The organism is Carboxylicivirga mesophila (assembly GCF_018271975.1).
GTDB lineage: Bacteria > Bacteroidota > Bacteroidia > Bacteroidales > Marinilabiliaceae > Carboxylicivirga > Carboxylicivirga mesophila.
In genome coordinates this window covers 115343-209018 of the sequence record NZ_JAGUCN010000008.1, presented here as the reverse complement: position 1 = coordinate 209018, position 93676 = coordinate 115343, and the positions used below count along the sequence as shown (strand labels likewise).

Annotated in this window: 69 protein-coding genes; 18 read left to right on the top strand and 51 right to left on the bottom strand. The window is 40.8% G+C overall.

The window, feature by feature from the left end; all coding sequences use genetic code 11:
- Positions 1 to 372: 372 nt before the first annotated feature.
- From KEM09_RS08985 to KEM09_RS08975, 3 genes are all read right to left on the bottom strand, one after another.
- A complete protein-coding gene (locus KEM09_RS08985) occupies positions 373 to 1446 on the bottom strand; it encodes an alpha/beta hydrolase (protein WP_212227733.1) in 1074 nt (357 codons plus the stop codon).
- A gap of 292 nt (positions 1447 to 1738) precedes the next feature.
- Positions 1739 to 2245, bottom strand: a complete 507-nt coding sequence (locus tag KEM09_RS08980; protein ID WP_212227731.1) for a hypothetical protein — start codon at positions 2243 to 2245, stop codon at positions 1739 to 1741.
- A 101-nt stretch (positions 2246 to 2346) separates the two neighbouring features.
- Positions 2347 to 3147, bottom strand: a complete 801-nt coding sequence (locus tag KEM09_RS08975) for a hypothetical protein (protein WP_212227729.1) — start codon at positions 3145 to 3147, stop codon at positions 2347 to 2349.
- Between the two features lie 891 nt (positions 3148 to 4038).
- On the opposite strand from KEM09_RS08975, the gene KEM09_RS08970 reads away from it, so the two are divergent.
- The 8 genes from KEM09_RS08970 to KEM09_RS08935 all read left to right on the top strand — a co-directional run bounded on the left by KEM09_RS08970 (position 4039) and on the right by KEM09_RS08935 (position 14713).
- The gene (locus tag KEM09_RS08970; protein WP_212227727.1) at positions 4039 to 4893 is read left to right on the top strand and encodes a toxin-antitoxin system YwqK family antitoxin; all 855 of its coding nucleotides are present in this window, start codon (positions 4039 to 4041) and stop codon (positions 4891 to 4893) included.
- A gap of 7 nt (positions 4894 to 4900) precedes the next feature.
- Positions 4901 to 6508, top strand: coding sequence for a S8 family serine peptidase (locus KEM09_RS08965; protein WP_212227725.1), 1608 nt, complete (start codon positions 4901 to 4903; stop codon positions 6506 to 6508).
- A 4-nt stretch (positions 6509 to 6512) separates the two neighbouring features.
- Positions 6513 to 7898: an exodeoxyribonuclease VII large subunit gene (gene xseA, locus KEM09_RS08960; RefSeq protein WP_212227723.1), complete on the top strand. Its 1386-nt coding sequence runs from the start codon at positions 6513 to 6515 to the stop codon at positions 7896 to 7898.
- A gap of 58 nt (positions 7899 to 7956) precedes the next feature.
- Complete coding sequence (locus KEM09_RS08955) at positions 7957 to 10194, top strand: tetratricopeptide repeat protein (protein WP_212227721.1); 2238 nt, start codon at positions 7957 to 7959, stop codon at positions 10192 to 10194.
- A gap of 5 nt (positions 10195 to 10199) precedes the next feature.
- Complete coding sequence (gene xseB, locus KEM09_RS08950; RefSeq protein WP_212227719.1) at positions 10200 to 10400, top strand: exodeoxyribonuclease VII small subunit; 201 nt, start codon at positions 10200 to 10202, stop codon at positions 10398 to 10400.
- Positions 10401 to 10558: 158 nt separating this feature from the next.
- Positions 10559 to 11599 (top strand): GMP reductase, encoded by a 1041-nt coding sequence (locus tag KEM09_RS08945; protein ID WP_212227717.1) that lies wholly within the window; start codon positions 10559 to 10561, stop codon positions 11597 to 11599.
- A gap of 286 nt (positions 11600 to 11885) precedes the next feature.
- Positions 11886 to 12461, top strand: a complete 576-nt coding sequence (locus tag KEM09_RS08940) for a glutamine amidotransferase-related protein (RefSeq protein WP_212227716.1) — start codon at positions 11886 to 11888, stop codon at positions 12459 to 12461.
- A 101-nt stretch (positions 12462 to 12562) separates the two neighbouring features.
- On the top strand, positions 12563 to 14713 hold the full coding sequence (locus KEM09_RS08935; RefSeq protein WP_212227715.1) for an ATP-grasp domain-containing protein: 2151 nt from the start codon (positions 12563 to 12565) through the stop codon (positions 14711 to 14713).
- Between the two features lie 251 nt (positions 14714 to 14964).
- On the opposite strand, the gene KEM09_RS08930 is transcribed toward KEM09_RS08935, so the two are convergent.
- Entirely contained in the window at positions 14965 to 15702 is a 738-nt protein-coding gene (locus tag KEM09_RS08930; RefSeq protein WP_212227714.1) for a methyltransferase domain-containing protein, read from the bottom strand.
- 221 nt (positions 15703 to 15923) lie between these two features.
- On the opposite strand from KEM09_RS08930, the gene mnmH reads away from it, so the two are divergent.
- The 4 genes from mnmH to KEM09_RS08910 all read left to right on the top strand — a co-directional run bounded on the left by mnmH (position 15924) and on the right by KEM09_RS08910 (position 22450).
- Positions 15924 to 16961 carry a tRNA 2-selenouridine(34) synthase MnmH gene (gene mnmH, locus KEM09_RS08925; RefSeq protein WP_212227713.1) on the top strand — a complete coding sequence of 346 codons (1038 nt, stop codon included), beginning with the start codon at positions 15924 to 15926 and terminating at the stop codon, positions 16959 to 16961.
- Complete coding sequence (selD, locus tag KEM09_RS08920) at positions 16939 to 17979, top strand: selenide, water dikinase SelD (RefSeq protein ID WP_212227712.1); 1041 nt, start codon at positions 16939 to 16941, stop codon at positions 17977 to 17979. Before mnmH ends, selD begins: the two co-directional genes overlap by 23 nt.
- A gap of 96 nt (positions 17980 to 18075) precedes the next feature.
- Positions 18076 to 19920 carry a sulfatase family protein gene (locus KEM09_RS08915; protein ID WP_212227711.1) on the top strand — a complete coding sequence of 615 codons (1845 nt, stop codon included), beginning with the start codon at positions 18076 to 18078 and terminating at the stop codon, positions 19918 to 19920.
- Between the two features lie 136 nt (positions 19921 to 20056).
- Complete coding sequence (locus tag KEM09_RS08910; RefSeq protein WP_212227710.1) at positions 20057 to 22450, top strand: ABC transporter substrate-binding protein; 2394 nt, start codon at positions 20057 to 20059, stop codon at positions 22448 to 22450.
- Here the strand turns inward: KEM09_RS08910 and KEM09_RS08905 are convergent.
- From KEM09_RS08905 to KEM09_RS08840, 14 genes are all read right to left on the bottom strand, one after another.
- Positions 22443 to 22793, bottom strand: a complete 351-nt coding sequence (locus KEM09_RS08905; protein ID WP_212227709.1) for a hypothetical protein — start codon at positions 22791 to 22793, stop codon at positions 22443 to 22445. The genes KEM09_RS08910 and KEM09_RS08905 overlap by 8 nt on opposite strands.
- A 16-nt stretch (positions 22794 to 22809) precedes the next feature.
- The gene (locus KEM09_RS08900) at positions 22810 to 23361 is read right to left on the bottom strand and encodes an RNA polymerase sigma factor (RefSeq protein ID WP_212227708.1); all 552 of its coding nucleotides are present in this window, start codon (positions 23359 to 23361) and stop codon (positions 22810 to 22812) included.
- The gene (locus KEM09_RS08895) at positions 23361 to 23729 is read right to left on the bottom strand and encodes a DUF6249 domain-containing protein (protein WP_212227707.1); all 369 of its coding nucleotides are present in this window, start codon (positions 23727 to 23729) and stop codon (positions 23361 to 23363) included. Before KEM09_RS08895 ends, KEM09_RS08900 begins: the two co-directional genes overlap by 1 nt.
- A gap of 71 nt (positions 23730 to 23800) precedes the next feature.
- Positions 23801 to 24028, bottom strand: coding sequence for an immunity 17 family protein (locus tag KEM09_RS08890; protein ID WP_212192535.1), 228 nt, complete (start codon positions 24026 to 24028; stop codon positions 23801 to 23803).
- An 11-nt stretch (positions 24029 to 24039) separates the two neighbouring features.
- On the bottom strand, positions 24040 to 25380 hold the full coding sequence (trkA, locus tag KEM09_RS08885) for a Trk system potassium transporter TrkA (RefSeq protein WP_212192534.1): 1341 nt from the start codon (positions 25378 to 25380) through the stop codon (positions 24040 to 24042).
- A gap of 97 nt (positions 25381 to 25477) precedes the next feature.
- Positions 25478 to 27493 (bottom strand): ComEC/Rec2 family competence protein, encoded by a 2016-nt coding sequence (locus KEM09_RS08880; RefSeq protein WP_212227706.1) that lies wholly within the window; start codon positions 27491 to 27493, stop codon positions 25478 to 25480.
- A gap of 106 nt (positions 27494 to 27599) precedes the next feature.
- Positions 27600 to 28751, bottom strand: coding sequence for a sugar transferase (locus KEM09_RS08875; protein WP_212227704.1), 1152 nt, complete (start codon positions 28749 to 28751; stop codon positions 27600 to 27602).
- A 239-nt stretch (positions 28752 to 28990) separates the two neighbouring features.
- The gene (locus KEM09_RS08870; protein WP_212227702.1) at positions 28991 to 30448 is read right to left on the bottom strand and encodes a class I adenylate-forming enzyme family protein; all 1458 of its coding nucleotides are present in this window, start codon (positions 30446 to 30448) and stop codon (positions 28991 to 28993) included.
- Between the two features lie 13 nt (positions 30449 to 30461).
- Complete coding sequence (nadE, locus tag KEM09_RS08865; RefSeq protein WP_212227701.1) at positions 30462 to 31442, bottom strand: NAD(+) synthase; 981 nt, start codon at positions 31440 to 31442, stop codon at positions 30462 to 30464.
- 11 nt (positions 31443 to 31453) lie between these two features.
- On the bottom strand, positions 31454 to 33427 hold the full coding sequence (gene asnB / locus KEM09_RS08860; protein ID WP_212227700.1) for an asparagine synthase (glutamine-hydrolyzing): 1974 nt from the start codon (positions 33425 to 33427) through the stop codon (positions 31454 to 31456).
- A 6-nt stretch (positions 33428 to 33433) separates the two neighbouring features.
- Entirely contained in the window at positions 33434 to 33676 is a 243-nt protein-coding gene (locus KEM09_RS08855; protein WP_212227699.1) for an acyl carrier protein, read from the bottom strand.
- 24 nt (positions 33677 to 33700) lie between these two features.
- Positions 33701 to 34162 (bottom strand): acyltransferase, encoded by a 462-nt coding sequence (locus tag KEM09_RS08850; protein ID WP_212227698.1) that lies wholly within the window; start codon positions 34160 to 34162, stop codon positions 33701 to 33703.
- Entirely contained in the window at positions 34149 to 34895 is a 747-nt protein-coding gene (locus tag KEM09_RS08845; RefSeq protein WP_212227697.1) for an SGNH/GDSL hydrolase family protein, read from the bottom strand. Before KEM09_RS08845 ends, KEM09_RS08850 begins: the two co-directional genes overlap by 14 nt.
- Positions 34896 to 34906: 11 nt before the next feature.
- A complete protein-coding gene (locus tag KEM09_RS08840) occupies positions 34907 to 35989 on the bottom strand; it encodes a glycosyltransferase family 4 protein (RefSeq protein ID WP_212227696.1) in 1083 nt (360 codons plus the stop codon).
- Positions 35990 to 36245: 256 nt separating this feature from the next.
- Between KEM09_RS08840 and KEM09_RS08835 the strand changes: the two genes are divergently transcribed.
- Both KEM09_RS08835 and KEM09_RS08830 read left to right on the top strand, forming a co-directional pair.
- Complete coding sequence (locus KEM09_RS08835; RefSeq protein ID WP_212227695.1) at positions 36246 to 37514, top strand: hypothetical protein; 1269 nt, start codon at positions 36246 to 36248, stop codon at positions 37512 to 37514.
- Positions 37515 to 37524: 10 nt separating this feature from the next.
- Entirely contained in the window at positions 37525 to 38730 is a 1206-nt protein-coding gene (locus tag KEM09_RS08830; protein ID WP_212227694.1) for a carboxylate--amine ligase, read from the top strand.
- 4 nt (positions 38731 to 38734) lie between these two features.
- On the opposite strand, the gene KEM09_RS08825 is transcribed toward KEM09_RS08830, so the two are convergent.
- The 27 genes from KEM09_RS08825 to KEM09_RS08695 form a co-directional block, all read right to left on the bottom strand.
- Positions 38735 to 40438, bottom strand: coding sequence for an asparagine synthetase B family protein (locus KEM09_RS08825; protein ID WP_212227693.1), 1704 nt, complete (start codon positions 40436 to 40438; stop codon positions 38735 to 38737).
- 4 nt (positions 40439 to 40442) lie between these two features.
- Entirely contained in the window at positions 40443 to 41534 is a 1092-nt protein-coding gene (locus KEM09_RS08820) for a glycosyltransferase (RefSeq protein WP_212227692.1), read from the bottom strand.
- A gap of 16 nt (positions 41535 to 41550) precedes the next feature.
- Complete coding sequence (locus tag KEM09_RS08815) at positions 41551 to 42687, bottom strand: glycosyltransferase family 4 protein (protein ID WP_212227691.1); 1137 nt, start codon at positions 42685 to 42687, stop codon at positions 41551 to 41553.
- A gap of 69 nt (positions 42688 to 42756) precedes the next feature.
- Positions 42757 to 44379, bottom strand: a complete 1623-nt coding sequence (locus tag KEM09_RS08810; RefSeq protein ID WP_212227690.1) for an asparagine synthetase B family protein — start codon at positions 44377 to 44379, stop codon at positions 42757 to 42759.
- Positions 44376 to 45533, bottom strand: coding sequence for a sugar-transfer associated ATP-grasp domain-containing protein (locus KEM09_RS08805; protein ID WP_212227689.1), 1158 nt, complete (start codon positions 45531 to 45533; stop codon positions 44376 to 44378). The genes KEM09_RS08810 and KEM09_RS08805 overlap by 4 nt, the downstream gene beginning before the upstream one ends.
- A 3-nt stretch (positions 45534 to 45536) precedes the next feature.
- Positions 45537 to 46706: a sugar-transfer associated ATP-grasp domain-containing protein gene (locus KEM09_RS08800; RefSeq protein ID WP_212227687.1), complete on the bottom strand. Its 1170-nt coding sequence runs from the start codon at positions 46704 to 46706 to the stop codon at positions 45537 to 45539.
- A gap of 4 nt (positions 46707 to 46710) precedes the next feature.
- Positions 46711 to 47538 (bottom strand): glycosyltransferase family 2 protein, encoded by an 828-nt coding sequence (locus KEM09_RS08795; protein ID WP_212227685.1) that lies wholly within the window; start codon positions 47536 to 47538, stop codon positions 46711 to 46713.
- Positions 47538 to 48686: a dTDP-4-amino-4,6-dideoxygalactose transaminase gene (rffA, locus tag KEM09_RS08790; protein ID WP_212227683.1), complete on the bottom strand. Its 1149-nt coding sequence runs from the start codon at positions 48684 to 48686 to the stop codon at positions 47538 to 47540. The genes KEM09_RS08795 and rffA overlap by 1 nt, the downstream gene beginning before the upstream one ends.
- A 10-nt stretch (positions 48687 to 48696) precedes the next feature.
- Entirely contained in the window at positions 48697 to 50019 is a 1323-nt protein-coding gene (locus KEM09_RS08785) for a glycosyltransferase (RefSeq protein ID WP_212227681.1), read from the bottom strand.
- A gap of 6 nt (positions 50020 to 50025) precedes the next feature.
- Complete coding sequence (locus KEM09_RS08780) at positions 50026 to 51399, bottom strand: lipopolysaccharide biosynthesis protein (RefSeq protein ID WP_212227679.1); 1374 nt, start codon at positions 51397 to 51399, stop codon at positions 50026 to 50028.
- The gene (locus tag KEM09_RS08775) at positions 51380 to 52636 is read right to left on the bottom strand and encodes an O-antigen ligase family protein (protein WP_212227677.1); all 1257 of its coding nucleotides are present in this window, start codon (positions 52634 to 52636) and stop codon (positions 51380 to 51382) included. The genes KEM09_RS08780 and KEM09_RS08775 overlap by 20 nt, the downstream gene beginning before the upstream one ends.
- A gap of 6 nt (positions 52637 to 52642) precedes the next feature.
- On the bottom strand, positions 52643 to 54991 hold the full coding sequence (locus KEM09_RS08770; protein ID WP_212227675.1) for a GumC family protein: 2349 nt from the start codon (positions 54989 to 54991) through the stop codon (positions 52643 to 52645).
- Positions 54978 to 55637, bottom strand: a complete 660-nt coding sequence (locus KEM09_RS08765) for a polysaccharide biosynthesis/export family protein (RefSeq protein WP_212227673.1) — start codon at positions 55635 to 55637, stop codon at positions 54978 to 54980. The genes KEM09_RS08770 and KEM09_RS08765 overlap by 14 nt, the downstream gene beginning before the upstream one ends.
- Before the next feature lie 312 nt (positions 55638 to 55949).
- Positions 55950 to 56486 (bottom strand): acyltransferase, encoded by a 537-nt coding sequence (locus KEM09_RS08760; protein WP_212227671.1) that lies wholly within the window; start codon positions 56484 to 56486, stop codon positions 55950 to 55952.
- Positions 56483 to 57241: a hypothetical protein gene (locus tag KEM09_RS08755; RefSeq protein ID WP_212227668.1), complete on the bottom strand. Its 759-nt coding sequence runs from the start codon at positions 57239 to 57241 to the stop codon at positions 56483 to 56485. Before KEM09_RS08755 ends, KEM09_RS08760 begins: the two co-directional genes overlap by 4 nt.
- Positions 57242 to 57332: 91 nt before the next feature.
- On the bottom strand, positions 57333 to 58010 hold the full coding sequence (locus tag KEM09_RS08750; protein ID WP_212227667.1) for a WbqC family protein: 678 nt from the start codon (positions 58008 to 58010) through the stop codon (positions 57333 to 57335).
- Positions 58007 to 59086, bottom strand: coding sequence for a glycosyltransferase family 4 protein (locus tag KEM09_RS08745; protein WP_212227666.1), 1080 nt, complete (start codon positions 59084 to 59086; stop codon positions 58007 to 58009). Before KEM09_RS08745 ends, KEM09_RS08750 begins: the two co-directional genes overlap by 4 nt.
- A 49-nt stretch (positions 59087 to 59135) precedes the next feature.
- Complete coding sequence (locus KEM09_RS08740; RefSeq protein WP_212227665.1) at positions 59136 to 62699, bottom strand: InlB B-repeat-containing protein; 3564 nt, start codon at positions 62697 to 62699, stop codon at positions 59136 to 59138.
- 138 nt (positions 62700 to 62837) lie between these two features.
- Positions 62838 to 63389: a peptide deformylase gene (gene def, locus KEM09_RS08735; protein WP_212227664.1), complete on the bottom strand. Its 552-nt coding sequence runs from the start codon at positions 63387 to 63389 to the stop codon at positions 62838 to 62840.
- On the bottom strand, positions 63386 to 63802 hold the full coding sequence (gene ruvX / locus KEM09_RS08730; RefSeq protein ID WP_212227663.1) for a Holliday junction resolvase RuvX: 417 nt from the start codon (positions 63800 to 63802) through the stop codon (positions 63386 to 63388). The genes def and ruvX overlap by 4 nt, the downstream gene beginning before the upstream one ends.
- A 111-nt stretch (positions 63803 to 63913) precedes the next feature.
- Positions 63914 to 66628 (bottom strand): pyruvate, phosphate dikinase, encoded by a 2715-nt coding sequence (ppdK, locus tag KEM09_RS08725; RefSeq protein WP_212227662.1) that lies wholly within the window; start codon positions 66626 to 66628, stop codon positions 63914 to 63916.
- 225 nt (positions 66629 to 66853) lie between these two features.
- Positions 66854 to 67864 carry a dihydroorotate dehydrogenase-like protein gene (locus KEM09_RS08720; protein ID WP_212227660.1) on the bottom strand — a complete coding sequence of 337 codons (1011 nt, stop codon included), beginning with the start codon at positions 67862 to 67864 and terminating at the stop codon, positions 66854 to 66856.
- Positions 67865 to 68127: 263 nt separating this feature from the next.
- Entirely contained in the window at positions 68128 to 70338 is a 2211-nt protein-coding gene (locus tag KEM09_RS08715; protein ID WP_212227658.1) for a beta-N-acetylhexosaminidase, read from the bottom strand.
- Positions 70339 to 70803: 465 nt separating this feature from the next.
- Positions 70804 to 74343, bottom strand: a complete 3540-nt coding sequence (gene nifJ / locus KEM09_RS08710) for a pyruvate:ferredoxin (flavodoxin) oxidoreductase (RefSeq protein ID WP_212227655.1) — start codon at positions 74341 to 74343, stop codon at positions 70804 to 70806.
- A gap of 59 nt (positions 74344 to 74402) precedes the next feature.
- Positions 74403 to 75578: an ATP-binding protein gene (locus KEM09_RS08705; RefSeq protein ID WP_212227653.1), complete on the bottom strand. Its 1176-nt coding sequence runs from the start codon at positions 75576 to 75578 to the stop codon at positions 74403 to 74405.
- Between the two features lie 344 nt (positions 75579 to 75922).
- Complete coding sequence (locus KEM09_RS08700) at positions 75923 to 78268, bottom strand: TonB-dependent receptor (protein WP_212227651.1); 2346 nt, start codon at positions 78266 to 78268, stop codon at positions 75923 to 75925.
- Between the two features lie 189 nt (positions 78269 to 78457).
- Positions 78458 to 79525: a helix-turn-helix domain-containing protein gene (locus tag KEM09_RS08695; RefSeq protein WP_212227650.1), complete on the bottom strand. Its 1068-nt coding sequence runs from the start codon at positions 79523 to 79525 to the stop codon at positions 78458 to 78460.
- A gap of 167 nt (positions 79526 to 79692) precedes the next feature.
- On the opposite strand from KEM09_RS08695, the gene KEM09_RS08690 reads away from it, so the two are divergent.
- Positions 79693 to 82272 carry a beta-mannosidase gene (locus KEM09_RS08690; RefSeq protein ID WP_212227649.1) on the top strand — a complete coding sequence of 860 codons (2580 nt, stop codon included), beginning with the start codon at positions 79693 to 79695 and terminating at the stop codon, positions 82270 to 82272.
- 441 nt (positions 82273 to 82713) lie between these two features.
- A complete protein-coding gene (gene aqpZ / locus KEM09_RS08685; protein ID WP_212227648.1) occupies positions 82714 to 83403 on the top strand; it encodes an aquaporin Z in 690 nt (229 codons plus the stop codon).
- A gap of 189 nt (positions 83404 to 83592) precedes the next feature.
- Here aqpZ and KEM09_RS08680 read toward each other — a convergent pair whose 3' ends face one another.
- From KEM09_RS08680 to KEM09_RS08670, 3 genes are all read right to left on the bottom strand, one after another.
- The gene (locus KEM09_RS08680; RefSeq protein ID WP_212227647.1) at positions 83593 to 84564 is read right to left on the bottom strand and encodes a type I phosphomannose isomerase catalytic subunit; all 972 of its coding nucleotides are present in this window, start codon (positions 84562 to 84564) and stop codon (positions 83593 to 83595) included.
- Between the two features lie 87 nt (positions 84565 to 84651).
- On the bottom strand, positions 84652 to 85740 hold the full coding sequence (locus KEM09_RS08675; RefSeq protein WP_212227646.1) for an ROK family protein: 1089 nt from the start codon (positions 85738 to 85740) through the stop codon (positions 84652 to 84654).
- A gap of 39 nt (positions 85741 to 85779) precedes the next feature.
- On the bottom strand, positions 85780 to 86763 hold the full coding sequence (locus tag KEM09_RS08670; RefSeq protein ID WP_212227645.1) for a LacI family DNA-binding transcriptional regulator: 984 nt from the start codon (positions 86761 to 86763) through the stop codon (positions 85780 to 85782).
- 297 nt (positions 86764 to 87060) lie between these two features.
- On the opposite strand from KEM09_RS08670, the gene KEM09_RS08665 reads away from it, so the two are divergent.
- Together KEM09_RS08665 and KEM09_RS08660 are read left to right on the top strand one after the other, a co-directional pair.
- Positions 87061 to 88146 carry an endonuclease/exonuclease/phosphatase family protein gene (locus KEM09_RS08665; RefSeq protein WP_212227642.1) on the top strand — a complete coding sequence of 362 codons (1086 nt, stop codon included), beginning with the start codon at positions 87061 to 87063 and terminating at the stop codon, positions 88144 to 88146.
- Positions 88143 to 89693, top strand: coding sequence for a sulfatase (locus KEM09_RS08660; protein ID WP_212227640.1), 1551 nt, complete (start codon positions 88143 to 88145; stop codon positions 89691 to 89693). The genes KEM09_RS08665 and KEM09_RS08660 overlap by 4 nt, the downstream gene beginning before the upstream one ends.
- Positions 89694 to 89801: 108 nt before the next feature.
- Here KEM09_RS08660 and KEM09_RS08655 read toward each other — a convergent pair whose 3' ends face one another.
- The 3 genes from KEM09_RS08655 to KEM09_RS08645 all read right to left on the bottom strand — a co-directional run bounded on the left by KEM09_RS08655 (position 89802) and on the right by KEM09_RS08645 (position 93402).
- A complete protein-coding gene (locus tag KEM09_RS08655) occupies positions 89802 to 90710 on the bottom strand; it encodes a YitT family protein (protein WP_212227638.1) in 909 nt (302 codons plus the stop codon).
- Between the two features lie 147 nt (positions 90711 to 90857).
- Complete coding sequence (locus tag KEM09_RS08650) at positions 90858 to 92075, bottom strand: PNGase F N-terminal domain-containing protein (RefSeq protein WP_212227636.1); 1218 nt, start codon at positions 92073 to 92075, stop codon at positions 90858 to 90860.
- A 16-nt stretch (positions 92076 to 92091) separates the two neighbouring features.
- Positions 92092 to 93402, bottom strand: coding sequence for an MFS transporter (locus KEM09_RS08645; protein ID WP_212227634.1), 1311 nt, complete (start codon positions 93400 to 93402; stop codon positions 92092 to 92094).
- Positions 93403 to 93676: the final 274 nt, after the last annotated feature.

The following is a 93676-nucleotide window of genomic DNA, read 5'->3' as shown; positions in this document are numbered from 1 at the left end:
GAACTAAATTTCAAAATGACAAAGAACGTTTTAGGCTTAATGAGCCAAATTTGTTTAATCATTAATAACGTCCCAATTTTAATGGGACACTAGTGTTCTGAAGTATTGCTTAAAAGTAAATTTATTTGTACCAATCCTGCACACCGAACATGTATTCAATTGTTATACAGCACCTTTTACATTCGAAGAAGTGAAGTAAACGACTATCACCAACGATAGATAATAATAACAAATCCCGGTAAAACAGTGTTTTACCGGGATTTTTGTGTTTAATCGATAATTAATGAGTTTACATTACCATCCCGAATTTCTCGGGACGTTCAGACTCTTTTTTGCGACCGGGCAGAATGCTTTGTTATTAGCGGTTGTAATTTACCTTTTCTTATCTATTTCTTTCATCTTTTCAAGTGCAACTTCACTTTCTACTTCATCAAATATCAATTGATATGCTTTTCTTGCAATCGAATCATTTCCTTTATTTCTCATCTCATTGGCAATATCAATCATTGTATCAGATTCATCAATAAAAAAGTCTGTATTTTCTTGTGCAATAAACTGTAATCCATCAAGCACATTGAGAAAGTTTCCGGCATTCAGGTTAATAAGTAAGTTTGGCATAAAAACTGACTCTCCAATTTTAATTTTATTTCCCAACTGTTTATTCAATTCATTGACATATTCAACTATTGTGTGAATATTCTCATTTAATAGACTATCTGGAATTGTTGAAAGTGATTTGTAGAAATTGTAACCTCTGCAAAAACCGGTATATTGATTAGTTTCATGTGTTTCGTCATTTAGCACTTCATACTTCAATTTAAGATATTGTGTATTTAAAGAATTCAATCTTTTAAATAAATCATTATTGGCATCTTCTAATTGCTCATAATTTTCTCTTGAACCAATGTCGAAATACAAATATGTCGGTTTCGTAAGAGCTGAATTAACAATTGTTGAATTTAGCATATGAACCGTAGGACTCGTCGCAATATAAAATGAAAATGAAATAGGCCACTGATTGAAAATATCCATTACAAAACCTCCGGAAATTGAATGTCCAGAAATAAATCTTATGGAGCTTGATGTATAGTTAGTTTCAACATAAGGAATTAATTCTTTAATCAGAAAGTTGAAGTAATCATTCCGATTTGACTGTCCTGTAAAACTTTTTTTAGGGTCATTATTTTCAATTCCAACGACAATGAATTGACCATGACAGATAGCCGCTCTAAAATCATTAGGGGCAGAACTAATTAAATAGATAGTGGGATATGACTTAGATTTAAAATCATTAGGGGCATGTATAAAAATTCTTTTTTCCTCATTGAGAATTTTCGATTCAAATTCAATGACTTTCTCATTGTTTGTGCTCGCAATTTTGGATTGTGCAAATAAGCTAGCCAGCGAGAGGATGATAATTATGAATACGGAAGTTAATTTTTTCATGGTGTTATTCTTGTATTACCATTAACGGCAGTCTGTCTAAAAACCTAAGCACCACCTGGTTTATGTTTAAAAGTAGGATTATTTTTTGTGAACAGAAAAAACGGTTTATAATTTGCTGTAAATAATCGCCTATCAGTTTATGGCAACTGATGGTGCTAATCTAAAATCTCCAATTACACCAATCCTCAAAACAGTGTTTCCTACCCGCTTGTCGACAATCCCGCATTGCCCAGGACGCGCAGTCTCTGTTTTGCAACCGGGCAGAACGCTTAGCTATCAGGACCCGCATTTATCATTTAAAATTTAGTCCGCATTCAGGGCAAGTTAAATCCTGTTCATTCAGTTCATAATTGCATGCAGGACAATTAGTAAAGTTGGTTATAACGTTTTTACTGGCTTTCAATTTTTCTTTTCTAACCTTGCCTTCTTTAAAGGTAAGTTCCGGTTTACAGAAAAATGTTGTCTCAATTTCCAGCCAATAAAGTCTTGCTTTACCTTTTGAACTTACTGCATGTATTAATCTATATTCTCTTTTTGTCCAGCTGGTTATAAAACCAAAAAGATTTATTAATACAAACCCAAAAGAAATTGATGAAGGTTGTTCAAAGGGACTTGATTTCCAGTCAAGTTTATTTGGGTAACAGACTTCTGTCACGTTTAATCCCTTTCGGTCTACATAGCTAAATACTTCTTTGTCATAAGAACGAAAATATCGATTGTTTAATAATTTGATTGCTTGATAGAAGACGTATGCTATTAGAGCAATAAACGGCATGAAAAATAAAAAGTCGATATTCATTCTTTGTAAGTATTTTGTATGAGCCCCTAGCACCAATATGCCCAGCCAAACCGCACTGCCGCCTGCTATGCTTTATTGCGGTTTTTAGCAATAAGTGAATTTTATTCATAGCTATATACAGCAATCTTATATTTCTTTCCATTTATAATGTGATAGAGAACTTTAATTCTGTCTTCTGAGTCAAGTTTATATTTGTAATACTCATCATCACTACCAGGTCCTCCCATATAAACAACTTTTATATCGGGTTCTGGAATTCGTTCAATTGATCTACGTTTTAATCTGCCATTTTCGAAATACTCATATTTTTTAATTTCAGTTGAGTTTCTTTCATTATCGAATTTCTTTATACTAACCAGTAATCCATTTTGGTATCTTAGTGTATAAATTGTTTCAAAAACATCAGTCTTTTTCATCTTAGGTCTGTAATGAAAGGCTTGTTCCTGATATTTCAGAATTGTGTCTCCTTGATTAACAGTCAATTTAATTACAGTCGAATCATTTACTGAAAGTTTACGAAATTGATATATTATCCGATTATCAGCGTATTTATATTCAAATCTGGTTGTGTCAATTCGCTCAGGATTATTAAAATCAAAAGTCTGGATGTCAAAAATCTTATTATTGTTAGCGTCGTAAATAATTTTATTCCTTGACATCAATTGCTTTTTATGATAACTCTCTTTGTTAATTATTCTTCCTATCGAATCCACATATTCCAATGACCAATATCCACCACCTCCTGTTCCGTTATAATATTTTCCTTTTATCTTATTGGTATTGGGATACAATTCATTAGTCTCAAACAATTGAGCGTTAATCGCTGATGTACTCATCATTATTAAAAATCCAATTATAGCTAAGTCCAGAAATAATTTCCTCATGTTATCTATATTATTCATTGGTAACTCGTCTGCTTTTTAATTATTGCCAACTACTCCATATCTCCACCCTACTACCCGATATATTTGCCATACCAACAGTTAAGGTAACGACACATATCACGATGTATCGGCACCTGAATGCAGATACAATTAATTATTCCTATATGATTACTGCCCCTTATTACACGCACATTATCCCCGGTCAGGGGGGCAGTTGTTTCCGATTAGCAAATGCTAAATTAGATATTTTGTTTCATCCACAAGGCCAGTATTGATAAATATTACTAAAGTATTGATAAAGGGAATTAAGCGGTTGATGGATAAATATGAATCACGGGTTGATACACATTGCCAGTTTAACTGCCCAAGCTGCAGTTGGCTGTTATACCATTTAAATACTAAAATGTGCTGGTATAGGGCCTGTTGGGTCTGTTCAATAAACTGTGTCTTCCGTCTTCCGTCTTCAAAAAAACACCTCCTCGTCTTTGCGTCTCGGCGTTTATTCACTACACCACGTCAATCGCCCTATGTCGTACTCTTGCGCATGACTGCAGCGGCTTATTGCAAATTTACTCTTGCGTCTTGTGTCGTGCATCTCAAAAGAGCCTTTGCATACTTCCACCGCAATCGCATTTAACAATTACTTCTGTATTGTAACCACAAATGGCACCAATTAACACAAATAGTTTTCCAACGAAAAACAGAAATCTGTGATAATTAGTGTTAATCTGTGGTTGATTGTTCGTTAAAACTCAATTAAGGGTTTAAATGCAAGAACCCCTTCATAGCTCCTGGTGTTCCACAAAATCATGAAAGTTTTTATATTTTTGAAACCTGATTCTCAAATCTGAGTAACAATTAAAGTGTATTTTCACTCAGGATTGTTTCATTAATAAAAAGTAATTTAACATGAGACTGAAGTTCTTTCTTCTTTCGATAGCTTTAATGGGAGCAGCAGCTACAGCCACCGGTCAAACCGATGTGTTTGGCAATAAAATTCCGACTAAAAAGAAAAACATCGCCCCTATACCGGCACATTACAACCAGACGGATGCCAATGGCATGAAGCAAGGCCCCTGGGAAAAACGCTATACCGATGGCACCGTGCTATACAAGGCCACTTTTAAGAATAATAAACCGGCAGGAAGCTATACGCGTTATTACCCCAATGGTAAGATGAGCTTAGAGATTATCTACGATGAGAATGGTGAATATGGAAAGGCGCGCTTATTTAACGAAGAGGGCAACCTGACGTCGAAAGGCAATTACCAGGGCAAAGACAAAGTTGGTACCTGGACTTATTACGCTGCAAAAGAGGCTGTGCTGGCTACTGAAGAATTTGTTAATGGGCAATCGCATGGCCAGTATAAAGTTTTTTACCAGGACGGAGCTGTTGCTGAAGTCATTAACTGGCAAAACGGCAAAAAAGAAGGTGAATGGCTAAAATTCTTTAAGAATGGAGCGCCCATGCTGAAGGCACAATATGTAAATGATGAGTTGCATGGTAAATACTTATATTATTTTCTGGATGGTCAGCTGGAGATAGATGCCACCTACAAGCATGACAAAGAAGATGGTGAATGGACATTCTATCATGCCGATGGAAAAGTCAATTACCAGTTAAAATACAGCAACGGACAACTATTGAACCCCGAAGTGCTGGAAAAAAGAAGAGCCGAGGAACAAGCCGAGTTTGAAAAGAAGCGAGCCACCTTGAAGGACCCGGAAAAAATGGGTAACAACCCCGAACAATTTATGAGATAGCAAGCGTATGAAATACCTTTCATCCATACTACTTTTATGGTTATGCCTTACTCTCAGTATGGCACAGGATGGCTATTTCATAACGTTTACTGACAAAAACAACTCTCCCTATTCATTAGACAGACCTGAAGAGTTCTTATCGATAAGAGCTATTCAGCGACGAGCCAAACAGAACATCGCCGTTGACCAGAGTGATTTGCCGGTGAATCCGGCTTATATTGATAGCCTGATAAAATATGGCATTGATGTAAAACATACCAGCAAGTGGATGAATGGCGCCATTGTTTTCAGCAGCAATAAGGCACTGATGGACACCCTGGAGCGCGTGCCATTTATTAAAACCGTTGAAAGAAATAAACCAGCCATTAGTACCGGCACCTCCAAAAAGATGGAGCCTGTTGTGCCATTGCTCAAAAGTGCGCTTGACTCACCCTACGGCGAATCGTGGTTACAGGTTAGCACAGCCAACGGCCATCATCTGCACAACAACGGATTAAAGGGAGCAGGCATGCTCATCGCTGTTATTGATGCCGGTTTCTATAAAGCCAATGAACTGCCTCTCACCAAACACCTTTGGGACAATGGTCAGGTGATGGGCACCAAAGACTTTGTTAATCCGGCTTCCAATATCTTTAATGAGCATTACCATGGCATGAATGTGCTATCGATTATTGGCGGTAAGCTTAACCAGCAATACATGGGTACTGCCACCGATGCCTCCTTCTGGCTGCTGCGCACCGAAGACGTTCATTCGGAGCATCCCATTGAACCGGACTACTGGATATGTGCGGCCGAATTTGCTGACAGTGCCGGGGTCGATATCATCAATACATCATTGGGTTATTACGAGTTTGATGCGCCTTCGCAGAGTTATTCGTATGCTGACATGAATGCTACAAGCAGAATATCCCGGGCATCCGACATGGCTTCATCAAAAGGCATGTTACTGGTTACCAGCGCCGGCAACGAAGGCAATAACAGCTGGCACCATATTGGTGCCCCGGCCGATGCCAAACATTGCTTAGCCATTGGTGCAGTCAATGCCGACAGCACCCGAACCTCTTTCTCTTCCTTTGGCCCGTCGAGTGATGGCCGCGTGAAACCTGAAATAAGTGCATTAGGAGGAGCGGTAGCGGTACAAAACACAAGTGGTGGCATCAGTAAAGGGAATGGCACCTCTTTTTCAGCTCCTGTTATTAGCGGGCTGGCCGCTTGTTTGTGGCAGGCAATGCCCGATAAGACAGCTGAAGAAATACGCCAGTTGATAATCAACAGTGCACATCTTTATAACACTCCTGATTACGAGTTGGGATATGGCATACCTGATTTTAACCAGGCCTATCGCGTTGATATTGAAAGTGCACCAGCTGATAATACCCAATGGAAGGTTGGCCCCAATCCGTTTAACAGCCGCCTGACGCTTTTCAACTCATCGGGCCCCAACGTTACAGTAACAATTGTTGATATACTGGGTAATATTAAATACCGCAAAGAGCACAGGCATCAAAAGAACATGGTTATCAACGAAGTGGCGGCATTTGCCAATGGTATTTATATTGTCATTATTGAAAACAATCGCTCGAAGCAACATGTTAAAGTGATAAAAAGCCGCTAATACAATGGCCCGCGAACACCTGAGTTTATTTGAATTAAACACCCATATAAAGGAGGAGCTGAAAGAGCGTTTTCCTTCAACCTATTGGGTAATAGCCGAAATCAGCGAAATACGAACAGTCAGGAGCGGCCATTGCTACCTGGAGCTCATTGAAAAAGATGCTGACTCGGACCAGGTCAAAGCGAAAGCCCGGGCCACCATCTGGGCCTTTACCTACCGCATGCTGAAACCATACTTTGAAACCACTACCAGGCAAACGCTTAGCGCCGGTTTAAAGGTCCTTCTGAAGGTGAGTGTCGAATTTCAGGAGGTGTATGGATACAGTTTAAACATTAAGGATATTGACCCGACGTTCACACTGGGTGATATTGCCCGTCGGAAACTGGAAGTCATTCAACAGCTTCAGGAAGATGGTGTGATGGATATGAATAAGGAGGTTGACCTGGCAGAAGTTCCACAGGTACTGGCCGTCATCTCGTCGCCTACCGCTGCCGGCTACGAAGATTTTATCAACCAGCTGAGCAATAATCCGGAAGGCTATAAAATATACCACAAATTATTTCCGGCCATTATGCAGGGTGATGAAGCCGAGCAATCAATCATTGCAGCTCTTGAGCGCATCTATGAGCATGAGCACGCGTTTGATGCGGTGGTTATCATACGTGGTGGTGGCTCCTCTTCCGATCTGATGTGCTTCGACAGTTATATGCTGGCGCTTAATATTGCACAGTTTCCTTTGCCGGTTCTCACAGGTATTGGCCACGAACGCGATGAATCTGTTGCCGATATGGTGGCACACACGCGTCTGAAGACACCTACAGCAGTAGCCGAGTTCATTATCGATCGTATTACGCAATTTGATGCCTACCTGTCTGACCTGAAAGAGCATTTTGTAGCCGAAACATCTCAACTTTTGCTGAACGAATCGCACCGACTGGAATTGGCAGCGCAGCGTTTTCAGCCGGTTGTTAACAAAGCCATCAGTACCAGCAAGCAATTTCAGATAGACGCAGCTCACCGCCTCGAATTTGCCGTCAAAAGTTACTTCGACAAGCAGGTCAATTTCTTCTCTCATGTAAAAGAATCGGCTCATTACCTGACTAAAAAACAGCTGAGGGGTAGTCATCAGAACCTGGCGTTTCAATCAAAACGCTTAAAGCTCGAAACAAGTGCCTATTTCAAAAATCAGCAACAAAAACTTAAACTGGCAGAAAGGACGCTTGAACTAAGCGATCCTTATGAAATACTTAAAAGAGGTTATTCGCTAACATACAGGGGCGGCGAGCTGGTGAAGCAACTGGAAAGCTTAAACGTTGGCGACGAGCTATTAACGCAAGTGCACGAAGGTAAAATCATCAGTCGCATCGAAAAAATAACTCAAAAAAAATAACGTTTTATTATACGCTTTTTATATTTTGTAGCCTGTTTTATTGCCTTAACACATGTCGATGACCACCAAGCTACCATTTAAGTCACTTTACACCATTACAGGCTGCATACTTTTATTCTTTAACTGCTCATTTTCAGCCCATAGCCAGCAGAATAAAGAAACAGCTTTTCAGTATATTGAACAAGCCGAAAAAGCTCAGGAACAAGACGAAGTCATTTCACTTTGCGAACAAGCAGTATCAGCCATTGTCAATGAACCAAACACATCTGTTAAATTTGATGTCTATCATAAAGCAGGTCTGGCACTTTTTAACCACAAGCAATACAATACGGCCAAGGAATACCTCAATAATGCCCTCACCTACAAAGCTGCAAGCACCGATAAAAACAACGTTGGTATAACAGAAGAATACCTGGGATGGATTGAGAATGCCAATAACCAGAATGAGCTGGCCATTGAGCATTTTAACCGGGCAAAAGACATATTTACTTCAACTAATAATCTTGAAAAGTTAGGTAACACCTACAATAGCCTGGGGGCAATGTATTGGTATTTGCGCAATTATGCACAGGCACTTGAACACTTTGACATGGTGCTTACCGTGGGAGAGAAAATTGATAACACAGTATTAATCAGGAAAGGACTCACCAACAAAGGGGTTGTACTAAATACCTTAGCTCAATACAATGAAGCACTGATTTGTCTGGAAAGAGCCTTGGAGTTAAACCAGCTGGATAGCGATGCCAAAAGTCGTGCAGTGCTGCTCAATAACATTGGCAACATCAACGGCGCTTTAAACAATAACGAAGCGGCCATTCGCAACTACCAGGAAGCCTTAGCGATATACAGTCAGCTTGATGATAAAGATGGGATAAGCAGCTGTTACAATAATTTGGGTGAGGTACACCTCGAGTTGGGCAATATCCTACAAGCTATTGAAAACTACCAGACTTCGCTAAATATACTGATACAAGAGGGTGACAGCTCAAAGATAGCTGTATCGTATGTTAACATAGGGCGTGCCCACCAAAATGGTGAACAGTACAGCAAAGCCATCTCCTATTTTGAGAAAGCACTTAAACTGATGCTCACCTTCAATGATCCTTCGCTAAAGGCCGAAACGTATTTACACCTGGGGCAAACCCTTTTAACCAATAAACACTATCAACAGGCCAATGACTACCTGACGAAAGCCACAAATCTTGCCAAAGAGTTGGATGAAAAAGCGCTGTTGGCTGATTGTTACAATAGTATGTCTGTATGGCACAGCCAGCAAGCCAACTATAAAGATGCATTAGATTACAAAACGAAATACGCCGAACTTAAAGAAGCCATCACCGATGAGCAGGCCATGCTGAGCAGTGCCCGCATGGAAGCCGTCTATAAACTCTTAAATAAGGAAGAGCAAATATCGAAGCTCGAACAGGATAACCTCAACAAGTCTGCCAGCCTGGCAACAGTGCGAACTGGCCGGACAACCTACCTGATAATAACGGGCTTTTTGTTAATGGTGGTAGTTGTTTTGTTTTTAAGCTTCCGCAGCCGGCGTAAAACAGAGCGCTTACTGAAAGAAAAGAACAAGGAACTACAGCAGCTGAATGCCACAAAAGACAAGTTCTTCTCCATTATTGCCCACGACCTGAAGAGTCCTTTCAGTTCACTAATGGGCTTCGCTGAAATGCTGACGCTCAATGCTGAGTCGAAAAACACAAAGGAGGTGGTTGAATACTCCCAGATTATTCACAACTCCACTAAGCGTCTGCTGGGGCTGGTAGAAAACCTTTTACAATGGTCGCGCACACAGCTGGGTACCACCGAATACAAACCTACACAACTCGACATCTCCATTCAAACGCATAACATTGTATCATTGCTTCGGTTAAACGCCGAAGAAAAAGATATCGTCATCAGTCCCAGAATAGAGCGTAACCTGGTAGCCTGGGCCGATGAAAACCTATACAACACCATATTGAGAAACCTGATTAGCAATGCCATAAAATTCTCACGCGTGGGTAGTGTTATCTATGTCACAGCCAGTGCTAAAAATGATATGATTGAAGTGTCGGTAGCCGACTCAGGTGTTGGCATCAGACAGGAAAACCTGGAGAAGCTTTTCATGGTTGACTCCACTTTCAGCACCAAAGGCACGCTGAATGAAAAAGGTACCGGTCTTGGCCTGGTGTTGTGTAAAGAGTTTGTAGAGATAAATAAAGGCACCATCTGGGCAGAAAGTGAATTGGAAAAAGGCAGCACATTTTATTTTACACTACCTTTATTGCAGATTAAAAACAACTAATAGCAATGACAAAAAAGAAGCTCACATACAACGAGGCCGTTAGTGAAATTGAGGACATACTGCAACAGATTGAAAACGAAGAACTGGATGTGGATGACCTGTCGGCGAAGGTTAAACGGGTGAGTGCACTTATAAAAAGCTGTAAGGACAAACTGCACAAAACAGAAGAAGAAGTAGAAAAAATACTTAAAGAAATAGAACCATAAATCACTTCTTAACAACTACTTAAATACTCACCAAACCACAGTCTCTGATTCTACTTTCGAACGTAAACACATTTTATTCAGCTTCGATAAAGGCGCCATTGCTTTTATTGAGAATATTGATGTATCTTTGTCTGTAATCAAAAAAAGGAATTAGTAAGATGAGAGTAGAATACGACATTAAGTTGGGATTCAAAGACGTCATGTTCAGACCTAAGCGTTCAACGCTAAAAAGCCGTTCACAGGTAAACCTGCAACGCACTTTTAAATTTATGCATACCAGCATTGAATGGACAGGCGTGCCAATTATGGCTGCTAACATGGACACAGTAGGGACCTTTGAGATGGCCGTTAAACTGGCCGAGAATGAGCTTTTCACAGCCATTCACAAACACTATACCCTGGAACAATGGAACCAGTTTCTGGCTGATGCTCCTGAAGGTATTGAGAACTACATTGCAGTGAGCACCGGTACCGGTGCCAACGATTTAGATAAGGTTGTTAGCATCTTCAAGGCTAACCCAAAGCTGAAGTTTATTTGCATCGATGTGGCCAACGGCTACTCCGAGCATTTTGTAGCATTTGTCAAGCAAGCACGTGCTCTCTTTCCCGATAAAGTGATTATAGCAGGTAACGTGGTTACCGGCGAAATGGTGGAAGAGCTATTGCTGGCTGGTGCTGATATTATAAAAGTAGGTATCGGGCCGGGCTCGGTATGTACCACACGTGTGAAAACGGGTGTTGGTTATCCACAGTTGTCAGCCATTATTGAATGTGCCGATGCAGCTCATGGCTTAGGCGGACAGATTATCAGTGATGGTGGCTGTGCCGTACCAGGCGATGTGGCCAAGGCCTTTGGTGCCGGAGCCGACTTTGTGATGCTGGGTGGTATGCTGGCCGGACACGATGAGAGTGGTGGCCAGGTGATTGACATCGACGGCAAAAAATACAAGCAGTTTTATGGTATGAGTTCGGCTACAGCAATGGATAAGCATGCAGGGGGAGTTGCTGAATACCGTGCCAGCGAAGGTAAAACAGTTGAAGTAGAATACAGAGGTCCGGTTGAAGCCACACTTCAGGATATTTTAGGAGGTGTGCGTAGTACCTGTACCTATGTGGGTGCATCACAGCTTAAAGAGCTGACCAAGCGTACTACTTTTATACGTGTGGCCGAGCAGGAAAACCGTGTATACACCAAGTAAAAAATACTTCTGTTAGTAGATAAAAGCCGCCTTGTGCGGCTTTTTTTATTGGCGAGGTACTGCCATCTCTACATCTTCCATTTTACCTGCAACCACCACATTTATTTCTACGGCAGTATTCAAATACCTATTCATCAATTGCTGTTACAATACTGAATAAAGGCCAGCAAACACGCGTATTATATTTTCATTCAGTGACTGCATCTTATCGTTTTTTACCGTATTTTAGGTACGCAAATTATCGCGCCAAAATGGTTTAATATTTACTGATAAGCAGTGATTTAATATGCTATTAATCATCGACAACCAGAGTGCTTTTATAAAGAAATTCAAACGACAGTTTCTTTCGGAGCAGGATTTTGATTACGTCTTTTTCGACCATAATCAGCCCATTACCTTATCTGCCAAAACACAGATTAAGGGCATTATTTTATCAGGTGGCAAAGGCAATCCTTACGAGCCACTCAACCTCACCTCTAATTATGTGGCATTAATGAATTTTGAAGTGCCTGTACTGGGGTTCTGCCTGGGCCATGAAATCATTGCAGTCAGCTACCGGGGGCGCATTAAAAAACTGGCTGAATACCACGGTAAAAAGGAGCTCATTACCATTACCAAGCCCGAAGACCCGATTTTTGAGGGGCTGCCTACAACGGAAGTATCGCTGGTTAAGCGTCATTCGTTTCATGTATCGGAGCTACCTGCCTCCTTCGAAAGCCTGGCGACATCCGATACCTGCAGCAACGAAATCATTCGCCATAAAACCAAACCCATATATGGTTTCCAGTCACACCCCGAAGTATCAGGACCAGAAGGCATGTTGATGGTGAAAAATTTCCTCAAGATGTGTGAGATTATTTAAGCCCCCTCATCGAAACACCAATGACCTCAGTAAAGAGTAGATTATAAACTGAATACTAACAAGATAGTTGACATAAATACAGAAGACAATTATACTAAAACATGAAAGTAGCACTGATATACAATAAGGACATCAGCGGTGTAATCAACACCTTTGGCATGCAGAACAAAGAGTTCTACAACGAAAAAACTGTTAAAAAGGTGGCTGAAAGTCTGGAGAAAGCAGGCCATAACGTGGCTGTATTAGATGGCAATAAGCAGATTATTGAACGCCTCGAAAACTTTATGCCGCGCGTTAACCAGGGTGAGCAGATGGGTATGATATTTAATATGGCCTATGGCATACAAGGCGAATCGCGCTATACGCACATCCCAAGTATGCTTGAGATGCTGGGACTACCTTATGTGGGCTCTTCTCCTTCGGGCCATGCCTTGGCATTGGATAAAGTGCTAACTAAAATCATCTGGAAAAATAACGGACTGCCAACTCCGGATTTCTGGGTATTTAACAACCATGATGAAGACATGTCATCGGTGAAATTTCCAGTGATTGTGAAGCCTAAGATGGAAAGTGTGTCCTTTGGCCTGAAAGTGGTATACAACCAGGATGACCTTAGAGAAGCCGTGCATTTTATTGTTACGGAGTTTGGTCAGCAGGCACTGGTGGAGCAGTTCATCAGAGGACGCGAGTTTTGCGTTGGCTTAATTGGGAATTCACCTGTTGAGCCGTTTCCGGTGTTAGAGATTGATCTCGAAGGCGATCCTGATGCCATTCAAACCGTTGATGATAAGAAGCACACGCCCAAGAAGAAGGTGTGCCCTGCTCACATTTCGGATGAGCTGGCCGAAAAAATGCAGAAACTGAGTATTGAAGCCTTCAAATCACTCAATCTAAGGGATTTTTCGCGCGTTGATATACGCCTCGATGAAGATGATAACATCTATCTGCTGGAGATAAACTCCATGGCCAGCCTTGGTGAAACAGGCTCCTATCCTACTGCCGCCAAAGTAGCAGGCTACGATTTCGAATCGCTGGTGAATAAAATGCTCGATGTGGCATCGGTGAGGTATTTCACCAATACACTGCCACAAGCTGATAACCAACCGGCTAATGGGCGGACGAACCAGACTTCGCGCATGCGCACCTTTATCAAAACACGGCAGCAACGTACCGAAAAGTTACTGCAGCAGCTGGTGGATACCGACACCTATGTGCGTAATGTAGAAGGTGTAAACTATTGCTCAGGACTAATCAGCAGCGAATTAAGCCAGTTGGGTTTTACCCAGGAAATATACCCGCAGCTGGAGGTTGGTAATATATTGTACTTCTCTAATTCGTTTAACCAGGAGGTAGACTACCTGATTATTCAACCACTGGATAACCGTATTAAACTGGCACAACACGAGAATTACCACGAGCAGGAGCAGTACCTGGAGGGTACCGGCGTATGGGAGAGCAAAGGTGGTGTGGCCATTTTAATATCCGCTCTTCAGGCGCTTAAGTTCTCGCGCAACCTGAAGAAACTGAATATTGGTATTCTGCTGGTGACCGACTCATCCATTGATGGCCGTTACTCTAAAGCCATCATTCAGCAGAAAGCCGAGTTGGCCAAAGCGGTCATTTCACTCAGTGGCGCCTCAAAAAAGGGAGGCCTCATCCTGTCGCGCTCGGGTTCGGCCATGTACCGCCTCGAAACAAAGATGCTGAAAAAGGATAATCCCGAAAATGTATCGCTCACCGCCATGAATTTTAATAAAACACTGGCGGCCATCTGTGATATATCCCAAAACGACAACAAAAACATCATTGCACCTTTTGACATTCAGTATAAGAGTAACATTTTTAAGAAGTATGCCTATGGCTCTGCCGGCATTAGTGTGCGCTATAATTCACCCGAAGTGCTGGATGAAATTGAAAAAAAGATTAAAAAGATACTAGCCACACAGAAGCGCAGCAAGATTTACCAGGTAAAGATTGAAGGCGGACTTAAACGACCTGCCATGGCCGTGTCGGATCAATCGAAAGAGCTATATACCAAAGTAAGTAAACTGGCTAAGCAAATTGATGTGCGTATAGGTGAAGAACACCGCTGGAGCTCGGCAGATATCTGCCACATCAAAAAAGACATGCCCATTATTGATGGTTTAGGTCCAGTGGGCGAATACCTGCCATCGGACAATGAGCGCATCATACGGCACAGCCTAATCGAACGGGCCTTACTGGTGGCCCTGCTGCTAAAAGATACGAAGTAAAGTCATCTGCCTGAACTAGGTGATTTTTTCACCACTCAGCTCAAATAAAAGACTGATTGGCAGGGAATAATTTGATAATACTTACGCTTTGCATTGGCGTAGTTATGCATTTTGAAGCTGCAAATCAGTCTTTTTTCACAACTCTGGCCATTTGATGCTTTCCTACAGTCGTAAAGTACCCTCCTACGGGCGTAACACTAGCTCCTACGAGTAAACAGCTTACACCTTAACGGTTTAAGGTACAATTAACCTTACTTTTTACATATCAATATACATTCTTCGGGAGCCCAACCACAGGAATTATCCGGTTCTTCAACAAACCTTTTAACCTCCACTTTAAAACCAGCCCGTTCCAAACGCTCTTGCAGGCCACTGACAGAGTATATTCGTAAATGGTCAGACTGCCCAAAATGTTTCGTCCTTTCCTCTGGAGAGGTAATCAATGAATCCTCATAAATCCTCCCTGCCTTAAACGGAGTTTGTACAAGGCATGTCCCCCCTTTTTTTAGCACACGCCATAGTTCGCTCATTGCCTGAGCATCATCATCGATGTGCTCAAGAATATGATAGCATATTATCAAATCAAAACTTTCATCTGCTGCGTCAATTTCCTTAATATTATAGTTTACATCAGCTATAAAATCGCCTGAAAGATCGGAGCTAATATATGTGAGCTTGCGCTTCTTCATCAATCGATAAATACTGCGCGATGGCGAAAAATCAAGCACTGTCTGATTATCTGATAAATAATTGGTACTGAGTTGTTGCCATAGCCTGCGGGTTCTTTGCAAGCTTCCACACCTCGGACACATTTTTTCACCTCCATCTTCAATAAATGCACGCACACGCTTGTTGCATAAATTGCACACATACTTATCGCCTGCATACATTAAATACACCCAATACCTCATCTGGTACTCAAACCTGAATAGCAGGGATGCTGGAAAAATTGCTCTCAAAAGCGCTTTGGTGGTGCTATAAATACTCATTTGTGTTTGTTAGTAATACTGCAAAGAAATACATACTGCTGAATATAACGTAAGCTGCAAAGTTATATTTTCTGATATGGGATTTACTTCCTGTTTTGTATCGCTTTATTTGTGTCTCGTTTGATTGAGCCACATGTTTGGTGTCGAAATTCAAACAATATCAAACCTTCATCTTCACCACAGCGATGACAAGGTATAGACTAAATGACTACCTTTGCGCCATGCCAAAAGATATAAGCATAACAGAATACCTCAATAGCTACAGTCACCTGCCGTTGGTGGATGTGCGCTCGCCAGGCGAATTTGAAAAGGGTCATATTCCTAACGCTACTAACATTCCTCTTTTTAGCAATGAGGAAAGAGCTCATGTGGGCACTGTGTATAAGCAGCAATCGCAGGAAGACGCAGTGGCTTTGGGTTACCAGTATGTTACACCTAAGCTACAGTGGTTTATTGATGAATCAGTGAATGCAGCACCTGATAAGCATATAGTGATTCACTGCTGGCGGGGCGGTATGCGCAGTCATGCCTTTGCTCAGCACCTTAAGGATAATGGTTTTAACAAGGTTTATGTCATCACCAAGGGATATAAAGCCTACCGTCGCGAGGCTCAAAATAACTTTGACAAAGGCCAGTTACTGTTATTGGGCGGGTACACGGGTAGCGGCAAAACGCACATTCTGCATCAAATACAAGAAATGGGGCACCAGGTGCTCGACCTCGAAGGCTTAGCTTCTCATAAAGGTTCGGCTTTTGGAAACATCGGAATGGACAAGCAGCCAACCACCGAGCAGTTTGAGAATAATCTGTACTGGCAATGGCGACAGTTTGACTTTTCGCGCCCCATATGGGTCGAGGATGAAAGCCCTAACATTGGTGATGTTAATATTCCCATGCATCTGTTTCATAAGATGCGGCAATCACCTTTGTTTTTTGTTGAAATCAGTAAAGAAGAAAGAGCCCACTTACTGGTTGACGAATATGCTTTAGGTGATAAGCGTAAGCTTGAAAATGCAATTGGGCGTATATCAAAGCGCCTGGGTAACGATGTATCAAAAAAGGCGCTGGAGTACCTGGCTAATGATAATTTTTACGAGGTTGCCTTGCTCACACTTGGCTATTACGACAAATATTACAAAAGAGGGATTGAGAAACGGATGACTGATGATATCCGTTTTATTCCTATGCAAAACACCAATGCACATAAAAACGCAAAAACCTTAATCGAAGTATTCAATGAGCAATTTATCAGAAGTTAAGCTAACACAATATAGTCATGGTGCCGGATGCGGATGTAAAATAGCCCCTTCGGTATTAACCGACATACTAAAAAGCAATATTAGCCCTATACACGACAAAAAGTTGCTGGTGGGCAATGATAGTCGTGATGATGCTGCGGTGTACGATATGGGCGATGGCACAGCCATTATCAGCACGACTGATTTTTTTATGCCCATAGTTGATGACGCATTTACTTTTGGCAAGATTGCTGCCGCCAATGCCATCAGCGATATTTATGCCATGGGTGGTCAGCCTTTGCTGGCCATAGCTATATTGGGCTGGCCCATCAATAAGTTGTCGCCCGAGGTGGCTTCGCAAGTGATGGATGGCGGACGACAAGCCTGCAAAGAAGCGGGCATCGTGCTGGCAGGTGGACACAGCATCGATAGTCCTGAACCCATTTTTGGACTGGCAGTAACCGGCCGCGTTGATATTGCTAAACTCAAGCGCAACGATACAGCCACTAAAGGCTGTAAACTATACCTGACAAAGCCCCTTGGCGTTGGTATTCTGTCCACAGCTCAGAAAAAAGGTATTTTGAAGAATGAGCATGCCCATATTGCACCTGCACTCATGAGTCAACTCAATAAGCTGGGAGCTGAGCTAGCGACTATCGACGGCGTCAAAGCCATGACAGACGTAACGGGCTTTAGCCTGATTGGCCATTTGAGTGAGATGTGTGAAGGCAGTCAGCTATCGGCTAAATTAGCATACGAATTGGTGCCTAAGCTGCCAATGCTGCAAGATTATATTGATCAAAACTGCATGCCCGGAGGTACCGGCCGCAACTGGCTGAGCTATGGCCATCAGGTAGTATTGAAAGATGAAACCTACCGACACACACTGTGCGACCCGCAAACAAGCGGTGGTCTGCTGATAGCGGTTGAAGACTTTGCAGTAGAAGAGGTGGAACAATTGCTAAAGCAAAATGATATAGCTCCTGTGTGCTTTGGTGAACTCATTGAACAACAAGACAAGCTCATTTATGTGGAATAGATGCTTCTGAACATCTCTCCCTCTTTCTGAACCAGAAATAATCATCGTTACCGTGGCTTCGGCGTATTTTTGTCCTGCAGCAAAACGCCAAATGATATGATACGACACGCCATTGTTACACTGATGATGATTGCCGGAATAATGAATGCTAATGCATCCGGCAGTAAAGATAAACGCCCCAACGTTATTATTATTCTTACCGACGATCAGGGCACGGTTGATATGAACTGCTATGGGGCAACTGATTTGTACACCCCGCATATGGATGCTCTGGCACAATCAGGGGTTCAGTTTAATCAGTTTTATGTGGCAGCACCGGTTTGTTCGCCATCAAGGGCATCAATGCTAACCGGACAAAATCCGCACAAGGCCGGTTTACCGGGCAATGCATCATCGCAGGCAGGCCATAGCGGTATGCCCACCGAAAAAGTAACCATCGCCGAAATAATGAAAGCTAATGGTTATCAAACGGCTCATATTGGTAAATGGCACATTGGCTACACGCCCGAAACCAGGCCCCTGGGTCAAGGCTTCGACTATTCGTTTGGGCACATGGGAGGCTGCATCGACAACTACTCCCACTTCTTTTACTGGAATGGTCCTAACCGCCACGATTTATGGGAAAACGGTCAAGAGGTATGGCATGACGGTGAGTATTTTGGCGACTTGATGGCAGCAAAGGCCAATGAATACATCAGTGCGCATAAAGACCAACCGTTTTTTATGTATTACGCCATTAATATGCCTCACTATCCCTTGCAACCTAAAGGCCAATGGCGCGAGTATTATAAGGATATGGATATGCCACGACGCGACTATGCTGCCTTTGTATCCACCATAGATGAATATATTGGTCAGCTCATCAAAACGCTTGATGAGCAAGGCTTAAGAGATAATACCATAGTTATTCTGCAATCGGACCATGGCCACAGTAACGAAACCCGTACGTTTGGTGGCGGAGGAAGCGCCGGTCCATACAGAGGGTCTAAATTCTCGTTGTTCGAAGGAGGCATCCGAGTGCCAGCTATAATCAGCTACCCCAAAAAAATTAAACAGCAGCAACAGCGCAATCAGATGGCCTTGAACATCGATTGGTTGCCTACCATTGCCGACTATTGTGATATCAAATCACTGCCTGCCGAGGTGGAAGGTATAAGCCTGCGAAAGGTCATAGAGAAAAACAGCAATAGTGAACATGAGCAATTCATATGGAAAAGCGGTGGCAGCTGGGCTATACGCAAAGGCGACTGGAAGCTGATTGGTTATCCGCAGGACCAGAGCGGTAAAGGTGTACTCGACCCCGACAATGATATGCTGTTTTTGGTCAACTTAGCAACGGACAGCACAGAAATGCTGAACCTGGCCAAGCAATATCCTGGGAAAGTAGAAGAACTAAAAGCTGAGTATCTTAAATGGGAATATGCCAGTGCTGATGACATCCCTGTAAAACGACAAACCTTTAAACACAAAGCCATTGGCCACAAGATAGAGCTGACCAAAGCCCCACACCCAAAATACAAAGGTAAAGGTGCCGCCGGGCTTATCGATGGCGAAGCCGGCACACGCTTTCACAACGATGGTTACTGGCTGGGCTTTGAAGGCAACGATGCTGAGATGGTGATTGACTTTGAAACGGCCGTTACAGCCAACGAAATCACTGTAGGTGCCATGCATAATCCTGAAAACTGGATTTTCTTCCCATCATATATTGAAGTGAGCTGGTCAAATGATGGCAGTGCATACACCAAAGCAGTTAAAATAGCCGTAAAAGAACCTGAGCAACGCAACAACTATGCCCGACAGCGCTTCAGCATTCAGCAGGAAGATATAAATGCCCGCTATTTCAAAGTTAAGGTTAAAAATGTTGAAACATGCCCTGCATGGCACAATGGAAAGGGTAACAAAGCCTGGCTCTTTATTGATGAAGTAACCATAAACTAATCAATCGCCTGCGGTTTTACGGCCAATCAATGCATATTTTTAAGGCTCAAAAAAAGATTGTATATTCAGACGTCGAATAACCAGTCTCTTTTTGATGAAACGAGCCCTTAAGCTTTTTGCACTAATACCGCTTTTAATGATGCACCTAACACTATTTGCCTCTCAGCAGGCAGATACCGTTGTGCTGCAGCTTAAATGGCGTCATCAGTTTCAGTTTGCCGGCTTTTATGCTGCCATTGAAAAGGGATTTTATCAGAAAGAAGGATTAGAAGTCATTGTTAAAGAAGGTAACACCTCTGTTAACTTTGTGGATGAGGTCATGTCAGGTCGTGCCGATTATGGACTTGAATCGGCAAGGTTAATCATAACGCGCAACAACAATATTCCGGTGGTGGCTTTAGCGGCTATTTTTCAGCATTCGCCTGAAATAATATTGAGCCGAAAAGATACAGGTATCCGTTTTATTGAAGATCTTAAAACAAAACGTATATCATCCGGTCTAAATGGTTTAGCCTCTACCAAAGCCTTATTAAATAAACTAGCTGTACCAGACAGTAATTATATCTATGGCAGTTCCATTGGGTATATCAATGATTTAATTGAAGGCAATACCGATGCGATATCCACCTATATCACCGACGCTCCCTATTTCCTGGAGCAAGCGGGTGTTGAGCCCTTAATTTTCAAGCCTCGCTCCTATGGTATCGATTTGTATGGCGATATCCTGTTCACTACTCAGTCGATGGTAGAAAATAATAAAGACCTGACCGATAGATTCCTGAAGGCATCAATGGAAGGTTGGGTGTATGCCATGGATAATAAAGAGGAACTGATTGATATCATTATCAACAAATACAATCCTTCTCTGACGAGGGGCTTCCTGAACTATGAAGCCCTCACCATGGAAGACCTGGTGATGCCCAAACTAATTGAACCGGGTCATATGAATCCCGATCGCTGGAATTATATTGCCGATACCTTTGTTGAAATGGGCCTGCTGCAACCTCTTTATAGTATCGACGGCTTTTTGTATGAAGATTACCAGATATTAAATAACCGGCGAATTAAAGAAGTGCTGTATATACTGCTGGGCATCGTCATCATATCCCTACTCACCCTCCTGGTGTTCTTCCTCTTTAATCGTCGACTAAAGAAGGCCGTGCTGCAGCGCACACTCGACCTGTCAGACGCCAATGAGAATTTAAAAAAGGAGATAAGCCGCCGGCAATTGATGCACACCGACCTAACCTTAAGCGAAGAACGATTCAAACTACTGTTTGAAGATTCGCCCATCTCGCTTTGGGAGGAGGACTTTAGTGAGACAAAAAAACTGCTGGATGATTTATACAAAAGTGGCGTAAAGGATGTCGAAAAATACATACGAGAAAACCGGGATTTTGTGCGCCAGTGTTCGTTAAGTGTTAAAATCAATAATATCAACAAAGCCACGGTTCAGTACATGGAGGCGGCCAACAAAGACTTTATTCTAAACAACATCCATAAGGTATTTGCCGATGAAGCCCTTGATGATTTTGCAGAAGAACTTATCGCCTTTTACAATGGTAAAAACCAGTACGAAACAGAGTCGGAACACATCACCTTTAAAGGGAATAAAATTCACGTTTCGGTAACCGTTAAAATTCCGTACGGCTATGAGCAATCATGGAGTAAAATCATTGTGTCGCTGATTGATGTAACCGACCTGAGAAGAACAACTGACGAACTCAGGTATAAAGAGGTGTTGCTACGCCAGCAAAATGAGATACTTAAAGGCATTAATGACGAATTAAAGAAAGCTAAATTTAAAGCCGAAGAGAGTGACCGCCTAAAAACGGCGTTTCTGTCCAATATGAGTCACGAAATCAGAACACCGATGAATGGTATTGTGGGATTCACTGATTTACTCAAGGACCAGTCTATCAACATTCATGAAAGGGAACGCTACCTGAATATTATTGAGGAAAATTCGCAACAGCTTCTACGCATTATTTCTGATATTATTGATATATCAAAGATAGAGGCTTCACAGCTAAAAATTGTTAAGGCAGAAGTTTGCATTAAACAACTGTTTGAACACCTGCTGGAAATATTCCAACTCCGAATTAAGCGCCTTGCCAAAGAAAACCTGAACTGTACCTATTGCATTGGACCAGAACTAAACGAACAACAACTTGTAATTAATACGGATGTAACCCGCCTACGGCAGATACTGACTAACCTGCTTGAAAATGCTGTTAAATTTACTGAGAAAGGCACCATTGAATTCGGAGTTTGTCTCTCGAAAAATGATAAATCGCTCATCTTTTATGTGAAAGATACAGGTGTGGGTATAAAGAAAGAACGCGTTTCTCAGATTTTTGACCGATTTTTCAGAGAAGAGGAACGCTTTGGCGCCAACCTGGGCGGAACAGGGCTGGGGCTTTCGATTGCCAAAAATTTAGTTGAACTGCTGGGTGGCAAAATTCATGTTGAAAGCACACCTGGTGTTGGATCAAAATTTTATTTTACCCATCCACATGACACTAACTAAGGCGTTTCTGCCTTTTATGCCTTAGTGTGAGTCTTATCATTTCATCCAGTTGCCAGATAATAACCACCAAAGTAATAAGCAATATGGGGTATTTGATAAAATGAAGGCTGATACCCGCCAGTTCAAAGGGCATCCACGGTAGCAGAATATTCAGTACAAGGCCGAAGAAAGCACCTAATACAAAAAATAACCACGACAGGCGAATACTTTTTACTACAGACCGACGCCCATGCAACTCAGATTTTACACGAGTCATCAGTTTAGTCTCAAAGTCTGAGAAAGGCATTTCGACCCGACTATCTTTTAGCAGTGATTTTAATTTACGATCATTCAACTCTTCCATCACATCTTAAGTATTATCAGATTATCAATCTCGATTCCTTCTTCAGTATGGCATTCAGATGAGAGTAAAAACTCTTTCTGGCTCGATGTATAACGACTTTCACCTTACTGGCCGACCACCCAGTAATATCGCCAACCTCATTTAACGACAACTCCTCCAGGTAAAACAAACGAAGAGCAAGGCTCTCGTTTGGCGTCATCACTTTCAGTGTTTCATTAATAAAGTACTTACGCTCATCACTCTCCAACTGGTCAATCGCTATCGTTTCAATGGCATCCTCAATAGCCACCAAGGGCTCGTTCTTCCACTTTTTTTCTTTATCCAATTGTCTGAATGCTTTGTTGACAATGATGCGATAAAACCAGGTACTAAACTTCGATTGCTGTTTAAAAGCCGGCATCTTTTCAAAGGCTTTCATAAAAGCCTCCTGCACCACCTCCTCAGCCAAGAACTCATCTTTTACAACAGAAATAGCAATAGAGAAGGCCATGTCCTGGTAACGCCTTATAAAATAACGGTATCCCTGCTCATCGCCTTCAATTACTTTTTTGATGTAAAGCTCTTCCACTACTGGTCTCTCTTTTCCTCAGTAAAATGGGCCAGTATCATACCTAATCCGCCAAACATCACTGTAGAACCAAAAACAAACGGCTCATCAATGCGTCCTAAGGAATTTGGAAAGATAGCGTGGGTGAACACAAAACCAAACATCAACCCAAAGGCTATTCCTACAAGTAATAAGCCAATTTTTAGCCAGGGAAACGAAAAACGAAAACCTCTTCTTTCAGGCTTTTTAGCATAGAAATTGCTGGCATCGGCTCCTTTTTCAATTAACAGTGTTCGTTCTTTGGTGCGTGCCTGCAGATAATAATACCATGAGAAAAAAGCAGCGGCAAAAAAGCCCAGCCAGCCAAACATTATTGTAACATCTTCCATAATCAATTGTATTTTGTTTCTCTGCTGAGATACAAGATAGAAAAGAAATGTTACAAGTTGTTTGGAAAAAATCAGAATAAAGAGCCGATGTCAATTCGTCCTGATAGCACCATCCAGCCAAAAGCCGCAAAGAAAGCACCCAAAATAGCATAAAAGATACGCGCACCATTGCGTCCCATCAGCTTAATGATGGTTTGTGCTCTCCTTTGTTTAAAAAACCATTCCCAGTTGGTGAGTGATGCCATAAAAATAAGCGCTCCAACACCAATCATAAGGTAAAACAATATATCCTTGTTCATATCTGCAGCAATTAGCTAAACATTTTTTCAATTTTGGCAAAGCTCGATGGCATCGCAAACAACACCACTTTATCATGCGGTTCAATTACTGTTTCACCACTGGCTATAATTGCCGATTCGCCGCGTATTACACCACCAATATTTACATCCTTAGGCAAGCTTAATTTGTGTAAGGGCCCTTTTGTAATCTTCGAATCAGGCTGCGCAATCAATTCCAGTACTTCAGCATCAGTGGCTGTCAGACATTTTACATGCGATACATGTGCACGTAAGGTATAGCGATAGATGTGGCTGGCCGCTATCAGCTTCTTATTCACCAAAGTACCAATACCAATATTCTCAGCCAAATCAATGTAGTCGATATTTTCTACCTCAGCCACCGTTTTTCGAACACCCATTTTTTTAGCCAACTGACAAGCCAGGATATTTACTTCTGAGTTTCCGGTCACCGCCACAAAAGCATCCATCTTTTTAATACCTTCATCTTTTAGCAGCTCAAGGTTACGACCATCACCATTAATTACCAGCGTATCGGCCAATACATCAGCCAATCGTGCCGCCTTATCTTTATCTATTTCAATAAGCTTGATACTATATTGTCCTTCAAGTTTCTGAGCCACTTTCTTACCTATCCGGCTACCTCCAAGGATCATCACGTTTTTAATATCGAACTGCTTCTTACCGGCATCTTCCATTACCTGCTTAACAGCCGATTTGGTGGTTATAATATATACCAGGTCGTTGTGCTGTAATGTTTCTTTACCACGGGGAATAATTGTATCACCATCGCGGTTAATGGCCACAATATTATACTCCTGCTTTTCATACATGGCAGAAATTTCAGCCAGCGTCTTATTTACGATAATGGCATTGTCGCGCACCTTTAAGGCGAACATAACCAACTTACTGCCAGTAAACTCATACAACTGACGTGTCCCCACCTGCTTAAGCGAAGCAAACACTTCTTTGGCCGCCAGCTGTTCAGGATAGATTAACTCATCGATACCCAACTTACCAAAGAACTCCTTGTTTTCCTCCATCAGGTACTCGTGATTATTTACACGGGCCACTGTGGTTTTGGCACCAAGCTGCTTAGCCAAAATGCAGGACAAAATGCTCATATCCTGGTATGGTGGTACAGCAATAAACAAATCACATGATTTTACATTGGCTTCTCGCAGATCCTCAATGGATGAGATACTACCTACAATGGTCATTAAGTCGAAGTGAGCATCAATTTGCTTGAGCTTCTCCTCTTCTTCATCCATCAATATAACATCATGATTGGCAGAACATAGCATTTTAGCCAAATGTGTTCCGACTTCCCCTGCACCTGCAATAAAAATTCTCATAAGTACCCGTTCTTTTATACGTGTTTTTGTCGAGCAAAAACACCGCAAATTAATAGATAATACTACTAATCCTCCAAATAAAAATGGACATAAATGACTAATCGTTTCTAAAAGCCACTAAAAAGACGCCGTCTTCCGATACATCATGCAGGTTTTCAATATGTTCATCATAGCCATCGAACCATTTCTTTTGGTACCATTTCCAACCGTTCGGTATAACCACTTGTCCAACCCGCATCGTACTTCTTACTTCCTTGAAGTCAATCTCAGGTTTTCCCATTAAAACAAGGTAATCAACTTTGCGATGTTCCAGTTTACAGCTCCACTTGGCTCCTTCGGGCAATATTACCAAGGCCTTACCTCCTATTAAACTAACAATTGGCGAAGCATTCGGTTTATCCTCAACCTGCCTGACCGTATATGAAACAGGCGCATTACAGTAAGCCCATAGACCATTAAATGCAAACTCAATCTCTTTCTCACTTAATGGCACATTGGTATAAATAGTGTTACTCTGCTTATCCAAATGATTGACAACACTTTTACCGTTTATTTTAGCTACATACAAGACTTCTTCAGGCAAATAATAACTGCGCACATGGATAGTTACTATGGTGATAATGCCAAGTACCAGCAAATATTTCAAATACATTAAATAGCGATAATTAATATATACGAGCAGCAGAATCAAACTGCCATATAGCAATGGCAGCTGCCAGCCTTCGACATATAAATGCTGAATAGTTGAATATGGAAGTTGATCAATCCAATGTGCTGTATCATTCATAAAAGTCAGCAAACTTCCCATGCCCGGCACTATAAGTCGAAGTATATACATCGAAAAGGAACAAAGAGCAGCTATTACGGCCATCACCAGAATTGGCGTGACAACAGGTATCAATACAATGTTGGTTACAATGAAATAAAGTGGAAATTCGTGAAAAGCATAAATGGCGATAGGCAATGTACCTAACTGAGCAGCTATTGATACTGCAATGATTGACCATCCCCATTTAAATGGTGGAAAGCGGAAATGAAACCAATTGTTAATTTTAGGATAGAAAGAAACAATGGAGGCCACCGCTATGTGACTCAACCAGAAACCAATGTTGAATATCGAAAGGGGCTCAATAATGACGATGATAAACATAGATGCGCCCAGCAAATTAAAAATGCCGGTTTGTCGTTTTGAGATACGCCCAAATTCCAGAATAGTAAACATTAAACTGGCCCTTAGTACTGATGGTGAGAAACCAGTAACAGCAGCATAAAACCATAAACACAGGATAACTACCAGTGCCGTCAACAGTTTATATTTCCTTGCTCTGAAAACAGATACAATGCTCATTAGCAGCATGTATATGATACCAACATGCAATCCACTCACAGCCAATAAATGCATGGCACCGGCATCTGAAAAAGCACTTTTCTGTTCGTAGCTTAGCAAACTTTTATCGCCCAAAAACAATGCATTAAGTATAGCAAGTTGAGTTTCATTAAGGCCAGCTTCCTGATATTTATCCCGAAGGAAGGCCTTCAGCCTGGCACTCAATATAACAGGATGAAGTAAGCCACTTTTATCTTCAATGAGTTGATATTCGCTCACAATTAAACGAAAGGCAATGCGCTGATTGCGCAAATAGTTGCTATAGTTGAAATCAAATTGACTATTGGGCTCTGAGAAGGGGATAAACCGGCCGGTGGCAAACATATACATATCCACATCCGGCTGATGCTTAATAATTGATTTGGGCATGTAAACAATGCCTCGTTGCCTTTCAAGGTAGCTTATGCTATCTGAACTGCTTCCACTGAAATAGGCTTCGAATTTGAGATTCTGTTCGGTGGAGCCAATGGATTCAATAATGTGCAATTTTACCTGGGCGTCCGAATTTGTTGAAAAGGTAACAGGTTGTCTTAACTGGGCATATACAATAGATAGAGTCAGGAGCATAACAAACCCGGTAATTCCAGTCAGGAAGCGATACCGGTATATCGCCGTTTGTTTCTGCCATAATATCAGTAAACAGTAGAGTACAACAAAAGATATAGCCAGATATATATAGACATCTGCAAATAAAATGACCCGAAACGACAAAAAAATCCCCAGCATTACTGGCAATACAAACCTTACAAAAGGAGATTTTTTAAAAAAGAGGTTAAGATCAGACAACATAAAAATAAATTTATGCTATCTGTAGCATAAAATCAATAGCTCATCAGGAGCTCTTTATTTTACCACTCAGAATATTATATAGTGCCATACCAAAGTACTTGACATCGGTAAGAAACGGAGCTTTTTCTTTAGCAGCCATATATATGCGCTCGGCTTCAATATTTTCTTTACTATCGGGCATATTTAGGGCAACGTATGGAGGTATACAACCCGGTTTGAACTTAATGCGTTTCTCCTGTACGTCTTTGGGCAATTCATTAAAACGCGTCTGGCTCAATGGCCTTAACCCGACAATAGCCATACTTCCAGTAATCACATTCAATATCTGCGGCATTTCATCCAACCAATACTTTCGTAAGGTACGCCCCCAATCTGCCAGGCGGAAATCGTTCGCTGGTTTTCCTACCTTATTATAGCCATTCAACTTCACCACATAATCTTGCAGATACTCAGAGTAGGGATGCATCGTACGTAGTTTATACACTTTGATGATTTTTCCATTCTTCCCCACCCGTTTCATTGGAAAAACAGGACCATAAGATGGTTTCTGATTATGATCGGGACTATGGGTTTTCATGACTACAAAATACAACTTGCCATCTAACTCTTTATATTCAATAATGTCAAATCCACAACTAACCAGCCTGCCCAGCATTTCTGCCATGGTTAGCCAACGATATTTTGCCCTGGTAATAAAGTAGTATAGTTTCTGCAGATGCTTAATTTTAGGCATCACCCGGTGAAAGAAAAAGCAGAAAAACCAGTACAGGTGTTTGAATATGTTATTATTAATTGCAAACAGTTTGTGCTTTCTAATTCTTATCGTTTCAATGCACCCAATAAAAAGGCCTGCATCGGGCAAGCATTCATTTACCTTATTTAGAAACTTGTTGATGTAACGCACGTTATTGACCTGGTGTACATTAATCAGGCAACGAACAGATGCAAAATCTGATTGATGAAGATAATTCGGATGATTGACATCAAGAATGCGCACACTATCACGCTCCGGAACAACGTGCTGTGTGAGGTAATCGTACACTTTTATGTCCAGCTTTTTTAGCAGTTGTTCCTTTAAAACTCCGCTCTTATTTGCACGTTTTTTCTGAACAGGAATAAACTCCAGCTTCGAAACTGTTGGTCTTTCCAATTCTTGACTGACACCAATAGCACTTATTGATTCAACACTTCTCATCCCACAATTTTTTTCTCGATTCTGCAACAATTTACGAGTATAAAAGACAATTGTACAGGAGTTTTAGACCAATAAATCCCGTTTCATAACCAGCTAACTATCAACAACAACCCCTTATCACCTTTATCTCTGTTTTCCCCTAAAGAATTATACATTTAGTCAAAAACAAAGTTTATAGGTTTGATTTTTATGAATGGACCAAAAAACAGGATAACCGTATTCAAAAATTCAACAAAGAATTAGGCTTTCACCTTTTTACCAGCTGCATTAACTTTTACATTTTCAACAAATTCAATTGTCTGAGGCACTTTATAAGAAGATAATTTATCTGCACAAATTTTCTTAATATAAGATTCTGTGATTTCAGAATGTCTTTTGTTAACAACCAGAATAGCCTTAATAGCTTCACCTAACACTTCATCAGTAACAGCTTCAATTGTACAATCAATAACGCCATCTATTCCAACAATTACTTCTTCAATTTCTTTAGGACTAACACGTCTCCCTCCTACTTTAATTATTTCCTTTCGGCGGGCTGCATGATAAATAAATCCATCTTCGTCCACTTTGGCCAAATCACCAGTATACAACCAACCTCCTTTTATGGTTGTAGCTGTTTCTTCTGGCTCCTGATAATAGCCTGACATGATGTTATCACCTTTTGCAATAATCTCACCCACTTCACCAGGCTGCACATCATCCCCATTGGCATCCACTACACGTAATTCAACCTTTGGAATTCCTTTACCCAGTGAACCTAACTTATCAGCAAGCCTTTCGGGTGGTAAATAGGACAAACGTGCTGTGGCTTCGGTCTGGCCATACATAACATAGAATTTTGTATCAGGAAAGCTGTCACAAAACTCTTTGATGAACGTTGTATGTAGCTTTCCTCCTGCCTGTGTTACATATCTTAAATGAGGAAACTTACTATGCTTAAAGGTATCTGATTTACGCAACAGAATCTGAAAGTGACTGGGTACGCCAGCAAATCCTGTGCATTTATACTTATTTAAATCATCAATCACCGAATTTAAAAAGATGAAGGTGTTATTGAGAACTATTTGGCCACCGACCTTGAGGTGCGTGTGTAAAAGGGATAATCCATAACAATAAAAGAAAGGCAGTACAATTTCAATAACATCATCTTCCGTTAAATGCAAATAATCTATTATTGAAGACGTGTTGGCAATGATATTCCGATGCGAAATCATTACTCCTTTAGGCTTGGCTGTGGAGCCGGATGTGAAAATTATCTGTGCTAAATCATCTTCCTTGGTTTCTGTATTGCTCCATTCATTACCAGGTGTCTCTTCAATTACTGTATCAATGGCTGCTTCACTGAGCACATTAGTCATCTCCAGATTAAGTCGCTTTACAACCTGGTTAGAAGCAAAAACTGTGTTTGACCCACACCGCTTAACAAGCTCATTGAAACTTGCCAGTTCAATCGCCGGATTTAGCGGAACCACAACATTGCCGGACTTCATAATAGCCAGGTAAGCCACGATCGAATAATGGCTATTGGGCATAATAAGCACCACATTCTGCGCCTGACCGATGGATTGCCTTAACCAAACCGACAGCCGGTTAATCCTATCTATAAGGGAATTATATGTTAATTCCCCATTTCGTCCCAAAATAAAATCGCCTTGCCGATGCGTATGCTCCTGCAGTAAAAAGTCAACACAGTTCATCTTTCACCTTGTTTTAGTAGTTATGGATTGGTGGCATTCGCAGATAATCCGTTGTTTTCTTTTTACGCTCAAAGTTTTTGAATATGCGACTGATTTCCTGTTCATCCTTCTCCATACCCATTGCTACCTCTTCAGGCGAGAAACCGTTTTCCCAGCCATACCAGAGCAGATCCATGGTTTCGAAAGGCATTTGATAAAAGAACTCCTCCTGGGTTTGCTCAGCCGTGTAGGTATCTGTTGTAGGTGTCCGGTCAATTATCTCTTGCGGAACGCCCAATTCCCTGGCCAGCTCATATACCTGCGTCTTAAACAAGTTACCAATAGGCATAACATCAGCACCACCATCGCCATACTTTACAAAAAACCCTTGTTGTACCTCGTGCTTATTGGGAGTACCAATTACAGCGTAGTGCAAGGCTTCTGCATGATAATAAAGCATGGACATACGGCTGCGCTGCTTGAAGTTAGAAGCGGCAACAATCTGCAGATACTCATTCATCGGTAAACGCTCACTTTTTTCGGTACCATCGGCAAAAATAACAGTGACATAGAACACAGGAGGCATATTGGAATTCAAAAATTCAACCGGAATACCGATTTTCATCTTATCAGTCTGGGGATTATATTCAGGAATAACTCTTTTAACGGCTTCATCACGTCGCTGATAACAACCGAAGCCTTCCAGAGCGCCGCTGATGTTTTCTTCAACTACTCTAACTCCGAATTTATCAGCCAATTTCAATGCCAAGGCTTTACTATCATCACTTGAATCCTTTTCGGGTAGCATTACACCGAGTACATTTTTAGCACCAAAAGCTTTAACAGCCAAAGCCAGAGTAACCGATGAATCAATACCTCCACTGATGCCTACAACTCCTCCGCGCCTGCGCAGTACTTTAATCACATCTTCTTTTAGTTTGGCAACAATTGAATCAATTGTGTTCTGTGTATCAGATAGTCTTATTATCTCTTTTGTAAATTTTTGTTCAGACATTGGTTAAAAGTTTATCGAATTACAATTTGTTTATTTTTTATATCTCCTTTTAGTAGATTACGTTCGTCAATCTCCTGGTAAGCTGAAATGAATAGCTTATGCAATATTTGCGAAGACAATACGCCTATTAAGGCCATATTATCTTGTTCACTAACACTATTACTTCGTTTCAGCTTAGTTAACAGAGCTTCTATCTTTTTTGGATTAAATAAGCCAGAATCTTTAAGCGCATATGGACTTATAAACTCATCCAACAGCGCTTTATCGTTGAGCAATGACTGAGCCACTGGTGCTCTGTAGGCCTGCTTGGGTCTCTTTATGACGGACTGTGGTAGCTGATCTTTCATCATCACCTTTAACAATACCTTCTCATTTAATCCATTTAGCTTATAATGGTCAGGTAAAGACGCACAGAACTCAGCCACGCGATGATCCAAAAATGGATACCGTCCTTCTACGGAGTTAGCCATGGCCACTCTATCACCCTGAGAGGACAGTAGGTACCCTGACATAAATAATCGCGACTCAATCAATTGCGCTTTCTCCAACAGGCTGTATCCACTTGTTTCGCCCGCCAACTCTTCAGCCAGGTTAGCAACCGGATCATAGCCATTCAGTTCACTACTAATCCCCTCTGATAGTAAATTAGCCAGTTGTTGGCCATTTCTCCACCTGAGCATATGAGAGTAAATAGGTGAATTGGTTTGCTCAAGCTGATAACCAAAAAACATCTTTAGCACCATCGGTGAAGCAGTTGCAAGCTGTGGAATATATGGGTAAAGTTTTTTAAGCAACAATGGCCTATACTTTGATTGAGGTTGCCTGGCCCAGAAATTGCGTATAATTGTTTCTTTGAATATGTTATATCCGCCAAGCATTTCATCAGCTCCTTCACCTGTTAAAACAACTTTAATATTGTTTTCCCGCACCAAAGAAGATAATAGCATCATGGGTATTGGCGATGTTCGTAAAAGTGGTGCTTCGGCGTGATAAACAGCCTTTGTTAACCATTTAGCAATATCTGAATTGTTACAAGAGATACTTTTATGGTTGGTATTAAAGAAGGCAGCTACCTCATTCTGATAGCCTGATTCATCATAAGCCTGCTCATCAAAACCAATTGAAAAGGTATTAAGTACATTGGGCTGCACCTCTTTTACAAGAGCAGTTGTTACGCTTGAGTCTAAACCACCACTCAAATAGGCGGCCACCTGTACATCAGCTCTCAAACGTAAATCAACACTACTTTTCAACAGACCATAGAGTTCTTCTGCAGCCTCTTGAATGGTGCCGGCAAACTTTTTGCCAGTGTACTGATGCTTCCAATATGGGTGAACCGTACATTGACCCTTGTCAAACATCATATAATGGCCTGGTGGAAGCTCTTTTACACCATCAAAAAATGTGTTCGGTGAGAGAGGTGCCCAAAAAATCAGTGATTCTTTCAGCCCTTCAAAATTCACCTGTCTATCAACCTGAGGATGTTCAAACAAGCACTTGATCTCCGAAGCATAAATCAACTGGTTACTAACCTGATGATAAAAAAGTGGCCTGATACCAAAACGGTCTCTGGCTATAAAAAGTGATTGCGTTTTCTCATTCCAGATAGAAAAAGCAAACTGACCATTCAACTGACTTAAGCAATCTGGCCCATACTCTTCATACATATGCAGAACTACCTCTGTATCGCAGCTTGTCCTGAATTGATGACCTTTTTTTATCAGTTGCTCGCGCAGCTCAATATGGTTATACACTTCCCCATTGTAGGCAATCCACATGGTACCATCTTGATTGCACAAGGGTTGTTGGCCCGAACTCAAATCAACAATACTTAGCCGGACATTACCCATAGCGCAATCTGGCTGTATATACAAACCTGTCTCGTCGGGCCCCCGATAATTAATACGTGTCAACATCTTGTTGAGCACGTATTCCTGCTGTTTGGCACCTAAGCCACTAGTTGTAAATCCGACGATACCACACATAGCAGTTTAGTTTACGAGTGATTTTTTCCGTTCCAGAAAGGCGACTATTGAGTTAATACTCTGAAAGTTTTCCTCATTTAAATCGCTGTCCTCTGTTTTCACACCAAGTTCTTCATCCAAAAAGGTAATTAGGCTTAACAAGCCCATTGAGTCAAATATGCCTTCTTCAAAAAGTAATGTGTCATCTGCTATTGTTTCCTTTTCAATAAAGGTAATTTCAGATATAAATGTCTTGATTTGATCTTTCATCTTTTTAGTCGTTATGTTTGTTAATTATTTAATTCTTTTGGCCGGTACTCCGGCATATACAGAGTTATCTTCAGTATCTCTTGTAAGTACAGCACCACTGCCTATAATTGAATTCTTACCAATCTTAACCCCCGGCATAATGGTGCAATTCATCCCGATAAATGCCCCTTCTCCAATTTCAATGGCGCCCACTGTTTCAGTACCATCTATATTCTTTTGTGACAAATCATGCGTTAGTACAACGCTCATGGCTGTGACAAAGGCATTATCACCGATAGTGATTAATTCGGGTCTTCTGTTATCCAATATCACCATGTAGCCAATCTCCACATTTTTGCCCATTTTTACGCCTCGCCATCGATGAAACATAGCACGCCATTTTTTAACCGGGCAGAACCAAGCCGGAACAAGCAATAAATTCCTGATAGCTCTTTTGTACTTGCTGGCTGTAGGAAGTTCGCCAAATGCATAACTACGCCTTTCCATCTAATAACTTTTTTAATTGTTTATTCAGTGCTTTATAGCCCTCATTATTGAGGTGTAAAAAGTCCTTATAATAACTTGCCTTAGCCGGAGTTTTAGTTTTACCATCCATTAGCGTGCTGTAGGCATCTAAATACAGATAACCCTTCTGCTCACAAAGCTCAAGCAAACTCTTGTTAACGGATTCGATTTGCTGCTGTATGCCAGATGGCCATATCAACCGCCTGATTCCTCCATGTCGCCCCTCTGGAAAAACATTGCAGACAACAATTTTTGTATTGTTGGCAGCAAACTGTTGTGCTATCTTTTCGTAATTATCTATAACAGTCGATGAAATAGCATCTTCCTGCTGCTTAAAAAAGTAACCTGCTTTCAGGTCATTTATACCCATACATAGAATCACACAGTTCGCTTTTCCTTCAATATGTGCATTATTTACTAACGCTTTAACCTGAGCTGTAGTAAAACCAGACTGCGCAATTTTATGAACTTCATAACTATTCCACCAGTCATCGGATACATCCCAATGTTTACTTCGGCTATCTCCAATTATTAAAATGTCAGTTTGAAGACTATCTAGTTTCAACTCTACTCTTTGTTCATTGCCATTGGGATACAAGCCACGCTCCAAGTAGGCTTTATAGTACTGGTACATTCCATTGGCAAAAAAAACAGTACATATAACCAAGCCAATGACTAGTATTACTAAAATAAATATGATGCGGGTTTGATTCATTTAAATTACTCTTATTGCATTAATTCTTCATAGTTTTTGATGTATTGCCCGGCTATGCTGCTCCACGAATAATGAGTTCTTAACTTGTCATAAGCTATTGTTGCTTTTTCATCGAAGCTTGAAGAGCCGCGATGCAACAATTCCAGTTGCTGCTTCAAAGAATCAGCATCTCCTACTTTAAAAAATGACACTTCTTCCTCATTAAATACAGCTTGATTCGCATCAATATCCGAGCAGATAATTCGTGCCTTAACCGAAGCAGCTTCCAAAAGCATCATCGACATAGCCTCATTAAATGAAGGAAAAACGAAGGCATCACAATTTTCTAAATAAGCCATTAACAAGCTCTTATCAGTCACCAATCCTATAAAATCAACATTTAACCCTTCGGCTGCCAACCTTATTTCTTCGGCATACCCGGGCATCTGATTCATATCCCCAGCCACAATTAATGGACTTGTATAATTGGCTTTTTTCATAGCTTCGAGTAATGTGTGCAATCCTTTTAAAGGAATTATGCGGGCAGCTGCAAAAAACAAATAACCAGAACGCTCCATAGGTTGAACGCTTTGTTCAACATTAATACCGTTGGGAATAAACCGTACCTTAGCATTATAATTATTGTTCAGATAGTTACTTAATGGCTCTGATACAGCTGTAACCACATTTGCTGAACGAATCAGAATTTTCTCATTAAACAGAAAAAACCTTTGTATGGCAGGGCTCCACTTTTCAACTTCATAAGTTTTACCATGATGCGTTGCAATCACTTTGTATTTAAGTCTGAGAAAGGGTATAATGAATGCCCCATCTATCTGATGTAAATGGATGAGATCATAGTTCTTGACAAATAAAGAGTGAAACAGGCACTTTAAATAATAGATAAGTACATTCAGCTTTTTTATGAAGAAATTATTAAACGCTATCTGTTTACCATCCTCCCATTCACTACCTTCCGGTATTCGATCTTTCAGGGCATAAACGGTAAAATCATATTGCTCTTTAAGCTGAGCAATCAGGTTTTGACCAACGTAGGCAGTGCCTCCTATGGCAGGTAATCCTTTTACTCCTATAACCCCAACTTTTTTCCTCATATGATTTTGATTGCAATTTCAATTTAGGTAAAAGCTTACTACGATTTATTATATTTTGGTTACAGGTGCTATTTATTACACGAATACGCGAATAATACAGATGACTAAATTGATTATGGAGACCAACTAGTCATTTCTGTAGTCAATATGCCTTCATATTGCGGCCTTCTGGCCTGGCTAGTATTTACTTATTAATCTTAAATAATTAAATTACCACGATTTATAAACTCAAATATTGGATTTGGCGGACTCATATATGAAAATAAAACTCTTTATTCTTCTATTATTTTGCCTGACATTTGCTACTGATGGCTTATCTCAAAATGCCTTTCCCGGAGCTGAAGGTTTTGGTTCTGACACAAGACATGCCTACCAAACAGGTGTAGCCCCAAAAATACTGACTGTTACTACCCTTAAGGATGGAGGCATAGGAAGCCTCAGATGGGCCGTAAACCAAAACTACCCTCGCATTATCATTTTTGAGGTTTCTGGTGTTATAAAGCTATATCGCGACTTGTATATACGCAATCCCTATATTTTTATTGCCGGGCAATCGGCTCCACAACCGGGCGTTACTATTTCAAACGCAACACTATTTGTTCACACCCATGATGTGCTTATCCAGAATATTAAACTCAGGTACGGTGTTAACAGTAGGAAGCAAGATTGCTTAACTATCGCATCAGTGCGAGATTCATCCTATAATGTTATTGTAGATCATTGCTCTATAAGCTGGGGAATGGATGAAAACATTGGCATCGCTGCCACACAATATGGTATTACTATCAGCAATTGCATCATCAGTGAAGCCATTGATACCAAAGGAGGCAATGCCTATGGCTTGCTGGCCTACGATAATGGAGAACTATCTGTTCTGAAAAATCTATTCGTTCATAATGCAGATCGTAATCCACTCGTAAAAGGTGAGTCACACAAAACGCTAGTATACAATAACGTTATATATAACAGTGATACCCATTGTATTTACTTTGGACATCGGGAAAACGGTAATTCACGGTTTCAGATTGCAGCGTTGAATAACTATTATGTACCTGGCATTAAAAACCGAAATTCGAATATTATAACATTCAGTGAGCGCATCTCAGAAAATGCCGTTGCTTACTTATCAGGCAATCAAGTCAAAGGTAAAAATAAGCCGCAATGGCAAAGAGGCATAACATATAATCAGGCTGGTGAGCAAATTATCGCACAGTCTCCTATGTTTGATTATCCACATATGGATTTAATTCCAACTGATAGTTTATTAAACCGTGTACTGGCTCATTGTGGTGCATTTCCTCAGAATAGAGATGCCATTGATGAGCGAATAATTAAAGATGTTACCCACATGACCGGCAAATGGATTTTTCATGAGGATGAAGTTGGTGGGTACATTGAGCAGGCGGCCTGTCACAAACTAATAATTCCGGATACCCCGCACGATGATGATAACAATAACGGCTTTACCAATATTGAAGATTGGCTAAACTCGTTAATATATACTAATAATCAAACCACGAAGTAATTTTACGAAGATGAATTCAAACAACCACTTACACCCGGCAGTCATATTGGATATTACACAAGCTGGATACGATATTATTCGCTCCCTATATAAATACAAAATTCCGTTATATGCGTTTTCATACAAGGCCAACAGCATTGAAAACAAAACGAAACGGGTTACTGAGATTATTGATTATAATGCCCAGGAAGATTTGCTGGAAAAGTTAATAGCACTTGCCAAGCGCTTAAAGGTTAAACCGGTGCTATACCTGTCAAGTGATCACCGCCTTGAGTTTGTGATGGAGCACTACGACGTTATACAAGAACATTTTCTGATTAATCTTCCCTCCATTGACACATTAAATACTCTATTAGACAAAAGAGAATTAAATGATTTTGCCCTGAAGAACAACCTTCAGGCACCTGCAACAGTTAATATTACACCTGTTGATGCCATCGAAAAGGTCAAATCACTTGACTTTCCTATCATTGTTAAACCGTTTGTGAAAACAGCAGCCTGGTATGACTCTGAAAGGCCCAAAGCGATCATTTACAATACTTTTGAAGAGTATGAAGCGGATATACCAGACGTTCTTAATATAGAAGACAGGCTGATAGTTCAGGAATTTATCCCGGGCGGGGCTGATGACATATACGCATGCTTTGTGTATTTCAACCAAAAGGGCGAATTTGTGCAATCTTTTACTGGTCAAAAGATAAGGCAGTGGCGCTCTTTAACAGGCACCAGTTCCTGCATCAGACCGTTTAACCATCCCGAATTACTGGAGCAGACCATTCAGTTTTTTAAGTTGGTTAACTACAAGGGATTTGGCTCTATGGAATACAAGCAAAACCCTAACAATGGTAAGTTTTACCTGATTGAACCTACCGTTGGTCGTTTCGACTTAAATACCCTCGTATGCACTGTTGGCGGAGCTAACCTGCCATTAGCCTATTACAATGATGTAACCAACCAAAACATCGTGCCTAAAGAAAAGCCCAATGATAACTTTGCGTATGTCCACGAACTGTATGATATGCGAAGTGCCTATCATTCAATATCTACAAAGCACGAAACGCCCAGACAGTTACTTAAAAGCTATAAAGGCAAGCTATACTTTCATTACATGAATACCGATGATCCGGTGGTTACCAGAAAGGTACTTTATAAAGTTAGCCGATACATTGCCAGTAAACTATTCCGTTACATGACAGGCAAAACATCGAAAGCCTGATAGCCTATTTAAGTAATGAGCTGTCTTTTTTAAGTATCTGAACCATCTCTACTAAAAGGTAAATCCTAAAAGCCAGGGTATAATCATCCAAATCCCTGGTTACAGGAACCTTTCGTAAGAACTTGACTAACTTGGCTGGCAGATGCTGCCTGACAAAGATGGCAATGGCACGTTTGCTAAAGCGTTTTGGCCTTACCTTCTCTTTATCAATGCGCGATAGTACATAATTGACAAACTCATCAGATAACAATTCGCTATTATTAATCCCTTTCAGATAGCCTATTAAAAAGTCCTTAATATGAGGCTTATGCAAGATTTCATGAGCAAATTCAATGGCCGGATATTTAGCAAATTCAATATCGGGTCCAATAGTATGAAGGACCTTTTTAAACATGGTTTTCTGACTTCGTGAATCATCCGGCAGCTCATGAGCCTTTTTGACGATATTATAGGTATACCATGGATTAGCCACTTCGGTATATGCTACCTTCAGCTCATTTAGTCCGCCATGAATAAAAGGTATTCTGAAATTATAATACAACCTGTCGCGCCAAACCTCAAGTGTCTCATTATCTTTACGAGCCACCCATTCCGGCAGATTATCTTCACTCAGGTTTAGTTCATCAAACTTCTTACTATACAACAACTCAGAGTTAAGCCTTATACCAACGCAACGCTTTACATCCATCTCACTGCTCACATGCCGTTGGCCAAATCCCTGATTGGCCCGTATGACTCCATGTACACCATTTTCAAATAGGCGCTTCCAGATGGCAAAACCATCCATATATCCCGAGATATGATCTACTCTTCCCTCTCCACAAATCAAAAATCGCTTAAAAATAGTTTCAACAGGCTCGGGTGCCACATTAGTTTCGTAATACGTATGCTTCAGCTTAAAATGAGCTGCCAGCTTTTTAGCCACAAACGCATCATTTGCAGGCATATTAACTGCCTCTTTTATGCCCCAGGTCAAGCAATGCGGCTCGGCAAACTGTTGAAGAAAACACAACAAAGTCCGGCTATCATATCCTCCTGATAAAGCTAATTGCCACTCTTCCGGATTATATTCAAAATTGCTAAATGCACCGTTAATGGTCTCTTTAAGCATATCAATCTGTTCAGCCTCACTGCGCTCAATCACATTCGCTTTTAAGGGGTCACTTACTATATCTACCGACCAGTTCAAGCGATTGAGTTTAAGCACACTGTTGCCGGGCAGATAATGCACCCGTTTATCCCAGGCATTAGGCCCCATTGAGCCGCACTGTAACATCCATGGAACAGCCTGCTTATTAAACTCAAAGTCGCCCAATAACATAGCAATGGCACGCTGTGAGGTTGACATGATAAACTGCTCATCATCTAAATAGTACCAAAGAGTTCTGACTGCTACCGGATCGGATAATACCTCGAGCCATTGTTGGTCATTACGCCAGATAACAATATCACCTCGTTTAAATTCAGTGCCTACCTTGTCCCATTCCTTACCCGGGTGAGATAAACCTCCAAAACAAATCCCGTTTTCAGTATAGCGCAAAGAAGCAACCGGGTTAACAGCTGCATACTGCACCCCACTGCTATCAATTAATACCGGATTATTGTATTTAATATTATCAGGCTGAATAGTATCTGAAATTAATTTAACAACCTCGGGGGTAAGCATTTGCTCACCTGATCGCTTTACGGTTAATAGAAATCTTGACATAGTATTATTGGGTTAGCTGGTGATATAAATCGACATACTGCTGTACAACAACCTTATTATCCATATGTTCTGTAATGTAATTATAGGCTTTCTGCCCCATTTCCTGGGCAAATGACTGGTTATCTTTCATCTTCTGCCAAGCTTCAACAAGCTCCATTCTGCTGCCACGTTTTACAAGAACTCCAAGTTCACCGTCCTTTAGCAGTTCGGCATTACCCGGAACGTTTGTGGCCACCACTGGCTTTTTACAAGCCATGTATTCCATAATGGCATTGGAAGTTCCTTCGCCATGAGTACAAAGAACACCAATATCTAACATATTAACCAAGCGTTCGACACCTCTTCGCTTGCCTAAAAACAGAATATGCTCTCTATTTCCGGGTGCAACCATTGACTCTACTGCATCTTTATCAGGCCCATCCCCAATAACCAAAAAGGTAACATTACTATTGCTCTCCAGAAATTGGTTAGCTGCCTCAATGAATAATGGAAAATCTTTCCGGTAATCGATGGAAGCCACCATTCCAATAAAGAAATGCTCTTTCCGATCATGCCAATCAAACTCATCAATAACACTATCTCTATCAGGCAAATTCTCAACACGGCTCATACAAAATCCATTTCTAATGACCATGGCCTTACTCTGAGGCACATGGTATGATTTAATGCCAATATCGGAGTTAGCCAGTATAACATCTGAGAAAGGAAAGGTTATTTTTGACCGAATCCAATTCTTAGACATCACTGGACAAACCGAATTAGATATCATGGCATTTATAAATGTCTTTTTTTGCAGCAAAACAGCCGGTAAACAAAAAATTGAGGGCATAGATCCCCAACTATGTATTATATCGGGTTGATAGTTTTTTATTACATCATATATTTTTTTGAAAACACTAATATCGCGTTTGTAAACCCGCTTAAAAACAATCACTTCGAAGTTTAAATCCAAAACTTCTTTGTAATGAATATTATCCTTCAATAAAATCACTTTACAATCAACATCAGAGTACCTGCTCAGTCCTTGCAGCAACTCAGTTGCTCTTCTCTCTTTCCCTCCGTCTCTGAGGCTATCAATCAACATTACAACTTTCATACACACTCCAGTCAATCTATAGTTTAATACCGTTAAGGGCTAATACTGCACGTTTATCCCAGGTATAATGTTCATTAAACTCTTTATAAGCTTCATCTGCAATACGATTACGCAATATAATATCTTCTAATTTAACAATGGCATCGCTCCATTCCTCTGTTGAATCGGGCCGCACAAGCATCGCATTACTCTCCGATAATACCTCTCGTAACACAGGCATATCGGAACAGATTATAGCCTTACGTGAAGCCATGTATTCAAATACCTTTAGTGGCGACATATATTGGGCAGACTCCTGTTGCCCTCCTGCCACATATACTTTTTGCTGATAGGGTGCCAGCAGAATATCACAGCTATTACGGTATTTATATACCATGCCAGGACTTACATGGCCATGAAAACGAATATTGGTAATGCCTTCAGCCTGGGTTTTCCAGTACTCAATATCTTTTTGCTTGCCACCTACTATATGAAAATCATAATGTTCCAGTTTTTTGGCTACAGCTAAAATAATATCGATGCCGCGCCCCTTGTAAAGGTGTCCAAAATAACCTACCTGCAAAACATCTTTGCGAAGAGCAAAATCATTTATCTTTTCAAAATCCGGCACTCTGTCAGAACCATCGGCCAGCACTAAGGTATTAACATTAGCCTTTGTAAATGTTTCATCTGTTTGGTAGATATCTTTCAGCGCCTCCGTTATTACCACAAACTGCTTCAGCTGCTTTGATTTTAACAGGCGTTTCAACATCCATTGATTCTGCTTTTTTCCGCTTTGTAAAACCGGGCCATGCGACTCAAGAATAAACGGAATCCGGGAGCGCAAATTAAGATAATAGGCTGCTAATACCCCTCTGAAATACACCAAATCAGGTTGCCATTTTATCAGTTTACTAATAGAAAGGTGAACAAAACGATACTTCATCAAGCGTGCATTAGCCGGAAAATAAATACTCTCAATTTTAAAGTTAGGCTCTACCCCATAAAACGCATAGACATTATCAACTCCTTTTTCTGCTATACCTTCTACAAAAATGGAATATAAAGTCACCTCATGCCCTAATTTTGCCAAACTCTGACACATCTTCATGACATGGACACTATTGGCATTTTTACTTGGCACATGCGATGCCATAACATAGGCTATTTTCATCCTATCAGGTTTTAGACGGTTATGGTTATATTCATTAGCTAATTTATCATTAACATCAACTGTTAATTCTCATTTGTTTAGCTTATCCATATACATTTTAATACTTACTATACTGCACAAAACCAGAAAATTGGTTTTAATAAGCTTTTGATAGTTACTTTGCAGATACTGATGATCAAATAACTCTTCAAACAAGCTATTGGGCCTTTTCAGGGTATCTCCAATAAATTTGATATTTGATGAATTACTAAGCCACATCTTAATGTTCTTATGCGCACCTTTGAACCATAAGGCTCTTCCATATTTTTTATACAATTTATGATCGGCCTTCCAAACAGTTTCCAATACGGTACGCTTCAATCCTTTTGGTTCGTTTAGGCCCCAAGGCATCCGCTCAAAACGAATACGTCCAATGGCCCCCAAGTAATCAGCCATCGCTTCTTTATAAAGGATTCTGTCCAGGCGATACGAAAGTGGTAAAGACAAACTAAAATCCACCATATCGTTATGAATTATTGGACTACGCGCCTCCAGTTCCCCATAGTAATTCATCCATGGTTCAGCTTTTGTCAGGCGCCTTTGCCGATTGATTTGTTCAAATTCATCAAACTTATCAAATACTTCTGCCGAGTTTAAGTTCTTCATTTCAGCAACATAACTGTCGTAGCTAAGCATTTGTTGGGGCTGCCTTACTAATTTGGCAAACAGCTCATCTGAACACACCGAATGAAGATTGAAATTATAAAGCAACTGCTTATCTTCAGTCGCGTCCTTTATAGCATTATATCCGCCAGCCGGATCCATATGCGTGAAGGCTTCCAGAAAATTAGCATCAAACCCTGTTATATTTATATCAAACTGCTCAAGATGCTTATAAGCCGACTGATACCAACAGTAATTAATAGGCATCATTGGCCTGTTCTGAAGGTGCAGCTCACTATAGTGGCTTAAGAAATCGTCATCAACTTTAATGTATTGTTGTTGTAGCTTTAACTTCTTCTCAATTCGTTTAGCGATATAGCAGGCATCAGATTGCTCCTGCCCATAAGTATAAGTCTGAAATTCCTTACCCAGTTGCTTCGATATATGAATATTGCATCGGGAATCGAGGCCTCCTGAGTTAGCTATAACATAGCGCCTGTCCGTTTCATTAAAGCACTGTTCAACAGCCTTAATGTAAATATCAACAAAATCACTCTTAAGACTTCTTTTACTGCGCTCCTGGGGCACAGCTGTAAACCGCCAGTACCGTGACTCTGTTATTTCTTTCGTTAAGGTGTTAATGGTTATAAGGGATGCATTATCACAAAGCCTGATGTGCGGATGAAAAGTACGACTAAACAAAGGTGTCTGGAATTTTATCATCTCACCCAAAGCTAAAAGATCAACGGATGCATCATCAGCCAGCTCACATACCGTTGTATAATCATCAGCAATAATTACCCTATTACCATTGTTATAGAGGTATAGATCAGCCATGCCAAGGCGGTCATTAAAAACAATGAGTTCCCCCTTTTCCCTGTTAAAGTAATAGCCACAGAAACTGCCATTCAGTTCACTAATAAAATCACTTCCCTTCTCTCGAATACCCGCTTCTACGAATGCACATGCATCTTTAAAAGCTTTTCCAAATAAGAATCCTTTGAAAAAGAATGGTTTCAGTTGATCAAAATGTAAAGCATCAATAATCATATAATCCGGTGCTTTAATCTGTGTTTGTGTTGTAAACAATAATCCCTTATTTCTTGTGTAAATTCACCAAATAACGGGCCGTTGACCTGCTGAATGAAATCAATAGCCAAATCCATATTATTTACTTCAATCAATTTGATTTGCTCATCCTTATCTACACAGAAATCAAAGCCCAGTAGCCTTGAGTGAACATGACGCCGGGCTATTTGTCTGGCTACCTGCTTGACATCATCCAGCATATGCACCGGCATTTTGTCCAACAAATTAACACGCCCTTTAGCCAGCTTATTGACTACATCCCCTTTCTTATTAATGGCATAGTCGCGAATGCAACCATCAGCTCCAATCCCGCACACATAACCGCCAGAGCTCTGATTATCAACCACGCTTCCATCCTTCCCAACACGCAACACCACCTGAATAACATGTATCTGCTCATTTTTAACAGAACGATAAGTCATTACCCGCAGCGTATTGACTGAAGAAGGATTAAACTGACTGAAAAAAGGATGCTGATGTATGTACTCCTGCACAATGAAATTCATCCCGAAACGACTTTCCATAAACTCAATGGACAGAACGTGCCCTTCTTCGCATATCCATTGACTTCCTTTCTTCTCAAAGAGGTAGATATTTTTCCCGCCTTGAGACCCGACTGATGGCTTAACAACTACTTTCTCAATGGTTCCATTTCCAAAATCCAGCACTGGCTGTATTACCTCGCCCTTCTCCGAATAGTAGGTGCCATGAATATTACGTATGAATATCTTAGGAAAGTAATTGCCGGAATGCATCCAGTCAATAATAGCTTTATCTTCATAAGCAGAAGAAATTGAGGCATTGTTCAGCAGTGGTTCAATGGTTGTGAAATAAATATTTTCAGGCACAAACAGCTCAGACTTAATACCCGTTAAGGCCGTAAACTCTTTAATAAAAACCTGAGGTACCATCGAGCAAAGTGGTTTCCAGTATGCTTTGTTTGCAGAAATGAGACCGGCTTCAACATTGGTTTGCTTTTGCTTCTTTTTAATACGCTTCCAAACCCTTCGCCCGTTTAAATAACAAGCAAAGTGATGAAGGTACCAACTTTGAATTTTTACCGTTTTTTTAGTCACCCGGTAAAAGAATCCGGCTATTTTTTTTACGGTTTTCACGAATTAATAGATTTTAAGTATGTCCACCTTTTTCATTTTCTTGCAGTAATCAATAACTTCCTGGGTAAATTCCCCGAAAAAAGGACCAATCATAATTTGGGCACCTATACCAATGTTACTTGTATTGATTTCTACCAGTCGAATGTTATCGTCCTCATCAATACTCATATCAAACCCAATCAATCGTGAGTGAGGCACATATTCGGCTAATTCCAGAGCTGTGGCTTTAATTTCATCAATCTTATGCAGCTTACCCAGTTCCTTCAGTTTTAACCCGGGCTTATTGGGTACGTGATCTATCTTCCTCATGGTCTTAAGAAGGGCAAAATCATTTAGTTCACCACTGGATTTAACTACAATGGCTGTTCCACCCATTTTAATATTATCAACTTCCGAATCTGGCTTACCAATCCGTAATGCCACATGCAATAAGTGCAGCTTATTATCGGCAACAGAACGATAAGTGAATACCCTGAAAGTATTGAATGAAGACTCATTGAACTGCCTGTAAAAAGGATGCTGCTTTAGCACTTGCTGAATAACAAAATCCTTCTCAAATTTCCGCAGAAGCCATTTTAGTGTCAGTTCTGTATCTTTATTCTTAAGCGTGAACCTGCCATCGTTTTTATAGAACACATATACATCGCGCCCTCCCCATGAATCAATGGACGGCTTTACCAGCAACTTCTCTTCATTTGTAATAAAGGACTGAATCTGTTTTTCAGGGTCTGCTACCTGGTTGCCAAGGCCATCATAGAAAATACCATTTACATTTTTCAGCAGCGTTACCGGCAATAGCTCCTTGTGACTACCCAACAATCGGTCATACAAAGCTTTATCGGCATAAGCATGACTCACCTGTTTATTATTAAGTACCGGCTCAATTGAATGATTGTACACATTATCAGGAAGAAAATCAGCACTGCGATTACCTGATATGGTTGCGCATACCTTATAAAGATTCGTTGGAATAATATTAGCATGACTCCATTTCCACCTGTTTTTATATCGCTTAACTTCTTCCGAAGAAAAGCGCTGGCCATCAGCAATATCATTCCAAATTGAATCATACTCTTTTTTGGCAAAATAGTCGTATTGCAGATAGAAAAGTTTTCGGGTAAGCACCCGGCTGGCTCTAAAGCCATTGTGTACTAATTTTATTCCTGCTCCCATAGCTTTAACTCTTATAGATCAGTGATAGAATTCGTTCAACTTCTTTTCGACGTTTTTTAGAGCTTTTTTCTCTGGCTAACCTCAAGTAGTTAAAATAATACAACAACTTCAAGAGCCACCGTTTATTCATATAGCTAATTCCATATTTATCCCGAAGGTACTTTAACTCTTTCCGAGCCGCATCAGAATCCCTGTTCAGTCCTAAACTTACAACTGATTTTGAAGTGATATGCTCACGATAGGCTCCCAGGTAAAAAGGGATGTGGATAAAATCCGTTTTGCTTTTAAATTTTTTCCATAAATCTGTATCCATAACAAGGTGCAAATCCTCGTTAAGTCCCTCCACACTTTCATACAGGTCGCGCGTAAAAAAGGTTGTTTCCTGCGGGATTCTGGCATTCAGAAAACTATACTTTTTAAGGTAACGGGGTTTCTCAACGGCTCTTAACAATCTGCCATCGGTGCCAATTACTATCCGGTCGCCATACACCATTTTGATATCACGATTTTGTATTAAATAATCAACAGCAATACGAATTGCTCCGGGTAACAGCAAGTCATCCGAGTTTAACCAGTTAAATATCTGACCGGTTGCTTTGGCAAATCCTTTGTTAATGGCATGACTTTGTCCATTATCTTTTTCACTTACCCAGTAATCAATTTTATCCTGATACTTTTTAATGATATCAACACTATTATCAGTAGATCCACCATCAATCACAATGTACTCGAGGTTGGGATAATCCTGATTAATAACTGAGAGAATCGTTTTCTCCAGAAACTCTGCCTGATTATATGAGGGTGTTACTATGGTCACTTTAGGATACTCCATTAGTTAGTGCCTTTAAAGAATGAAAACAATAAACTCACGATATACTCCAATTCTTCCTCTGTTATCTCATAAAAAAATGGTAACCGCAACAGGTGGTCAGTAAAGAAATCACTGTTGGTTAAATCCCTACCATCATGCTTGTTTTGATAAAACTCACTCTTGTGTAAGGAAAGATAGTGGAAAACAGCTAATACATTATGTGCTTTAAGATGATTTATCAATGCTGTTCGGTCATCCAGAGAACGACAAACGATATAAAACATGTGAAAGTTGTTAGTCGTCCAGTTCTGATTTACAGGCAACTTTATAAATCCTTCATCTTCTAATACCTGCAACTTTTCTTTATAATAATGCCATATCTCACCACGGCGGCGTTGAATATCCTCCAGATTTTCAAGCTGAGCATAAAGGAAAGCTGCGATAATATCAGATGGTAAAAAAGAAGAACCGGCATCTACCCAACCGTATTTATTTACCTCACCTCTAAAAAAAGCCGCCCTGTTTGTTCCTTTTTCCCAGAGTATTTCAGCACGTTCAAAGAATTGCTGATCATTGATAACCAACATCCCACCCTCACCTGCTATGATATTCTTGGTTTCGTGAAAAGAAAAGGTAGCCATATGGCCAAATGAACCAAGTGGGCGCTCTTTATAGTAGGCATCAATTGCCTGTGCAGCATCCTCTATCACATACAGATTATACTTATTGGCCAACTCCATGATTTTATCCATATCACATGCCACCCCAGCATAATGTACAGGTACAATAGCTCGCGTTTTTGGTGTAATTAATGCCTCTAGTTTACTTACATCCATATTAGGATGATCAGCTAAACTATCGGCAAAAAGAATTTTGGCACCTCGTAATACAAAGGCATTAGCAGTTGACACAAAAGTGAATGATGGCATGATTACTTCATCTCCTTCTTTGATACCGATTAGCATGGCTGCCATCTCAAGAGCATCGGTACAACTGGTGGTCAACAGGCAGTTTTCAAAACCAAACTTTTTCTTAAAAAGCTCGTGAACTTTATTGGTGAAGTTACCATTGCCTTTAATCATACCAGAGAGCACTGCCTGAGAGATATAATGCAATTCCTTACCAGACATGTAAGGTTTATTAAAAGGTATTGAATACGTTTGGTCCATACTTATTTATTTAAGATAAGGTTTTTTCCATTTTTATTTCCTCAAACACAGCTGTATAATTAGCCACAACAGCCGCTGGCGCATATAACTCAATGGCCTTCTCACGGCACCGTTGTCTCATCTCTGCTCTTGCTTCTTCTGACAAATTTACCAGATACTTAATTCCTTCGCTTAAATCATCTGCATCAGCCCACTTAGCCAGATACCCAGTTTGATAATGCTCAACCAAATCAAGTGCCACCCCCATTTCAAATGAAACAACAGGAGTACCGGTCATCAAGGCCTGATTGATCATAACAGGACCAGAGTCGTAAATGGATGGACAAATAAAAATATCAGCTGCAGCATAGGCATGAGCTAACTGATCAACTTCTTTTAAATAGCCAAGCATTCGATACCTGAATGGCAACTCGTGAACAGGAAAATTATTGGTACTACCTGCAATTAATAAGGAAATATTCTTACCGGCAGCCTGCTCCTTAAAATGCTTTTCTACCTTATGCAGCGCCTTCAGCAGATGGTCCATCCCTTTTCGTTCCTCACCAAAATGTACCGAACCAAAGAACACCACAAATTCATCATCAGCAATTGTCAGCTCCCTGCGAGCACCTTGCCTGCTTGCAGGTGTGAATATATCCGGTTCGACACTCATAAAAGTGCGATATAACCTTTTGTTCTTAAACAGGCTACTGGCTTTGGTATTTAGCTCGTCCCATCTGCTGCCAATCATCAATCGTAAATCGTAACCTTCCACATTCTGTTGTTTGAAACGAAGATTGATTGCTGATTGATCATTGCTATCAGATGAATATAAGGCCGGACATTTACCACAGTTATTTTTGTAACCATCGCATTCCCAAGCATAATGGCACCCCCCTGTAAGCGGAGCCATATCCAGAAACTGCCACAATACAGTAGCGTTAGTTTTCTGAGCCAGCTGCTTAATATTTTTAGCGGTAATAAATTGCGTTGTAAAAAATACAATTATGACATCAGGCTGATAGTCGCCCAGGCACTGAAGGATTAGATCGGTTGCGAAATACTCAATTGTGTTATCGAGTTCAAAAAACTGATACTTCCGATCTATCTTTTGTGCGGGGGACTGTTTTTTACCACCAAACCACTTGTTAAACTTCCTGAATATCTTCTTCTTCAACCGTAAACGGTTCCATTCTTTGGCATTGTAAATTGATATGACATCCTTATGATCTGAATCATCATAAATAGTTAACAACCTCGATTCATACCCGTTACTTTTAAATGCCGAGTGTAAATCATAGGCCACTTTTCCTGCTCTGTATGGCCCGTGGGCTGTAAGACACAATACCTTCATAGTTAATTATTTACTCCATATACCTTTGGCGGTATCATTAATGATTCGATTATATTGAATTGGATGCAACACTGCACCCGACAGCAAACAAACTATTGTTGCTAAAATGACTCCTGCCGGCCCCATCCCCAAATACTTGCCGAAAAAAATCGATAAAGGAATATTAAACACGGTTGAAGTCAGCGATATATATAGTTGCAATTTAATTTTCCCAACCCCATTGAGAAAATACGAATAGATACTGTTCCAGCTCCTAATAAGGACAAAGACACCCATCAGAATGGTTAACTGCCAGGGTACTGTCACCTTATCCTTGATCCACAGATGATATACAAAAGGGGCAATAATGAACAAAATAAGCATACCCACTACCAAAAGTGCCCAGAATTTATGCAGAGTGGTTATTGAGCGTTTTATCCAAATTTTGTCATTTTTGGTAAAGGCATCAGTAAAAGCAGCCCAATAAGGATTCACTAATATGACAAATCCCATCTGCAGAACACCCATATATTTGCGTGCTACAGCATATGGCACCACCTCTTCCGGTCCGAATAAGTTGGATATGATAAAATTATCGGTAGAAAACAGGATTATTACAGCAATTTGAACTACAAAAAACTTTAATCCCAAAGAGGTTAACTCCGGAAAAACTTTTCTGTCGAAGTACTTTATCGATGGCCTGATATGTTTATAGGTTCCATTAAATAATATGATGCTAAAAATGATCATATACAATAATGGAATACCGTTAATTATCAAAGCAATATAAACAATAGAACTCTTAGCATAATAGTATAAGAGCAACACTCCACCAAAGAAGGTTAAAGAAGCAAGAAAACTAATCGCTTCGGCATAGGCTGGCAGCTGATGAGCTGATAAAATGGTGTATATCAATGAAAAAAACAGCCTTAAGCAGAAAAAACCCACCATCACTACAATCGTAAGGCGTATGATATCTTCATATTGAGAATCAACATTTAGCAGGCCTGTCCAGTTTATAAGAAATATTAATGGTAAAACCACAATCAGCGTTCCCATACTGATGGCTCCAATGGCAACATAGGTAGTACTGACATATTTTCGTGCACTTTCAAAGTCTTCTAAAGCAATAGCTTCGGCCAGTTTGTTTTTCAGGCCATTTCCAAGTCCTATATTCAGAAAGCGCATCCAATGAACCATGCTGCCCAGCGTCAGCCATAAACCATGAAATGTAGCTCCCAAATAGGACAATATAATGGGGAACCTAATGTAACCAATAAGCATGTTGCCGCCTTTAACACCCATTGATATTAACACATTCTTTCTGAGCTTTCTGCTTCTGACAGATAAACCTTTACCCGATATTTTATGCTGAATCTGACTAATTACCTTCTGCATCATCCTGTTTCCCTTTCAATTGTTTCTCGTACTCGCTGATATAGTATTTATCAAATAAGAAGGCCAGAGCCATACCAAACGTAAAAATGATGTAATAAACCAAAGTTACATTAGCCCATGTAAATGTTAAGAAGCCAATGAAACTACCCCAAAAATGTGTCTTCAAAGCATGCTTGTATAAGCGGTACTGAATTGAAAACCAAAAACCGAAAGCCAGTATACTGCCAACCAGTCCGTATGAAAAAAGATGCGCAAAATAACCGACATGTATTTGAGAACTTCTGCCACCAATCGCAATTTCTAATTCATCTGTCATATTAAAACCAGTACCAAACAACGGATTATCTGGAAAAAAACGTACTAACATCTCATAAGCTAATACACGCGTACTTGCCGAATCAGACAGTATCCGTTCTTCGATATAACCATGTAAGTCAAATCCAACAATTTGTATGACCAGATATGCCAACAAGGCAAAAGCCGGAATAAGTAACATCCGCTTAATGGTTTCTGAAAATCTGCCGCTGAATATTACCGGGAACCAGCAAAAAACATAGGCTACCTGAACATAGCGCGAGTTTGTGGCAAACGCAATTATGCCTCCAATTATTAGATAAAGGTATTCGATGCGATTATACTCTTTCAGTCCAAATGACACGATGATGGCTAAGACCGGAATCATGGATAAACTCACGTCCATTCTGCCTGTAAAACCAAACAGGGATACGCGCCGCACTTCAAAAACATTCTCCTGCAATCCTGCTCCAACAGAAAACTCACTGATACTTGATGGTGTCAGAAAAAATGGGTCCGATATCAGTTGAATAATTGAAACAACTCCGGCAGCAAGCATAACACCTTTCAATATTTTCACAATTAAAACAACATCCTTCTTAAAGATTATCAGGTTATCGATTACAAAGAGTAGAAAAACTAACTGCAAATAAGGATTAGTTATAAAATCGTATACAAAACCTTTTCGTTGATAGGTATCCAACTGATTGATAACGTCCCAGATAATGTAATAGAGGTAGACTAGAAAACCCAGAAAAATATGGTAATGTATCTTAGATTTTTTTAATCCCTTTACTAAAAGAATAGCAATTCCAACAGCCATTATACTAGTACCATATAATTTCCTAAACCCCTGATGAACTGTATAATAATCAATCATACAAATTAGAGGTGCCAAAGGAAGCAACTTAAAATACCAATTAACAACAAATGATAATTGCTTCATAAAGTGCTATTTTTTAGAATAGTAGTTGCCGTAATAATATTTCTGTCTGTTGACTTTTATATTATTCAGCACCACACTGGTCTTGTGATCTTCTACTTTTAGTTCATTGATGCCATTCTTAAAGTCCTTCTTCATGGTGTGCTTCATTCTAAGAACATACAACACCATATCTGAAAACTTACTTAATACACTGCCTTCGGAGGTTAGCGAAACTGGTGCACTATCAATGATAATAAAGTCATACTGCTCTCTTAATTCCTCCAATAACTTTTCGGTATTCTCATTCTCAATCAACTCTGAAGGATTAGGTGGAAAAGCACCGCAGGTGATATAATCAAATGAGAGTTCATTATCAGAGGTCCTGATGACATCTTTCAACTCTTTTTGTTTTGACATTACCTCCGTCATTCCATGACCTCTCTCTTTATCATCAAAGAACTCAAATGATAAGCCTCCCTTTCTTAAGTCAAAATCCAATAACAATGTTTTTTTACCTAAAGCCGCAAAAGCAGAAGTTAAATTATAGGAACAGAAAGACTTACCTTCACCTGGTATTGTTGAAGTTACCAGCAACACACGACCTTTATCATGTTTCCAATTAAAAAAGTCGATGTTACTTCTCAATTTCCTGAAAGATTCCTGATAGATAATCAGCTCTTTATTCTCAAAGAGTTGCTTATTATTACCGGGCACTTTGAATATCTGCCCCATCACTGGCAAGTTAAATTCAAGCTGGAAATCGTCAACATCATTAAACCTCTCAAAGAAGGTTTCATAAATCAATATGAAAATCGTTGGTATCAACAATCCAAGAAAGATGGTAAACATCATAATCCTCATACGCTTGGGGGACTGGATACCTGCAAACGATGGATAATCGAACACCTCATAATCGGGTAAGTTGGCAATTTTGGCTATTTGTGCCTCTGCCCTTTTTTCCATGAGATAAATGTAGGTCGCATCGTGTAAACGGAAATTTCGCTCGTAGCCAACCAGGTTCCTTTGCGTCTCGGGTAAAGTATTAAGCTGGGCATTAAGGCTACTCATTCTCCTGTTTATCCGTGAAAGCTCATTGTTTGCAGCATCATAGGCATACTCCAAATTAACCAATATGGTATTTCGCAAGTTTCGAATCTGAAAATCCAAATCCTTTATTCGCGGACTTTTCCCTTGATTATTTTCAATTAACTGTCTTTTTCTGGCTGTTAATGAAATGTACTCATTCAGTAAGTCGTTTAACACCTGATTACCCAAATCTGACACCGTTGTTAAAGAGTATTCAGTATCCTCATCACCCGATGAAAAACTGTTGTTTAAAAACTGTAAATACTGAATTTGAGATTCTTTTGCACTCCGTTCAATTTCAATCTGACGGATACTTTCATAAATCTGCGATGCTTTCATATTAACATCCAACACCTGTTCCTTAGATTGAAACTGTTGCAATGAACGCTCAGCTAAATCCAGCGAATCGTATACCTCAGTTAACTGCTGGTCGATGTATGCAACGGTCGATTGGGCAATATGATTCTTATTGTCCAGGTTGTCTTCTATTACTGTTTTCAAATAAGCATCCAGAAAAGCCATTCCTTTTCTAATATTATATGTAACCATGGTCACATTAATGGCACTTGCTTCACGACTGGTAGGTGTTAAGCTTAAACGGCCATAATAATCTCTGGCAAGTTGTTGGTTGCTTTTCACCTCAAAGTTAAAATCATGCTTCATCGACTTTTTAACGTCAATACCTTCTTTGAGCAAAACTACAAACTTATAGTTCTCACTTTCGACCACATCTCCAAACCTGTATTTCTTACTAATCGTAAGCCCTGTAACCGATTCAATAATGGATTGCTTAGAGAAGTCATATATCTCTCCTTCGGCTTCTTCCAGTTCCAACTGATATTCTTTTGAGTTAAGGATTTTCAGCGAGAACTTAGTGTTTGTTAATTGTGGGGTATTTTTATCCAAAACTACCTGAAACGGTACATTATTGAATATTTCACGTTCATAGAATAGTTCCTGACGAAAATAAGCCACATTAAAGTCAAGTTTTTCAAATACTTTTTCAAGCAGAGGCCTTGACTGCAGCGTTATTAAACTATTCTCAAAATTTGTACGCCCCGAAAATAGTTCGTAGCCACTGAAAAAGCGAGTTGGATCAATGGTACCTCGTTCTTGCTGATGAACAACAATCTTGGCACCTACACTATAAACAGGCTGTGAGTACTTTTGATATACAATACCCATACCCGTAAACATCAACACACAGATTGGGTATAAATACCAATAGCGAAGAACTTTAGCAATAATAACTTTCAGATCTCCCTGGTTTACATCATTATCTATCAACATAATCTAACACTAAAATAAAGGTTGTAATTGAGGATAATACAAGCGCATATGGGAAGGTATCTAAGCCCCACCATCTTCTTTTCAATGGCTCCACATATACAATATCATTTGAACGGAGATAATAGTACGGTGAAGTAAATAACTCTTCGTTGGTGAGGTTTATGTAGTGCTTGGTGATCTTATCCTCCACATTACGAATCACACACACGTTTTTTCGGTTCCCAAACTCCTGGATATCACCAGCCATACTTAATGCCTGAAAAATAGATATTTTATCAGTTGAATAGTAATACCTGCCAGGACGAGCAACATAGCCCATCACTGCAATATTTTTATTTACAAAGTTCAGTTTAACTGATGGACTATTAAGGTAACCTGCAAGCTCTGTTTCCAGCAAATCAGATGCTTCTTCAAGGGTATACCCTGATAATTTAATTTTTCCAATAACTGGCAGATTAATACGTCCAAACTCATCAACTCTATGGGCTATTAGCGAAAAGCCCTCAGGCCCAGCCGTATTGGTAACTCCCTGGCGTCGATTAAGAAAGTTCACCTCATCCTGATCCAGGCTAAATATCTCAATGTATATTTCATCATAAGGTTCAATCGTCGTTTTTTCCTCGGGACTTGAATGTTCGATATCCATATATTGATCATCCGCTTCACCTTGAACATATACGACATCTTTTTGGGGAACGCATGCTACGAACACCATACATACAAGACAAAATTGCAGGGCAAGTCTCATTTGGCTAAAATTTTAGTTTAAAGTATCTGGTTCAAAGGCAACACCTGCATTAAAAAACCATCTGCAAATGCTACCTTACTACACAATTACTCTAATGTAAACAAATTGGACTTACGCCTCTTTTTATTTTTACCAACTAACCGATTTTAAGGATAAACACCCTTTTGCCCTAAACTAATTTTTCTGCACCCACCAAGGCAAAGGAGTTAACTATTCTGCCTTAAAATGAGCTTTAATTTTTTGCTTCTTAGCTTTATAGCTTAAGTTTTTCGTTGGAATCTTATTGGGCGATAGCAAGTAAAGTTTTTCCTGCATATTCGTTTTCATCACCACCTTTGCCGGATTCCCCATCACCAGTGAGTTGTCAGGGATTTTTCCTTTAACCACCGAGCCAGCTGATATGATACAATTATCCCCAATATACGTATTTGGTAAAATAATACAGTTTAAACCAATACAAGTATTGTTTCCAATTTTTATAGGCCCAAATAAATCTAAATCAGGATATTTATCCCGAAAAATCCAAACGGCACCATCATGTGTCAGAAACTGCACACCCTTTGAAACCACTACATGATTACCTATTTCGATTAAATAATGTTCAGTCGAAAATTGGGAATAGTATATATTGCAGTTCGTACCGATTTTAACGCCGTAAGCGCGCAACAGAGCAATCCTCAATTGCCCAAATAACAGCCTGTTTAATATGGTAAATGCCCCGTTTCTTACTTTACTCGCAATACTCATTTTCGACCTGTTAAATCTGTTGTTGTACCATTGTTTTCAACCACATCAACAATCCTTTGGCAAAACAGAGGATATACCATTTGTGCAAACTGGGTATTCGGATGTGAATCACGTTCACTTTCTGCAAACTCATCCTTCAAAAATAATCCGCCCTGTGTCTCCAGCTCATAGAAATCCCACAAGTAAACATTATCTTCAGGTGTGTCCCATTCATCGCGCACCCACTCAACAAATTCCCTGGTCCGCAATCCTTCCTCTTCGTTCGTGCGATTTTTATTTAATGCGGCACTGGTCCAAACAATGAATTTCGTATTTGGATATTGATGAAACTTCTCTTTCAATGCCTGGTACTGAAGCTTGTAGTTGGCCAGTGTCTTTTGATTTGACTTAATATCTGCAAGAGTATCACCTTCCATCTTGCTCACAGGGTAACAGTGCTTGAGTATAACCACATCATAATTAGCAGTCAATTCTTCAAGTGTAGGATCCGGATATTTGCCGTTGGTGTCCTCATTAATCCAAAGGTTATAATAATCATAGGGGAAATTCTTCCATCCGTAGGGATCTCTTTTGGGAAAGTCAATCTCTTCCAGGTCATATTTGTAATCACTGGTCTTATTATATTTTGAGAACCATTTAGGTACCGCTGTTTTTAATCCCAGTTTATGTTGAGCCTTAACCCATTTAGAGGTAGAGCCAGTCCATACAATCTTTCCTAAACTATGGTGTAGAAAAATAACTTTAACTGTTTTCATATTGGAGTTTGTTTGGTTACAGTTTACAAAAAAGAGGTTCATCAAAATGAACAGTAACATGTATTTAAAGTGCTTCATAACTTAAGAGATTTTATAAGTATTTTCGGGCATCCGGGCCAACATTAAATACCAGATCAATTATTGAAACGGCATGTTCAAATCCATTATAAAGTTGCGGATACACCTTATAATTAGAGTAATCCATCCAATGCACATTAATATTATGCTGCTGACACTTATCTACATCAAGATATGACTTTGCCGCAGGTCCTGAATAATAGTCAGTTGCTTCAACCTTTCTTAAAAGCTCAATAACCCTATCTGACTTTGTGGCTTCCAGCTTGTACTTTCGGGTATCATCAAATTGGGCATTAAGTCCCAATAACTCATTGGAAATGCGCTTTATTACCATTTGATTCATATCAGATAACGTATCCCACTTAGTACCCAGGTATATTTCCTCAAAAAAACCTTGATAATCCTTAAAAAATTTAGCTTTACGATAGTGCTGATATATCTTATTCCAGTGCTTCTTTTGCCAACCTTTATCTTTAAGTTGAACATCACAAATATTGATATGCTCATTGCTCCCACAAGGGATAGTAAGCCACTCAAGTCCCTTATCTGTTTTTATTTTATTTCTATTACGCCAATCCTGCTTAGTATACTGTAAATCATCATGAAACACAAACATATCAACATTGGCAATAATACTAAAATAACCCTTCCAGGGTATATAGTTTGATTGCAATAAAGCCACCTTTTTCATCGCTCATCCTCATTTAATGCATTAATTAGTATTTGATAATTTTCTTCAAACCTAGAACGTGAAAACTTCTCTGTCAATATCTCTTTTGACCTCGCACCATAGTCTTTTCGTAACTGACCATTGGTACATAAACGCTTTAAATGATTAACCATACCATCGACATCACCTACTTCCAGTACCATACCATTTTCTCCTTCTACAACGAGCTGATTGTTATCTCCAACATTGGTTGTTACAACTGGCAAGTTAAAGCTCAAGGCCTCCATGATTGAGTTGGAAGTTCCCTCAAATAAGGACGTGCACAAATAAACATCAGCCATCTTATAATAATCTTGTAAGTTATCAGGTTTAATAACCATCTCAACACAATCTGACAATTTCATTTCAATTATTAATTCTCTTAGGTACTGCTCCAGTTCACCATAACCAACCAAAATGTATTTTATCGGAATCTCCTCCTTTTCAACCAGTTGCTTAATAACATTTAAAGCGGTTGGCAGGTCTTTTTGTTCAATAAATCTGCAAACCGACAATACATTAACTCTCAGGTTACTGCTTCGCTCAATGAAGGTCTCATTAAGGTCATCAATACTATTACTGATAACCTGGCACTTAACTGGTTTAAATCCTCTTTGAATAAATTCCTGATAACCTGAATGATTATTAAATACAGTCCTATCATGCAGGTATCGACTTAACAGTTTATTCACCATAAACCGTCCTTTATCCATCTTACAATTCCTTATGCCCCCAACTACTTTAAGCCGTTTGTTAAGCATTCGAACGCCTCCGGCCAAAATATTATCACTGGTCAGGTAAGAGAACATTATATCAACCTTTTCAGCCTTAACAATACCATTTAGCTTCATTAATTTGTTGTGCCAACGGGCGTAGTCCAAACGATAAACCGGTACATCAACCTGTTCCAGCCGCTCCCTGAAATGCGAATTTATTTGCTCCCCATTTTGCACGATTACGATAACATCATGTAAAGGAGCCAATACTTCAGCCAGAATTACACATTGCTTCTCTGCCCCACCTGATAGAAGAGTACGGATCAATAAAGCTACCTTCATATTTTAATAGTAAAACACAATGAGGGGATAACCCCCTCATCGCTAAACTTTATTTTTTAATGATTTTTGATAACGTTCGCCCGGATTTAGAGTGAATAACCACAATATAAGTGCCCGGACTTAAATCATACAATTCAAGCTGACCGCCAGTATCGTTCTTTAACTGCTTAACTATGTTGCCTGTTAAACTAACGATCTCTATACGTTCATAGTCACCTTCGACATTAACTAATCCGTTGGTAACTGTCGGATATACCCGATGCTTTGCAGCACTGTTCTTCGAAATCGAATTCGCCAGTTCAAAAGTGACCACAACATTTTTGTCTTCAGCTATATCGGTCAGTTGCATAGAATACACACCATTATCTTCGGTTAACTCATCAACCACATTAACACCATCATTAATGGTTACTGAGGTAATTGTATATCCTTGGTCAGGTGTTATTACAATATTAAAAAATCCATTGATATACAATTCATTAGCACCCTCACTTTCTACTGCACCGCCATCATTGGCATTTACCGTTACAGTAAAGTATTGTGTGAAGGCTGCAACTAAAGATGCATCAGCTGCAACCGCAGAAACCGTATAAGTTAAAACACCTGCATTGTCTTCCCATTGCACTTCCTCTCCGTCTAACAGTAAGGACGTTAATTTATATCCAGCCTCAGGCGTAATGGTAAATTCGTCACTATCTTCATTGATAAGAACTTCTGAGCTGGCTGGTGTTATAGTACCTCCAGTGCCTGCTGTGGCAGTTACTGTATAGTATTGTGTAAACGCTGCAACTAAAGATACATCAGTTGTAACAGTGGTTACCGTATATGTTAAAACACCTGCGTTGTCTTCCCATTGCACTTCCTCTCCACCTAACTGTAAGGATGTTAATTTATATCCTGCATCAGGAGTAATGGTAAACTCCTCGCTGTCTTCATTAATAAGAACTTCTGAACTAGCTGGTGTTATAGCACCTCCTACGCCTGCTGTGACTGATACAGTAAAGTATTGTGTAAACGCTGCAACCAAAGATGCATCTGCTGTAACCGTAGAAACGGTATAAGTTAAAACACCTGCATTATCTTGCCACTCAACCTCTTCACCATCTAGCTGCAATGATGTAAGTTTATAACCAGCATCAGGTGTTATGGTAAACTCATCACTATTTTCATTAATTAAAACTTCTGAAGTAGGTGGCGTTATGGCTCCTCCTACACCAGCTGTCGCTGTTACAGTATAGTACTGAGTGAAGGCTGCAACTAAAGATGCATCAGCTGTAACTGCAGGTACTGTATAAGTTAAAACACCTGCATTGTCTTCCCATTGCACTTCCTCTCCATCCAATAGCAAGGATGTTAATTTATATCCGGCTTCAGGCGTGATAGTGAATTCATCACTACTTCTTCCTTCAAGAATAACCGATGTTAACGGAGAAATACTACCACCATCTCCAGCCGTAGCAGTCACTGTATAATAAGGCAAGAATGTTACATTAACAGCCTTATCTTCCCCAATGGCACTAATAGTATAACTGAATGTTCCATCACCTTTGTCAATCATTTGGTCGTAAACACTTTCGCTATTTACAACTACATCAGAAACTCCGTTCCCTTCAACCGGGGTCATAATAATCTCTAAATCATCACCTGGCAAAACTGATAAATCAGTTGCAGGAGAAGTTGCCCCCAAACCAGTGTACGCTATTGTCACATCATAATAAACGTTTTCAATTGCACCCATATCAACACGTGTCTTATAAACCCTGTCGTTACCATGCAAATCATTAGCCGGTAGGTTTAGACCTGTTATATCAGGAGTACCCCCATTGAAACATGGTGATAACAGATTTAATCGCCAATCCGCCGTTTCAAACTCAGCCTCTTCTTCAGGCGTTGAAGCTGCACCTGCAAACATTGTTGGCATTACAAATACCTCTGCAGACGGTTCTAACTCAACATTACTTTCTCCACTGTTTGCACTACTTTCAACAGCTGTATATTGAAATGTTGCAGTCACATCAGGAGCATAATCAATCTCAGTGCTTGCAGGATTACTTCCCTCATTGCTACATATAATTGAATTAACAAATTCACCAGATCCTGATGGGGTGCTTGGTGCATTACACAAAACACCTTGTCCTAATCCTGTAACGCTAAGTACTTTGTTGCGGGTTACTGTTGTATTAATAACAGCAACTACTCCATTTATATATAATCCACCTCCGCTTAACTCAGCAGTATTATTATTAATTAATGAGTTGATGATTAATGCACCATCATTAGCATACACACCACCACCTCTCTCGCTCTCATTATCATAAACGTGACAAGTATTCAGTTCTGCAGCCCCAGACATAAGCACACCAGCTCCAGTACTGGCACCATAGTTACCTTTGATTATTGTGTTTTTAGCTACTCCTCCATCCAAAAACACTCCAGTACCGCTGTTGTTTTCTATTGTACAGCCCTCAATAAGACCTCCCACATTATAAACCCCGGCATGCGAGGTAACTACAGTATTTTCAAATATGGTAGATTCTGATAGAGTAGCACCAGTATTTAAATAGACTCCGCCCCCTTTATTGGCATTGTTTCCATTGATAATAAAATCATTAAAGGTACCACCTCCTGGCAATGCATAAATGGCACCACCATTACCATCGGCTGAATTATTGGTTAAGGTACAGGTCGTATACACACCTCCATTATAAGTTGCGCCATCAGCATAGGTACAGATGGCTCCTCCATTATTGCCTGCTGTATTACCACTGAAAGTAATATTCGTAAACACACTCCCACTTGAGTAAATACCTCCACCATCGTTATCGGCAAGGTTACCAATAAATTCACAATTAGTCACCAGCGATTCTTCATGCACAAAAAGACCACCTCCTTTACCATTGTATTCAGATGAAGAGTACCATCCACGATTATTTACAAAGGTGCAATTATTAAAGGTAGCAGACACACAATAAGCGCCTCCGCCTAAACCACCTCGATTATCAATTATGGTGCAATCATCAAAAGCACCTCCATTTCTGGCATATATACCTCCACCAAAATAATTGGAATCCTCAAAACCAACTTCAGTGCTTGCTGCATTTGCAATTCCATTACGAATTATAACACCTTCCAGTTTTGCAGTTGCATCAGATAGATTACCAAGAAATACAACATGATAAGAGCGTTCTGAACCTAAATCGCCATCCAGAATTGTAGCATTTTCTCCATAGGTACTTTCAGCTGCATCATATGTATAGTTTGTCCGCTGGCCTTCTTCTGTTTCAGTGCCGGCAAAACCACCAACAACTCTAACATTGTTTTTTAAGATAAACGACTTATTTCGGTTATCTGATGCATCTCCATTAAATATCTCTGTTGGAAAATAAATGCCTTTGGCAACCCAAACTTCACCTCCTCCTTCTTCGGCTGCTATTGCATTAATGGCTGCTTGCAAATCGTGCGTTGCAGCATCCCAATCAGCGTGATCTACAATGGCAGTATAATCAGCACCACCGGTTTTTACATAAATGCGCTGTTGGCCAAACGCGCTTGTTGATAGCAATAGTAGACCAACTACTGCTGTTGCTTTAATAATGTGTAAAAGTTTAATCATGGCTAGTAAGTTAAAATGTGTTAATGAAGATAACACAATTCTTAGTGCCTGAATAATTCTTTACACCAACTGTAGATTATTAATGATAAAAGTAAGTAATTGATTAATAAATGTTACGCCTAGTTAGACAAAAGGCTTCTAGACTGATAAAGTGCGATAATCAGCATTTACTTTACCATTTTGCAGGTTAAGCAGCTGCCGCTTCAACATTGCTTTTGTCAGCCAATTGAGCTCATCGATAAATAGTTTTCCTTCCAGATGGTCGTATTCATGTTGAATTACACGCGCTGCAAAACCACTATATTCTTCTGTTATATTATTAAAAGCCTCATCCTGATAGTGGATACGAATCCTATCTGGTCGCTTGACTTTTTTATGAATGCCCGGTAGGCTCAGACAACCTTCAGAGAGCTTCACTTTTTTTGAACCGGGAAACTCAATTTGAGGATTGATAAACACCTTTTTAAAGCCTTTAAGTTCGGGATAGTCATCCTTAAACACATCTAAATCAATGACGAACATCCTTATGGATTTCGCCACCTGAGGAGCTGCTAATCCTATCCCATCAGTACGATACATGGTGGCCCACAAGTCTTTTATAAATTGTTGCAAATTGGGATATTCAGGCCCAACTGCCTTAGCAACCTGCCTCAAAACCGGGTGGCCATACACAGCTATAGGTAAAATCATATATGCTTCTGTTCAAGGTAGGTTTGCAAAATAATGGTGGCACTCACCTTATCGATCATAGCTTTGTTCCGACGAGCCTTCTTCTTCAATCCGCCATCAATCATGGCCTGAAAGGCTATTTTAGAAGTAAAACGCTCATCAACCCACTCCACCGGTAAGTCCGGAAAATTCTTCTTCAATCGATTTACAAAGGGTTCAATGTACTTCATGGACTCAGATACCTCTCCGGTTGTTTGCGTCGGATAACCCACCACAATTTTCTCAACCTCTTCATCTTGCATATATTTAACTATAAAATCAAATAGCTCGTGCGATGATACAGTGGTCAACCCATTGGCTATAATTTGCATTGGATCTGTTACTGCTACACCACTTTTCTTTCGACCATAATCGATTGCCAGAATTCTGCCCATTTCTATACTTTGCTACAAAGATAATGCATTAGTTAATCATTCAAATGCAATAAAAAAATAAAGGTCGCCCGTATTGAGCGACCTTTCTTATATTAATTCGTTTTTGTATGATTAACGAAGGTTAGCTTGTGCTGCAGCCAAACGTGCAATAGGCACACGGAAAGGCGAACATGACACATAGTCTAAACCTGTGCGGTGACAGAACTCCACTGATGATGGTTCTCCACCGTGCTCACCACAGATACCAAGCTTAAGATCTGAACGAGTTGAACGACCTTTCTGACAACCCATTTCCACTAACTGACCTACACCTGTTTGGTCAAGCGCCTGGAATGGATCTTGCTTCAGGATACCTTTTTCGATGTAGATAGGTAAGAATTTACCAGCATCATCACGAGAGTATCCGAAAGTCATCTGAGTCAAGTCATTTGTACCGAATGAGAAGAATTCTGCTACTTCAGCTACTTCGTTAGCAGTTAATGCAGCACGAGGAATCTCAATCATTGTACCTACCATGTAGTCAACTTCAATTCCTTTCTCTTCGAATACTTTAGCAGCAGTTGAACGAATCAACTCTTCCTGCATCTTAAGCTCTTTTACAGTACCAATTAAAGGCACCATAATTTCAGGCTTAGGATCTAAACCTTCTTTCTTCAAATCACAAGCAGCTTCGATGATAGCGCGCGCCTGCATTACAGTGATTTCAGGATAAGTATTACCTAAACGACAACCACGGTGACCTAACATTGGGTTGAATTCGTGTAAGCCTTCTACTTTCTCAGTAACAACTTTTACATCAACACCCAATTTCTCAGCCATCTCTTTTTGAGATTCCAAATCGTTAGGAGTAAACTCATGTAATGGAGGATCCAGTAAACGAATAGTTACACCAAATCCGTCCATCGCTTTCAGAATACCGTAGAAATCTTCACGCTGGATAGGTAATAACTTAGCTAAAGCTTCTTCACGACCTTCAACTGTTTCAGCCAAGATCATTTCACGCATTTTCCAGATACGGTCGCCTTCGAAGAACATGTGCTCTGTACGACAAAGACCAATACCCTTAGCACCAAACTCACGAGCAGTTTGTGCATCAGCTGGAGAATCAGCGTTTGTACGAACGTACATACGTGTATTCTTCTCAGCTAAATCCATCATCTTACCGAAGTCACCGTCTAATGAAGGCGTGATAGTAGCTACTTTACCTTCATAAACAATACCAGTTGTACCGTTCAATGAAATAAAGTCACCTTCTTTATATTCAACACCATTGATAGACATTGATGAGCCTGTTACAGTTAAGCCTGCAGCAGAAGAAATACAACATTTACCCATACCACGAGCTACAACAGCAGCGTGAGACGTCATACCACCACGCTCAGTTAAGATACCTTCAGCAGCGTACATACCTTTTAAATCTTCAGGAGATGTTTCTCGACGAACAAGGATTACTTTCTTACCATCGGCAGCCCATTTTTCAGCAGCTTCGGCCGAGAATACAACCTGACCAGTTGCAGCACCAGGAGATGCAGGCAGACCTTTAGATAATTCTTTAGCAGCATCTAAAGCAGCCTGATCGAATACGGGGTGTAATAACTCATCCAGTTTATTTGGCTCCTGACGTAAGATCGCTGTTTTCTCATCGATACGACCTTCTTCCAACATATCGATAGCCATCTTAACCATGGCAGCACCTGTACGCTTACCACTACGAGTTTGCAACATCCAAAGCTTACCATCCTGAACAGTGAACTCCATATCCTGCATATCACTGTAGTGATCTTCAAGCTTTTGCTGCACCTCATTTAGTTCAGCATAAAGCTCAGGCATAGCTTCTTCCATAGACAAGAAGTTTTTCTGACGTTCTTCTTCTGAAGTACCGTTACGCTCTGCCCAACGCTGAGAACCAATTTTTGTAATTTCAAGAGGTGTACGTACTCCAGCAACAACGTCTTCACCCTGAGCATTGATTAGGTACTCACCGTTGAATAAGTCTTCACCAGTAGCCGCATCACGAGAGAAACATACACCTGTTGCAGAAGTCTCGCCCATGTTACCGTATACCATTGCCTGTACGTTTACAGCTGTTCCCCACTCGTCAGGAATCTGCTCCATACGACGGTAAAGAATCGCACGCTCAGTATTCCAAGAATCAAAAACGGCGCAAACTGCACCCCATAGCTGATCCCAAGGGTTTGTTGGAAAATCAACACCAGCATGCTTACGAACAACTGCCTTATACTTTTCTACAAGCTCTTTAAGGTCTCCAGCGGTTAATTCCGTATCTAATTTATATCCTCTTGCTTCTTTTAACTCATCTAATACAACTTCGAATGGGTTGTGCTCGCCTTCTTCGGCCTCAACACCCATTACCACATCGCCATACATGTGGATGAAACGACGGTATGAGTCGTATGCAAATTTCTCGTTTCCTGATTTCTCAGCAACAATTTTTACTGCATCATCGTTCATACCAAGGTTTAGAACTGTGTTCATCATACCTGGCATAGAGGCACGCGCACCTGAACGAACAGACAATAACAATGGGAAAGCCTCACCTGTAGAACCAAATTTAGCATTCATTACTTTTTCTGTAGCCGCAACACCTGCTTCTACTTCAGCTCTCATTAATTCAACAACAGCTTCTTTTCCTTTTTGATTGTACTCTGTACATACCTCAGTAGTAATGGTAAAACCAGCTGGTACCGGAACCCCGATAAGATTCATTTCAGCAAGGTTAGCCCCTTTACCACCAAGTAGATTTCTCATATCAGCTTTACCCTCAGCTTGTCCGTTACCAAAGGTATAAACGCGTTTATTGCTCATACTTAGATTATTAAGAATTTATTATAAAATAGTAGTTATCAATGCATTCAAGATGTTCTGAAGCTAAACTTCAAAAACCATACAAATAAACAAAAAATTTGGGAAAGTCACTAGTTTATGGGGTTTTCGTATGCGTTAATAAATAATAAATTGCCTATGAGCCAGATACAAAAAAAGCAGTCTAAAAAAGACTGCTTTCATCGTAATTAATATCAAAAATCTTCATTAACCAACCGGATACTTTTTCAGATATTCTTTAGCATTCATCAAGTAATCAACATACTGTCCTCGACGGTATGCATGCGGATCATCCACATTCTTTTTACACAGCTTGCCTTTAAAATCATCTATTTTATCATAGCCTTTTTCTTTCATCCAGGCTGAAACATCCTCCAGCATGCGGGTTATCTGCATCACCCCGTTCTTATATACAGTACTCACCACCTGAACGGCATTAGCACCTGCCAGCAACATTGTTATTACATCTTCTCCATCATGTATACCTGTATTGCTGCAAATACTGCTATTAAGGCTGCATGCCAATAATCCTGCAAAACGCAGTGCCAATCGGTTATCTCCTTTATGGCTTAAATTGTATGGCACACGCAACTTTTCTTCTTTAATATCAATATCAGGCTGGAAGAGTCGGTTAAAGAGCACAAAACCATCAGCTCCATTGTGATCCATCCGGTATACCACATTCATCATATTGGTATAAAACGGACTAAGTTTAACACTCACAGGTATTTTAACGGCCGCCTTTACCTTTTTCAACACCTCAATTCTTTCATTCTCCACATCTGCAGGTGATTTCTCCACATCCGAAATGGTTGAATAAAAGTTTAGTTCCAAGCCATCTACTCCAGTTTCCTCAAGATACTTGGCATATTCCACCCAACTTACATCGTAGGTACAATTTAAACTGGCAAAAACCGGAATTGAGACAGTCTCTTTGAGCTTCTTCAAAGCCAAAAGATGCGCTTTGGGTCCCGAATGCTCAATATTGGGAAAAAGCGTAGTCATTTCAGCATGAATATTATCAAACTCATGTAATTCCTCCTCCAGTTCGGCTGCTTCCAGATGAAGCTGTTCCTCAAATAGCGATTTATAGACAATCGCAGCTGCACCAGCCTCTTCTAACTTCTTGGCCATGTTCAAATCAAGTACCAAATTGCTGGCTCCGATAATAATGGGGTTCTTAAGTTCAATCCCCATGTAAGTTGTTTTTAAATCCATATTAAAGGTGATATTAAAGGGTTATTTAATTTCTTCCATATTAACAACAAGCAGCTGAAATCAATTGTTTTACATTAAAGACGAATTAGTCTTTTTAAAAGAGCGCGCACAGATCAATGTACGTCCTTTATCTGGCAAAAGCAATGCTGCTATTAGCTATATAAAGAAACATAAAATCATACAAAACTATCGTTGATTCCCTTTAAATGGAAACCTTGTGCTTTTTTACAACTTACTTTGTATTTCAATCACCTTAATCACAACTATTCTTTTCTCTTTATAAATACAACACCATTGGAGTCATTTCCCCAATCACCTCTTACTTTTGCTTTAATGGTAAAAGCAGCCCCGGTTTCATATTCTTCAATTGCAAAACGGTAAATATTATCATTAGATGCCCCTCCAGTATAACCATCATGTACATCTTCGCCAATTTTATGGCCGTTTTTAAACACTTCTACCGACTGGATTTCGAGCTTATAAGCACCTTTTGTATATAAAAATGCCAGCTCATAATTACCATTTTTATCGATTTTACCACTTGCATTGAGTTCCAGTATTGAGAATTCTTCTCCTTTAATCAATGATGGTTTCCACTCGCCAATATACTGTCCGTATTGCTTAAACGGTTCATACTTTTCAGGAAAATGCAAGGGCAAAGAATATTGCTGACGATTGACCACTGTAACAGCCTGGAAATCGGATAATCTATCAATCAAAACCGGGGACTCATAAACTGGTGAATAGGGATTTGGCCTGACACCATCTGTCGTATACCTTATTTGAGCCCCTTCGACTACATTATCCAACACAACTTCAAATTGTTCACCCTTTTTATCCTTACTTATCAATTTAGGTTGTGGTACACGGTATCCATAGCCAGCCTGATCTAATCGCGGGTAATGAAACGCCATACGCCGCTGAAAATCTCCCCATTCTTTGTTCTCAACAGGTGTCCAAACTGCTTCTGATAAAGCAGCCATACGTGGAAAAGTGAGGTAATCAAAATACTTCTCGGAGCGATTTTCATTGATTGGAACAATCTCCTGCAAAACAGTTCCATGTATAAATTGATCAGACCAAAGCGTAGCATGTCCTCCCAATACTTGTGAGCGGTATTGCTCCTCCAATCCTTCTATCATTGGATTTAATGCATAAACAGCCTCCAGAGAAATCGGTGGTAACCAGGTAGCAGCTTTTACCTCGCCTGGTATTTTACTTTCTGCCACATCAAAATAGCAATGACCGGTAAGAGCCATCACTACATCATGTCCATCACGCGTTCCGGTTATAGCTTTCTTTTTATTATGCCAAATCATCCCAACGGCTTTATCATCCAATCCTTTTTCAAGTATTTCATCCCAGCCAACAATGGTCTTACCATACGTCTTAACCATTTCCTGTACCCGCTTGGTAAAATAAACCTGCAGCTCGGCTTCGTTAGTTAAGCCTATGTCTTTCTTACGCTGCTGACAGTGGGGGCATTCTTTCCACCGATCATAATTGGCCTCATCGCCACCAATATGAATATAGTTGGATGGAAATAATTCAAAAGTTTCTTTAAATACATTATTAAGAAATTCGAAAGTAGATTCTTTACCTACACAGTACAAATCACGACTGATAAAATGCTGCAGAGGCACCTTCAACTCCTTTTCGGTGCATGATAAATATGGATAGGCCGCAATGGCCGCCAAGGTATGGGCTGGTATTTCAATCTCGGGTATCACCTCCACATTGCGCAAAGCCGCATAAGCTACAATTTCTTTGATATCTTCCTGCGTATAATAGCCTCCGGTTCGTTCATGCCCTTCACCGCGGAATCCCCCAATTGATGTTAGCTTAGGATATTTCTTAATTTCTAAGCGCCAGCCGGCATCATCAATCAAGTGCAGATGTAGTACATTCATTTTATACATTGCCATCATATCGATTAGGTGCAATACATAATCCTTATCATAGAAATAACGACTGACATCTAGCATCATGCCACGCCAAGGATACAAGGGTGCATCTTCAATCTCAGCGCCTTGAACCACCCAATCCACATTTCGCTGTCGTATTTTGCTATATACATGAACAGGCATCAACTGCATGAGTGTCTGTATACCATTGAACACACCGGCCGATGACTGACCACTAATAATCACTAAATCAGATGATACAGATAGAGTATAAGCCTCTTTGTTATCACTCAACGCCGAATCAATCTTCAATAAAATGCTATTCTTTCGACCTTTGCTTCCAGGTAACATGGCTAAATCCCATCCAGTGGGAGCCGACAAACTTTCGAACAGATAGCTGGCAAGTTCTGCTAATGGTTCAGCATACACAATTTTTGTATTCTGATTAAGGCTGAATACCTCGTTTTTTTGCTGATACTTTAATGGTTTAGGAATCAAATCAGCAGCAGAAGCACTGAGATTCATTAGCAGAATCATGGTTCCCAGGGTTAATACTTTTAAGAAATTCATAACGTTTATTTATTAATAATGGTTTTATTCACCTCTTTTAAACCTTCTTATTTACTTTCATCATGCTAATATAAATCTTTAAACCTTACACATTCTTACTTTAATCGTATTTTCACAAGTTTTTGTAACCAATAATGCTTTATTTAAATTTCAATTCATTGCTTTTAGAACGCAATCTCTTTCAATAGCTGATAGCCTGTAACAGGATGAAAGAACGCTAGCTAAACGTCACCTATCCGCTGGTAATGAATGAAATTTCAGTCACTTGCCTTAATTACTATTGCAAAAGGCTCACACAACACTTCAAACAGAGTCCTAAGATATTACCGGATTTTTTGAACGCTTACTTTTTTATTTGGCACTTACTTATAAGTAAGAGGCACAGGGTAACTGGTTAGTCTACAACATTAAAAAAGCCGCTCCCAAACGGAAGCGGCTCTCATTATATCTGAAATTGAACAATTATTATTCAATCACTTCATATTCCAAATCATTCAAACGCTTGTATGAGCTGTAACGCCATTTTGCATTCTTTTCTGATTCTGCAAACAACACTTTTGCATCCTCAGGGAATGACTTCGCAAGAGCTGTATAACGTACCTCGTTCATTAAGAAGCTCTGGAATTTATCCCATTGCGGTGGCTTAGAATCCAAAGTAAACGGATTTTTACCTTCGTTCTCCAACATTGGGTTGTAGCGGTACAAGTGCCAGTAACCACACTCAACAGCAGCCTTACCTTCGGCTTGTGTTTTACCCATACCAGTCTTTAATCCGTGAGCAATACATGGTGAGTAAGCAATGATTAATGATGGACCAGGGTATGCTTCAGCCTCTTTAAGTGCTTTGAAGTACTGTGCCTGGTTAGCTCCAATAGCTACCTGAGCAACGTATACATAACCATAAGTAGTGGCCATCAGACCAAGGTCTTTTTTGCGAATACGTTTACCTGAAGCAGCAAATTTAGCTACAGCACCAACAGGTGTTGATTTAGATGACTGACCACCTGTGTTAGAGTAAACCTCAGTATCCATTACTAAGATGTTTACATCTTCACCAGAAGCAATAACGTGATCTAAACCACCGTAACCGATGTCATAAGCCCATCCGTCACCACCGAAGATCCAAACTGACTTCTTCGACAGGTAGTCTTTAAGCGCAAGTATTTCCTTAGCAACAGCATGTGACTCGTTTCCAAGAGCTGCAACAACAGCTTTAGAAGCAGCAACATTTTCGTTACCATTTTCCTTGGTTTCTAACCACTTTTCGAAAGCAGCTTTGGTCTCAGCATTTACTTCGGCCATTGACTCGTTCATCTTACGCTCAATACGTGCACGCAACTTATTAACACCAGTTGCCATACCTAAACCATACTCAGCGTTATCTTCGAACAATGAGTTAGCCCAAGCCGGACCTTTACCCTCTTTGTTGGCACAATAAGGAGTAGCAGGAGCCGAACCACCATAGATAGAAGAACATCCGGTAGCATTGGCAATCATCATACGATCACCAAATAATTGAGTGATTAACTTGATATATGGTGTTTCACCACAACCAGCACAAGCACCTGAGAACTCGAATAAAGGCTGAGCAAACTGAGAAGCTTTCACATTCATGTCCTTAGGCATGATGCTATCCTTGATAGATACTTCTTCCACCATGTAGTCCCAACGCTTAATTTCAGCCTGCTGAGTTTCAAGCGGCTTCATCTCAAGAGCTTTGGTTTTAGCCGGACAAACATCAGCACAGTTACCACAACCAGTACAATCTAATGCACTAACCTGGATACGGTACTGTAAGCCATCAAATCCTTTACCGTTAGCTTTCTTGGTAGCCGTTCCTTCAGGAGCACCAGCCAATTCTTTTTCGTCTAATAAATAAGGACGAATAGCAGCGTGAGGACAAACGTAAGCACACTGGTTACACTGGATACAGTTATCTGAAATCCACTCTGGCACATCCACTGCAATACCGCGCTTCTCGTAAGCTGTAGTACCGGCTGGCAATGTACCGTCTTCGCGACCTTTAAAAATACTTACAGGCAGGTCATCACCTTTTTGTCCGTTAACCGGGAACACAAAGTCTTTGATGAACTGAGGCGCTTTTTCGTTGGTTGGAAGAACCACTTCAGCACCTTCGTTAGCCCATGATGCAGGAATAGTGATTTCGTTTACTTCACCACCTTTATCAACAGCCTGGTAGTTCATGTTAACGATGTTTTCACCTTTCATGCCAAACGACTTCACAATCGCTTTCTTCATCTGCTCAACAGCTTGCTCATAAGGTATTACCTCAGCAATTTTGAAGAAGGCCGACTGCATAATGGTATTGGTGCGGTTACCCAAACCAATTTCTTTGGCAATGTGCGTGGCATCAATTGTATAGAATTTAATCTTGTTATCGGCAATGTAACGCTTCACATGCGCTGGTAAATGACCTTCTAATTCAGCTTCGCTCCATGAGCAGTTCAATAAGAAAGTACCTCCTTCTTTCAGACCTTTCAGCATGTCGTACATGTTTAGGTAAGCAGGTACGTGACAAGCCACAAAATCAGGTGTATTTACCAAGTAAGGTGAACGGATTGGCGTATCACCAAAGCGTAAGTGAGAAATAGTGATACCTCCAGACTTTTTAGAGTCATATGCAAAGTAAGCCTGAGCATACTTATCAGTGTTATCACCAATAATTTTAATTGAGTTTTTGTTGGCACCAACAGTACCGTCAGAACCTAAACCGTAGAATTTACCTTCGAAAGTACCTTCAGCAGCCAATGAGAATTCTGGCAATAAAGGCAGCGATGTGTGAGTTACATCATCAACAATACCTACTGTAAACTGATTCTTAGGCGCATCTTGCTTCAGATTTTCGAATACGCTCAACATCATAGCTGGTGTCGTATCTTTTGAAGATAAACCATAGCGACCACCCACAACAATAGGTGCATTTTCTTTTCCGTAGAATAAATCGCGGATATCCAGGTATAATGGATCACCATTAGCTCCAGGCTCTTTAGTACGATCTAACACAGCTATTTTCTTAGCTGTTTTCGGGAATGCTTCGAAGAAGTATTTGGCTGAGAATGGACGATACAAATGCACCGCAATCAAACCAACTTTTTCGCCTTTGGCAGTCAAGTCATCAATCACTTCTTTAATAGTATCAGTGATAGATCCCATGGCTACGATGATATTTTCAGCATCGGCTGCCCCGTAGTAATCGAAAGGACGGTATTTGCGACCAGTTACTTTGCTTAACTCATCCATGTACTCAGCTACCATATCAGGTAACGCTTCGTAGAATGGATTAGCAGCCTCACGTGCCTGGAAGTAAACATCCGGGTTTTGAGCAGTACCACGTGTTACCGGGTGCTCTGGATTTAATGAGTTGTCGCGGAAAGCCTGAAGAGCTTCCTGATCTACAAGACCAGCTAAATCTTCATTCTCCAATACTTCAATCTTCTGAATTTCGTGAGATGTGCGGAAGCCATCGAAGAAGTGTAAGAAAGGTACGCGTGACTTAATAGACGTTAAGTGAGCTACAGCAGCCAAATCCATTACTTCCTGAACAGAACCGGTAGCCAACATAGCAAAACCTGTCTGACGAGTTGACATCACATCAGAGTGGTCACCAAAAATAGATAATGCCTGAGCAGCCAAACTACGTGCACTTACGTGGAATACACCAGGCAGCAGCTCACCAGCAATTTTATACATGTTAGGAATCATTAATAATAATCCCTGAGAAGCTGTAAATGTTGAAGTCAATGCTCCAGCCTGCAGCGATCCGTGAACAGCACCAGCTGCACCAGCCTCTGACTGCATCTCCTCAACTTTAACTGTCTCACCGAAGATATTTTTTCTTCCGGCCGCAGCCCATTCATCCACATTTTCCGCCATGTTAGACGATGGCGTAATTGGATAGATAGCAGCCACTTCACTGAACATATACGCGATATGTGCAGCGGCATGATTACCATCACATGTAATAAACTTTTTTTCTTTAGCCATTTTATATACTCCTAATAATTAATTGGTTATTTTAATTATATCGTTTCAAAATAAAACTCTTAATACAAAAACCCGAACAGCCACAATGGGATCCGATTGCCTTCGCCTACTTCAAGCATGTGATGTGCCAGGTACTCATTGGCTCCTAAAGGTTTTTTCAACATCGCATCATCACCTATATAAAATTCGAGTGCATTATTCACTTTAAAATCACTTACCTTCGACACATTAACTTCGTGGCGATAACCTAACTGGTTTAGAAAGAACGTGCGGTTCATATTCAACTGACTCACATCACCATGCGTTACTGAATGGTACACATTCGGATTCTGAATATAAATCCGCGACGGTTTCTTGGTTGATTCATTATCCTCATACAGCATGTTAATCAAACGCCCGTTCTTCAGGTAGTTCAGATAATTCATCACAGTAGCCCTTGACGTTTCAATCTCCTGGCTCAAACGGCTGACATTGGGTTGCAAAGGAGCCGTTTTAGCAATGGAGTAAAGTAATTTACGCAATTTGGGTAAATACTTCAATTCAATTTGTTCAAGGTACGATATATCAATCTCCAGAATTAAATTGACATTCTTCACTACATTTTCAAGGTAATTGCGTTTTTCCAAAAAGAATGGATAGTAACCATGCTCTAGGTAGTCGTTAAAATATGCCAGTGGCCGCACCTGCGAGGTTATTTCAGTGCTTATTGCTTCATGATTAGCTAATATTTCATCAAGCGAATAGGTCTGAAATTTATTTTTTGTTGCCAGGTTAAGGTTTTCACGAAACGAAAACCCATCTAATCGATACACAGCCACACAACCCTTCAGATCAGGATTCTGATCCACCAGTCGCATAACAGCCGAGCCACTGAAAACTATCTTCAGATCGTCAAAATTATCATAGCAGTAACGCAATTCCTTCGACCATTCAGGGTATTTATACACCTGGTCAAGAATTAGTGTCTTACCCCCTTTCTTTCGAAACTCATCGGCGAATGAAATAATTGAGCGCTCGGTAAAGTAGAGATTATTGAGGTTGACATATAAACAACTCTTATCGTAACCAAAGTGCGCTTTAGCAAAATCAAGCAAAAAGGTTGTTTTACCAACACCACGGGCTCCTTTGATTCCAATCAGCCGGTGATTCCAATCAATCTCATTCATTAGCTCACGGCGAACTGGGCTGCCAAGATGCTCTAAAAGATATCGATGTGTTTCAAAAAATGATTGCATTCCTTAAGATTATACCTACAAATCTAAAAGGATATTGCGGAAGATTGCAAACTCTACATTACAATTTTGACTAACTCCTGCTATTTATAATTATTAAAAATAATAAAGACAACACTTTCATTTTCAATAATAAATTGAAGAATTTTTTCCATATTAAAAGTTGAAAAATTTCTTTATTCAATGACGGCGATTTATTTTTCAACTCATAATCTTTAACTTATGGCTCTACAAAATACCTACCGAAAAGAAAAACATGAGCAAGCACAGCTTTTATTTTCACATCTGTAAAATACAAAAAGCTGCTCTATAAAGAAGCAACTCAATACAGTCTCAATTTTTGCCGTTTAAAACTCCAAGCGATAACTAAAGAAAGGATAAATCATCGTCATTCCGTGTGATACCACTTTCTGTTTCTCAAAATCGTATGCCCAACCGAACATCTCTTCGGTCATCAGGGCATTTTTCGCCTGTAAAATAAGGACGTGTGATACTTTAGTTCGGTTGATGCGATAATTAACAGCTACATCCACAAACAGTTTATTCTCCTCCTGCCACTCAAAAGCTTTGCTTTCGTCAAGGATGACCATCTCAGATTGACGTGACAATTCCTGATCAGGCGGTGTGAAACGATTGCCTCCCATGTATGCAACTTTTCCATTGAGGCTTAAGAGGTTATTCTCGCGCACCTTCCATTCTTTACCTCCCAAAACATTGATAACCATGTTGCGATTATAGGAAGTATTGCGCTCTACACCGTCGCCTCCTTTGTATTTCGAATCGAAAAACGAACCTGTTACCATATAATAATAGCCATCTTTCATATATCGTTCGATGGTTACATCAATACCAACATTACTGCCGGTACCATCATTCACCAATGGCTCATTAAAATACATGTTCCATTCGTAGTTGATAAGCGATTCGGAACTGCCTGCTATCACCGGCACATCATACAGTCGTTGGTAATAGGGTTCAAATTTGATACTCATCTTATCAGATACCCGCCAATCATACGATACTACAAAATGATCGGCCTTGGTAACATTCAAATCCGGGTTGAGATAGTCGCCTGCATCGTTTTGAGCCAGGTAAAAGCGCAATGGTTCCAAACGACTGTGCTTGCCATAGGCCAAACTAACCGAATGCTTTGGAATAAATCGCCAGGTGAGTCCCAGCCTTGGCTCGGGCATTAGCTCCTGGTTCAAACCGAAATAGCTGATGTTAATGCCGGCATTAACATCAAATGTGGGTGCTATCCGAAACTTACTTTGCGTATAAGCTTGCAACATGTACGAGTTATCCTTCTGATTAGCAACCCCTATCAGCTCATCCTCTATCCCAGGATTGGGATTCCCCTGAATATCTAAATCAAAACTCAGGTTAGTATAAGTAACTCCGGTGCGATTCGTATGACGGTTGCCAAACTTATGATTGAGGTAGGAGCTGGCAATCAAGCGATAGTTCTTCTCATTGTGATTGGCAATGGGTATGATACTGCCATCGCGCTGCAGCTGGTCGCTCACGTTGGTAAACCCATCGTAGGCCCCGGCAATGCTTGAAAACAAATAGCTTTGCTGCCCGATATTCAGGCGATGATTCATCCCCATGGCGGCTATCTCCGAGCCGGTATCGTATTCATGATTATCCCATGATGTGGTCCATTCATTGGGATCCTCATCAGGCTCAAAGGCCACACTACTCTTGCCGCCAATGCCCCAAACAGAGAATGTACCGGCATTGCTTGTTGGCAGATACAGCTTAAAGCTCAAATCCTGATATGTTGGCAAGCCCACATCCATATCTGCCAGTTGCCCAACCAGTCCCATGGTGGAGTAGCGATAATTAAACAGGTAGGAGGACTTACCACCTTCTTTAAAAGGCCCTTCGGAACCGATATCAATCCCCTGGCTCCCCACCTGAAAAGCCGACTCTCGCTTATCATTATTTCCTTTACGTAATTTCATATCAAACACTCCCGACATGGCGTTACCATACTCTGCAGGGAAAGCACCAGTAAAGAAATCGGAGTTATCCAGCATATTAACACTAAATACGGTTTCAATACCGCCGCCATTATTCACTCCATTCAGGTGATTAGGAGCAGGAATCTCAACTCCCTCCAAGCGCCACAGAAGTCCTTTGGGTGCATTTCCCCGCACCACAATGGCATTGTCATTCACACCTTCGGCCATGGTCACCCCTGCAAATGAGCCTGCCAACCTCGACGGATCGTTCCAGCCTCCGGCAAAACGCCCCGCCTCTTCCACCGTAAAGGAGCGCGCCGACAAGGTGGCCATGCTATTCTGTGCCTTGTCTTTTCGTTGCTGCGGTTTAACAACCACCTCATTTAACTGCTGAAAGGCTTCTTTAAGACCCACATTTAATACCACTTCCTTGCCTGAGCCAACCAATACCTCCGGCATTACAACAGGCTCGTAGCCCATAAAACTTATCTGAATACTATAGCGACCTACCGCCACTTTTTCAATCACAAAATTACCATCCATGTCGGTGATGGTGCCTTGCTGCGGATGCGTACCCAATATCACCACGTTAACACCTGGAATAGTCATCTCCGAATCGGAGTCGTAGACTTTACCTTTGATCGTTTGAAAAGGCTCCTGAGCAAAAATCACTCCGCTAAACACAATACCGAGTAGTAAAACGATCACTCCACTAACTTTTACCATTTTGAATCAATTATTAAATTTCGAATTAATCAGAATCAGAAAACTTAACAATGCAGACTGCACTGCTAAATCAGTATTCAACAATGGCAAAAATAGAGTGCTTTCTGGTGTTCAATGTTCAGTTTTATAAACTAGAACCTCAATACATAACATTGACAGACTGTCAATTACATAAAATAAGAACGTTTTTTACAAAGTCGAACCTGCTTTTTTATACTCAGAAGGGGTTTGACCGGTCATTTTCTTGAAAGTAGTATTAAAGGAAGTCTTGGAGCTGAAGCCTGCTTCAAAAGCCACACCTAAAATGGAGAGTTTATCATTCTGACTATCGATGAGCATCACCTTCGCTTTCTCAACCCTGAACTTATTGACAAACTGGAAGAAATTCTCGTTATAGCCCTTGTTGATAACATGCGACAGTTGATGCGATGTTATTTCGAGCATATCGGCCAGCTTCACCAGGTTTAAATCGCTGACCATGTATGGCTTTTGTTCGCTCATCAGTGCTTCTAGCCGACCTTTGATCTCGTCCAGTTTTTCCTCTTGCATCAGCTGTTTTTTAGGCTCCTGCTCATTCACATCGGCTGTTGCCTTCTTTTTCGGAAAAATCTGATGTTGCTTGAGCGAATTATACACGATAAAAAACACCACAACCAACACGGTGGCATTCATAAACAGGTTCAGAGGCAGCTCATAAAACAAGAGGTTAAACACCGCCACAGCAAAGGTCATAAACAACGTAGCGATGATGATATAGACCAACCATTTCAGATTAATCTCCTGTGTAGAAGATGCAAATTGCTCAATTTCCTTTTGGTGCTGATGAATTCGCAGTAATGAATACACTAAATACAAGATAGCATGCCCCAATACAAATAGTAGCTGCACAAACTGATATTTATTATCCAGTTCACGGTTAAGAAGTAATAGCATCAGGTAAAAAGCCGGGATAATCATATACTTCCCAATATTCTTACGTAACGAATAGCTTGAATTAGTAAAATAGGATACACTTACATAGAATGCTATTGGAGTTAAAAACTGAAGGAAGCTGACAACCAGAAAGTCGTTCAATTCAACCTTAATCCCTACTACATTATACCATAGTTCTTCGAACCAAAACGAAGCCCAGAAAATAAGAGAGACCCCCAACCATCTATTGGCCCTGGCATTAACTTTCATCGGATTCGAAATAAGAATAAAAGCCAGCATTATTAATGCATAAAAGATGAGTGTTTCAATCAGTTTTACCACCATACCAACATCGTGACTATTTTTATATGTCTGCTAAATATAGAAAAATATAGCATGACAATTTGTGCCAAATTCGCTATCAAGTGAGAATATGTTTATCTTTTTAAACAATTGTCGCCATAGTCTTAATTTAACAGATATTAGTTTTACCCTCAAAACAAGACATAAATATGAAGCTAATTTCAAACGTACTTTTACTGATTATCCTATCGGGGTTGGTGGCTTGCAGCCCTCAAATAAAAAAGCAGTCGGCCACTACCATTGAATTGAGCTCGGGGTGGCAGTTTAGCGAAGCTGACAAGAACGAATGGCGCACGGCCAGTGTACCGGGATGTGTTCATACCGATTTATTAAACCACGAACTGATTGAAGATCCGTTCTACCGCCTGAATGAGCACGACATGCAATGGATCGATAAAAAGGACTGGGAATACAAAACCTCCTTTACGATAGACAAGACAACCTATAGCAAGGAGCAGATTGCCCTTAACTTTTCAGGCCTAGATACCTATGCCGATGTTTACCTGAATGATCAGCTCATTCTGAAAGCCGATAACATGTTCAGAGGCTGGGAGGTTAATTGCAAAAACATATTGCAAGAAGGGGAAAACACTCTTCGCGTCTATTTTCATTCGCCCATCAAAATTGGTGTTGATATATATGACAACTACCCATATGTGGTGCAGTCATCCGCCAACGATTTGGCAAAGATTGGCCAGGTGCCCGGTGAGAAATGGGTGAGCCCACACGTGCGCAAAGCCCCTTACCAGTTTGGCTGGGACTGGGGGCCTCGACTGGTTACCTCAGGCATATGGGAGCCGGTGACGCTGAAAGCCTGGGATAAAGCTCAACTGGTGACGATTCATACACAACAAAAGGTGCTCAACGACACTGAAGCCCAACTGACCTCCTCTTTTGAGATTGAAGCCACTGCCGATGAAACAGCTCAACTGGCTATTAATATTGATGGACAGCAGCTGGCCAATAAAGAAGTGCAGCTAAAAAAAGGCACACATACCTATCTAGTTGATTTCGTCATTGAGAACCCACAACGCTGGTGGAGCAATGGCTTGGGTGAAGCACATTTGTATCAACTTAAAGGCGAGCTAAGCACCAATGCTGGCACCGAGAGCTTTGAACACACATTAGGACTGAGAACCATTGAACTGGTGCGCGAAGACGACGAGGTAGGTCGTTCATTCTATTTCAAGGTAAATGGTGAGCCGGTGTTTATGAAAGGCGCCAACTACATTCCAAATGACGTATTCCTCGACCGTGTATCACCAGAAAAATATGAGCACATTATTAAATCGGCCGCCGATTGCCATTTTAACATGCTGCGCGTATGGGGCGGCGGCATCTACGAGAAAGAGATTTTCTATGACCTGTGTGATAAGTACGGTATTCTGGTGTGGCAAGACTTTATGTTTGCCTGCAACATGTACCCGGGCCATCCTGAGTTTCTGGAAAGCGTGAAGCACGAAGCCGATTACAACGTACGCCGATTGAGAAACCATCCGAGTATTGCGCTTTGGTGTGGTAACAATGAGATTTTAGCAGCCTGGTTTGGCTGGGGCTGGAAGGAAGACAATGAGAAGACGCAGCCAGAAGGCGCCAAAGCCATGTGGCAGGCCTACAAAGATATTTTCCTGGATGTGTTGCCATCAGCGGTTAACGAATTCGATCCTGACAGGCAATACTGGGCATCGAGCCCACAGGCCGGCGACACCATCCGCACCAATAAGATTGACGGCGATGAGCACGACTGGCGCATATGGTTTCAGGATGTACCATTTATCACCTACCACGATGGCGCAGCCCGTTTTGTGAGCGAATATGGCTTCCAATCGTTCCCCGAACTTAAAACAGTAAAAAAATATGCCTTGCCGGAGGATTACGACATCAACTCGGAGGTGATGAAGTCGCACCAACGCTCATTCATTGGCAATGGCGCCATTAAGCGATACATGGATAATTACTATCGCAATCCTAAAGATTTTGAATCATTCCTGTATGTTGGTCTGTTGCTTCAGGCCGAAGGTATCCGCACAGGTATTGAAGGGCACCGCATTAACATGCCAACAACCATGGGGAGCCTTTACTGGCAGTTAAACGATGTGTGGCCGGTAGCGTCGTGGTCGAGCATCGACTACTTTGGCAACTGGAAGGCATTGCAATACTTTACGCGCAAAGCGTTTGCTCCCATCATGGCTGTGCCCGATACAAAAACAGATGATCTGCTGATTTATGCTGTATCCGATAAGTTTGAAGATACACCGGGACAACTGGAGCTGGAGATACTCGACTTTGATGGCCAACAACTGTGGTCGCATAGCGCTGATGTCAACATCAAGGCAAACACCTCCACCATCGTTTTTAAAGAAGCACTTACATCGCTACTGAAAAACATTAACACCAGCCAGGTGGTACTGTCGACCAAACTATCTGTTGATAATAAACTGGTTTACGAAACTACCAGCTACTTTAAGGAAGCCAAAGACTTGCAATTACCCAAGCCTAGCATCAGCACTAAGGTTGAAAAAGTAGCCAAAGGCTATCAGATAACCATTTCGACCGATAAGCTGGCCAAAAACCTGTACCTCAGCTACGACGAGGCCGAAGGTTGGTTCTCTGATAACTATTTCGATCTGTTGCCAGGCGAGTCGAAGACCATTGTATTCGAAACAAAAGAAGACATTAACGACCTGCAAAAACAGCTTTTAGTGCGCACGCTACAAGACACTTATTAAAATTTCATATTCCAATCCATCAACGAACGGTTCTTTGTTGCCACCTGGTAATAAGGAATCGTTCTTTTTTTGTTTTATGGCGATAAAGAAGCTACTAGCCATTAGCTGCTAGCCGCTAGCGATTCCCATGGTGCTTAATAATCTTCCGTCATCGATCATCGGTCACACATCTTCTGCCTTCTGTCTTCTGCCTATCTACTGACTAATTAACACTACCGACAGGAAACTCAGCTTTGGCGACGGGAAGCTCTACTTACGTGACGGGAGGCCCAGATTGTACGATGGGAGAGCTCACCATAGCGATGGGAACCACAAACTTACCGATGGGAAGTCCAATATAGGCGACAGGAAGCTTTCTTTTGGCGATGGGAGGTCTCAATAGTGGAATAATTAACAATATCACCCTAAATTGCTGATGATTGTTAATCAAACACTTAAATCATGAAGAAATTAGTAGCAGAATTTTTCGGCACCTGGTGGCTCGTTTTGGGCGGTTGCGGCAGCGCCGTATTAGCAGCCGGTTATCCCGAACTGGGCATTGGCTTTGTGGGCGTATCCATCGCATTTGGATTAACCGTGCTGACCATGGTGTATGCCATCGGTCACATCTCTGGCTGTCACCTCAACCCGGCCGTTACCATTGGTTTGTGGGCTGGCGGGCGCTTTGATGCCAAAGACATTATTCCCTACATTATTGCTCAGCTGCTTGGTGCCACAGCAGGAGCTATAATCATTTACCTGATAGCCAGCGGCAAGGCCGGGTTCGAATTGGGTGGCTTTGCAGCCAATGGCTATGGCGAGCACTCGCCTGATGGCTATGGCCTAATAGCTGCCTTAATATGCGAGGTGGTCATGACCTTTATGTTCCTGATGGTGATACTTGGTGCCACGCATTCCAAAGCTCCTAAAGGTTTTGCCGGTATGGCCATCGGACTGGCTTTAACACTTATTCACCTCATCAGTATCCCGGTGACCAACACTTCGGTTAACCCGGCAAGGAGTACTTCGCAGGCTATCTTTGTGGGCGACTGGGCAATGGGACAACTATGGCTGTTTTGGGTAGCACCCATCGCTGGTGCCATACTGGCCGGTATTGTTTACAAATACTTATCACCAGAAGAAGAAGAGTAAAGTCCGAAGCCCGAGGCCTGGAGTCCGATTATGTTTAGGGTGATAAATGCGAATCAACAGCAAGTTATTCTTTCATAAAAAAGCCTTAAGACGCAAGCGTCTTAAGGCTATCAATACATCCCTCATTAGAAGGCATACTACTAACTATTTTTCTACAACCTGATTTTGATTGATAATCGGAGATTCAGATTAGATATAAACTTCCAGTAACTTGGCTGAGTCACCTGCCGCTAATTCCACTTTAGCAACAGACGCAGGTATCAAGGCAGCCTCCATCTCATTCAGCTCAATGCTTACATCAGCTGCTTTAATGGTGCATTGTCCACCTACGTTCATCAAAATTACAAACGAATCCAGCTGGCTGTAATCCTTACTAACGCTATCCGTCACATTCAGTACATTAGTGGTGAAATACTGACACGAAGCCAGCTCAACCGATTCATTAGCTTTGGCCTCATAGGCCACTTTCCCCGACTCATCATCGCTATAATTCATGGCATCTTTAGCTAGTTCGTGATGCAGCTCGCGTGGGTTACCCAACTTATCGCGTCGATCAAAATCGTAGATACGGTAGGTAATATCTGACGTCTGTTGAATTTCAGCAATCAGGTTACCGGCACCAATCGAATGCACCTTACCGGCCGGAATAAAGAAGGTATCACCGGCAGCTGTTGGGTGCTTCTGCATCAACTCCATCAGCTTGCCCGATGAATGGTATTGCTCAAACTCATCGGCGCTTGTCTTTTTAGAGAAACCCGACACCAGGCCAGCACCTGCTTCGGCATCCACCACATACCACATCTCTGTTTTACCAAACGAGTTGTGCTTTATTTTTGCCTGCTCATCGTTAGGATGCACCTGGATGGATAAATCATCATTTGCATCGATGTACTTTATCAGCAATGGAAAGTTGGTTCCAAACTGCTGATACACCTTAGCACCCAATAAGTCTTCTTTATAGGTTTCAATCAACTCAGTCATGTTTTTGCCAGCCAAAGCACCATTGCTCACCACCGACTGATCATTCTTAAGACCCGAAACTGCAAAGTTCTCACCAATCTTCACATCCTCAGCCACCTCAACATTTAACTTCTGAGGAAGCTTTTTTCCACCCCAAATCATTTCTTTCAGGATGGGATTAAATTTTAATGGATACAACATGTTATTATCTAGTTATTCGTTTATTTGATAAATCGTTAATTCTTTGCTAACACCGCCCTGCTTTGTAAGGCAACACCACAGAGCATCCTAATTGCTCAATTGGCTTAAGGCATAGGCATAAGCGCCAATTGCGATGGCCTCGCTGGCATCCAGCTTACTAGTGGCAATGGCCACCTTCTGCTCAGGCGAATAGGCCACCTTCTGGTTGGTAAAAGGTACTTCAATTTGATGAGTTTGGCTATTTAAAAATGCCGCTTTCTCATCCGCATTATCCAGGCAATACACTTTTTGTACCAATCGGTCCTGTCCATTACCAAACTGTCCTTTCAGCACCTCCATAACGGCCGGCATATAAAATTGACTGGCGCCTGTTAAACCTCCACCAATCACTACCAGGCCATCAAACAGGTTCACAAGGTTAGCCACAGCATCGCCAATGTGCTTTCCAAACGTGCTGAATGCTGTGATAGCGGCTTCTTTGTTTCCTTCTTTATTACCCGATGCAATGTCAAAAATATCCTTTGGCATTAAGGCTTCGGTATTGCCCGATAGCTCATTATACACATTGATAATGGCCCGCGTGCTCACACCCTCCTCTGCATTGCGCTCCGGCGAAACCGAGTTACTGATGTTCCACACCTCAGCGGCAATACTGTTGTCACCGCCAATCAAAATATCATTGTGCACCAGTCCGGCACCAAAACCTGTGCCAAGTGTTAAACCAATCAGGTTCTTGTATCGCTTCGGATTGCTCTGTGCCTCCAGCTGCTCATTAATTTCGGGCAAAATACCACCAAGCGCCTCTCCATAAGCATACAAATCACCATCGTTTTGAATAAACACAGGGATATTAAAATGATATTCCAACATTGGGCCTAATGCCACTCCCCCCCTGAATGCCGGCAGGTTACCCAAATCACCAATAATACCATTAGGATAATCAGCAGGACCAGGAAACGCAAAGCTAATAGCAACCGGCTCTGCTCTTAACTGCTGCTTCACTTCCTTAAAACCATCCAGCATGGTTTGCAGACACAACTCCAGATTGTTTCCATTGGCACTTTTCTTAATTGGCTCAATCAGGGTTTTACCGCCCTGCATGGCATTAAACACAAAATTGGTTCCTCCCGCATCGAGGGTTAACACCACTCTGTTGTCAAAATAAATACTACTCATATCTTCTAGTTAACCGTTTTAGTAAATGATTAAAATTTTTTACCTGTCAATTATTGTTGTTGAAAAACACACGCCGTTCATGTCTTGCCTGTGCTCAATCTGGTGCATCAGCATTTTCACACTCTCCTGGGCAATGTGCTCGCTTGGCTGCAAGGCCGATGTTACCTTAGGCACTGCAAAATCAAACAAATCAAGGTTATCAAACGAAGCAAAATGCAGGCTATCGACCAGGTGCGGAAACAATTGATTGATCGTCCAGATACCTTGCGCAGCCAGCACATTATTTAAGAACAAAAATCCCGTTGGAGGCTCATCCATAGCCAGCAAATCGCTTATGGCTGCTACTACATCGCGCTTCTTTTCTTTTTCATCAATATCTTTTATCCAACGCTCATCCAAGCACAGGTCGTTTTTCTCGAGTGCTTCCTTATAGCCTTTGATACGCGCCGTAATATTGGGCAGAAACGAGCTTAATGAAATCAGGGCAATCCGCCTGTGTCCTTTATTTATCAGTCGTTCGGTCAATAAAAACGCTGTCTCATGATTATTAATATCTACCGTATTACCAGTCTCTTTTGAATGCACCCTGTCAAAGCAAACGAGCGGCATATCACTGGTATAATTGCTCGATTCGCCTGAAACCGGAGCCAGCACGACACCGTCAATCTGTCTGTTTTTAAAGGCTTCGAGTATCATACGCTCTTTGTCAGCCCGTTCGCCGGTACTGGCCACCATTACCGAATACCCCAGCTCCTCCGCATAAGTCTCCACTAACCGGGCAATTTTACCAAAGAAAGGATTGGAGATATCAGGCACCACGAAACCAATCGTATAGGAACGTCCCGTACTTAAACTACGTGCCAGGTGATTGGGCTGATAGTTCAGACGACGTGCCGTTTCCAAAATACGCTTCTGGGTTTCGGCGCTGATGTGCTTTTCTTCTCCCCGTCCGTTTAACACAAACGACACGGTTGTTTTCGACACACCTGCTTGCTCTGCTATGGTTTTTAATGATGGCTTCACTAATCTTTTACTAAACCGGTTAGATAACAAAGATAGAGAAGATTTATAAATTCTCAAAACAAGCGCTGACAAGGTAGTTCAAAACCCTGTTTTTGCCCCCGGATAACCGCTTCCTAGCGGCCATATTTTCTCTGCCGGGACGAAAATCAACTAATCATACCTACATAAATGTTCTTTGATTTTATCCGATTTTATGAAATTACTTTGCCTTTCAAATACTATCTTTATTACCTCAAAGAAAGGAAACGACAAAAAACAAACGAAAGCTCCGCTTAGTTAATGCTAAAAATTAAAATCATGCATCTCAATTCACCTACACTAATCAGAAAGTATAGACAATTACTGGTTGGAGCAATGCTTCTTCTCAGCTTACTTCCCACACTTTTAACAAGCTGTCAGGCTAACAAAGAAAAGGAACTGAAAGTGCTTCAGTTTAACATCTGGCAGGAAGGCACCATTGTTCCCAATGGCTATCCGGCCATATTAGATGAAATTATCCGACTGGATGCCGACCTGATTGCCCTAAGTGAAGTGCGCAACTACAACAACCAAAGTTTGGCCGAACGCCTGGTCAGGGACCTGAAAGAGCGCGGACACACCTATTACTCTGAAACCAGTTACGATAGCGGTATCTTGTCGCGCTACCCGATTGTTTCGCAAGTGATGCTATTTCCAGCCGTTGACGACCATGGCTCCGTCACAAAAGCTATTATCAACATAGATGGTACAGAGGTGGCCTTATACAGCGCCCACCTCGATTACCGCAACTGCAGCCTGTACCTGCCACGTGGCTACGACGGCTCTACCTGGGAAAAACTGGATTCCATAATAACGGACACAGAAATTATAGCCTTTGACAATCTTCAATCACAACGCGATGAAGCCATCGAGGCCATTATCGCCGATGCCCAAATAGAACAAGAGAAAGGTCGACTCACTCTACTGGGAGGAGATTTCAACGAGCCTTCGCACCTGGACTGGACTGAAGCTACAAAGGATTTATTTGATCACAATGGCGTGGTGATGGAATGGCACAACACCAAACGACTCGAACAAGCCGGTTTTATTGATACCTACCGACAGAGGTACCCAAACCCCGTAACTCACCCTGGCTTTACCTTTCCGGCAGACAACCCACTGGTGGATATTAAGAAACTGGCCTGGGCACCTGAAGCTGATGATCGCGACCGCATCGACTTTATTTTTTACCAGCCTCATTCCCGCTTGCAATTAACAGATGCAGCAATTGTTGGCCCTCGCGGCTCCATCATTCGCAACGAACGCATAGGGGAACAATCGAATGATTCAATCATACCACCGATGACCATTTGGCCCACTGACCACAAAGCTATTCTGGCAACATTCAAACTAAAATCTAAATGATGAAAATACACAAACTACACTTTCTCCTGTCCTTTTTTACGGTTGTCATCCTATCAGGATGTACTCCTACAAAAGAGCAGGCACCAAACATCATCCTGTTTATGGTGGATGACATGGGATGGCAGGACACTTCGGTGCCTTTTGGGCACGAGAAAACACCATACAACGAACGCTACCACACCCCTGGCATGGAACGCCTGGCCTCTGAGGGCATGATTTTCACGCAGGCCTATGCCAGCTCAGTATGCTCTCCCACACGCGTGAGCCTAATGAGTGGAATGAATGCTGCCCGCCACCGGGTAACCAACTGGACCCTCCACCGCAATGCTTCGGTCGATGCTACCGACTCCATATTAAACTACCCTGACTGGAATGTGAATGGTTTGCAACCCGTTGACAGCATTGAACGATCGACCTATGCCACCATGCTACCTCAGATCCTGAAAGACAATGGCTATTTCACCATCCATTGTGGCAAAGCGCACTTTGGAGCAATGACTACACCATCGGCCAATCCTCTCAATTGCGGTTTCGACATAAATATAGCCGGCCATGCTGCAGGTGGACTTGGCAGTTACTTAGGAGAGCAAAACTTTGGCAATAAAGAGAAAGGTGGTCACACCGAACCATGGGGCGTACCAGGCCTGGAAAAATACCACGGCGACTTCATCTTTATCACAGAAGCACTGACTATTGAAGCAAAAAAGGCGCTTGATTCGGCACGCATCAGTAACATGCCGTTTTTTCTGTACATGGCGCATTATGCGGTTCACATACCTTTAAATGCCGATAAACGATTCTATCAGAAATACCTTGACATGGGCCTACCTGAATCAGAAGCTAAATATGCTTCGATGATTGAAGCCATGGATAAAAGCCTGGTTGACCTGATGGATTACCTGGACGAAAACAAGCTGACGGACAACACTATCATCTTGTTTATGTCAGATAATGGTGGGTTTAGTTTGCGCCCACGTGCCGGCGAGCTTCACACGCACAACAGTCCGCTGCAAAGTGGCAAAGGTTCGGCTTATGAGGGTGGCATCCGTGAGCCAATGATCGTAAAATGGCCCGGTAAGGTTAGTCAAGAATCTGTCTGTGACGATTATCTTATCATTGAAGACTTTTATCCGAGCATCATAGAGATGGCTGGTATTGACAACTATTCAACACCACAAACAATTGACGGAAAGAGCTTTGTTCCGATGCTACTTGAGCAAAACAAGACAACATCAGAGCGCGACCTATTTTGGCACTTCCCGAATAACTGGGGTCCAACAGGACCAGGCATTGGTGCCACCAGTACCATACGAAGTGGCGATTGGAAACTTATATACTACTATGCCAACCAACAATTCGAACTGTTTAATATACCTGAAGACATTGGAGAACAGCACAACCTGACTGAACAAAAACCCGATAAAGTGAATGAATTAGCCTTAAAGCTCGGCAACTACTTAAGAAGCGTTGACGCACAAAGACCTACATTAAAAGTAACAGGCGAATTAGTTCCATGGCCTGATGAAACAAGTGTGATTCACCAATAGCAACTCACAATACCTGACACAATATTATACGACAAGAGGAGGCCTTTCAATCAATATGCCTCCTCTTGTTATAATATACAGCCTGAAACCAGACCTTTTAACTTTACATTAATGTCCGCTTTCCGGCTCAATAGCCTTGAAGCCTTCACCATGTATCTGACTACTGTCAAGCACATTCACAAAAGCTTTAGGATCTATTTTGGCAATGTGATTTAGTAAAATGGTTGACTCGCGACGCGTAATGGTAGTGTATATCACTTTGCGCTCACCCCCCTCATACATGCCCATTGCCGAAAACATGGTTCCGCCACGCTTAATATTGTGCAGAAGTTTCTCTTGTATCTCATCATGTTTTTCGGAAATGATGAATAAGGTTTTATTTACTTTCAATCCATCAATCACCATATCAATAATCTTGCCTTCAATAAAGATAACTAACCACGAATAGATGGGAAGTGTCCAGTCAATACCATTCTCACCCGGCATAAACAGGGTTAACATGGTAATGGTACCGTCCACAATAATGACCAGCTTACCCAGTGACATACGTGTGTATTTATTCAGAATCATGGAAATGATGTCTGAACCACCTGATGTAGCACGTGATTTGAAGATCAGACCAATGGCAACACCATATATAATACCGGCTACCAATGCATTTAACATGGGATCATTGGGCAAAAATGCCTCGTAGCCCCACCAGTAGGTTTCGAACATATAGGCAAAACCCATTATTAAGAAAGTACTAATTAGTGTTTTAATACCAAATCGAGGACCCAAAATAATGGTACCAATGATTAACAGCGGCACTTCCATGAACAGGACGGAAACACTAATTTTAAAACCAAAGGTATGGTACAAAAAGTTACCAATACCATAAACACCACCTGGCGCCAGTTTGTATGGGTTCACAAACAGCACATCCCCCATGGCGAACAAGAAACTACCCAGCAATATATAAGCATAGGTAATAAACCAATCTTTGGATAAAAACTTCTCCTTTGTAACAAAAGCCATAATTCAATTTAAATTTTTGTGTTCATGCAAAAAATCGCGCAAAGGTCGTCTCTTCTGCTACAGTGGGAAATGACAAATTTCATATTCACAAAAAAAGCTCACCCTTAGTGCAGGTGAGCTTTATATTTTTACTTAGATAGGTGCTTGTTATTCCTCCCAGGTAAGGAAGGCTGACACCAGCCAGTGATTTAGTTTATCGCCATCTATCTCCTGCGCGTCCGGAATACTGAAAGTAAACTGATGTTCGCCTGGTTGAATAGCCAAATCAACCACCAATGGCTCCACATCGGAACCCGGACACCAGTTAGAACGCGACAAGTCGGATGATGCCAATCGCTCTTCAATCACTTTTTCTTTATATTTCCAGGTTTCCCAATCGATATAGGTAGCTGTATCTTCAATCAGCCACACCCCCGATCCCGGGTTAAAACGACGGAAAGCGGCACAATCGTCACGCCATGGAATAAAATTAATCACCTCCCGATTATCTACCTTAACAATATTGGTTTTCTTCACAAACTCATCGCCACCTGAGTGACCACCATGACCCGTGGTGATATAGTGCAAGCGCACATTTTTAGCCCCTTCAGGCACCGCTGCACTCACCAGCAAATCCTTTCGCGCAAATAAATCGACATGCTTCTGCCCTTTATAGTAAGGTATTGTATTGAGTAGTGACAACACCTTGGTTTGGGGTTTTGGTGCATATAAATAGTCCGTTTCATCAAAGTTAATCTCAGCTGATACAGTATAGCCCTCCTTGGTCCAAGTATCCACCCAGATACCAACCCAAACCTCACCTTCGATAAGCGATAAGCGATCGGTTACATCCTGCTCCCAAACAACCTTATCTTCCCAATGGGGAATATAAACCGGTTTCCGCAAATCCATCTTATCATTATAGAAACCAACCCCAAAAGGCGTCATAAAACGCATCAGCTCCACCACTGGCGTGTAATCTCCATCGGGTACAATTCCTTTCAAGCTTTCCTGTTCGGCTGTCAACTCAGGCAGTTCACCTTCCGCTTGCAACGACACAAAATTGGTAATTGAACTATTTGGGATAATAAAGAAAGAACCAGACTTATCCCAGCGATCACCTGCCGATGCCACGGTCACCTTAACAGAAGCAGCAACTTCTCGACTATATTCAGGGAATGTTACTTTTTTAAGGAGGATGCGGCCATCCATAATCCGATATACCTTATCGGCTTCTGTAAGTTCATCAGTAAAAGCACCACTATCAAAGTACAAATGCTCGTTATCGAAAATTACCATTTGCTTATCACCAACCGACTGAATCACTTTCGGCCCGCAGCTCCATAGCGCAAGCACACTGATTAATAGTACTATGTTCTTCATCATTGCTCTATTTATATTATTAATTTTTAACCTTAAACGTGCCAGCAAACACAGACAATACTAATAATAATACAGACAAAACGCCAATTCCCCACCCCACTCCTGATAAATCAACAAGAATTCCCAATAACAATGCCAGTAGTGCTGATATCAAAGTCTCGCTTTGCGATTCAACCGACATAATACTGGCCATCATTTTCTCATCAAAATGCTTGGTTATATAATCAACCGCCAATGGTCGGCGTAAATTCTGAATGATAAAAATAGATGCAAATGACAGTAAAGCCATTAGCGGGTAGTTGAAGATAAAAAACAAAGAGGCCACAGCTCCAAGTACATATCCCGACTGCTGCAAATTAATAAGTCCAACTTTTAAAGTTTTATTCAAGCGCTCTACCTTGTATGCATTTCTTGATGCAACAGAATTGAGCATAAACAAAACAAAGTAGGTCAATCCGATGTAAATGGCAATATGCTGTTCATTGCTTACCTGCGGTATAATAATAAACTTAGCTGCCAGCCCTGTAATAATTATTTGTATATAATCCTTTACTGCTTTATAGTAACCAGTAAAGCCACTCGTTAAAATCACCACCCTAACTGATGAGAGTTTTTTCATGGCCATTACAACTTCCATTAAATGTTCTTTCACCTTTAACCACAAACTATCCTTACTCATCCCTTTTGCTCCATTCAGATAAGATGGGTAACTGCTTAACAAGACTAAATCGAACACATAAGGCACTGCAGTTAATAAAAATAAGAAATCATACCGCCCGGTATAAAAAAGCAAGGAAGCACTTAATAAGGAAGATATGGCCGAACCCTTCTGCGACCAACTGCGTGTGCGCCCATAATACCTGACTTTTTCGTCCTGCCAGTTGTTTCGCAGCAAATAAGCATTAATCATTGCCTTATGGGTGCCGGTACGAAACGAGTCACCAATACCATAGAAAAAGAAAGCCAATAAAAATCCGGTAAAGCTGGAAAAGCCATAGAACAAAAGAAAGCTCACTATATAACTGACAAAGGCAGCAATCATGGCATTTTTACGACCAACTACATCAGCAATAACACCTGATATAATTTCAAATAGATTAATAATAACCTCGCGAAACGCATACAGAATACCAATTTGAGAATATGAAATACCCTCATTAACGAAATAAAGCAGCAGGAAAGGATCAAAAAGGCGCAGGTTTTTAAAAAAACCATAAAAACAAAACTTATAATACTGTGTATCTTTATTAAAATTCACCTCTGAAATACGTTGTTGCACCATGTATATCACAACAAGAATACCCGGGCGATGGTTGTTTGAAGACCTCATAAAAAAGAAAGCCGCCTTAAAGCATTCTTTAAGACGACTTTCAACTTTTAACCAAACCTAACCCTAAACTATGAGAAAACTTACTCAATATTTTTATTGACACATCTGTGTCTAACTTTCAAATTTTAATACGTAAGAAGTAGATTTTTGTTTCAACCTTTTCCCTTATTCTCACATTGCAAATGTAATTGGTTTTATCACTAACGCATAATAACGAACGTTAAAAGAAGTTAAAATCAACATCACCATTATATTACTTTTTGAATATCAATTT

Bases quoted from the DNA above. Each gene is read 5' to 3' on its own strand.
- KEM09_RS08985 (WP_212227733.1), bottom strand. From the start codon at position 1,446: ATGAAAAAATTAACTTCCGTATTCATAATTATCATCCTCTCGCTGGCT.
- KEM09_RS08980 (WP_212227731.1), bottom strand. From the start codon at position 2,245: ATGAATATCGACTTTTTATTTTTCATGCCGTTTATTGCTCTAATAGCA.
- KEM09_RS08975 (WP_212227729.1), bottom strand. From the start codon at position 3,147: ATGAATAATATAGATAACATGAGGAAATTATTTCTGGACTTAGCTATA.
- KEM09_RS08970 (WP_212227727.1), top strand. From the start codon at position 4,039: ATGAGACTGAAGTTCTTTCTTCTTTCGATAGCTTTAATGGGAGCAGCA.
- KEM09_RS08965 (WP_212227725.1), top strand. From the start codon at position 4,901: ATGAAATACCTTTCATCCATACTACTTTTATGGTTATGCCTTACTCTC.
- xseA (WP_212227723.1), top strand. From the start codon at position 6,513: ATGGCCCGCGAACACCTGAGTTTATTTGAATTAAACACCCATATAAAG.
- KEM09_RS08955 (WP_212227721.1), top strand. From the start codon at position 7,957: ATGACCACCAAGCTACCATTTAAGTCACTTTACACCATTACAGGCTGC.
- xseB (WP_212227719.1), top strand. From the start codon at position 10,200: ATGACAAAAAAGAAGCTCACATACAACGAGGCCGTTAGTGAAATTGAG.
- KEM09_RS08945 (WP_212227717.1), top strand. From the start codon at position 10,559: ATGAGAGTAGAATACGACATTAAGTTGGGATTCAAAGACGTCATGTTC.
- KEM09_RS08940 (WP_212227716.1), top strand. From the start codon at position 11,886: ATGCTATTAATCATCGACAACCAGAGTGCTTTTATAAAGAAATTCAAA.
- KEM09_RS08935 (WP_212227715.1), top strand. From the start codon at position 12,563: ATGAAAGTAGCACTGATATACAATAAGGACATCAGCGGTGTAATCAAC.
- KEM09_RS08930 (WP_212227714.1), bottom strand. From the start codon at position 15,702: ATGAGTATTTATAGCACCACCAAAGCGCTTTTGAGAGCAATTTTTCCA.
- mnmH (WP_212227713.1), top strand. From the start codon at position 15,924: ATGCCAAAAGATATAAGCATAACAGAATACCTCAATAGCTACAGTCAC.
- selD (WP_212227712.1), top strand. From the start codon at position 16,939: ATGAGCAATTTATCAGAAGTTAAGCTAACACAATATAGTCATGGTGCC.
- KEM09_RS08915 (WP_212227711.1), top strand. From the start codon at position 18,076: ATGATACGACACGCCATTGTTACACTGATGATGATTGCCGGAATAATG.
- KEM09_RS08910 (WP_212227710.1), top strand. From the start codon at position 20,057: ATGATGCACCTAACACTATTTGCCTCTCAGCAGGCAGATACCGTTGTG.
- KEM09_RS08905 (WP_212227709.1), bottom strand. From the start codon at position 22,793: ATGGAAGAGTTGAATGATCGTAAATTAAAATCACTGCTAAAAGATAGT.
- KEM09_RS08895 (WP_212227707.1), bottom strand. From the start codon at position 23,729: ATGGAAGATGTTACAATAATGTTTGGCTGGCTGGGCTTTTTTGCCGCT.
- KEM09_RS08890 (WP_212192535.1), bottom strand. From the start codon at position 24,028: ATGAACAAGGATATATTGTTTTACCTTATGATTGGTGTTGGAGCGCTT.
- trkA (WP_212192534.1), bottom strand. From the start codon at position 25,380: ATGAGAATTTTTATTGCAGGTGCAGGGGAAGTCGGAACACATTTGGCT.
- KEM09_RS08880 (WP_212227706.1), bottom strand. From the start codon at position 27,493: ATGCTGGGGATTTTTTTGTCGTTTCGGGTCATTTTATTTGCAGATGTC.
- KEM09_RS08875 (WP_212227704.1), bottom strand. From the start codon at position 28,751: ATGAGAAGTGTTGAATCAATAAGTGCTATTGGTGTCAGTCAAGAATTG.
- KEM09_RS08870 (WP_212227702.1), bottom strand. From the start codon at position 30,448: ATGAACTGTGTTGACTTTTTACTGCAGGAGCATACGCATCGGCAAGGC.
- nadE (WP_212227701.1), bottom strand. From the start codon at position 31,442: ATGTCTGAACAAAAATTTACAAAAGAGATAATAAGACTATCTGATACA.
- asnB (WP_212227700.1), bottom strand. From the start codon at position 33,427: ATGTGTGGTATCGTCGGATTTACAACTAGTGGCTTAGGTGCCAAACAG.
- KEM09_RS08855 (WP_212227699.1), bottom strand. From the start codon at position 33,676: ATGAAAGATCAAATCAAGACATTTATATCTGAAATTACCTTTATTGAA.
- KEM09_RS08850 (WP_212227698.1), bottom strand. From the start codon at position 34,162: ATGGAAAGGCGTAGTTATGCATTTGGCGAACTTCCTACAGCCAGCAAG.
- KEM09_RS08845 (WP_212227697.1), bottom strand. From the start codon at position 34,895: ATGAATCAAACCCGCATCATATTTATTTTAGTAATACTAGTCATTGGC.
- KEM09_RS08840 (WP_212227696.1), bottom strand. From the start codon at position 35,989: ATGAGGAAAAAAGTTGGGGTTATAGGAGTAAAAGGATTACCTGCCATA.
- KEM09_RS08835 (WP_212227695.1), top strand. From the start codon at position 36,246: ATGAAAATAAAACTCTTTATTCTTCTATTATTTTGCCTGACATTTGCT.
- KEM09_RS08830 (WP_212227694.1), top strand. From the start codon at position 37,525: ATGAATTCAAACAACCACTTACACCCGGCAGTCATATTGGATATTACA.
- KEM09_RS08825 (WP_212227693.1), bottom strand. From the start codon at position 40,438: ATGTCAAGATTTCTATTAACCGTAAAGCGATCAGGTGAGCAAATGCTT.
- KEM09_RS08820 (WP_212227692.1), bottom strand. From the start codon at position 41,534: ATGAAAGTTGTAATGTTGATTGATAGCCTCAGAGACGGAGGGAAAGAG.
- KEM09_RS08815 (WP_212227691.1), bottom strand. From the start codon at position 42,687: ATGAAAATAGCCTATGTTATGGCATCGCATGTGCCAAGTAAAAATGCC.
- KEM09_RS08810 (WP_212227690.1), bottom strand. From the start codon at position 44,379: ATGATTATTGATGCTTTACATTTTGATCAACTGAAACCATTCTTTTTC.
- KEM09_RS08800 (WP_212227687.1), bottom strand. From the start codon at position 46,706: ATGGGAGCAGGAATAAAATTAGTACACAATGGCTTTAGAGCCAGCCGG.
- KEM09_RS08795 (WP_212227685.1), bottom strand. From the start codon at position 47,538: ATGGAGTATCCTAAAGTGACCATAGTAACACCCTCATATAATCAGGCA.
- rffA (WP_212227683.1), bottom strand. From the start codon at position 48,686: ATGGACCAAACGTATTCAATACCTTTTAATAAACCTTACATGTCTGGT.
- KEM09_RS08785 (WP_212227681.1), bottom strand. From the start codon at position 50,019: ATGAAGGTATTGTGTCTTACAGCCCACGGGCCATACAGAGCAGGAAAA.
- KEM09_RS08780 (WP_212227679.1), bottom strand. From the start codon at position 51,399: ATGATGCAGAAGGTAATTAGTCAGATTCAGCATAAAATATCGGGTAAA.
- KEM09_RS08775 (WP_212227677.1), bottom strand. From the start codon at position 52,636: ATGAAGCAATTATCATTTGTTGTTAATTGGTATTTTAAGTTGCTTCCT.
- KEM09_RS08770 (WP_212227675.1), bottom strand. From the start codon at position 54,991: ATGTTGATAGATAATGATGTAAACCAGGGAGATCTGAAAGTTATTATT.
- KEM09_RS08765 (WP_212227673.1), bottom strand. From the start codon at position 55,637: ATGGATATCGAACATTCAAGTCCCGAGGAAAAAACGACGATTGAACCT.
- KEM09_RS08760 (WP_212227671.1), bottom strand. From the start codon at position 56,486: ATGAGTATTGCGAGTAAAGTAAGAAACGGGGCATTTACCATATTAAAC.
- KEM09_RS08755 (WP_212227668.1), bottom strand. From the start codon at position 57,241: ATGAAAACAGTTAAAGTTATTTTTCTACACCATAGTTTAGGAAAGATT.
- KEM09_RS08750 (WP_212227667.1), bottom strand. From the start codon at position 58,010: ATGAAAAAGGTGGCTTTATTGCAATCAAACTATATACCCTGGAAGGGT.
- KEM09_RS08745 (WP_212227666.1), bottom strand. From the start codon at position 59,086: ATGAAGGTAGCTTTATTGATCCGTACTCTTCTATCAGGTGGGGCAGAG.
- KEM09_RS08740 (WP_212227665.1), bottom strand. From the start codon at position 62,699: ATGATTAAACTTTTACACATTATTAAAGCAACAGCAGTAGTTGGTCTA.
- def (WP_212227664.1), bottom strand. From the start codon at position 63,389: ATGATTTTACCTATAGCTGTGTATGGCCACCCGGTTTTGAGGCAGGTT.
- ruvX (WP_212227663.1), bottom strand. From the start codon at position 63,802: ATGGGCAGAATTCTGGCAATCGATTATGGTCGAAAGAAAAGTGGTGTA.
- ppdK (WP_212227662.1), bottom strand. From the start codon at position 66,628: ATGAGCAATAAACGCGTTTATACCTTTGGTAACGGACAAGCTGAGGGT.
- KEM09_RS08720 (WP_212227660.1), bottom strand. From the start codon at position 67,864: ATGGATTTAAAAACAACTTACATGGGGATTGAACTTAAGAACCCCATT.
- KEM09_RS08715 (WP_212227658.1), bottom strand. From the start codon at position 70,338: ATGAATTTCTTAAAAGTATTAACCCTGGGAACCATGATTCTGCTAATG.
- nifJ (WP_212227655.1), bottom strand. From the start codon at position 74,343: ATGGCTAAAGAAAAAAAGTTTATTACATGTGATGGTAATCATGCCGCT.
- KEM09_RS08705 (WP_212227653.1), bottom strand. From the start codon at position 75,578: ATGCAATCATTTTTTGAAACACATCGATATCTTTTAGAGCATCTTGGC.
- KEM09_RS08700 (WP_212227651.1), bottom strand. From the start codon at position 78,268: ATGGTAAAAGTTAGTGGAGTGATCGTTTTACTACTCGGTATTGTGTTT.
- KEM09_RS08695 (WP_212227650.1), bottom strand. From the start codon at position 79,525: ATGGTGGTAAAACTGATTGAAACACTCATCTTTTATGCATTAATAATG.
- KEM09_RS08690 (WP_212227649.1), top strand. From the start codon at position 79,693: ATGAAGCTAATTTCAAACGTACTTTTACTGATTATCCTATCGGGGTTG.
- aqpZ (WP_212227648.1), top strand. From the start codon at position 82,714: ATGAAGAAATTAGTAGCAGAATTTTTCGGCACCTGGTGGCTCGTTTTG.
- KEM09_RS08680 (WP_212227647.1), bottom strand. From the start codon at position 84,564: ATGTTGTATCCATTAAAATTTAATCCCATCCTGAAAGAAATGATTTGG.
- KEM09_RS08675 (WP_212227646.1), bottom strand. From the start codon at position 85,740: ATGAGTAGTATTTATTTTGACAACAGAGTGGTGTTAACCCTCGATGCG.
- KEM09_RS08665 (WP_212227642.1), top strand. From the start codon at position 87,061: ATGCATCTCAATTCACCTACACTAATCAGAAAGTATAGACAATTACTG.
- KEM09_RS08660 (WP_212227640.1), top strand. From the start codon at position 88,143: ATGATGAAAATACACAAACTACACTTTCTCCTGTCCTTTTTTACGGTT.
- KEM09_RS08655 (WP_212227638.1), bottom strand. From the start codon at position 90,710: ATGGCTTTTGTTACAAAGGAGAAGTTTTTATCCAAAGATTGGTTTATT.
- KEM09_RS08650 (WP_212227636.1), bottom strand. From the start codon at position 92,075: ATGATGAAGAACATAGTACTATTAATCAGTGTGCTTGCGCTATGGAGC.
- KEM09_RS08645 (WP_212227634.1), bottom strand. From the start codon at position 93,402: ATGAGGTCTTCAAACAACCATCGCCCGGGTATTCTTGTTGTGATATAC.